Origin of the sequence: Streptomyces sp. NPDC047022, from assembly GCF_040644155.1 — a bacterium.
GTDB lineage: Bacteria > Actinomycetota > Actinomycetes > Streptomycetales > Streptomycetaceae > Streptomyces.
The window spans coordinates 55,103-169,175 of sequence record NZ_JBEYVV010000006.1; the positions used below are offsets into that span (position 1 = coordinate 55,103).

Below are 114,073 nucleotides of genomic sequence, written 5' to 3' on the forward strand. Positions count from 1 at the left end.
GGCGCTCTTCCCGAGCTGGACAAGCCCGCGGGCGGTCGCGGAATGCGCACCGCGAAAACCCTGACGCGAGAGAACCGCGGACTCGCCGAACGCTCCTTCCAGGCCTTGCCCGGACTCGCCCGCTGCCTGCTGTGGCACACGGAGGTGGAGGCCGAGCACATCTCGGTCCCGGCCGTTCTGCTGGGCATGGACTCCGAGAGCGCGGCGGCGGCACTGGAACAGGCGCGCGAACAGTTCCGGGCAGCCTGCGTACGGTCCCACCGGGAACTCGCGCCGACCGATGAATGCCGATTCCACAACCGGCTCCTCGACGTCCCCATCCGCCGGGGCGGCGCCCTGCTGCCGGACGTCGAACAGCATCTTCTGGAGTGTCGTTACTGCCGCTCCGCGGCAGAGCAGTTGAGCCATTTCGAAGGCGGACTCGGCGGGCTGCTGGCCGAAGCGGTCCTGGGCTGGGGAGCACGCCGCTATCTCGACTCCCGGCCGGGCCGCGCCGCGCGGACAGACCGCGGCGGGGGCGGTTCGGGCCTCGGGCGCAGGCGCCCCGGCGGCGGGCGCCACCGGCCGCTGTCCCCGGTTCCGGGGGTCGCCCGGCGCACCCTGCCGGGGGAGTCGAACACCCGGGCACTGCTGACCGGGGTGGGCATCGCGGCGGCAGGGGTGCTCGCGACATTCCTCGTCGTGGGCATGTGGTCGGACCACGACGGTGCCGACCCGGTCGCCTCCACCAGCGCGAGCGACGGCCGAACGTCGCTCACGCCCGGCCCCGGGGCGCCGCCCACCGGCCCGCCGCCGTCGAGCACGGCCGGGGTGCCCGTGGTCCCCCAGCAGACCAGGCTGCGCGATGTGGCCGACGGCCAGTGCCTCGACATCCGCGGCACGGTGAAGCCGGGCGCCTCCACACGGCTCGCGGCGTGCACGTCGGCGTGGACCCAGCAGTGGTCGTACGAGAGCGACGGGCTGCTGCGCAGCGTCGCCGACCTGGGGCTGTGCCTCGACTCCCGCTCCACGGCCGGGACCGCCACCCTCAGCCGGTGCGACGACGCCACCGGGGCGCACGTCGACGACGTCCGCTACGACCTCACCGTGCAGGGCGAGCTGCTGCCCCGGTGGAGCAAGGGCCTCGCGGTCACTCCCGCCGGTTCGGGAGCGGGCGCCGAGGTCGTCGTCAAGAACCGCGACGGCTCGGACCTGCAGCGATGGGCGACCGACGGGCAGACGACCAAGACCTGAGCGCTCCGCGCGAATTGCGGTTCATCGTCCGCGGGTCCGTCGTGGCCGGTCGCGCCCGCGCGGCGGAGCCGCATACCGACAGGGCCCCGCGCCCCCTCAGGGCGCCACAAAACCGGCGGGGGCTCCACACCGTCCGCCCAGGCGGCGCGGCGCCCCGGCGTTCACCGACGGGGCGCCGCGCCGCGTCGTTCACGAGACGACGTCCCGCGGCTCACCTCCGGCCACGAAGTCGGCCGCGTTCTGGACCGCCGCCAGCGCGATGCGTACGAGGGTCTCCCGGGTGACGCCGGCGACGTGCGGGGAGAGCACCACGTTCGGCGCCTTGAGCAGCCGGAGCGCCGCGGTGGGCGGTTCGGGGTCGAAGACATCGATCCCCGCTCCGGCCAGGGTGCCCTTCTCCAGGGCGTCCGCGAGCGCGTCCTGGTCGATCAGGGCGCCCCGCGCCGTGTTGATCACGAACGCGGTCGGTTTCATCAGCGCGAGCCGCCCCGCGTCCAGCAGATGCCGGGTCGCGTCGGTCAGCGGCGCGTGCAGGGTCACATAGTCGGACGTGCGCAGCAGTTCCTCGAGTCCGACATGCCGGGCGCCGCCGAGGCGTGCCTCGGTCTCCTCGTCCAGTCGGCTGGGACCGGCGTACAGGATGGTCATGTCGAAGGCGAGGGCGCGGCGCGCGACCTCCTCACCGATGTGGCCGAGTCCCACGATGCCGAGGGTCTTGCCGGACAGTTCGGTGATGGACTGCTGCAACCGCGGCAGCGCCCAGTCGGCGTCGACGAGCGCGGTGTGCGCCGGCACCAGCTGCTTGGCCAGCGCGAGCATCAGCGCGAAGGTCTGCTCGGCCACATTCTGCTTCTCGGCACCGCTGGAGCCGATGTTGCACACGGGCACGTTCCGGGCGCGGGCCGCCTCCAGATCCACGTAGTCGAACCCGTGGCTGGCGCACTGGATGAACTCCAGCCGGGGCGCGGCGGCGATGTGTCCGGCCGTGACCGGGCCGAGCCCGGTGACGATGACATGGGCCTCGCGCAGCGCCGCCGGATCCTCGTCGGTCCGCTCCACCACGGTGACACGCGCCTCGGCGGGAAAGATGGTGGCAAGCGCGGCGCCCGCCTGGCGCCCGCCCACATGCGGCGAGACTACGGCCAGGACGTTCTTGACTTCGGTCATGCGGATTCCTCGATCAGGTCGGCGGCCGTGACGGTGGCGGGAGTGGCGTGCCCGGACAGGGCGAGGGTGAGGTCGAACTCGGCGAGCAGGCAGCGGATGACGTGCTCGACGCCCGCCTGACCGTCGAGCCCGAGCCCGTAGGCGTACGGCCGCCCCACGAGCACCGCCCGCGCGCCGAGCGCCAGGGCCTTGAAGATGTCGTCGCCGGTGCGTACGCCGCTGTCGAACAGCACGGTGGTCCGGTCTCCGACCGCCTCCACCACCCGCGGCAGCGCGTCACCGGCCGCCACGGACCCGGCGACCTGCCGTCCGCCGTGGTTGGAGACCACCACACCGTCCATCCCGGCGTCGACGGCCCGGCGCGCGTCGTCCGGGTGCAGGATGCCCTTCAGCACGATCGGACCGTCCCAGTTCTCCCGCAGGAACGCCAGATCCGGCCAGGTCTTTCCAGGATCGGCGAACATGCCGACGAAATGCATCACGGCCGCGTCGGGGTCCTCGTGCACCGGCTTCGCCAGCCCCGCCTGGAACGCCGGGTCGGAGAAGTAGTTGGCCGTGCCCACGCCGTGCAGGAACGGCAGATACGCCTGATCGAGGTCGCGGGGCCGCCAGGCCAGCAGCGGTGTGTCGAGGGTGACCATCAGCGCGGTGAACCCGGCGTTCTTCGCCCGGGTCAGAAAACTGCGGGTGACCTCGCGGTCCTTGGCCCAGTACAGCTGGAACCAGCGCTCGCCGTCGCCCGAGGCCTCGGCCACCTGCTCCATCGGGGTGCTGGAGGCGGACGAGAGGATGTACGGCACGCCCTGGGTTGCCGCCGCCCGTGCGGCCGCCGGCTCCGCGTCCGGATGCATGATCGACAGGACGCCGACCGGAGCCAGGGCGAGCGGCGCGGGCAGTGAACGCCCAAGCACCTCGACGGACAGATCACGTTCGTGCACGTCCCGCAGCATGCGCGGCACGATCCGGCGGCGCCCCAGCGCCGCCCGGTTCGCCCTCGCGGTGCTGCCGTCGCCCGCGCTGCCCGCCACGTAGCCGACCGGCCCGGGCCCGAGCCGCTGCTCGGTGAGCTCCTCCAGCCTGGTCAGATCGGTGGGCAGCCGCGGTACGGCGCCCGTCATGCCGTTCAGGTAGATCTCGTACTGGAAGTCCGCCCAGTGCTTCGCCATCCGTACGTTCCGCCTCTCGTCCCCAGGACCGCGCTGTACGGCACGATCCTTGCGACTGTGACAAGGGGCGGTCCACCGTGGTGCGCACATTCTGACGCTGGGATCATCACTATGTGATAAATCAGCCGCCGCAAGCCAGGAGCCGGGTCCGGGACGAGATCGTGGCCGACCCTCGGGTGGTGGAGGCGGTCGTGGCCGCCGTCCACGAACAGGTGCCGGTGTACGCGGCTCTCGACGACCGCCGGCTCCCGGAGGTGCGCGCCATCGCGGCCTGGGGCGTGGACCGGCTGCTGCATCTGTGGGCCACCGACGCCTCGCTGGAACCCGCCGATCTGCGCCGGTTCCGCGGGATCGCGGCGGCGCGTGCCGCGGACGGCCGGCCCGTGCAGGCGGTGCTGCGCGCCTACCGGGTGGCGGGGACGGTCCTCACCGACGAGATCGCCGCCCGTGGGAGGGGTCTCACGGCGGCGGACGGGCTCGCGCTCGCCCGGGTGCTGCTGACCGCGCTGGACACCTTGTCGGAGGAGATGGCCACGGCGTACGCCGCGACGTCCGCGGACCTCGCCGGGGACCGCGACCGCGCGCTGCGCCTGCTCCTGGACGACCTGATCGCGGGACGGCACGCCTCAGGGGGCGCGCTGACGGACCGGTCGGCCCGGCTCGGCGTCCACCTCCCCGATCCGTACTGCCTGCTCGTGGCCGAACCGGCCGGCGCGGGCGGCTCGGACATGTCGTACGAGGCGGCTGCCGGACTGCTCGGCGCACTCGGCGGCGACGGTACGTCCCTGTCGACGGTCCGCGGCTCGCGCGCCGTCCTGCTGCTGCCCGCGAAGGCCACCGACCGGGCGCCCGCCGTCCTCGCCGAGCGCGGCTGGCGGGGGTGCGCGATCACGCGGGAGGGCCTGGACCGCGTCGCCATCGCCCACCGGCTGGCCGCCGACGCACTCGACACGGCGCCCGGCCACGCCCACCGGCCCGGCCGTGTCCTGGGCGACGCCGACGCGCATGTCCTCGCCCTGCTCGCCGGACATCCGGCCGCCACCCCGGACCACATCGCGCGCCTCGTCCTCGGCCCGCTGACCGAGCCCGGGCAGAGCCATCTGCTCCAGGCCCTGACCGCGTACATCGACGCGGGCTCGGCGACCGAAGCCGCGCGCACACTCCATCTGCACCCGCAGTCCCTGCGCTATCGCCTGCGCCGCGTCCACGCCCTGACGTCCCGCGACCCGCGCGACCCCTGGCAGCGCCTGACCCTGGACATCGCCCGGACGATCGGGGCGTGAGACGGCGCCACCGGCCTTGGGTCCCGCTGCGAGCCGGACCGCTGACCGCGGCAGGAATACCCGTCCCCCGGGGCGGGGAGCACGACAACATGAACCCGAGCCGGCCGCCGACCGCGGACCTGCGGCGTCTGCTGGACGAGCGCACCGCCGATCTGCAGCGGGTGAAGGCCGAGTACGACAACTACCGCAAGCAGGTCCGCCGCGACCGTCTCGCGGTACGCGAGGTCGCCACGGAGAACGTGCTGCGGTCGCTGCTGCCCGTGCTGGACGCCCTCGAAGCGGCCCGACGGCAGAAGGCCATGGACCCGGGGCTGCGGGCCGTCGCCGAGGTCCTCGAGGCTCAGCTGGGCTCCCTGGGGCTGCGAGCGTTCGGACAGCCGGGGGATCCGTTCGACCCCACGCGGCACGAGGCCGTGACCCACCTGGTCTCCCCGGCCGCCGTCCGCCTGACATGCACCGAGATCCTGAGCCCCGGATACCGGGTGGGCGGCCGGCTGCTGCGCGCCGCACGGGTCACCGTCACCGGGCCGCCCCCGGGCTGACCGCCTCGCGGCGGCCCTGCACTTTCTTCGCGAGCCGAGGAAAGCCCGTTCCAGGCCCGCAAAGCGGAATGTTTCAGGCCGATTGCCGAGGCATGCGAATCCGGCCATCTGGGTGTCGCTGACGGTCGGTACCCGTGCGATTACAGGGCAGGGGCGTTCAAATTCCGTAACTTCACGCCACTGTTTCAATACTCAAAGTTACCGAAATACAGGGGGTCGATGTGAGTTTCGTGTGCAGAGTCGGCAGACTCCGGCACGCCGAACCGGCACCAGACCGGACCGGCTCACGGCTTCAACGCCGCCGTGGGACCGGACCGGCACTCCGAATACGAGCGGAAGGATGCACACAATGCCGAACACCGCGCGCTGGGCAGCCACTCTCACCCTGACGGCCACCGCCGTCTGCGCCCCCCTCAGCGGATCCGCGCTTGCCGCCCCGAACGCCCCCGCCTCCCTCTACGCCCCCTCGGCTCTGGTCATGACCACGGGCCACGGCCAGAGCGCCGCAGTCGCCACGCCGCAACGCGCTGTCACGCTGAGCTGCGCCCCGAGCGCCTCCGGCAGCCACCCGGACGCCACCGACGCCTGTGCCGATCTGCGCGCCGTGGGCGGCGACCTGAGTCAGCTGTCGCCCAGGGCAGGCGTCTTTTGTACGAAGCTATATGACCCTGTGGTGGTCACCGTGCAGGGCGTCTGGCAGGGCAAGCGCGTCGACTACGAGCGTACGTTCACCAACGAGTGCGTGAAGAACTCCTACGGGACGGCTGTCTTCGCGTTCTGATAGACGCGGATCGCATGGCGACCGTGCACATGGAACCAGGGCTTGTGGCTGGGGAGCGTGAGCCCTGACGCGGAACGCCAAGTGATCTCGCAACGGGTCCGGCCGGACGGAGTGGGGCCGTCCGGCCGGACCCCGGTAACAACGGCAGACGAGGACCGGCGCCCAGGCGCACGGTCCTCGCTGTCGTATACGACCGAGCTGCCTCCGGGCTTTGCGGGAGCATCGGACTCACTCGTGCGGGTAGGGTCCTTCTGGCACATCGGCTGCCTGGGTTTCGGGTTCGTGGCCGCTTCCACGCTCGTGGGGGCGGCTTCCGTGTGTGACCAGGACGCCGCCCCCGTAGAAAGCAACGACATGACCTCCACGCCTCCGTCCCTCCTCACCGCCCCCGAGCGCCCCGCGGAGCCCGAGGACATCCGGCTCGTCGTCACCGACATGGACGGCACACTCCTGGACGGCACCGGAGGGATCCCCGAGGGCCTGTGGCCGCTCCTCGACCGGCTGCGCGAGCGCGGGGTGCTGTTCAGCCCGGCCAGCGGACGCCAGTACGCCACGCTGGCACGGCAGTTCGCCGAGGCGGGCGACGGGATGGTCTTCGTCGCCGAGAACGGCACCTACGTCGTACGCGACGGCGTGGAGCTCAGCTCCGACACCCTGGACGCGGCGGTGGCCGCCCAGGTCGTCGAGACCACGCGACGGCTCACGGCCCGGGGATCGGACGTCGGGGCCGTCCTGTGCGGCAAGAAGTCCGCCTACGTCGAGCGTTCGGACGAGGCCTTCCTGGCCGAGGCGCGGCGGTACTACGCCCTGCTGCGGCCCATCGAGGACCTGACCGCGGTCGAGGACGATTTCCTGAAGGTGGCCCTCTACGACTTCGGTCCCGTGGAGCGGTCCACCGCCCCCGCGCTCGAGCCGCTCATATCGACCCACCAGGTGGTCGTCTCCGGCGAGCACTGGGTGGACGTCATGAACGCCACGGCCAACAAGGGCGCCGCCGTCCGCAGGCTCCAGCAGGAGCTGGGCATCACCCCCGCCCAGACGATGGTGTTCGGCGACTACCTCAACGACCTCGAGATGCTCGACACGGCGGAGTGGTCCTTCGCCATGGCCAACGCCCACCCGGACGTGCTGCGGCGGGCCCGCCACACGGCGCCCGCCAACACGGACAACGGGGTACTGCGTACCATCGCGCGCCTGCTGCGCCTTCCGGAGCTTTCCTGACGCTGACGTCGGCGCGGCCTAGCCGCGGAGATCGTTCACCAGCACGGCCGCCCCGTCGAAGCGCCCCGCCTTCAGATCGCCCAGGGCCCGCCGGGCCTCGGACAGCGGATACCGGTGCGTCGTCGCCCGTACGCCGTAGCGGGCGGCGAGCTCGAGGAACTCCCGGCCGTCCCGGCGTGTGTTCGAGGTGACGCTGCGCAGCTCCTTCTCGTAGAACAGCTCGCTCTCGTAGCGCAGCACCGGTACGTCGCTGAGATGGATCCCCGCGACCGCGAGCACCCCGCCGCGGTCCAGTGCCCGCAGGGCCACGGGCACGAGATCCCCGGCCGGCGCGAACAGGATCGCCCCGTCGAGCGGCTCCGGTGGCGCGTCACGGGCACCCCCCGCGGACGCGCACCCGAGGTCCAGGGCCAGCCTCCGGGAGGCCTCGTCCCGGGTCAGGACGTGCACGGTGGCCCCCTGCGCCAGCGCGACCTGCGCGCACAGATGAGCGCTGCCGCCGAACCCGTACAGGCCAAGACGCCCGCCGCGGGGCAGTGAGGTACGCAGCAGCGCGCGGTAGCCGATGATGCCCGCGCACAGCAGCGGCGCGAGCGCCACGTCGTCCACATCCGCCGGCAGCCGGTAGGCGAAGGCGGCCGGCACGGTGGTGTACTCCGCGTACCCGCCATCGGCGTCCCAGCCCGTGTACTCGGAGGCCGGGCACAGGTTCTCCGCCCCGCGCGAGCAGTAGCGGCAGCTGCCGTCCGTGCGCCGGAGCCACGCGACGCCCACCCGGTCGCCGTCGGCCCACCCGCTCACGTCCGCCCCGGCCCCGGCCACTTCGCCCACGACCTCGTGCCCTGGCGTCACCCCCGGCCGGCGCACCGGCAGGTCACCCTCGGCCACGTGCAGATCCGTACGGCACACCCCGCACGCCCGCACACGGACCAGCAGTTCGCCGGGCCCCGGCACCGGGACGGGACGCTCCGTCCAGCGCAGCGGCTCCTCTTCGACGGGACCCGGTCGGTCCACCACCCATGCGCGCATCGCCCGTGCCTTGTCCCGTCCTCGGCTGCCCCTTTCCAGTGTCGGGCAGGACGGAGGTTCGGCGCGCGGCGCGGCCCGGGCCTGGCTAGCGTGAGGAACGGAATCCAGGAGGCCGCACGGGGAAGGTCGAACGCCATGGCGGTACAACCCGAGGGAACGCCCTGCTGGGCCGACGCGATGTTCAGCGATCTCGAAGGAGCCAAGAGCTTCTACGGGGACGTCCTCGGCTGGACCTTCGGCGAGTCGTCCTCCGAGTACGGCAACTACACACAGGCGTACGCCGACGGCAAGGCGGTCGCCGCCGTCGTGCCGCCCATGCCGGGACAGGAGGGCCAGTCCGCCTGGTGTCTGTACCTCGCCACGCCCGACGCCGCCGCGACCGCGGGCAGGATCAGAGAGCACGGGGGCGAGGTGCTGATGGAGCCGATGCAGGTGGGGGACTTCGGCACCATGGTGCTGGTCCGTGACCCCTCCGGCGTGTTCTTCGGTCTGTGGCAGGGCGGTGTCCACGAGGGTTTCGAGGCGAGAGGCGTGCCCGGCGCATACTGCTGGGCCGAGGTGTTCACCCGGGCACCGGAGAAGTCCGACGCGTTCTTCCCCGCCGTCTTCCCCTACCGGGCGAAGCAGATCGAGGACGACGCGATCGACTTCCGTATCTTCGAACTCGACGAGGGACCCGTGCTCGGCCGGATGAAGATGACGGACGATTTCTCGCCGGAAGTTCCGCCGTACGTGAACGTGTACTTCACCGTCGACGACTGCGACGCGGCAGTCGAGCGGGCGACCGGCCGGGGCGGCATTCTGCGGTTCGGCCCGATGGGGAGCCCGTTCGGCCGGATCGCCGCACTGAGCGATCCGCAGGGCGCGAACTTCTCGGTCATCGACGTCACCACCACCGAGGGCCGGATGCCGGAAACAACCGATGTGTCATGAATCCTGAGGGCCGCACCCGGACCCGGAGGGGCACCAGCGGCGTGGCATGATCGGGGCATGCCTGAACGTGTTGTGGCCGCCTGTGACGGGGCTTCGAAGGGAAACCCCGGACCCGCCGGATGGGCCTGGGTCGTCGCCGACGACGACGAGGTCCCGAGCCGCTGGGAGGCCGGCCCCCTGGGCACGGCGACCAACAACGTCGCGGAACTCACCGCGCTGGAGCGCCTGCTGACCGCGGTCGAGCCGGGCGTCGCGCTGGAGATCCGGATGGACTCCCAGTACGCGATGAAGGCGGTCACGACCTGGCTGCCCAACTGGAAGCGCAACGGCTGGCGGACCGCGGCCGGCAAGCCCGTCGCCAACCAGGACCTGGTGGTGCGCATCGACGAGCTGCTCGACGGGCGGGAGGTCCAGTTCCGCTACGTTCCCGCGCACCAGGTCGGCGGCGACCCCCTGAACGACTTCGCGGACCGCGCCGCCAGCCAGGCGGCCGGAGGGCAGGAGCCGGCGGGCAGCGCGTACGGGTCCCCGGAGCCGCCGCCGTCGTCCCCCGGACCCGCGGGGCCGGGTGCGGCCCGGCGGGCGGAGCCCGCGCGTAAGCGGGCGTCCGCGTCCGCGCGCACGCTCAAGGCGAAGTTCCCCGGACGGTGTGTGTGCGGGCGCTCCTATGCGGCGGGTGACTCCATCGCGAAGAACGCGCAGGGGTGGGGGCACCCGGAGTGCCGCTCCGAGGCCTGAGCACTGCGCCTGAGGCGCGTGACCGTCCGCGGGTCCGTCGTGGTTCTCGCGCCCGCTTCGCGCAGCCGCGTGGCGCCAGGGGCCCCGCGCCCTTGTAGGGCGTGCCTCGTGCCACCGCGCCTCGTGCCGCACAATCACCGCGCCCCCTTGCTCCCCTGGAGCACTTGCCCGGCCTGAGAGCGGTGGAGTCGCCGTATGCAGCCGGGCGGAGTACACCGGAAGAGGGGCGGTGAGCGGTGCGGGAGGTGACTTCCATGGCGGACGGCACGGGGGTCCCCGCCGCCTTCGACACCGGCATGGCGATCCTCGATGCCTTGTTCACCCGTTCCCCGATCGGCCTGATCGTCCTCGACACCGAGTTGCGGGTGCTGCGCGTCAACACCGCCACGCCGCCCATGCAGGGTCTGCGGGAGGCGGACCTGGTGGGCCGGCCCTTTCCCCGCTCGCACCATGTGGCGGAGCCGGAGAAGATCGAGGCGCTGCTGCGCGGGGTGCTGGACGACGGCGTACCGTTGCGGGACCGGATCGTGCGGGCGAGTCCCCCCGTCTACCACGGTCGCGAACGTCAGTACGAGGTTTCCGTGTTCCGCCTGGAGGCACCGGTCGGTACGGTCCTCGGCCTGGCGCTGACGGTGGTGGACGTGACCGACCGGGAGAAGGCCCGTGTCCGGCTGGCCGCCCTCGACGCCGTGCGTCAGCGTGTGGGACGCACCCTGGACGTGGCGTCGACCTGCCAGGAGCTGGTCGACGCGGTAGTACCCGCCTTCGCGGACGTCGCGGTCGTGGAGGTGGTGGACGCCGTGATCCGCGGCGACGACCCTCCGCTCGCCCCCCTGCCACGCGACGCCCGGCTGCGCCGTGCCGCCTTCCGCAGCAGCGCCGGAGAGGGCCGGTCCCAGGCGCACCCCGTGGGAGACGTGCGCGCTCTGCCCGGACCGACGCCGTACAGCCAGGCCCTCACCGACCTGCGGTCCCGTGCTGTGAGACTGCACTCCGGCCTGCCGTGGCTGGCAGCCGACCCCCCTCGCGCCCGTGCCATCCGCGAGTCCGGGGCGCACTCCCTCCTCGTCGTTCCGCTGGACCTGCGCGGCACGGTGCTGGGGCTGGTGAGCCTGTACCGCTCCCGGACGGCCGGCGCCTACGACGAGGCGGACATCGAACTCGCCCGCGACGTCGCCGGGCACACCGCGCTGTGCATCGACAACGCCCGCCGCTACACCCGGGACCACACGGTCGCGGCGACCGTCCTGCGGCACATGCTCCCGCTGCACCCCGCGTGCCACACCGCGCTCGAGGCCGACGGGATCGCCCGGACCGGCGGCGGAGGCAGCGGCTGGTTCGACACGATCGCCCTCTCCGGCGCCCGCACCGCCCTGGTCGCGGGAACGGTCTGGGGAGAGGGCCTCGCCGCCACGGCGACCGTCGGACAGCTGCGCACCGTGGTCCACTCCCTGGCCGCGCTCGACCTGGACCCGGAGGAACTCCTCGCACGTCTGAACGACACAGCGACACTGCTGGCCGCCGAGCGCGCCGACCTGCCGCCTACCAACCCCCTGTACCGTGAACCGGCCGGCGCACACTGCGTGTACGCCGTCTACGACCCGCTGACCCGGACCTGCACCGCCGCTCGCGCCGGATACCCGGCACCCGTGATCGTCCGTCCCGACGGAACCGTCGACCGCCTGGAAACCCCGGCCGGTCCCGCGCTGGGCAACACGGACCGCGCCCCGTTCGCCGCCGACTCCATCCCGCTCCCGCTCGGCAGCATGATCGCCTTCCCTGGCACCCCGGCCCTCGCCGCCTGTCTCGCCGCTACCGAGAGCCCCCTCCAGAAGGAGGACGGCCACCATTCGGTGCACGACCTGTGCGACGACGTCCTCTACAGCCTCCCGCCCGGCATCCAGAACGGTGATGTCGTCCTCCTGCTGGCCCGCACTCGGGGCTTCCCGCCCGATCGCGTGGCCACCCGGCAGCTCGACGACACGCCCGCAGCCGTCGCCATGGCACGCGAGTACACCCGTGACACGCTCGCCGAGTGGAGCGTGGCGGAGGAGACCGCGCTGAACGCCGAGCTCATCGTCAGCGAACTGGCCACCAACGCCCTCCGCTACGGAGGCCCGCCGCTGGAACTGCGCCTCATCCTGGACAGGGGACTCACCTGCGAGATGAGCGACGGGCGCGACACGGCGCCCCATCTGCGGCACGCCCGCACCACCGACGAAGGGGGGCGCGGGCTGTTCATCGTGGCGCAGCTGTCCCAGGCGTGGGGGACCCGCTACTCACCCGACGGCAAGACGGTCTGGACCGAGCTGGCGCTCAGCCCGGCGTGATGCGCGGTGTCCGAGGGAGCACCGCGCGGGCGGCGTCACCGGGATTGCGTCCTCCGGGGGATTCGCCCGCGCCCAGCCGCCCGTTCGCGCTTCCGGCCGCCCGGTGGCGCCGTTGAAGGGGTGTGACGAGCAAGCACACCTCTCTGCCGCCGGAATTGCGGGAACTGATCGAGTCGGGCCCCATGGCCCATCTGAGCACCATCAACCCCGACGGAAGCCCGCAGGTGACCGTCATCTGGATCGGGCTGGACGGCGACCAGATCGTCAGCGGCCATATGTCGCGGCATGTGAAGGTGCGGAACGTGACTCCTCCCCCGGCTGGAGCCGGGGGCTTCTCGCTATGCCGGGTTGGCGTCGCGACGGACCAGCCCGGCCCGTAGAACGTTGGTGGCTGCCACGGTGTCGGCGTGCGCGTGGTGGCCGCAGGCAACGCAGTGGAACTTTTCCTGTGTGGGCCGGTTCTCCTTGGGGGTGTGCCCGCATTCGGGGCAGGTGCGGGAGGTGTTGCGGGGGTCCACGGCGATCACTTCCCGTCCGGCGCTTTCAGCCTTGGCGTGCAGGATCGTCAGGAACACCCCCCATCCGGCATGGTTGATCGACTTGTTGAGCCCGGCTTTGGCAGTGGCCCCGTTGGGCAGGAAGCAGCCCGGCTGGTCGGTGTCGGGCTTGGGTCGTGGGGCCTTGCTCATGTTGCGGATCTTGAGGTCTTCGTGCGCGATGAAGTCGTGTGCGCGGACCAGGCCGAGCGCGGTCTTGTGTGCGTGGTCGAGCCGCTGGCGACGTACCCTGCCGTGGAGTTGGGCAACCTTGTCCACCGCGCGCTGATGGTTGGCGGTCCGGTCCTTCGCCTTGCATCGCGGGAACCGGGACAGAGCCTGCTGCGCTGCCTGGAGCTTCTGGGATGCACGTTGGCCATGGCGCGGGTTGGGCACGAACTCGCCGTTCGAGTCGGCGAGGAAGTTCGCGATGCCCAGGTCGATACCGGCAACGGAGCCGGTCGCCGGCAGCGGCTCCGGTGCAACCTGCTCGGTGGTCAGCACGACGTACCAGCGCTTGCCCTCACGCTGATGGTCTTGACCTTTCCCACCACCGGGCGGTGCTGGTTGACCTTGACGTGGCCAACGCCCTGGAAGCGGACGCGGGTGACGGGGTCGTGCGGGGTGGAGTCCCACCGGCAGCCGTCCCCGTCCTTGGGAAAGTCCACCGGGTCGAACCAGTTCACCCCGCGAAAACGCGGGTAACCAGGCGTGTCACCGGACTTGACCCGGCGGAAGAACGCGGCGAACGCCTTGTCGAGACGGCGTAAGGTGGCCTGCTGCGAACTGAACGACCAGCGGCCCTGACGCTCCGGATCGATCGCCCGGATCCCCGTCCTACTTTGCGGGGTCCTGCGGCGGCGCACCGCTGAGCATCGTCAAGGACTACATCGAGAACCAGAAACGCCCGGGATGACCATCACCCCCAGGCGCAGCGATCTCCGGCGCTTCGCGCCTCCCGGCCAAGGACCGCATTCCCGCCCGGCCTGAAGGGCAGGATTCCCTGCAAAGAACAAGGGATGGAGCGGGACCCGCGGGTCGTGCTGTCCTTCGACGCCCCGCGGGTCCCGGGCGCGTTCCTGAACGAATACGCCGTGCTCAGGGCGCGCGCCACCGTGCGGCCGAGCGAGGACGCATGGGATCTGCTCGACCGGCTGGCCAGGGTCTATGTCGCCCCCGACGCCGGCTGTCCGAGGCCCAAGGGCCCCGGGTACATCACGCGCTACTCCGTCGAACGCGTCGGCGGAGTCGGCCCCTGGGCGCCCCCCTCACATTGAACGGCGTCCCGCGCCCGTCGGCTCAGTCCGTGTCGAAGGTGTAGAACGCCTTGTGGTCCAGCAGGTCGGCCGGGCGCACGTCGTTCCACGGCTTCATGGTCTCGTCGAGGTCGACGACATCCGGTGTTCCGGCCGGCGGCACATAGCCGGAGTCCGGGTGGCGCTGCTGCCACTCGGCCCACAGTTTGTCGATGAAGGCGTGGTGCAGCCAGAAGACGGGGTCGTTGGGGGAGACCCCGGTCGCCATCTGGCCGCCCACCCACACATGGACGCGATTGTGCAGATTGACGCCGCGCCACCCCTCCAGATGATTGCGGAAGCCGTCCGAGGAGCTGTTCCAGGGCGCCATGTCGTACGTGGACATGGCGAGCACGGAGTCGACCTCCGCCCTGGTGGGCAGTTCGCGTACGCCGCTGCCGAGTGAGCGCCGCAGAAACGTACGGGCGTCCACGCGCACGGAGACGGTCCAGTTGCCGCCTGCCGCGGCGAACGGGCCGTCCATCACCCGTCCGTCCAGGGTGCGCCCCGTACCGCCGAGGAAGTCCGGCGCCCACAGCGAGGAGCGCGGTGAGCGGTCACGGGTCCAGTCCCAGTAGGGCAGTGCGACGGAGGAGTCGACCGACTGGAGTGCCCGCTCGAACTCGATCAGGAATCTTCGGTGCCAGGGCAGGAACGACGGGGACCGGTGTCCCGTCCGCTCGCCCGTGTCGGTGTCGCCCATGATGAAGGTGTTGTGCGTCGTGACGAAGGCGTCGTAGCGGCCACTGCGCTTGAGCTCGATGAGCGAGGCGACCAGCCGCCGCTTCTCGTCGGCGGTGAGGTCAGCCTGGTTCTTGCGTACGGTCATGTGCGGGATGCTCCGGAACTTCTCTGTGCGGGCGGTCAGTTGAACGGGACGAGCGCCGCGCCCCGCAGTTCCACGACGGCGGCGCGGGCGGCGTCGCGGGGGCTCGGAACGGGGTCGTAGTGGCTGACCACACTGATCCAGGTGCCGTCCGCGTTGCGCATCACATGCAGCTCGGCCCCGTCGATGAACACGCCGTACCCGTAGCCGTGGTGGTGATGACCGCCCATGGTGGCCCGGCCCTGTATCCGGCGGCCGAGGTACACCTCGTCGAAGGGCACGGGCTCACCGTGAGCGTGCCCGGAAGCGGGGGAGGAGGGCCGGCCGGCGGCCTGTGCCGGGGCGGCGAGTGCCTGTGCCGGCTCGGCGACTGCCTGGAAGCCGGCGGTGGCGGCGACGGCGGCCCCGGCCGCGAGAGCGTGACGGCGGGAGAGTTCGGGCATACGAAGTCCTTCCGGATGGAGGGGGGTTGGAGTCCTGTCCTGCCTATCCGTCACCGCGCCGGCCCGGGAAATCGAACGGAACCGGTTGGCCGAGATCCGGACAATTGCTGGCATGTCCTGCAAAGCTGAACAAAGATGATCTTGTTGCGGATGACCCTCCATGGGTGCCGGATGTGGAAATTCCGTTCCACGGGCGGACCTCGGGAAGGGATCCTTCGCGGCCCGCCGGTCGGGGGTGACGCCGCTCACCTCGCGCATATGACGCGAACCGGAGCCCATGGATCCGGGACGGGGGCCCGCCGGCACCGCCGATGTGCGGGGGTACCGGCCGTGTGCGCCCGGTTGGGTGAATGGCAATTCACCGGCTAGGGTGAATTTCCATTCACCCCGATTCCCGCCACCGCCGGAGCAGCCCATGCCCCCGATACCCGCCCCGTCCGACGGGCCGGACGCCCCCGCCGAGCCGGTGCCCCGGACCGGGGCGCGCGCCCGGCTGACGGTGCCGGTGCTGGCCTTCGGCGGCATTCTCATGGCGGTCATGCAGACGGTCGTCGTCCCCCTGCTGCCCGACCTCCCCCGGCTCACCGGCTCCTCCGCCGGCACCGTCTCGTGGATGGTCACGGCCACGCTGCTGGCCGGGGCGGTGCTCACACCGGTGCTGGGACGGGCCGGGGACATGTACGGCAAGCGGCGTGTGCTGGTCATCGCCCTCGGGCTGATGACGGTGGGCTCGGTACTGTGCGCACTGTCGTCCGACATCGGCGTGCTCATCGCGGCCCGCGCGCTGCAGGGGGCCGCGGCGGCGGTCGTCCCGCTCTCGATCAGCATCCTGCGCGACGAGCTGCCGTCCGAACGCACCGGATCCGCCGTCGCGTTCATGAGTTCCACCGTGGGCATCGGCGCGGCCCTGGGGCTCCCGCTCGCCGCGCTCGTCATCCAGTACGTGAACTGGCACGCCATGTTCTGGGTGACCACCGCACTGGGGGCCGCCGGTCTCGTCCTGGCCTGGTGGGCCGTTCCCGAGTCGTCGGTCCGTGCCCCCGGCCGCTTCGACGTCCTCGGCGCGCTCGGGCTCGCCGCCGGGCTGGCCAGTCTGCTGCTGGGAGTTTCCCAGGGCGGTCAGTGGGGCTGGGGAAGTCCCAGGATCCTGGGACTCTTCGCGGCCAGCGTGCTGATCCTGGCGCTGTGGTGCCTCCAGCAGCTGCGCGCCGAGCGGCCCCTGGTCGATCTGCGGCTCGCGACCCTGCCCCGGGTCGCCCTGCCCCACCTCACCGCCCTCCTGGTCGGCTTCGGCTTCTACGCCAACTCCCTGGTGACCGCACAGCTCGTCCAGGCCCCGAAGGCCACCGGCTACGGACTGGGCCTGTCGATCGTGGGCAGCGGCCTGTGCCTGCTGCCCGGCGGGGTGACGATGCTGCTGTTCTCGCCGGTCTCGGCGCGCATCTCGACGGCGCGCGGTCCGCGCATCACCCTCGCCCTCGGGGCGGCCGTCCTCGCTCTCGGCTACGCCGTACGCATCGCCGACAGCAGCCGGCTGTGGATGATCATCGCGGGTGCGACGATCGTGGCCACCGGTACGACGCTCGCGTACTCGGCGCTGCCCACGCTGATCCTGCGTGCCGTCCCCTCCGGCCAGACCGCGTCGGCCAACGGCGTGAACGTCCTCATGCGCACCGTCGGCCAGGCCACCTGCAGCGCCGCCGTCGCCGCGGTCCTGGTCCACCACACCCGTCCCGTCGCCGGGGCCCCCGTCCCCACCCTCCACGGTTATCTGCTGGCATTCGCGATGGCGGGTACGGTCGCCCTGGTGGCCTGTGCCGCCGCCCTCGCCATTCCCGGGGACCGGCCCTCCGGGCGCACCCGGCGGGCCCGGGGGCGGACGACGGCCACCCTCGACGATGCGATGGAAGGAGCATGAGCACCGTGACCAGCCCGCGCGCCACGGCTCCCACGAGCCGTACGGACGCGATGCGGGCGCACCGTGACGCCACGGACGCCCCCGCGTCGCGCCGTGACGCCGGGGCGACCAAGGCCGCGATCCTGCGAGCCGCCCGCCATCTCCTCGCCCGGCAGGCCCACGCGGACATCACACTCAAGGCGGTCGCCGACCGGGCAGGGGTCAGCCCGCCGCTGATCCTGAAGTACTTCGGGAACAAGGACACGCTCTTCTCGCAGGTCATGTCCTTCGAGACGGACGCGGTCACGCTGCTGGACGCGCCGCTCGCGGAACTCGGCCGGCATATGGTCCGCCATGTCCTGGTCAGCCAGACCGAGCAGGGCGCCGACCCGGTCCTGCGCATCGTGTTCGCGCCCCTGCACGGCGAGCAGGGCGACATCCTGCGCGCCAACTTCCGTACACAGGTCACCGAACGCCTCGCCGGGCGCCTGGACGGGCCCGACGCGGGCCTGCGCGCGGAACTCGCCGTGGGCGCGCTGCTGGGTCTCGGCGTGATGTTCGGCATCGCGCGCGGATCCCATCTGTGCGCCGCCGAGCTCGGCGACATCGTGGACCGCTGGGCACCGGCCGTCCAGGCGCAGCTGACCCCCAGACCCGAGCCTGCCCCCGGCCCTCCTGGCCCGAGCCTGCCGCCGGCCCTCCAGACCTGAGCCTGCCCCCGGCCTTCGTCGCGACCCGGCTCAGGCCACCCCTCGTGGCCGGAACTGGATGCTGATCCGGGGTCCGCTCGCCCGGGCGCTCTTCGGGATCGCGTGCTCCCAGGTCCGCTGGCAAGAGCCGCCCATCACGATCAGGTCGCCATGTCCGAGCGGACGCCTGATCGCCTCTCCGCCGCCGCGCGGTCTGAGCGCCAGATCGCGCGGCGCGCCCACGGAGAGGATGGCGACCATGGTGTCCTCGCGGGCGCCGCGGCCGATCCGGTCCCCGTGCCAGGCCACGCTGTCGCGGCCGTCACGGTAGTAGCACAGCCCGGCCGTGACGAAGGGTTCTCCCAGCTCGGCGGCGTAGTGCGCGGACAGGGTGAGGCGCGCCTCCTCCAGGACCGGGTGCGGCAGCGGATCACCGGCGCGGTAGTGCGACAGCAGCCGGGGCACGTCCACCGTCTGGTCGTACATCCGGCGCCTCTCGGCGTGCCACGGCACGTCGGCGCAGAGCCTCTCGAACAGGGCATCCGCTCCGCTCAGCCAGCCGGGCAGCAGATCGATCCAGGCCCCGGCACCGAGCACAGTACGCCGCACCCCGTCGAGGGGGCCGAGCCGGACGTCGTCCGTCTGGTCGAACAGGGAGCCCTGGAGGTGCATGGCCATGCGGTCAGCGTACCCCTGTATTCGAAAATCTGTTCTGATCTCCTCGAGGTGTGCGCCGGATCATGGACGGTATTGCGTCAACTCCTTTGCTGCGAATCAACCTTGCGCGCATGAGCGACGTCTTGATCGACAACGGCGGGCGGTACGCCTCTTCGCAACCCTTCGCGACCGTTCAGGAGTGAACTCCCGCGCGGGCGTCCCGGGTGGTATACGCATCGTGTAGAGAACGTGTGTATAGATGCCGGATCCCGTGCCTCCGCCGCTGTCCAGCTCACCCCGTCGTCGTGCCGGCCGCGCCGGCCGACGGCAGACGGAAAGGCATTCATGTACGGCAAGGCATGCGCCCCGGAATACCAAGGTGCTCTGACCTCTCTCTCGGTCAACTCCTCTCTCACGGACGTGCTGGCCGCGGGCACGGAGCAGTTGCGCGCCGCTGAACGCGCGGGCGCCCGGGGTGAAGCCGCGCGCTCCGGCCTGGCCGTGGCCGAGGCCCACCGCCGGCTCGGCCAGGTCGCCGACGCGGACCGGGCCTGGAAGGCGAGCTACCGCACCGCGCGGGACGCCGGTGACACCGGGGCCATGGCCTGGGCCCTGTGGAGCGGCGGCACCCTGGCCCGGCAGCGGGGCGCCCTTCCGCTGGCCTGGCGGCTGCTGCGGCTCGCGGCCGACCTCGGCGAGCGGGCCGGGGACGTGGTCGTGCGCGGATACTCGCTCGCGGGCATGGCCGAGACGGGCCGCATCCAGGGCGACTACGAGGCGGTGACCGCCCTGCACGAACAACTCCTGGCCGAGGCCCGCCGCAGGGGCGAGGCACGCCACACCGTGTGGGCGCTTGAGGGCATCGCCCAGATACACCGCAACACCGGCTCGTACGACACCGCCTACGCCATGTTCGAGGAGGCGGCCGAGATCGCCTCCCGCGCCGACGACCGCCGCGGCCATGCCTGGGCGCTGCGCGGGCTGGCCGACATCCTCTCGGCGCGCGACGGGGATGCCGACCGCGCCCTGGAGCTGCTCGCCCGGGCCGAGGCCGACTGCGTGGAGATGAACCTCGCCGGAGCGCTGGCCTACAACCACAAGATGCGCGGCAACGTCCTGTACCGCACGGGCCGTTACGAGGAGGCACGCGACGTCTACGCGCGGGCGCTCGCGGAGTTCGAGGAGATGAGCGAGCCGCGCGGCCGGGCCCTCGCCCGGCTGGGCCTGGTCAAGTCGTTCGCGCGGCTGGGCCGCGACCGCGACGAGACCCGCCGCGACCTCGATGAACTCGCGCGCGGCCTGGACGGGATCGGGCTCAGGCACGGCCGGGAGATGGTCCATCGGGCCTATGAGGAACTCGGGTTCTCGGCCGCGGAAGGGGCCCGGCGGTGACCGCGCGGTCCACGGCGGACGTCCTCGGCCGCGCGTCGGGGCCGGACGCCGGACGGGTCGTGCACCGGGCGCGCACCCTGGTGGCCCCCGCCCTCGCGGACGCGGTCGCCACCCTCCACCCCTGGGTCGCCGGTATGGCGGACTACGCGCTCGGCCGCGAGGACGGGCCGTCCGGCCCCCGCCAGGGCAAGGGGGTACGGCAGGCGCTGGCCGTCCTCGGCGCCGAACTGGCCGGGGCCCCCGCCTCCGAGGGCGTACCGGGCGCCGTAGCCGTCGAACTGGTGCACACCTTCTCCCTGGTGCACGACGACATCATGGACGGCGACTCCATGCGCCGGGGCCGCCCCGCCCTGTGGAAGGAGTACGGCACCGGAGCGGCCGTCCTCGCGGGCGACGCCCTGTTCGCCCTCGCGGTGCAGACGGTGGGCACCGCCCCGGCGGCCGTACGCCGGTTGAGCGCCGCCCTCGGGGACCTGGTCCACGGACAGGCCGACGACCTGCTCTTCGCGCACCGCCCCTGGACCGGACCCGAAGGGGTCACCGTGGAGGAGTACGAGCGGATGGCCGAGCGCAAGACGGGCGCCCTGCTCGGCTGCGCCCTCGCCCTGGGCGCCCACTTCGGCGGCGCGGACGAGGAGACGGCGTCCGTGCTCGACCGGACCGGCCGCCATCTGGGAGTGGCGTTCCAGATCGCCGACGACCTGCTCGGCATCTGGGGTGACCCCAGGACCACCGGCAAGCCCGTGCTCGGGGATCTGCGGCAGGGCAAGAAGACCTTTCCGGTCCTGGCCGCCCTCGGCACGCCCTACGGCACGGAACTCTCCGGACTGCTGGCGTCCGGTGACGAGTCGGGTGCACAGCGGGCGGCGGACCTCGTCGCGGAGGCCGGGGGCCGGGAGGCTGCTCTGGCGGATGCGCGTCGCCATCTCGCCGCCGCGGACACCCTCTTGGACTCCATTCCCTCGGCTCCGCGGCCCGACGCCGAACTGCGGGCCCTGCTCGTCGCCCTGTCACGGCGCTCGGTGTGACGGGGCGCCAGGCCTGAGGGTCCCTTGCCTCCCGCCGCCGACCCACGCCGCCGCCGTGACCGGGCCCGAGATGTTGAGACCTTGGTCACATGCCTTCTCTGAGGCGGCTGTTCGGGCAACCGCCGCACAGCCCCTCACATCTCTCCACTCGACGCACGGTTGGTCGTCGCGCCATCACCTGCACGTGAACATATGTAAAGAGATCACCTTGAAAGCCCTGGAAAGGGATCTTTCTTCTTTACATGGACATGGCTAGTGGGTGAGGGTTGCGCACCGGGGCCCGACCAGCCCCCACGGCACTCGACAACGCCGTGCCCGCAGGCGGTCGGCGCGTCCGGCCGCCTCTTGTCCGAAGGAACTCCGTGCGTATACCCCACATACGCAGCCTGGCCGTCGCCGTCACGGTGACGACGGCGGCCACGCTCCCCGCCGCGCCGGCGCTCGCGGACGCACCCGCCCACGCCAGTGCGGCGGCCTCCTCACCGGTCGACGCGGCCCGCGCCGCCGCGTTCGCCCACGCCTCCGCCACAGGTGTCTCTCGGGGGGACACCTTGCAGGTGAAGGACGTCATGACCGACCCCGAGGGCAAGCAGCACGTCCGCTTCCTCCGCAGCCACCAGGGCAAGCTCGTGCTCGGCGGCGACCTGGTCATCCACCTGGACCGCAACGCCCGCTACCTGGGCGTGACCCGCGCCGCGCGCCACACCGTCACTCCGGTCACCGCCGACGCGAAGCTGACGGCGGCGCAGGCCCGGCAAAAGGCCGCATCCGCCGCCCAGGGCGAGGCGGCATCCGCCCAACTCGTCGTCGACGCCCGTGACGGGCACGCCGCACTCGCGTACCAGGTGCGCGTCACCCGCAGCCGTGCCGAGGAGGCCGGCGGCTCACGCACGGTCGTCGTGGACGCGCTGACCGGCCGGATCCGCAGCAACAGCTCGGACAGCGACGAGTTCGTCTCGCCCTCTCTGGCGAACGCCCTGCGCGAGCGGGGCGAGTCGGCGACTCCGGGGACCGACGGCGCGGCGGGCCTCTCCGGCCTCACGTCGGCGACCGCCTCCCCGGCCGGGCACTACCCGGTGGCCGCGAACGGCACCGGCGCCTCCCTCTTCGTGGGCAAGGTGCCGCTCATCACCACGCAGACAGGCCGCACCAGCTACCTCCTGAGCGACCCCACCCGCTGGGGCACCGAGACCCGCGACGCCAAGGGCGAGGAACTCGAGGCGTTCTCGGGCGGCTCGAAGTTCACCAGCTCCACGGACAAGTGGGGCAACGGTGCCACCTCGAACCGTGCCACCGTCGCCGTCGACGCCCAGTACGGCATCACCCAGACGCTGGACTTCTACAAGAAGACCTTCGGCCGCAAGGGCATCAAGAACAACAGCACGGGCGCCCACGCGATGGTCCACTTCGGGAGCAAGGTCGGCAACGCCTTCTGGGACTCCGATTGCGGCTGCATGCTGTACGGCGACGGTGACAACAAGGTGTTCAAGAAGCCGCTCGTCGTGCTCGATGTCACCGGCCACGAGCTGACCCACGGTGTTGTCGACGCCACGGCCGGCCTGGAACCCACCCGCGTGGACGAGGACCAGAACCAGTACGGCGAGCCGGGCGCCCTCAACGAGTCGCTCGCGGATGTCTTCGGCTCGGGTGTCGAGTTCGCGGCCAACAACCCGAAGAACCCGCCCAACTACATGATCGGGGAGAAGCTGGGCCTGAGCCAGACGTTCCTGCGCCGCCTCGACCACCCTTCCCTCGACAAGCTGGAGGGCACGGTCGACTACTGGTCGCCCGCGGCGTACGACACCGAGGTGCACGCCGGCTCCGGGATCTCCTCGCACGCCTTCTACCTGCTGGCCGAGGGCAGCGGAAAGAAGACGGTGGGCGGCGTCGCGTACGACTCGCCTACCTACGACCACTCCCAGGTCGCCGGCATCGGGCGCGCCAAGGCCCTGGCGGTCTTCTACCGGGCGCTGACCCGGTACATGGTCTCGACCACCGACTTCCATGACGCGCGCACCGCGACGCTTCAGGCGGCCGCCGACATGTACGGCGCGAAGAGCACCGAGTACCGGGCGGTCGACAAGGCGTGGGCCGCCGTCGATGTGACCGCGGCCAACACCCCTGCCTCCGGCCGCTGACAGCGGGATCAGGACTGGGAAGGGGCCCTGCCGCACGACCGGCGGGGCCCCGGCACGTCAGTGTTCCTTCTGCGGGCTCAACTCGCTGGGCCGCACGACCACATACCCGTCCCCGTCCAGCCTGAGCTGCACGGCCTCGCCCGAACCGCCGCGCAGCATCGAGCCGATGGACTGCGACCGGTGCAGCGAGGTCCCCAGCCGAGCCGTCCAGCCCACCACCGCGTCCGTGTCCACGAAGACCGGCTGCTGCGGCGAGACGGGTATCACGAGCGGGTTGCCCTCACAGATCAGACCCAGCGCGCCCTGCCCGGTGAACACGCTGTTGAACAGGCCGCCACCGGTGATCCCGGCGCCCTTCACGGTCTGGATCCTGTACGAAAGGGTCGCGTCGAAGCACAGCACGTTGCGCCCGTTCACGGTGAACTCGTCGCCCGGCTCGACACCGACGACGAAGCAGTTCTGCGCCTCGTGGGCGAACCACGCCTCACCCTGTCCGCGCACCGCCATCAGCGGCAGACCCTCACCGGTGACCGCCCGCTTGAGCATTCCGCCCACGCCCTGGCCCTTGCGCTCGAAGCGCAGGTCGCCCCGGTAGGCGACCATCGCCCCCTGGCGGGCGAGCATCTCGCCGTCCACGACGTACCGGATGGACTTCGCGTTCTGCACGGACATTCCGGGTCCGGCGGCCGGCTGCACCATATGGTCATTGGTAAAGAGATCGCCCTTCATGCGCGCATCTTGTCCCGGAAGCTCTCCTTCCGACAAGATCACGGACGTTCGGAACGAGCGGCGGCACACCACCCGACGGCTCCCGGAGAGGGGCCGGCATCCGCAACCGGCCGGACGACTTCTCGCGTCCGGCCGGTGACAGCGCCCGGGGAGGGGGACGATGTCCCGGGAGTCACCAAGCGGGTCCGGCGACGCCGGATGCGGTTCAGCACCCCGTAGGGGCGCGGGGGCGCTGTCGGTATGCGGCTCCACCGCGAGGCCGCGACCAGGCCACGACGGACCCGCGGGTGATGAACCGGAATTCGCGCGGAGCGCTTAGGTGGAGGACGGCGACGCATGACGGTGCTCGGGGTCGACATCGGTACGTCCAGCAGCAAAGGCGTGCTGGTGGACGCGGACGGAACGGTCCTCGCCACCGCGGTGCGCCCGCACGCGGTCAGCCGGCCCTGGCCCGGCCATGTCGAGATGGACGCGAGCACCTGGTGGGGCGAATTCGTCTCGATCACCCGTGAACTGACCGCCTCCGGGACCGTCTCAGGGACCGCCCCCAGGGTCGTCGACGCGGTCGGCGTCAGCGGCATGGGCCCGTGCGTCGCCCTGACGGACGAGTCGGACACACCGCTGCATCCGGCGATCCTCTACGGCGTCGACACCCGCGCCACCGACCAGATCGCCAGGCTCGACGACGAACTCGGGCGGGACGCGGTCCTCGGCCGTTGCGGATCGCTGCTGTCCACCCAGGCGGTGGGCCCCAAGATCCTGTGGCTGGCCGAGCACCGCCCCGAGGTCACCGCCCGCGCCCGGCGGCTCTATATGCCCAGTTCCTACCTGGTGTGCAGACTCACCGGCGCGTACGTCCTCGACCACCACTCGGCGAGCCAGTCGGTGCCGCTGTACGACTCGCTCGCCCAGGAGTGGTACCGGCCGTGGGCGCGCCGCATCGCACCGGACATCGAACTGCCGCCGCTGCGCTGGCCAGGCGACATCGCCGGCCATGTCACGGACGGCGCGGCAGCCGCCACCGGGCTGCGCGCCGGTACGCCGGTGATCACCGGCACCGTCGACGCCTGGTCGGAGGCGCTGAGCGTGGGCGCCCAGCGGACCGGTGATCTGATGCTGATGTACGGCAGCACCATGTTCCTGATCCACACCCTCGCCGAGCGGCTGCTGGTTCCCCAACTGTGGAGCACCGTAGGGGCTTTGCCCAAGACGCGCAGTCTCGCCGGCGGCATGGCCACCTCCGGGGTGATCACCGACTGGCTGCGGGGCGTGTTCGGTGGCTCCGGCCACGATGCGCTCCTCGCCGAGGCCGAGGCGTCCGGGCCCGGCGCGGGGGGCCTGCTGATGCTGCCCTACTTCGCCGGGGAGCGGACCCCCGTCGCCGACCCGGACGCGCGTGGAGTGATCGCCGGACTGACCGTGGAGCACACCCGCGGCGACCTGTACCGCGCCGCCCTGGAGGCCACCGCGTACGGCGTACGGCACAACGCCGAGGCCATGCGGGCGGCCGGCGCCGACATCCGCCGGGTCGTCGCCGCCGGCGGAGGCACCCGGGGCGGACTGTGGACCCGCATCGTCTCCGACGTCACCGGTCTGGAGCAGGAGATCAGGACCGTCACGCTCGGCGCGAGCTACGGCGCCGCGTACCTGGCCGCGAAGGCGATCGGCGACGCGGACATCGACACCTGGAACCCCGTGCGCGAGCGCCTCGTGCCCGATCCCGGCCGACGGGCCGCGTACGACGGCCTCTACGACCTCTATCTGCGGTTGTATCCGGCGACCCGCGACATCGCCCACGCCCTCGCACGCCACCAGCACGCCACCGCCGGTGAACCGCCTTCGTGAGCCTTCCGGCGGTCACGGGTGAGCCGGATCAGCCCTTGATCTCCGTCCATGCCTGCACCCACTTGGCGTACGGCACGCATGTGACGTTCGTGCGGCCGTCCAGGCACTGCTCGACCGGAGTCGTCCAGATCGCGATGTCCCTCCAGTAGTTCTCATCGGTGGCGCGATAGGTGTCGCAGAATGCCCGGTCGCTGGTCTCCTGGCACGCCTTGATGTTGGACGGGGCCTCACCGTAGTACTCGGCGACCTGTGCGTTGACCTTCGGCGAGATGATCCAGTTCATCCATTCGTAGGCGCAGTTGGGGTGCCTGGCCTTGGACGAGAGCATCCAGGTGTCGGACCAGCCGGTGGCGCCCTCCACCGGCATCACCGCTTTCACCTTGGCTCCCTCGCCCTTGGCGAGATTCGCGATGACCTGCCAGGTGGTGCCGATCACGGAGTCGCCGCTCTTGAAGGCCGAGACCTCCTTGAGATAGTCGCTCCAGTACTCCCCGATGTCGGCGTGCTGCTTCTTCAGCAGGTCCACGGCGGCGTCGAACTGCTTCTGGTCGAGGGCGTACGGGTTCTTGATGTGCAGTTCCGGCCTGGCGTCCCGCAGATACAGGGCCGCGTCCGCGATGTAGATCGGTGAGTCGTACGCGGTGACATGACCCTTGTACGGCGACGCCTTGTCGAAGACCGCGGACCACGACGCGGGCGCGGGGGACACCTTCTGCGTGTTGTACATCAGTAGATTCGCGCCACGGCCGTGCGGGATGCCGTAGGCGGTGCCGTCGACGGAGTTCCAGCCCTGGTTCTTCAGCCCGAAGAACACGTCCTTGTAGTTGGGCACCAGGTCGGTGTTCACCGGTGCCGCCTCTCCCGATGCTATGAGTCTCAAGGAGGCGTCGCCGGAGGCGGAGACCGCGTCGTAGCCGCCGGTCTTCATCAGCCGGACCATCTCGTCCGAACTGGCCGCCACCTTGTTGTGGACCTGACATCCAGTTTGCTTCTCGAAGGGGCTGACCCAGTCGGCCTTCGGGTCCGTGGATCCGTCCTCCACGTAGCCCGCCCAGGAGATCAGGTCGACCTGTCCTTCCGTGGCGCCGAGCTCCGACTGGGCCTCGAGGTGCGGCGGATGTAAGGACGACGAGGACGACGGGCTCGAGTCGCTGAGCATCCCGCAGGCACTCACGAGCAGGAGGGAACAGGCGGCTGCCGCCGCCTTGAGCGAACTGTACCGGCGCAAAGGACTCTCCTCATGATGAGTATGTGAGGGGGAGCGGAGATGAAGTTGTGACGGCGCCGGCGGCTGAGTGTCCAACACCATACGCAGAGTTGCTGAGTTGATCAACTGGGGCCTGCGGCAAGGGAGATGGGGGCGCCCCCAGGGTGCGCTGAAGCGAACCGGGCGTATACGGTCGCGGTCATGTCCGACTCCCCGCAGCAGCCAGGAACCTGGCCCGGTACCGCACCGCACCCCACTCCCCGGGACCCGATCGCGACCGCGCGGGGCGGCGGCCGACGCCCCGCGGCGACGGCGACACTCGACCCCGCCGCGGAGCAGGGCGTGGCGGCCCAGGTGCGGTCGACCCTGGAGAGCGTCTTCGAGACCGTGGCCCATACCCGGGACGACACCACGGCACTGCTGACCCGGATCGCCGCCGGGGGCCGCCGCCCGGCGAGCGCCGACCTCGCGGCACTGCGGCCCGGACTCCATCTCCATCTGGCACGGCAGGAGCTGGTCTCCGGAGTCGGCTTCATCGCCGCTCCGGGGCTGCTGTGCGACGTACCCGGCTGGCTGGAGTGGTGGCAGAGCGGCTCCGACGGTTCCGTGCGGCCGCTGCTGATCGACCTGGACCCCCAGCAGTCCGCCTACTCCGACTACACGCACTGGGACTGGTTCACCCTGCCCCGCGACACGGGCCGCCGCGCGGTCGCCGGGCCGTACGTCGACTACCTCTGCTCCGACGAGTACAGCCTGACCCTGTCCGCGCCGGTACATGTCGAGGGCCGGTTCGCCGGGGTCGCCGCCGCGGACGTGTATCTGCGGCACTTCGAGTCGGCCGTGATGCCGCTGCTGCGGCAGCTGTCCGGACCCGCGTACCTCGTCAACGCCAGGGGCAGGGTGGCCGCCTCGGCCGATCCGGCCCATCTGGTCGGCTCGCTGACCAAGGGCCCCGACTTCGGCGGGGTGCTCGATGGGGCCCGCGCCGGGCGCCACGACGGATGGCGGCTGGTCCCGTGCGACGGTATTCCCCTTGTCCTCGTGGTGTCGGCCGCGTCGACCGTGGCCTGACGCCGGGACCGTGAACCGGCACCGGTCCGGCCGGCCGGACACCTTTCACACCGTCCCGGGACTGTCACACCGTCCCGCGACGCCGTCATACCGGTCACATCGGCGACGGTCGGGGAATGCGGACCCCGCTTGTTTCCGCTCACATCGGCGGACCACGAAATCAGTGGCGTGAGGTGGCCGTGGAGTGCTGGACTGCCCCGGGTGCCGGGATCACGGACACGTCAGTGATAGTGAACCCTGAATCGAAAGGTGTACGAGGCAATCAAGGATGTCCGTGGACGCGAGTGACAGCACGACCGAAAACCGATCGACACCGGACGGCGAAGCGCCGGACCGGACGGCCGCGAAAGGCAGCGGCTGGCGCCGCTGGGCCATGGACACCCGCCCGCTGAGGCGCCCCGCCTACCGCCGCCTGTGGTCGTCGACGATCGTCACCTCGGTGGGCAGCCAGCTCACGGCGGTGGCCGTGCCCAAGCAGATATACGACATCACCGGCTCCTCCGCGTGGGTGGGCTACGCGAGCCTCGCCGGACTGCTGCCGCTCACCCTGTTCGCCCTCTGGGGCGGCGCCATCGCCGACAGCATGGACCGCCGCAAGCTGCTGCTGATCACCAACGCAGGACTGGCCGTCACATCCGTGCTGTTCTGGGTCCAGGCCTTCACCGGCCTCGACTCGGTCCCCGTCCTGATGGTGCTGCTCGCCCTCCAGCAGGCATTCTTCGGCCTGAACGCACCGGCCCGAAGCGCCTCCATCGCCCGTCTCGTCCCGGCGGAGGAACTCCCGGCGGCGAACGCGCTCGGCTCCACCGTGATGCAGACCGGCTCGATCGCGGGCCCTCTGCTCGCGGGGGTGCTCATACCCGTCATCGGTCTGTCCGAGCTGTATCTGGTCGACGCCGTGGCGCTGTGTGTCACGGTATGGGCGGTCGTACGGCTGCCCGCGCTGCCGCCCGAGACGACGACGTCGGCGGCGCGGAAGCGGGCGGGCTGGCGTGCCGTGGCCGACGGCTTCCGCTACATGTCGCTCCACAAGGTCCTGCTGCTCTCCTTCGTCGCCGACATCATCGCCATGGTGTTCGGCATGCCCCGCGCACTGTTCCCGCAGCTCGCCGCCCACACCTTCGCCTCCTACGGTCAGGGCCTGGCGCTCGGCCTGCTGTTCGCGGCGATCCCGATCGGTGCCGTGCTCGGCGGCCTGATGTCCGGGACGTTCTCACGAGCCCGCCGCCACGGACTGATGGTCATCGCATCGGTCATCGCCTGGGGCGCGGCGGTCGCCGGTCTCGGCTTGACCACGAACCTCTGGGTGGCCGTTGCGTTCCTGGCCGCGGCCGGAGTCGCGGACATGGTCTCGATGGTCTTCCGCGGCGCGATCCTGCTGTCCGCCGCGACCGACGAGATGCGCGGCCGGATGCAAGGCGTCTTCACGGTGGTCGTCGCGGGCGGCCCGCGTCTCGCGGACGTCCTGCACGGCACCCTGGGCTCGGCCTTCGGTGTCCGCGCCGCCGTCACGGGCGGCGGGCTCCTGGTCATCGCCGCCACCCTCGGACTGGCCCTGGCGACCCCTGCCCTGCGCGAGTACCGGATCTGAGGGAAATCCGGAGGCATTTTGCCGGGAATGTGTTTCCCGAAACGTTTCCGGGAAACACCCGCATCGCGTTTTTCGGATGAATTCCCCCAGGGGTCATTCCCGTACAACAGGGGTATGGTCAAGGCATGAATACGGCGAGCTATGCAGTACTGGCTGTATCACAGGAACAACTCAACGTGTTCTTCGCCTTCATCGGCGGCATGATCGTCTCCGGTCTGCTCATCTGGGCCGTGCAGCTCGGCATGACCGTCCGGGACAAGGAACCGGCACCGCCCCGCCCCGAGGAACAGCCCCATCTGCCCGAGGGTGGAGCGGTCCACGAGGAACGGGAAGTGCGGGAGCCGGAGGAGATGCCGGTCGCGTCCCAGGAGAGCGAACGGCTCATGCCCTACCAGCTCCACCACGCGGCGAGCAGACGGGGCGACGACCAGCAGCGCAAGCGCTGGCACCCGGGTTCCAGCGGCGCGTTCGGCAGCGGTGGCCCGGGCCACGTGTGAACCGCGCGCGACCGTGGCCCGTGTCCGGGCTGCCCGCGCCCCTCAAGGCAGGTCGGCCGCCGAATCCTCCGGCGCGAGGTCCGGTCGCAGCCGCAGCCACGAGGGCTGTCTGAGCAGACCGGCCCGGGTGCGGGTGCTGTAGCGGACCTCGCCCACGAGCCTCGGCAGGACCCAGCGGGCACCCGGCACCCTCGGGTCGCGGTCGAAGGGGCAGACGCGCGTCTCCACCGCGCGCAGCAGTTCGGCGAGGGCGGCACGCCCGGCCTCGGTCCACCCCGTCCCGACCCGGCCGACATAGCACAGCCGCCCCGCATCACGCTGCCCCACCAGCAGCGCTCCGGGCAGGCCCGACAGCCGCCCCTGACCGGGCAGCCAGCCGCCCACGATCACATCCACGGCCCGCACGTTACGGATCTTGATCCAGTACCGGGAGCGCACCCCCGGCTCGTACACCGAGTCCAGCCTCTTGCACACGAGCCCCTCCAGACCGTTCTCCCGGGTCACCTCGAGGGCCTGCGCGCCATGGCCGACGACCGCGCCCGGCGTGGACCAGTAAGGACCGGCCAGGGCGAGCGCCTCCAGCTGTGACCTGCGGCGGGAGTAGGGCAGTGCGGTGAGGTCGCTCCGCAGGAACATCACGTCGAACAGCACCAGATGCACGGGTGTGTGCTCCGCTCTGCGTGCCGCGAGCGCGGGGGAGTGGGCGAGGCCCATACGGGACTGCAGCCGCTGGAAGTCACCCCGTCCCCGCTCGTCGGGTGCCACCACCTCGCCGTCCAGCACGGCGGGCGTACGGCCCAGGGCCCCGCCCAGTGCGAGGAGCTCCGGGTAGGCGCCGGTGACGACCTCGCCCGAGCGGGCGCGCAGTTCCAGGCCGCCGTCTCCGGGCAGATAGACGACCACGCGCTGGCCGTCCTGTTTCGTCTCGTACGCCCACCGCGCGTCCTGCCCGGCGGGCGGCAGGTTTCCGGGGGTGGCGAGCATGGGGGCGATCAGCGGCAGTCTCACGGGTCAGTTGTGGACGGCACAGGCCGCCCCCACGCGTCTTTGCCGGGCGATTTCCCCTGAACGGCGCCCCAGCCGCCGCGCGACGCCGCCGCACGGGACCGCCGCAAGGACCGACGTAAGACGACGCGCACCAACCGCCGTTCTTGACCGAACAAAGGTGCTCCGGCGCCGGGTTGCCGCCTTAAGCTGGCACGCCAGTGATCGCCTTCCCGCATAGGAGTCACCGTGACGCCAGCTCGTCGGCAGACCGCCGGACGTACCACCGTGCTCCCCCGGGGGGCCGTCGCCGGTGCGGTGCCCGTGGCTCTCGCCGTCCTGTTCGCGGCCGCGAGCCCGGCGTCGGCCGGAACCGTCGGCGCGTCGGGCGCGGGTGACCCGTACTTCCCGCTCCAGGGCAACGGCGGTTACGACGTCCGGCACTACGACCTGACGCTCGGCTATGACACCGGCACCGGCCACCTCGACGGGAAGGCCGTTCTCAGCGCCCGCGCCACCCAGTGCCTGACGCGCTTCGACCTCGACCTGAACGGGCTGAAGGTCACGGGCGTGACCGTCGACCACGCCAAGGCATCCTTCCGCCGTCAGGGCCAGGAACTCGTGATCACCCCCCGTCACGCGCTCCGCGAGGGCCAGGAGTTCCGTGTCGCTGTCGACTACCAGGGCGAGCCCAAGCCGGTCACCGACCCGGACGGCTCGCTCGACGGCTGGATCCCCACGGACGACGGTGCGTTCGTGGCGAACGAGCCGCAGGGCGCCATGACCTGGTTCCCCGCCAACAGCCACCCCGTGGACAAGGCGTCGTACGACATCACCATCACCGTCCCGAAGGGCCGCACCGCGGTCTCGGGCGGTGTCCTGGTCGCCCAGCGGACCACCGGCGGGCACACCACGTTCCACTGGCGCCAGACCGAGCCGATGGCGGCCTATCTGGCCACGGCGACCGTCGGCCGATTCCAGGTGGAGCAGTACACCACCCGGGACGGCATCCAGGTGTACAACGCCGTCGACCCGCGTGAGGCTGCCGCCGCGACTCCCGTGCTGCGGAAGCTGCCGTCCGTGCTGGACTGGGAGAGCAAGGAGTTCGGCCCATACCCCTTCCGGTCGGCCGGAGCCATCGTCGACAAGGCGACGAACGTCGGCTACGCGCTGGAGACCCAGACCCGGCCCGTCTACGACCGCGCGCCGGATCTGAGCACGCTCGTTCACGAGAGCGCCCACCAGTGGTTCGGAGACTCCGTCACCCTGACCCGCTGGCAGGACATCTGGCTCAACGAGGGCTTCGCCACCTACGCCGAGTGGCTCTACAGCGAGCAGCACGGCGGCAAGACGGCACAGCAGACCTTCGACGCCCTCTACGGGCGCCCCGCCGGCGACGACCTCTGGGCCTACCCGCCCGCCAACCCGGGCAGCGGGGCCCATCTCTTCGACACCCCGGTGTACGCCCGTGGCGCCATGGCCCTGCACAAGCTCCGCCAGGCCGTGGGCGACGCCACGTTCCTGAACATCCTGCGCACCTGGGCCGCCGAGCACCGATACGGCCACGGCACCACGGCCCAGTTCATCCGTCTCTCGGACCGGCTGTCCGGCAAGAAGCTCGAGGGGCTCTTCCACACCTGGATCGGCACGGCGGGCAAGCCGGCCAAGTCCTGAGTCCCAGGCCCTGAGCCCCAGGCCCTGGGTCAGGGCCTGCGGAAGATCGTGATGGAGTGACCGACGTCGTCGATCGCCCTGCTCCCGCGGATCAGCTCCTCGAGTCCGCCCTGGGCCTTGGCGATCGACGTGTCGGACACGGCGAGCAGTCCATGCACCTCGCCCGGGGGCACCTTGAGCGGGTCGCGCCCGTGGATGCCGTACCACGAGGGCACGCCGCTGCCCTTGTAGACGAGCCAGACGTCGTGGTCGTCCGGGTAGCGCTCGCGCAGCCGGTCGGCCAGCCGTCCCAGGTCCTGCCCCCAGTCGACGTTGGAGTCGTGCAGCCACAGATGCGTCTTCGAGGGTCCGCCGAAGGCTTCGTTGGAGTACGGCAGGTAGAAGGGGTACGCCCGCGCCGAGCTGACCGCGACGAACGCGACCAGCCCCGCGGTCAGGGCGTACGCCCACCGTCTCCGCAGCGCGATCACGCAGGCGGCGGCGACGGCCAGGAACACCGGAACGAAGATCGCGTAGCGCACCCCGAGGTCGCGTGAGCCTTGCGTCGCCGCGGCCAGCAGCACGGCCGGAGGCAGCAGCACATACGGGACGGCCGCGCGCAGCCGGGTCATGGCCGTGAGAGCCAGGGCGCCGCCGAGCCACAGGGCCAGCATGCCCAGAGGTGTCTTCACCAGCAGCGCGGCCGGAAGGTAGTACCACAGCGAGCCGCTGTAGAGCCGGCCGAACAGATAGCCGCGCCAGGTCATGCTCTCGAAACCGAACTGGACCCGCATCCCGTCGCGGTACGGCTCCGGGAACGGCATCCCGTCGATCAGCAGGGCGCGCAGCCCGTGGACCTTCGGTAGTTCCGCGGGCGCGGTCCAGCGCAGCCGTGGATCGACCGCGAGATAGACGGCCCACACGACGGCGACCAGGACCACCGCGACGCCGACGGCCGCGGCGAGCGCGTGCGCGGCCCGCCGCAGCGCCGGCCCCTCGCTTCCCTTCGACCGCCAGTACGACCACCCGGCCAGCGCCAGCAGCACGGGCACCGCCGGCAAGGTGCTCATCTTCGTGGCCACGGCCGCCCCCGTCGCCACCGCGGCGAGCGGCAGATACACCAGCGGGCGCCGCCGGGCGCGCCACACCGTCCACGCCGCCGTCACCACGAATCCCGCCGCGGGCACGTCGAGGGTGGCCAGGGAGCCGTTCGTGATCAGGTCGGGAGAGAACGTGTACAGGGCGAGCGCCGTGAGCCCGCCCGCGCGGCCGACGAGATCACGCGCGAATCCGAAGACGACCAGCCCGAACAGCAGGGTCACCACCATGACCGGCAGCCGTGCCCAGAACATCACACGCCATGGATCGTTCCCCGACTCGTACAGCAGCCGTCGGCCCAACTGGCCCTGGTCGCCGTGGAAGCCGGGCTTCAGGCGGGGATGGGCGAACACCGTGCCGGTCGCGATGATCAGCTTGCCGAGCGGCGGGTGCTCGGGGTTGAACCGCAGGCTGTGCTCCCGTACGTACACGACCGCCGTGCCCACGTACACAGGCTCGTCGATCGTGGGGCTCTGCTGGACGGCGGTGGTGACCATAGCGAACGCCATCTGCGTCAGCAGCGCTATCACCGCCACCACCAGCAGGGGCCGTCTCAGGCGCCGCAGCCGTGCGCGGCGTCCTGGACCGTCCGGCGCCGAGACGCCGGGGACACCGGCCGCGGGCGGACCGTCCGGCGCCAGGAGCGACCGCTGCCCGTACGTCATCGTCCATGCTCCCCGGTGTACGTCCCGCCCCGGCCGTCCGCGCACCTCGCGCCCCTGCATGCTGCCATGCCCTTTGCTACGTGGGCGCGATGAGAAACTGTTCAATCCGTCGAACAGGTCTGTTCGGTCCGCTGAATTGTTCGGCATGCCGAACCCTGGGACATGCCGCCCCGAGGCGCTTGCGAAGGAAAGCAAGGGAGTTGTGATTACCTTCAGGGGCGGGCGTACTCCTGGCGGACGGCCGCTGCGAGTTGGGCCAGGGCCTCCTCCGTGCCGGTGCGGTCGGCCGCGTCGAGCATGGCGAGCGTGTCCGCCGCGGCCTCGCGGACCAGACGGGGCACTTCGTCCAATGCGGCCATCCGATAGGCGAGGGTGCGCCGCGCGGCACGCTCCTCGGGACTGACCCCCGCGGGTCCGCTGCGCGGGAAGACCGCGGCTTCGTAGGCGGCGACGTGGAGGAGTACCCCGTGCGCGATCCCTTCGGCGTAGCCTCGCGTCCCGGCTTCCCGCTGGGCCGTGGCGAAGTGCCGCAGTGCGCGTCGGCGGAAGAAGAGGGCGGCGAGCGCGCCCGCCGTGCCCGAGCACACGGCGGCGGCAAGGGCGACCGCCGCGCCGCCGAAGAGCGCACCGATCAACGCGCCGCTCGCCGTCGTCAGACAGATCAGGCCGCCCACGAGCAGAAGCAGGGCGCGGGCGGGAGTGATCTGAGCCATGGCGTGAAGTCTGCCAGCCGCCTCTGTGAGAGGTGGCCCGATCCCCGGCACGGGGCCGTCGGCGGACGTGATGTGCGACACGTGTGCCGACGTCTGTTCGGCGGCCGTCGGCCGATCCGTGCTGGGCAGGGCTTGATCGGTGATCAAGTACGGCAAATCCGCTGGCCACAGGGGGTCCCCGGCATTTGACACTTTGTTGCGTGCGCAGATAGGAAACATGGCGCGGAAGTGGAGAGGTGGACTGTGCGCGAGCCCAATGTGATCGGCGACTGGCAGGAATGCGCAGACGAGCATGCCGGTCTGCGTGTCCGAGTCCACGGCCTGGAAAAGGCCGACCCTCCCCGTGGGCGGGACGAGGCCGCCGACGGTCTCACCTATTTCCGCTTCCGGGTGACCGTCGAGAACCGTATGACGGAACCAATCGGAATTCACCTCGAAGACGGCCAACTCGACATTCGAATCGGGCCGGATGGTGAGAGTGCATTCCTCGACTGGCGCAACTCGCAATTCATCGAGGGATTCGACCTCTATCCACTGCGCCGTGCGACCGCCGTCCTGTATGCGGCCGCTTTGGAATCCTCCCTGAATGTCGTCGACATCCAGGTGCAGTTGAAGGCGGACGACGACTGGGCCGACCGGTACATGTGGTCCGGTGACATGACCGCGCCGGACGGTGCGCCCGGCTCGGGCGTCCGCGCCGAGGGCGCGCTCGAAAGCCTGGATCTCCAGATCGCCACGTTCCTGCGTGAGCAGGCCGAGCGGGGACAGGGCTGAACGGTCGTCCCTTCCCCGCGCGGCGCCGCGGCGGTCCTCGTGTGCCTCATCGACGTGCCGCCGGTGTCTCATTCGCGGTAGACGGTGAGCGCGGCACCGTTGATCTCGATGCGCTGTGGTGTGGGGCCTTCTCCCCTGCGGAGCAGGGCCAGGCACTGGTCGAAGAGCGCCAGTTCCTCCTCGGTGAGCACGGCGGCAGCGAGGTCGAGCAGTTCACCGATGGCGGCATCGGTGAGGTCGGCGGGCAGTTCGCCGGAGAGCAGGACCACGTATTCGCCCGACGGTCCTTTGACGATGGCGGTGGTGGGGCCGCCGTGTACGAAGAGCAAGGTTCCCCCTAGAGGGCCTGGGCGTGCGACTTACTGGGCCCGGGCAGGAGGAGAGACTAGCGGCGGATCTTGCCCCTTTGGGTGAAAGCGGCGTCTTTTGGTCCAAGTAGCGCGTGAAGCGTGGGTGTGCGCCCTGTGTCCCGGCCCGCCGTCAGGAGGTACCGGGGGCGCGGCCCAGCAGGGATTCGACCAGTGCCGCGACATGCCGGCGGTCATCGGCCGAAAGGCGCTGGACACTTGCGATGAGTACGTCCACTTCCGGGTCGCCGGAGGGCGCGGCGGCCGGTGCGGGTGCGTCGGCCGGTGCGTAGAGGTGGATGCCGCAGGCCTCGGCGGCGGCCTGGCGGATGGTGCTCAGCGGGAGCCCCAGTCCCTGGGACAGCCCTTCGAGCGTGGCCGGCTGAGGCATGCGGGCCATGTGGTCGGTCGTTGCCAGGTGGTGGACCGTCGAGCGCGGGATGCCTCCGCGGCGGGCGACGTCGCCGTACGACCAGTGCTCGCTGTCCAACCGGTCGCGGATGATCTGCTGCAGTGCGTTGGCCACCGGTGGTCACTTCCTGCTCGCCGACGTGCGGAACTCTTCCGCGTCGGATCATTCTAGAGGCGACTTGGGTGAGTTACGGAAGGTGTTCCCCTGAACCGCTTGCGTAACCCGCATCCCGGCCCGTAGTGTCCAATCTCGTTGGACAGCCCGTCCGACGGAGTTGGACGCGATCCGGGGGGACCTGACCGCGTCCGACAGGAACAACCTTCGAACCCTGAGGGGGAATCGATCATGATGGATCCTCGTGAGCTGGACGCCGAGTCCGCGGACCTGCTGCCGGGCCGTGAGGCCCTCGGTCGCCTGAAGTTCAGCTTCAGCAAGTCCGTGAACGTCACCAAGCACGTCGCCAACGTCTCCGCGCACAACGAGTCGGCCGCGCTCAACGACCACTCGCTGTTCTCGGCGGCCGACTCCGGCGCCGCCCAGGCCATCAACATCCACCAGTGATCCGGTGCCGTACGGTCCGACGCCCCGGCGCCGTACGGCACCCAGTACCGCCGCGGCGACGCACCACCACACCTCCGCCCGCCGCGGCGGTACCACCACTGGGCACCGACATCTGACGGCGTTTCACCCGCCGTCCGCCGGGCGGTCATCCGCGTCCGCCCGGCACCATTCACGTCTTTCAACGAAGGTCTTGAGGAAAGGACACGCAATGAGCATGAACGCGCACGAGCTGGAAGCCGAGTCCGCCGAGCTGCTGCCGGGCCGTGAGGCTCTCGGTCGCCTGAAGTTCAGCTTCAGCAAGTCCGTGAACGTCACCAAGCACGTCGCCAACGTCTCCGCGCACAACGAGTCGGCCGCGGTCAACGACCACTCCGCGTTCTCGGTCGCCCAGTCGCAGGCTTCGCAGTCGATCAACATCCATCAGTAACCCCCTTACGAAGAGGGATAGTTCGGCGGACCGCGCAGGACGTCCTGCGCGGTCCGCACCTTGGGGGGAGGAAGGCGCCCATGACGCTGCTCGGGGACAACACCGCGGCGCTGTACGACACAGGCCCGGTACCGGGTCCCGGGGGGATGCCGGTGACATACGACCAGGTCGCCACCGGTGGCCTCGATGTCATCGGTCTGGAGAAGCCGGTCGTCCCGCGGCTGAGCGCCGGGCTCAAGCTGCACGGCGAATATCAGGGGTCGGGGTTCACCGAGCCCAAGTACATCGCCCGTCGGGGGGACGGGCAGGTCGTGCAGCTGTCGCGGCTGCTGTATCTGGTCGCGTCGTCGATCGACGGCGACCGCGACCTCGAGACCATCGCGCACCGGGTCAGCGGGCGGTTCGGGCGCGAGGTCAGCACGGAGAACATCCGCTATCTGGTCGAGAACAAACTGGACCCGCTGGGCGTGACCGTCCCCGAGGGGCAGGAGGACGACCAGGTCAACGCGCCCCGGTCGGACCTGCTCCTGGCGCTCAAGGGGCATCGCGTCCTGTTCAACGAGCGCCGGGTGGCGAAGATCGCCCGCTCGCTCTCCTGGCTGCACCGTCCCGTGGTCGTGGCGGCCGTGCTCGTCACCATGGCCGTGCTGGACGTCTGGCTGTTCGTGTTCTTCGGCGCGATCACACCCGTGCTCGAAGTGCTCGACCAGCCGGTCCTGCTCCTCGTGGTGTTCGTGCTGACCGTGGCGTCCCTCGTCTTCCACGAGTTCGGCCACGCCTCCGCCTGCCGCTACGGCGGGGCCCGGCCCGGCTGTATCGGCTGCGGTCTGTTCCTGATCTGGCCCTCGATGTACACGGACGTCACCGACGTCTACCGCATCGGCAGAGGCGGCCGGCTGCGCACCGACCTCGGCGGCGTCTACTTCAACGTCGTCTTCATGCTCGCCCTGGCCGCCGCCTACTTCGTCAGCGGTCAGGCGTTCTTCCTGGCCGCCGTCTACCTGGGGCACTTCGAGATCCTCGAGCAGCTGATGCCCGCCGTACGCCTGGACGGCTACTACATCCTGGGCGACCTCGCCGGCGTCCCCGACCTCTACGGCAAGATCAAGCCGATTCTGCTGAGCCTCGTCCCGGGCGCCAAGGGCCGCAAGGCCCGTGCCGAGGTCGCCGGGCTGAAGAAGTCGGCCAGGACCATCGTCGCCACCTGGGTGCTGACGATGGTGCCGCTGCTGGTGGGCGAGCTCGGCTACGCGCTGTGGAACCTGCCCCGGCTCACCACCACGATGATCCGTTCGCTCACCGAGCAGGTGCTGGGCACCGGCGAGGCGTTCGCGCACGGAGAGATCGCGGCCGGTCTGATGGGCGTGGTCGGCTGTGTGATGCTGCTGTGCCCGATGGCGGGCGTGGTGTACCTGTCGGTGAAACTCGGCGGACGCCTGTGGCGGGGGGCAGCGAAGTCGACGGCCGGACGGCCGGGGCTGCGCGTGGTGTTCAGCGCTCTGCTGCTGCTCGGCCTCGGAGGGCTCAGCTACGCCTGGGTGTCCGGCCTGACGCCGGAGCCGCTCCCCAAGAGGCCGCCCATCGCCCCGATCCTGCAGCCCGGTGTGACGCCGTCGCCGCCACCGCCCCGGCAGGCCACGACCCCGGGCCCGTCCGACGCCGTACCGTCGGCCTCGGTCACGGCCACCCCGTCCGGCACCGTGTCGCCGCACGCCTCGACGGGACCCTCGGCCTCGGCGAGCCCCTCGGGCTCCGCGAGTGCGGGCCCCAGCGCGCCGGCGTCGTCCGCGGGCATCGCCGGAAAGCCGTCCAGCAGTGCCACGAACAGCGGCCCGCCGCCCGCCTCGCAGTCACCGGGTTCGGGTCCCCAGACACCTCCCGCGTCGCCGCCGGACACGAGCCCGTCCGTGCCCGCGAGTCCCAGCGAGCCCCCGGCCAGCTCGCCCGCGCCGAGCACTTCCTGATCACCCCGGGCCAGGGCCCAGGGGTTGAGTGGACCGGCCCCGGTCCTGGGCCCGGGGCCGGTCGCTTACGTTCCGCCACCGCGAGGGCACCGGGGCGCCCCGCGCGGCGGAGCTCCGTCCATCGAACTCACTCCACCAGGAGACCCATGTGAATCAGCATCGCAAACCCCGAGCGCAATCCGCCTTCACTCAACGTGCCGTCCGTGTAGGGCTGTTCGCCGCCGGTGCGGCCGGGATCGCCGGCGCCGTTCCCGCGCAGGCGGCGACGGGCCTGCCGCAGCACTCTGCGATCGCCGTCGACCAGACGTTCAGCCGTGCCGACTTCGTCCATCACACGCAGGCCAGGGACTCGTTCACCGTGCGCCAGTTCGGCACGGTCAACGCCGCGACCGCGCGCAACCAGGCGAACGCCGTCGGGGTGGGCTGCTCGGTCGACGACCACTGCCGCTCGGTGGCGCTCTCCTTCCAGATCGTCACGATGGCCGGTGAGCACACGCACTTGAACGCCATCAACCGCGGCGACGCCGTCAACGAGCACTGCGACGGATGCCAGACCCTTGCCGGCGCCTACCAGTTCGTCGTCTCGACACCGCGCCCCTTCACGCTGGACAAGGGGAGCCAGCAGAAGCTCGCCGACATCCACCGGCGGCTGGACGCGCTGACCCGCTCGACCCTTCCGGCCACCGACCTCAAGACCCGGGCCGACGCCCTGGCCGCCGAGGTGAACAAGGTGCTCGCCGACGCGGTCGCGAAGGCCCCCAAGGGTGCTGAGCGGCCGACCGTCACCCTTCACCGCCACCTGGACGGCTGGCCCGCCCACTGACCGGGCCGGCCACGGCCCGCCGCCCCGAAGGGTGTGGGGCGGCGGGCCTCTTGGCGTGGGCGGTACCCCTGACGTGCGCACGATGTCTTTGAGCAGGTGCGTCCAAGGGCTCGGCGATTGGCCGGAGATGGACGTTCCGGTCCCGCGCCTTCAGTACGTACGATGCGATCGCCCCCGTCCTTCACAGTGTCAACACAGCGCCTTCACAGGCAGGGGCTGTGCGTGCCGCTGTCTGGCATGCGCATGACGTTCTGCACCTGATCCAACGCACTGGTCCGCGACGGCCCGGCACCGCAGGCGTGCCGGGCCGCACCCCCCAGCCATCGGCGGTGAACACCGCCGGGACACCGATGCAACGGATAGGAGAACCATGGCCGGTGGACTGCTCCTGAGTGCCGCGACAGCGGCACTCCTCGCCACCGTACTGCCCGCGGGCGACCCGTCCTCCGGGATCACCGACCCGCCCCCGGACAAGATCGTCATCAAGGTCGCCACCGTGAACGGATCCGGCTGCCCCCAGGGCACCACCGCGCTCGCCGTCTCACCGGACAACACCGCCTTCACGGTGACCTACAGCAGCTACCAGGCCCAGGTCGGCGGCGGTTCCGACCCCACGGCGTTCCGCAGGAACTGCCAGGTCAACCTGATCGTCCATGTGCCGCAGGGCTTCACCTACGCCATCGCCAGCGCGGACTACCGCGGCTTCGCCTCCCTGCAGAAGGGCGCCACCAGCACGGAGAAGGCGTCGTACTACTTCCAGGGCTCCCCTGACACCGCGGCGATCACCCACCCGTTCCGCGGCCCCTACGCCGACGACTGGCAGGCGACGGACACCACGGACTGGTCGCAACTGGTCTGGGCACCCTGTGGCGTGCAGCGGAACTTCAACATCAACACCGAGCTCCGGGTCAGCGCCGGTACGTCTGCGCCCGGCAGCACCAGCTTCATGACGATGGACTCGACGGACGGTGACATCAGCACCATCTACCACCTCGCCTGGAAGGAGTGCCCCAAGTCCTGACCCCTTCCGCCTCCCGCGCGCCCTCACCGGCCCCTTCGCACCGGGGCCGGTGACGGCGCGCGGCGCGTGACCGGACGTCAGGCCGGCCGACCCGGCGACGGCTCAGCCCTGGTGTGCGCGCAGCGTGGTCAGTGCCCGGTCCGCGTGCGCGCTCATCCGCAGTTCGCTGCGGACGATTTCCAGCACCCTGCGATCCTGGTCGATGACGAACGTGACCCGCTTGGTCGGGGCGAGCGAGAACCCGCGCCTGACGCCGAACTGCTCCCGCACCGTCCCTTCCGCGTCCGACAGGAGGGGGAAGCCCAAGGAGTGCCGGTCGGTGAACTCCCGCTGACGGGCCACGGCATCGCCGCTGACGCCGACCGGCTGAGCGCCGACGGCCGCGAACTCGGCTGTCAGGTCACGGAAGTGGCACGCCTCGGCCGTGCAGCCCGCGGTGAGGGCGGCGGGGTAGAAGAAGAGGACGACCGGCCCGCCGGCGAGGAATCCGGACAGTCTCCGCTCGGTGCCGGTCTCGTCCGGCAGCACGAAGTCCGGCACCACGGTGCCCACTCCGATGTGCGATGTCATGCGCAACCTCCGTGTATCGGCCAAGCCCTTCCCTCGGAGCCGTATCCTCCGTTCGGGGACTGGCATCTGCAAACGCGGTTTCCCTAGGATGAGTTGCTCGCCGAGCCGGTCCGACGGCACGGCCCGGACCTGGGGGCACGATGCAGTCTGGCAGGCAGTTGTCCACATCGATCGACGCCACGGTACCCACGGCCGCCCGGATGTACGACTACTACCTCGGCGGCAAGGACAACTATGCGGCCGACCGGGCGGCTGTCGAGGAGCTGGACAAGGTCGTACCCAGCACGCGGGCGCTCGCGCAGAACAACCGGCGGTTCCTGCAGCGGGTCGTGCGCACGCTCGTGGAGGACCACGGCATCCGGCAGTTCCTCGACCACGGATCCGGGCTGCCCACGCAGAACAACGTCCACCAGGTCGCGCAGCGCGTCGACCCCACCACCCATGTGGTGTACGTGGACAACGACCCGATGGTGCTGGTCCACGGCCGCGCCCTGTTGGAGCAGGACGAGCGTACCGCGGTCATCCAGGCCGACATGCGGGACACGGAGGAGATCTTCTCCCACCCCGAGGCCCGGCGCCTGATCGACTTCTCGCAGCCGGTGGCCGTGCTGTTCAACTCCGTGATGCACTGCATCCCGGACAGCGAGACCGATGGACCGCCCGTCCTGTCCGCCCGCGTGGCCGAGCGACTGGTTCCGGGCAGCTTCATGGTGATGTGCCAGCTCGTCAGCGAGGACCCGGAAGTCCGCGATTTCGTCACCGGCTTCATGGACCAGGCCACACAGGGGCACTGGGGACGGGTCCGTCAGGAGAAGGACGTCGCCTCATGGTTCGAGGGCATGGACGTACTCGACCCGGGAGTGGTGGAGGTCTCCACCTGGCGGCCCGACAGCGAGGTGGCGCCTCGTCAGCTCACGCAGGAATGGATCGAGTTCGGCGGAGTCGGCCGCATCAGGTGACCCGTCACGACCCCGCCCCGTTCGTCAGGCATGGACTCAGTAGCGCTCGTCCAGCATCCCCTGGAGCAGAGCCACTGAGGCACGCGGGTTGAGGGCTTCGTCGGCGAGCCGGTCGAGCACCACCCGGTACTCCTCCGTCTCGTCGCGGTCCTCGAGGAAGTTGGCGCTCTTGATGTGTTCCAGGTAGACGATGTCCGGCAGATCGAGACCGCCGAACCGCAGATAGGTCACCGGGAACGCGGGAGCGGACGCGTTCGTCACGTCCAGCGGCACGATCTGCAGGACGACATGAGGCCGCTGAGCCATCTCCAGGAGATGCTCGAGCTGTTCGCGCATCACCTCACGGCTGCCCAGCACGCGCATCAGGACGGACTCATCGACGACGGCCCACAGTTGAGGAGCGTCCTGACGCCGCAGCAGTTCGCGACGTCGCAGCCGCAGCTCCACCCGGCGCTCCACCTCGGCCGCCGACGCCGTGGGCAGACCGCGCTTCACCACGGCCCGGGCATAGGCAGGGGTCTGCAACAGCCCGGGAACGTACTGGATCTCGAAGGTACGGATGGCGGCGGCCGCCTCCTGAAGCCCGACCAGACGGTCGAACCACTCGGGCATCAGCCGCTTGTCATAGCGCTGCCACCAGCCGGGCTCACCCGCGCGCTGCAACAGCCTCAGCAGGACCGAGGCTTCGTGCTCATCGGTACCGTAGAGCTCGAGCAGCGCACGGACATCGGTCTCCGTCGGCGGCTTGCGGCCCTTGCCGGACTCTATCCGCGACAGCTTCGCGGGGCTGAAGCCGAGGGCACGCGCCGCCTGCTCCTGGGCGAGGCCCGTGGCCTCGCGGATACCGCTCAACTGAACGCCGACCAGCATCTTCAGCAGAGTCGGGGCGGGCTCGGTCCTGTTGAGATACGGTTCGAGACGGGAGGCACGGTGTGACTCGGTGGACATCCTCACTCCCGGTTGGCCGACGGACGACAGGTCCGCATTATCGCACTCCGCCGGGTCTCACCGCATGCTCCGTACCGGCCGGAGTCCCATCACACGAAGTGATCGAACTCCCCGTCCCTGGCGCCGGCCAGGAAAGCGGCCATCTCGGCGTGGGTGTACACGAGCGCAGGTCCCTCCGGATCCCGGGAGTTGCGCAGCGCTACCGCTCCGTCGGCCAGTGCCGCCACCTCGACGCAGTTGCCCTCCGCGTTGCTGTGCCTGCTCTTGATCCAGCGGACGTCCAACGCGCTGGCCCTTACTCCGTTCGGCACTGAAGTCACCACAGTCTCCTTGCTGGTTGATCCGCCACCGGCCCTGGCGCGCCACGGGATGAGCGCGCCCGGACCCCATGGCTCACGGGGCTACCTTCCCATCGTGCAATTTCCCGTGCAATTGCACAACGGCGTTGACTGCGTGGATAATAGCGAGGGCGTCAACGCCAAGCCGACGCCACGGATTGACGTCGTATCAGGGAGATGCCATGCCATCACCTGTACTCGCGCACCGTGCTCCAGGCCGTATGCCGGGCAGGGCTGCGCCTCGGGCGGGAAGGACCGCCCTTCGTGTCAGTGCGGCGAGCGTTGCCGCGACGGAAGGGACGAACGGGGCCTTGCCCCACACTGCTTGCGGGGAGCGGACATGGTCACACCATTGAAGGACCTGGGACATGTGCCGTGGGACACCATCAAGGATTCCAGCGGATCCGCGAAGGCCATCCCTGTCCTGCTGCACAACGTCGCTTGGGGAGACGAAGCCACTGCCGCGGAGGCGCTCGGTGATCTGAGGACCCGGATCTGCCAGTACGGCTTCGTGGTCGACCAGGCGACCGCCGCCACCGTGCCCTTCCTGTGGGAGCTGGCCCAGCTTCCCCAGGTGACCTGCCGTGTGCAGATCCTCAGGCTGCTGGGGAACATCGCGGCGGCCCGGCAGTGGGAGAGCACCGCCTCCGTGTATCCCAAGCTGCTCAACTACAGCCATGACTACGTGGGGTGGGAGCGCGCCGCACGCCGGGCCGTCCACGCCGACACGGGTGCGCTGCACCATCTCCTCGAGGAGCCCGACTCCGAACTCGCCGAGGCCGCCGCCGAACTGGCGTCCGCGCTCGCGGCCTGAGAGCGGGGGCGTGCACCGCGCGGGGGACGGTGCACGCCAGGAGACCGCAGCCCTGAGCATCGCGGTGCGGAGCGCGGCGGTTCTCATGGCTGCGCGATGTCTCACCCCTGGCCTGCGCCCGGCCGGGCTGATCCTTCTCGGCGCCCTCAGCCCTCCTGACGATCCGCCGGCGGGCTGACACCGGACCGGGCGAAGTCAGGCGCCTCGCCGATTGGCGCCCGGGCGTCCCGGGTATCCGGTGCTCCACACCCACCGAGGAAGGGAGCCCCGTGACCATCGAGAGACCGTGGACATACGAAGTGGGCAGCGGCCACGTCGAAGGGCAGGATCTGATCGGCTACACCGTCGAGGCCACGGACGGCATCGTCGGACAGGTCGACCGGCAGGCCGACGGACCCGGCATGCGGCATCTGATCGTGGACACCGGGGTATGGGTCTTCGGCAAGAGCGTCCTCATCCCCGCGGGCGTCGTCACCGGCATCGACGCCCAGGAACGACAGATCACGCTGGCCTGCTCCAAGGACGAGGTGAAGGCCGCACCCCTCTTCCGCACCGACAGCGAGACACTCGACCCGGACTACCTCTCCAGCGTCGACGACTACTACCGGGGCCTGCCGCCGCGGGCCGCCGAGTGACACTGCCAAGGGCGCCCCTGACCTCGTGCCGCCGGGAGTGTGCCTCGCCCGTCCGGGCGATGGACACTCCCGGGCACCCATGCCTCTCGCGCCACCGGGTAGGCGGGGGAGGACGACAGCAAAGGACCATGCCGCACCGGACCTCGCCCGCCGGGCCACCGGGGTCCTCGGCACGGCAGGGGAGCACACGGGGGAGGACATGGAGAGCACTCCGGTATCCGGGGGTCCACTTGAGATCACCGCGCCCCGTGATCCGCTCGCGGGGTTCTTCGTCGGCGCCGTGCTGGACCGGCCGCCGGGTCAGGGCGCGCGATGATACCGGCGAGCATGCCCTCGCGCGGGGCGCATCCGGCCGACACGGGCGAGGCACAAGAGGAGGGGGGCCCGGGCGCTCCCGGCTGTAGCTGTACGGTCCACGCGCCGGCGGCTGACGGAATGCCGTCCCCGCAGGCTCCCTCGGTCACGAGCGCGGCGTCGGCCCGCGCCCATGTGCTGGCCCTTGTACGCGCGCGTGAGGACGGTACGGGCGTTGCGCCGGCCGAGCAGGCGGTCACCGATCTGCTGCTCGTCACATCGGAGCTGGTCTCCAATGCGTTCCGGCACGGGGGCGGTCTGGTGTCCTTCCGGGCGACCGTCACCCCGGAAGGGATCCGGATCGGTGTCCACGACCGCAGCGCGGACATCCCGCCGGTGGCCTTCGGCTCCGGTGCCCTGCCCGACATACACCGGGGCGGGGGGTACGGATGGCCGTTGATCATCAAGCTGGCGCGCGACATCTCCATCGAGCGGTGCGCCGGTGGCGGAAAGGTGGTGAGCGTTCTGGTGCCCCTGGCGCCTTCGGCCTGAAGGCGGGTCACCAAGGCCGCTGCAAGTGCCCCTACCAGGGGAGGAAGACGTGGACATCCTTGCCGTCCGGCTGGACGACGACGCTCACCTGGTCACACAAGGTGTGCACGAGGTGCCATCCGATGCCTCCTGCCCGGCCCGGCCGGAAGGGGCGCGGCGAGGGTGGCGTAGGGCTGGTGTCGTGGACGGTCACATGAACCCCGTCGAAGGTCGGCCGCAGCCGAAGCGTGAAAGGGCCCGGGGCGTACTGCACCGCATTGGCGGCGAGCTCGTCGACCACCAGGAGGACATCGTTCCAGTGGTCCGGACTCGTGGGAGGAGCGGCCCGCGCGAGACGGCGCAGAAACGTCTCGGCGGTCAGTCGTGCGTCCGTCACATCGTGCAGTTCGCCGTCGAACTCGCTGAAGAGGCACTCGACCGCCTCGAACGGCCAGGGCTTGTCGTCCCAACACGGCTCCGTTGCCATGCCGTCCTTCCCCCGGCCGGCACACCGGCCGGATGTCGTCGTTCGTCACGCTGTCGCCCGGCTCCCTTTAAGACGGTTGCCGAAAAGACGGCGCCTACGCCTGTGAGATCACGTGTACTCGGGGGCGGCCTGGGTAGCAGCGCGCCGAACGGTCCGGCACGGCCGGTCCGAAGCGGAGGGCACGGCAGGCGTGGGAAGCGCGGTGGGAGTTGACCGTGAGGTGACGGAGGCAGAGGAGGCGGGCGGCACTCCCAAGGCGCTGGCCCGCCAGCTCGGGGACGCGGTGGAGAGCCTGGTCACGCTGTGGATCTCGGCAGCGGAGTCCGTCACACCGCGACTGTCGAGGCATCAGTTGAAGGCGCTGACGGCGGTGCTGCATGGTTCGGAGCTGAACCTCACCGCGCTGGCGGAGACGCTGGGTATCGCGCTGCCCGCGGCGAGCAGGCTCTGCGACCGGCTGGAGGCGGCGGGCCTGCTGGAGCGGGTGGCCCATCCTCTCAACCGGCGGGAACTGCAGCTGAGGGTTACCGCGCAGGGGCGCAAGGTGCTGGCCGAGGTTGCCGAGCGCAGGGCGGGGAGCCTTGCGGCGGTGCTTGCGGCCATGGCGCCGGCGCAGCGGGAATCTCTGGAGCGGGGGCTTCGGGGGGTGCGGGAGGTGGGGGGACCGGGCGGGGAGTCGTGACGCTGCGCTGTCCCTGCGGGTGCGGTGCGGTTTTTTGCGCAGTTCCCCGCGCCCCTTGTCGGGCGTGCGTTTCGGCGGTGTTCCGCGTTGCTAACGGGGGGCAGCCTCCTCGACGTGGCAGAGCAGGAGGCATACGTCGTCGTCTCGTTCCGAGTCTCGGAGCAAGGGGTCCAGGATCTGGTCGGCGGCGGATTCCAGACCGTGGGTCAGGTCTCGTGCGGCCAGTGCGGACATCGCCTCGGTGAGGCGCTCGATACCTGGATCGATGCCCTGCGCACGGCGCTCCACCAGGCCGTCCGTGTACAGGGCAAGGGTGGCCCCGGGCGGCAGCTCGACGGTGTGGTCCTCGATGTCCTGGCGCAGCGGAATGCCCAGCATGGCGCCCGGCTTGTCGTCAAGGGTGCGTACCCGGCCGTCGGGCGTGCGCAGCACCGGTGGCGGATGTCCCGCCGCCGCCCAGGTCAGCACGCGCTCGCCGGGACGGAAGCGGGCGATGACAGCCGTGGCGTACAGGTCCGGCTGCAGATGATGCAGGAACACGTGCAGCCGGGTGAGAAGCCGGCCCGGGCTGCCTCCGTCGACGGCGTACGCCCGCAGCGCCGTGCGCAGTTGGCTCATCATCACCGCCGCGTGCAGCCCATGGCCGGTGACATCGCCTATCACGGCGATCAGGCTCCCGTCGGGCTGGCGGAAGGCGTCGTACCAGTCTCCGCCGATGTTGAGACCGTGGGTCGCCGGCAGATAGCGGGCGGCGAGGTGGAGCCCGGGGGTGCTGGGGAGGTCGGTGAGAAGCGCCCGTTGCAGCGTTTCCGCGATGTCGCGGTTGTGTTCGAAGCGCTGCGCGTTGTCGATCGCGGTCCCGGCCCTGCGGGCCAGCTCGATGAGCATCACGGCGTCGTCCGGGTCCCACCGCTCGCCGGGCGGGGTGAGGATCAGCACGCCGAGGGTGGTACGCCGGGCCGACAGAGGCAGGCACAGATGGGGCCGGGTGGGCTGGAGGGCGGAGGGCGGCCGGTCGTCCACCCCGGGCAGTCCGCCCGGGTGCGCGGCGGCGTACTGCGGCCGGCCGCTGCGCGCGGCGAGCACCGCCGCGGCCGGACGGGGACCGTGCCCCCGCTCCGCGTCCTCGTCGCTGAGCAGCCATACGTCGACGCTGCGCGCGTACGCCGGCATCAGCAGCTGCGGGAGCAGACGCACGATCTCCCCGTGGTTGAGGGACGCCGTCAGCGCATCGCTGGAGTCGGCGAGGAACGTGAGCCTGCTGCGGGCCTCCTCCGCCTCGGTACGGGCGGCGCGCTCGGCGGCGAACAACTCGCGCTGAGCCTCGCCCGCGGCGTCCAGTTCGGCGTGCAGGGCCAGTACGCCCTGGTTCGTCTGGTGCAGTTCCTCACGGTGGAAGTCGACCAGCGTCTCCTGCTCCGTGAGGGCGTCCAGCACACGGGCGGTGTCGTCGTCGGCGCCGAGGAGCGCTTCGGCGAGGGCTTCGGGGCCTCCGGTCGGTGAGGCCGGGGCGGCGCGGTCGTCGGGTTCTGCCGCGAGTACGGACGCACGCCACGTGGGCTGTTCGGGTGGGCCGTCGTCCGGGGCCGGGCGGAGGGTGAGCCGCAGCTGGGAACGCTCATGCCGCCGGGACGGCCGCGTGGCGTGCAGGGTCAGCCGCCAGGTGCCGCCCTTGTCGAGGGACTGGCGCAACTGCGCCGTGAGCGCGGTCACCAGGCGCGCACGGTCGAGGACGGGCACATCGTGCTCGGCCACGAGCCGGGCGGCGTCGACACGGGCCCGGGCGGCGTCCACGACCGTGCTGATGCGCCAGGTGTGGGTCATGGTTCACGACCCGCCTGTGTGGGGGACAGCACGGCCACCGTGGTGTCGTCGCGGACGGGCCGGGCGGAACTGCTGGCGTCACGCACGATCAGGGCCGCCGTCACGCCGGGGTCGAGGGCCGGGGGCACGTCGGAGCGCAGCGACCACCGGCTGGGCAGCCCGTCGCTGTGCAGGACGAGCAGGCAGTGCGGGGACCAGGGCAGCCGGTGCCGGGGGATGTGCGCGGGCCGGTGGGCGCCGACTATCCCCGGATGCGACAGCAGATGCTGCCAGTCGTCCCCGGTGCGCAGCCTGGCCCCCACGTTGCCGATGCCGGAGAACTCCAGTTGCCCGGAGGCCAGGTCGAGTTGGGCGACGGCGACGGCGGCGCCCCGGGTGTCGCGCAGCGCGCCATGGAGTCCCGCGAGGAGTTCCTCGGGCCTGAGCGCGGCGTTCAGCCGCAGGTGCCGGACGGCCGCGTCGGAGGCCTCGGCCGCCGCCGGCCCGTGTCCCAGCCCGTCGGCGAGGAGCAGGGTGACGCGCTCGCCGGAGCGTACACAGGCCCAGGCATCGCCTGAATGACAGGCCACGAACGGGATGTTGACCCCTCCGGCCCGGACCCGCGCGGGGGCGCTGCCGTCCTGTGTCCTGGACCGGTTCCCCACCGAAGCATGGATGCGGGCGAGGGCGACGGTGCCGCGCCCGGGGGAGCTGTGGAGGTCGAAGACGTCCGCGAGACGGCGGCAGGTTCCGAGGCCCGCGCCCAGTGTTGCCGTGGTCGAGAAGCCGTCGCCCAGCGCGGTCGGGAGGTCCTCGATGCCCGGGCCGTGATCGATCGCGGTGATCTGCAGCGCGGGCCTCGGCTCGGACGCCCCGTGCCCGGGGCCGGCGTCCACCGTCTCGATGAGGATCTGTCCACCGCCCGCGTGTTTGAGCAGGTTGGTCGCGAGTTCGGTGGCGACGAGTTCGGCCGCGGCGGCGCGGTCCGGTGGGAACCCGGCGCGTCCGCAGGCGTCCTTCGCCGCGACACGGACGTCCCGGACCCGGGTCGGGTCGTGGACGGGAATGTCCCGGACGTGGGTCATCGTGCCTCCTCACGGGGGCGTGGCGGTCCGGCGGTCCAGCAGACCACCGTGATCGAGGTGCCGACACCGGGAGCGGTGTCGATGGAGAAATCGTGGACCAGCCGCCGGGCCCCGCCCAGCCCCAGTCCCAGCCCGCCGCCCGAGGTGTAGCCGTCGGTCAGTGCCCGCTCGACGTCGGCGATGCCGGGGCCGTCGTCGGTGAAGGTCAGTCTCAGACCCCGGGCGCGGCCGTTGTCCAGGACGGTGGACTCGACCTGTCCGCCCCCGCCGTGGACGAGCGTGTTGCGCGCGAGCTCGCTGGCCGCGGTGATCAGTTTGGTCTGTTCCACCAGACCGAAACCGACCTCGGCCGCCGCACGCCGCACATGCTGCCGTACCCACGCCAGATCCATGTCCGAGCGGATGGGCAGGCATGCGGCGAGGCGGCCCGATGTCTCCGTCACGCGTTCTCCTGGCGTCCGGGACCGGGGGACAGGGGAGGAGTGGATGCGGACGCTCGCGTGAGCATCCGCAGAGCCTCGTCGGTGTCGAGCGCGGTGCGCAGGCCCGGCAGGGTGAGGCCCAGTTCGACCAGGGTGATGGCGACCGCGGGACGCATGCCGGCCACGACGGTCTGAGCCGCGAGCAGCCTCGCGTTCGCGGCGATCTCCGCGAAGACGCGGCCGAGGAAGGAGTCGACGATCTCGACGCCGGAGACGTCGATGACGACGCCCGCCGCCGAACTGCGGGCAATCGCCTCGCCGATGTCCTGCTGCAACTGCTCGGCCGCCTTGTCGTGCAGTTCGCCGTGGAGCGTGACGAGCAGCACGTCGCCGACCTTGAGGACGGGGACGTGGGCGCCCGCCGGCCCCCTGTAGCCGTCGATCATCGCGGGACGCCTCCGCTCGACGACCGGTCCACGATCACGGCACCCTGCTGGTGCAGGGCGTAGGCGAGGGCGTCGGCGAGGCTCGCACGGGTGACGACCGAGCCCAGGTCGATCCCCAGATGCACGATGGTCTGGGCGATCGCGGGCCGGATGCCGGAGACGATGCATTCGGCCCCCATGAGCCGTGCCGCAGCGACGGTCTTCATCAGATGCTGAGCCACCAGCGAGTCGACGGTCGGCACCCCCGTGATGTCGAGGATGGCGAAGCGGGCCTGCTGTGTGACGACCGCCTCCAGCAGGCTCTCCATCACGACCTGGCTACGGGCGCTGTCCAGGGTGCCGATGAGCGGCACGGCGACGATGCCGCTCCACAGGCTGATGACGGGCGTGGCCACCTCCTGCAGTTGCAGGCGCTGCCGGTCGATGATCTCCTCGCCCGCGCTGAGGGCCGTCTCCATCACGAGCAGCCGCAGCGTGCCCAGCAGGACGGTGAGCGTGACCACTTGCGGCCCCGACGCCTCGCCGTCCGTCACGGCCAGGTCGGCCCTCAGCAGATCGGTGACCGACGGGCGCAGCGCCGCCACCTCGTCGGCGATTTGCGAGGGGCCCGCACCCGCACGCGCGCGCGAGGCCGCCATACGCGTGAGCTGTTCCCGCACCCCCGCGAAGCCCGGGGCCCGGAGGTCCTCGGTCCGCCCGGAGGCGGCGACCACGGCAAGCGCCTCCACCAGGGCGCCGGCGGCTTCCACGGCCTCGTCACGGGAGACCGTGAACACCGTACGGAACAGCATCTCGTCGGACCAGCGCTGCGCGATCTGCTCGCGGCGGCGTCGCAGGAAGTCACCGACGATCCGCGCCGAAGTCCCCTGGTCCGCTGCCGACTCCTGGTCCGTCACGTCACTGTCTCCTTCGTACGTACGCCCGACCGGCTGCCAGGGAGCCTTCTCCAAGAGCGCGGTTCATTGTCGCGTGACAACTGTAATCATGCGAGATCGCACAGGACACCCGTGGCTGTCCCGAAGACCGTCCCACGAACGGGGGCCTCCTCGAACGCCGTTCATTCGCTCATGCGTGCGGGCACGAGGCCGTCCGGCCGGAGCGCCGGTGCCCGCGAAAACCCTACGGGGCGTCCTGCTGCCCGAACCAGTCCAGACACACCACCAGTGCGTCGTCCTGCGGGTCGGGTACGCCGCGGTGACCGGTGAGTTCCCTCAGCACGGCGCGGGGCACCTCGGCGGCGGGCAGCAGTATCGTGGACGCGATGGCCTTCGCCAGCGCCCGCTCGCCGTAGGTCTCGCCTCCCGGCGCGGCCACCCCGTACACGCCGTCGCTGACGAAGACGAGCCGGTCTCCCGGTTCGACCTGGAACTCCTGGACGACGTAGTCCGTCTCCTCGAACATGCCGAGCGGCAGCTGGGCCTCGAAGTCGATCGCTTCGACGCTCCTGCCGCGCAGGCGCAGCATCCGCGGGGAACCGGCGTCGACGACCTTTATCCGGCCGGTCGACAGTTCCATGTCGAGCAGCAGCACGGACAGGTAGGAGGAGCCCCGGTACTGGGCGTAGACCGCCTGGTCGGCCAGGGCCGCCTGGTCCTCGATGGAGATCCCGGCGCGTCGCGCGTTGCGCAGGGCGTTGATCCCGAGGTTGGTGAGCAGCGACGCCTCGATGCCCTCGCCCATGCCGTTGGTGATGTACACCATCAGCCGGTCGGCGCCCGCGGACCAGTCGAAGTTGTCCCCGAAGATCGCGTAGGCGGGCTCCAGTTGCGCGCCGAGCGCGTACTCGGGCCGTGCGCACGAGCGGCCGGGGAGCAGCTGCCACTGCATCTCCGCCGCGAGCGTCAGCCGATCCCGGCGCCTGGCCCGCACATAGACGTCGGTGTCCCGCTCGGCCACGATCAGTTCATGGCCCAGGACCTCGGCGATGTCGGCGAGTTCGGGCAGTGTCCCGGCCGCCCGGCGGGACGGCAGTGTGACCGTCAGGACACCGAGCCGGTCCCCGCGTACGGTCACCGGCAGATGGACCCGGACCAGGTCACCGAGCTCCTCCACGACGGGGTCCTGCGCGCCGAATGCCCGTCCGGACGTGCTTCCGTGCACGGGTACGGGGTCGGCGGCGTGGGGCTGCGGCGAGACGGGCTGAAGGACGGTGAGTCCGTAGTCGGCCATCAGAAGATCGACCGACTCCGCCGCGTGCTCGGTGCGCAGCACCTCCCGGAGCGCGTCCACCAGACAGTGCGGAGCCGCGTTCCGGAGCGCCCTTTCTGCTGCGACAAAACTGTTCACGATGTCGGATACGCCATTCTTCTACTAGTACGATTCCGGACCCATGTCGTGGCGGGGTCGTGCGGTCGTGCGCCGGTGTCCGTATCTATCGTTGTGTGCGTGCTGCGTCCCCGGCGGGCCGACAGCATCCGAGAAGTCTGGGAGAGTGAGATGGTGACTTCCTCCAGCCCGCGTCCGGAACCCGCGGAGGTGGCGCGTGTGACCTCAGAGGCGGCCGAACTGCTGGAGATCCTGTGGGGACGCGCCCCGACCACCCCCGTCTCCGCCTCCCAGATGCGTGTGCTCTTCATCCTGGAGCACAACGAGGGGATCAACCTGCGGACGCTCGCCGACGCGCTCGGCTCGACCCCGCCCTCGACCAGTCGGCTGTGCGACCGGCTCCAGGCCGTCGGGTACGTGGAGCGCGCGGCCAGCTCCATCAGCCGCCGTGAGCTGCGGCTGTACCTGAGCCGCCGGGGCAGGACCTTCCTGGCCGAGGTGCGGTCGCGGCGCGAGCAGGCACTGGAGTCCGTCCTGGCCCAGATGCCGGCGGCCAAGAGGACGGCGCTGCTCCAGGGACTCGAGGCGTTCGTGGCCGCCGCATCGGCCGAGCTCCACGAGGCCGAGGGAACCGGCGCCCGTACGGCGTGAAGCGGGGCAGTCGGTTCCGCCCACCGCAACATTGCAGTTCCCTCCGTGCGTTCGATGCCCCCACACTTTGTTGCCTGGCGGCTACAGTTGTCAAACGGCAAGTATTGCCGCCGTTTGGCCCCCGCGTGCGCGAATGCCCAAGCGGGGGTGGTGCGGGCGGGGCAGGCCGGTGCGGTGCCCCTGTCAGGGGGTGTCGGCACCCTTGAGGAGGGGGGTATGCGCTGTGGGCGACCCGGACGAGGCCTCCATCGCGGCCAGGGCGTCGTCGACGCTCCCGAAGGACGGGACGGTCAGGCTCACTCCCGTCAGGTCCAGGATCCGCCGCACGGCCGGTGCGGGATCGATGAGGCCCACGGAGCCGTCGGCCTGCCGGGTTTCCTTGTAGGCCCTGAGCACGATGTTGATGCCGGAAGAATCCATGAAGGGCACGGACGACAGGTCGAGCAGCAGATGCCGCCGCCCGTGGTGCATCTGGTTGGCCAGGTGGTGATGCAACTCCGTTGCGGTGTCGACGTCCAGGTAGCCCTTCACGATGACCAGCGCGACACCTTCTCGTGGCGTTGTCACATCGATGCACAGAGGGGTCTTCTCGGCCGACACAATGCCTCCCATACGTATACATACGGCTTGAGGGGTTCCGCCTACCCCGGGCCGGGTTCCCGATGCACGGACGGCCACGCCCCAAGAGTGATCAACCTCTCCCCACCGCAACACCATCCGACAGCGATTGCGCCCCCGAGTACCCGCAACACGTCTCACCACACCCAAGCAACGACGCAAGGGGCCGCAGGTGGCCAGGGACGCGAAGAATGGCGCGAAATCCCACGCCACACCGGGCGCAACCGACCAGGGTCGCGGGGAACCGCGCAGCAAACCACGACGCACCGGCAGTCGACGACGTACCGGGCGGCAACCGATCAGGGGCGCGGGGAACTGCGCAAAAAAGCCACGACGCACCGGCAGTCGACGACGTACCGGGCGGCAACCGATCAGGGGCGCGGGGAACTGCGCAAAAAAGCCACGACGCACACGCAGCCGACGACACCCCCGGCGTTCATCCGAACCGCTTCTCCCCGCCCTCCCCCAACCGCCTCGCCAACCCCCGCAAGGAAAAACCTTCCCTCTTCCGCGACGGCTCCTGTCCGGGCGAAGGCAGCGCGCCGAAGGACTCCCGGTACCCCGCCAGCGCCTCGTGAGCCAGCTCCGCCGCCTCCCGGTACAGATCGCGCGACTTCGTCATTGCCTCGAGGGCCTCGGCGTAGGCGGCGACCTGGCGGCGGGCGACGACGAGTTCCTCCTCGAGCGTCGTCAGATGCCACTGCTCGCGCAGTGCGCCCAGCGCTTCCTCGCCCCCCTGAGGCAGCGGCCCGGGATCCTCGGCGCGGCGTCGTACGACATCGATGAGGTCCGTGGGCACCGAACCGTCGAGAAACACCGAGCGCACGCTGAGGCTGTTGTCGTCGACACCCGGACCGCCCGGCACCGCGGGGAGCACCACGGCGCCGCCACGGGGCACCCGCACCCCCAGGTCGTACAGCGCCCAGTTGACCACCTGGAACTGTTCGGGAGTGGCACGGTGCTCCACGATGCGGTGCCGCAGGCTGGGCGGCAGCAGCGGCGCCAGCGGCCGCAGCCCGCGCTCACCGGTGGTCATCGCCTCGTGGATCACCACATGGATGCCCCAGGTGTGCCGGGCGCACTCCTTGAGCAGACGCTTGAGGGCCCGGTCGTCCGACGGCAACGGGTTGATCCGCCGGAACCGCAGTCCCCCCACGACGTCGTGGTCCCAGGGGCTGTCCGCGTCCTCGGGCCAGAAGACGGTGGCGGGCGACGGCCAGTCGAGCTCCCAGCCGCGGTCCGCCTCGGCCACCAGCACCCAGTCCTGCGCGCCGTCCTGGCCGGGGGTCGCCCCGAGGTCCAGACGGGCCCGTACGACAACGTCGTCGGCGACCGTCCAGCGCGCTTCGAACGAGCGGCTGCCCTCGGTGCTCGCCTCACCGGAGTGACCGGAATCCCCGAGCGCTCCGGAGCCGTCGGGGTCATCTGATGTTGCGGGGCCACCGGAGCCACGGGAGCCGTCGGGCTCGAACAGGTCCTGGATGACCGCTTCGCTCTTCAGTTCACGCAGCCGCCGCCGGACGGTGTCCTCGGCGTCCGGGCCGAGGTATCGCCCGCGTGCCAGCCACACGGTGTCGGGAGCCGCGTCACGGACAGGGGAGGACTTTGCCATGGATCACTCTGCGGTACGGGGTCGATGGGCGCCTCCAGTATGGTCCGTGCATGTCACGGGCCTGGAGGCGAGGTCAGGGATGATTCCTTCCTCTACCGTATTGCCATTTCGCGTGCGGATATGCGCAGCAACGAGGAAAAAGTCCGGAAGCCGAACGGGCGGGGCGAGTGTCGCGATCGCGCCAACGTGCGGTCTGATAAGCAGAGTTGTGCATGGCATGTCGGTGGCGGGGCACCCGACTCGCACATCGAGAGAGAGGGCCTGGCCGTGCTCGTTCCGGATCCGAAGGTCGTCAGAGGGCTGCTGACCCGGTACGCGTCCCTGCAGATCGCGCTCGCCGAGAGGCACACGCCCGAAAGGGCGCGAGAGCTCGAGGACGTCAGTTACACGCTGTGCGTCATGATGGGAACCCGTGGTGTTCACGACGCGGTGGCGGCCGGAGACGCGCTGCTCGTCGACGGAACCGGGCGCCCCGGGTCCCGGGAGGCGGGCGGAGGGAAGAGCTTGCCGGTGACCGTCTGAGGTCCGCGGGAAGTCTGCCGGAGGCCCCGCGTCGTTCTCACGGGATCACCGCGCCGGACAGGGGCTCCGACGCGGTGATCTTGCCGATTCCGGTTCCGCGGGTGATCGCTACGGCAGCAGCTTGTCGAGCGCCGCCCGCCCCTCGGACGCGAGCTTGCGTTCCGCCCATGCGAGGGACTTGGGGGTGATGTCCCTGCCCGAGGCGAGGACCAGATCAACGGCCGAGGGCTTGGACTCCTTGGGAGCCACATGCAGCAGGTCGTCCGGCGTCGCGCGGTCGGCGGACGGGCGATGTGACGGATCGGGCTGTGACGTCGGCATCTTGTCTCCCATGCGAGTCGATCCGCAGTGGTGGCACCCGCGGATCGTCACGCGGGCGGGACACCACCCTTCACCTCACCTTTCATCGAGATGACGCCGCCCGCATCCCGGGAGAGGTGATTCTTTCCCGCCACCTCCCGGTCTCCGACCGTGCGTGACGAATATTCCACTCACGGTGTTCGCGGCTGCCTGCCTGCGCACTGGCGCGGCGGCCGAGGGATAACCCTCGAATCCGGTGCCAGTGACTGACATGGACGGGTCAATGCTGTCACCCTGCCTCCAGCCGCGGTGCGCGCTGTGTACAGCCCCACCACGGTTACGGTTCCCCGCACCGCTCAGCTCGTTCCGGACAGCACATCCCGTCTGTCCGGTCTGTCACCGGCCGTAGGACTCGCGGCCGCAGCAGTAGGAGTACGAGTGAGACGAATACCCCGTCAGGCGACGGCGACCGGCGCCCTCGTGGCGACCGCCGCCTTCCTCGCCGTCGGCATGCAGGCGGCTCCGGCGACCGCCACCCCCGCTCCCCACGCCGGCACCCTGCGCACCGGGGCTCTGGAGGCGCACCTCTCCCCTGCCCAGCACAGCGCGCTGCTCAAGAGCGCGGCCGAGAAGACGACGCAGACCGCGCGCTCCCTCGGCCTCGGCTCGAAGGAGAAGCTCGTCGTCAAGGACGTCGTCAAGGACAACGACGGCACGCTCCACACCCGTTACGAGCGCACCTACGACGGACTGCCCGTCCTCGGCGGCGACCTCGTCGTGCACACTCCGCCGGCCTCCCTGGCCACCGGCACCGTGAGCACGACGTTCAACAACAAGCGCACCATCACGGTGCCCACGACCACCGCGGCGTTCACCAAGTCGGCCGCCCAGAGCAAGGCGCTCAAGACGGCCAAGGCCCTCGACGCCAAGAACCCCGCGGCGCAGAGCGTCCGCAAGGTGATCTGGGCCGGCAACGGCACGCCGAAGCTCGCCTGGGAGACCGTGATCAGCGGATTCCAGGACGACGGCACGCCCAGCAAGCTGCACGTCATCACGGACGCGACCACGGGCCAGGAGCTCTACCGCTACCAGGGCATCGAGAATGGCGTCGGCAACACCCACTACAGCGGCACGGTCTCGCTGACCACCACGCAGTCGGGTTCGACGTACACGCTGAACGACGCCTCGCGCGGCGGTCACAAGACGTACAACCTGAACCACGGCTCGTCCGGCACCGGCACGCTGTTCTCGCAGTCGAGCGACACCTGGGGTGACGGCACCAACTCCAACGCGGCCACCGCCGGCGCCGACGCCGCCTATGGCGCGCAGGAGACCTGGGACTTCTACAAGAACACGTTCGGCCGCTCGGGCATCAAGAACGACGGCACGGCCGCGTACTCCCGCGTGCACTACGGCAACTCGTACGTGAACGCGTTCTGGGACGACAGCTGCTTCTGCATGACGTACGGCGACGGCTCGGGCAACAACGACCCGCTGACCTCGCTGGACGTGGCGGGCCACGAGATGAGCCACGGTGTCACCTCCAACACCGCGGGCCTCGACTACACCGGGGAGTCCGGCGGCCTCAACGAGGCGACCTCCGACATCATGGGCACCGGCGTCGAGTTCTACGCCAACAACAGCTCCGACCCGGGCGACTACCTCATCGGCGAGAAGATCAACATCAACGGTGACGGCACCCCGCTGCGCTACATGGACAAGCCCAGCAAGGACGGCGGCTCCGCCGACAGCTGGTACTCCGGCGTCGGCAACCTCGACGTGCACTACTCCTCGGGGCCGGCGAACCACATGTTCTACCTGCTCTCCGAGGGCAGCGGCACCAAGGTCATCAACGGTGTGACCTACAACAGCCCGACCTCGGACGGCGTCGCCGTCACCGGCATCGGCCGCGACAAGGCGCTGCAGATCTGGTACAAGGCGCTGACGACGTACATGACGTCCAGCACGAACTACGCCGCGGCGCGCACGGCCGCGCTGAACGCGGCGTCGGCCCTGTACGGCGCCAACTCCGCCGAGTACGCCGGGGTCGGCAACGCCTTCGCCGGTATCAACGTCGGCAGCCACATCACGCCCCCGAGCTCGGGGGTGACGGTCACCAACCCGGGCAGCCAGTCCTCGACCGTGGGCACCGCGGTGAGCCTGCAGATCTCGGCGTCCAGCACCAACAGCGGCGCCCTGTCCTACAGCGCCACCGGTCTGCCGCCCGGCCTGTCGATCAACAGCTCGACGGGAGCCATCACCGGCACCCCGACGACCGCGGGAACCTACAGCACCACGGTGACCGTGACCGACAGCACGGGTGCCACCGGCACCGCGAGCTTCACCTGGACGGTCAGCCCCTCGGGCGGCGGCGGCTGCACCTCGTCGCAGCTGCTGGGCAACCCGGGCTTCGAGTCCGGCAACACCACCTGGACCGCCACGAGCGGGGTCATCACCAACGACAGCGGTGAAGCGGCGCACGGCGGCTCCTACAAGGCCTGGATCGACGGCTACGGCTCCACGCACACCGACACGCTGTCCCAGTCCGTGGCGATCCCGTCCGGCTGCAAGGCGACGCTCACCTTCTACCTGCACATCGACACCTCGGAGACCACCAAGAGCACCCAGTACGACAAGCTCACGGTGACCGCCGGATCGAAGACGCTGGCGACGTACTCGAACCTCAACGCCGCCTCCGGTTACTCCCAGAAGTCCTTCGACCTGTCCTCGCTCGCGGGGACCATGGTCACCCTGAAGTTCAACGGCGTGGAGGACTCCTCGCTGCAGACCAGCTTCGTCGTCGACGACACCGCGCTGACGACCAGCTGACATCACCTCCCTGCCCCATCCGTGGGGGCCGCCCGCCGGGCGGCCCCCACGGCCTTTCCCGGTCATGCCGCCAGGGCGGCCCGGGCCGCCGCGAGCGTCTGCTCCGCGTAGCCCCGGCCGAACAGCAGGGTGTGCACCAGGAGAGGGAAGAGCTGGTGGAGCCCGGTGCGCACTTCCCAGCCCGCGGCGAGCGGTGTCGTCTCCTGGTAACTCTCCAGCACCCGGTCCAGATGCGGGCAGCCGAAGAGGCGGAGCATGGCCAGGTCCGTCTCACGGTGACCTCCGTGGGCGGCCGGATCGATGAGCCAGGCATGCCCCTCGGTGTCCCACAGGACGTTGCCGTTCCACAGATCGCCGTGAAGCCGGGCGGGCGGCTCGGCGGGGCCCGACAGTCCGGGCAGCCGCTCGCAGACGCGTTCGACCACGGTGGCCTCGGTGCGGCGCAGCGTCCCGTTGTCCACCGCACCGCGCAGATAAGGCAGGACCCGGTGCTCGGCGTACCAGCCGGGCCACTCGGCGCCGGGCACATTGCGCATGGGGGCGAGCCCGATGTACGCGTCCTCGGGGCCGCCCGGCGGTGGCGCGCCAAACGCGGGAGCGCCGCAGGAGTGGAGGGCGGCCAGGGCGTGCCCGAGCCGGGACGCGGCCGGGGCACTCGGCGGCCCCGTCTCGATGCGGTCGGTCACCAGCCAGCGCCCATCATGGCCGTGCACGAGCGGAACACGGACCGTACCGGCGTCCGCGAGCCAGCGCAGCCCCGCCGCCTCGGCAAGTATCGCCCGGGGGCCGTCGCCGCGCTTGACCATCACCGTCAGCCCACCGGCGAGGGTGACTTCGGTGACTGCCCCGGACACCGCGCGCTCCGCCGTAGCCGGACGTCCGGCGAGCCGCGCCGCCGCGGCCCCTGCTCCTTCGACGTCCATGGTCACCGCACCACCCCGCACCACCCCGTTCCCTTCAGGGCCGGTCCGGCCCTCAAGGGCCGCCCGGGACCGCCGTCTTCGCACGCCGTAGGGAGAAACCGGACGATACCGTACGGGTCCTCGTCCCACGGCGGTGCCGCCGTCTCAGTCGGCGGCCGTCCCGTCCCCGGAACGGGCGGAAGCGGGCTGTTGTCGTTGCCGCTGCTGGAAGAGGGAGTACAGGTACAGCAGTGACGGCACGAGCAGCACCGCACCGACGGCCAGGGCCACGAGGCTGCTGCCCAGCACGGAAGCCTGGGAGGCGCTGCCCCGGACCGTGACCGACGGCGGCAGCATCGCCGGGTACTGCGCCACGCCCCAGCTCCACAGGATCGCGGCCACCGCCGTAGCCGCCGTGACCCGTACGAACGTCAGCTCGGTGCGGACGAGCAGGGCCAGACTGACCAGTCCCAGGAGGGCCGAGACGATCACCAGGGGAAGCGCCCGGTGGGTGAGGCCGTGGAAGAGCTGCGGAGCGTCCGTCTGGAGGACGGCGATGCCGACGACGGCCACGACTCCCGTCACCACGCCCGTGGCCAGCGCCCGCGCGCGGAAGTAGGCGACCAGGTCCGGTCGGCCGGAGCGGTCGGCGTCACCGCTCAGGTACACCGCCGCGAGATAGGCGCAGGCGAGCACGGCCAGTACGCCGCCGAGGGCGGAGGTCGGGTTGAGCCAGCTGGTGACGAGGTTCCCTTTGGCCAGGCCCGGGGGGACCCGGCCCGAGGCGACGGCACCCGCGACCGAGCCGAGGAAGTAGGGGGTGACGACCGAGGAGAGGGCGAAGAACCCGCCGAACAGGCGCTGCTGCGGCACCTCGGAGCTGGCCTTGCGGAAGGCGAACGCGGCTCCGCGGGCGATGATGCCGAGGGCGGCCAGGGTCAGCGGGATGTAGAGGGTCGACATCACGGCCGCGAACACCGGCGAGAATCCGGTCCACAGCAGGACGACGACGAAGATCAGCCAAACGTGGTTGGCCTCCCAGACCGGTCCGATGCTGTGCTCGATGAGCCGGCGCGGCTCCCGGCCACGCCCGCTGCCCCCGGCGAGCAGATCCCACAGACCTGCCCCGAAGTCGGCGCCGCCGAACAGGGCGTAGCAGGTCAGCCCGATCCACATGACGGCCAGAGCGGTGTCGGCGAGCATCAGCGCCTCCCCGCCGAGGAGGTGCGGAGGGCCGGGCAGCGCCACAGCGCGTCGGCCGGAGAGCAGGACTCAGACAACGGGATACTCCTCCACGTCACGCTCCTGAGGCGCGAGCGGCACGGGCCGGTCGCGTGTCAGCCTGCGCAGCACATAGACGGCGCCCGCCGTCATCAGCGCGTAGACGACCAGCACCAGCCACAGCCCGGTCATCAGCCCCGGGGCGACGTTCACGGCGTCGCTGACCCGCAGCAGATCCCGTACGACCCATGGCTGCCGCCCCTCCTCGGTCACGGTCCAGCCGCATTCGAGAGCGACGACCGCCGCGGGTCCTGACAGCGCCCCCAGCAGGAAGAACAGGCGCAGCGGGCGGCTCGTCCCCTCCAGCCACGGCCCCGGCCGTCGCCTGCGGCGCAGGGCGAGCACGAGCAGCCACGCGCTGACGAGGAGCAGGAACAGTCCGCAGCCCACCATGAGATCGAAGGCCAGATGCACCCCGGTGACCGGGGGCCACTCGTCGGACGGCACCTGGTCGAGCCCCTGGACCACGGTGTCCGGGCTGAATCCGACCAGCAGGGACAGCCCGTCGGGGATCTCCACGCCGTACCGCAGGCCGTTGTGTCCGGCGATGCCGCCGATGGTCAGCGGGACATGGCTTCCGGTGTGGAACACCCCTTCCATCGCGCCCAGTTTGACCGGCTGGTAGTGGGCCACGAACCGGGCCGCCCAGTCCCCGACGACCAGCTGGAAGGGGGTGACGACCGCGCCGAGGATCAGGGGGACGGTGAAGCCGAGACGGTGGTAGTGGTCCCTGCGGCCGCGCAGCATGGCGACCCCGTAGACACTGGCGGTCAGGAAGGACGCCACCATGAGCGCCGCAAGGATCATGTGCGTGGTCTGTGGCGGTGTCGCCGGGTTGAACATCGCCGCCCACGGGTCGACGTGCACGACCTTGCCGTCGCGGACGGTGAAGCCCCGCGGCTGGTTCATCCAGGCGTTCGCGCACACGACGAAGAAGGCCGACGCGATCCCGGCGACGACGATGGGGACGCCTGTGAGGAGATGGAGGCGTGACGGCAGCCGGTCCCACGCGTAGAGATAGATGCCCAGGAAGATCGCCTCGATGAAGAAGGCGATGCCCTCCATGGCGAACGGCAGCCCGATCACCTGTCCGTAGGTCCCCATCAGACCGGGCCACAGCAGACCCAGTTCGAAGCTGAGGATGGTGCCGGACACCGCTCCGATCGCGAACAGCACCCCCATGGCGCGCGCCCATCTGCGGGCGAGCAGACGGCACGAGTGGTCGCCGGTTCGCCCGCCCCACCACTCCACGGTCAGAGTCAGCAGGGGCAGCCCGACACCGAGACACGCCAGGACGATGTGCCAGCCGAGGGAGAAGCCCATCTGGGCGCGCGCCGCGTCGAGATTCCCCTGGGTCGCGCCCGCGGCGGTCAGTGCCCCCGGCAGCGCGTCGACCGTCGCCATCGGACACCGCCTTTCTCCTCGGCCGAAGCGACAGGGCACCGGCATCGCGTCACAGGAGCACCCCGGGCACGGAAATGACGCCGTATCAGGGACTCTCCCGAGGAAGGTGCCGCGATCCCTACCCGCTACGGACGGCGCTGCCACGGCCGGTGGCCGGAGATCACCCCGTCGTCGTGGTGAGCTTGCGCCTCCAGGGTCGTGCAGTACGCCGCCTCCGTGACCGCCGCGACCCGCCCCCAGCCGAACCTGCGCAGGACACGACGCCGGCCCGCCGCCCCGCAGGCCGCCCTCCTGCCGGGGTCGGCGAGAAGGCCGGCGAGGGCACGGGCCAGCGCCTCGGGGTCGCCCGGGGGCACCAGCCGTCCGGTGGCCGGGTCGGCGACGGTGTCCAGATGGCTGCCGGCTGCGCTGGCGACGACCGGCCTGCCGCAGGCCATGGCTTCGAGCGGCGCGGTGCCGAAGGGTTCGTGGTCCGCGGGGCAGACCACCACGTCCGCGGCGCGCAGCAGAGCCGCGGCCTCATGTCCGGGCACCGCGCCCGTGAACCGGAGGCGGTCCGCGACCCCGGCCTCCCGGGCCAGACACCGCAGCCGGCGTATCCCCGGGTCGTCCCCGAGCCGGTCCGGCGGGGGACCGCCGACGACGACGAGGAAGGTGCCGGGCAGCAGGGCCAGCGCGGCGAGGGAGACAGCCGCGCCCTTTCCGGCGTCCACAGGGCCCAGTTGGACCAGTTGATGCCGGTGAGCGCCGCGCTCGGCCACGGGTCCGTGAGGGGTGAACAGGCCGGTGTCGACCCCGCGCGGCACGATGCTGACCTTGTGGGCGGGCACGCCCAGCCTGGCGAGTTCGACCGCCTCGCCCCGGCAGGTGGCGATGATCCGGTTGCAGTCGATCCCCGCCCGGGCCTCGTGGACGAGCCGCCGTGGCGGCACGGCGTCGTCCTTCGGCCGCCGGTCCGTTCCGGCCGTGTGGTACGTGTGCAGGAGAGGCAGCCGCAGTTCGCCCAGGGCCCTCAGTGAGGCGAGCCCGGGCAGCCAGAAGTGCGAGTGCACCAGGTCGGGGGGCCGTACCCGCCAGACCCGGGCCAGATGGTGTCCGAAGTCCCCGCTGAGCGGGAGACCGTCGTCCTCGGGCATCGGTCGCCGGAGTCCGGCGGGCCCATGGCGTATCTCGACCCCTTCGCGCGGTGACACCCGGTCCGGAAGGTCCGGGGAGTCACGGCGGGTGTAGACGGTGACCCGGTGCCCCCGGTCGGCGAGCGCGTCCGCGAGGCGGGCGACGTGGACGTTCCGCGCGGCGGTGTCCTTCCCGTCGAAGGCGGCGAGCGGGCTGGCGTGCTCCGAGACGATCGCGACCGCCAGGGAGCCCGGGACCTCCGGATCGCTGCGGCCGGAGCAGAAGGTGTGTGCGTACGACGTCATCGGCGCACCCCCGCCAGGGTGCGGGGATCGCGCGGTGCGGCACGGGACAGGGCTGCCAAGGGAGGTCTCCTTCCTGGGCGGCGACGGTGTCGGGCCGCTGTTCCCGACACCGGGCCGCGGCCGGCGCCGAGCGGCGCCGAGCACCCCGTCCAGGGTCCGTCGCCAGTGGGGCGGAGGCTCGGTGGTGTGCGGCATCCGGGTGACGGACGGACGCTCGAGGGCGAGTTGTCCTCAGCCGGAACGGGGCACGCGAAGGTGCCGCCGGGCGGCCAGCTCGTCCTCGTCCACGAGTGTGAGCATGGGGCGGCCCGGCACCATCAGCATCACCACGACGAAGCGGCTCCAGATGTCCTGGCGGTTGTTGCCGTCCTGGTAGTGGATCACATCGCCCCCGGGCTCCCAGAACGCGTCTCCCGCGCGCAGCACACGCTCCGGCTCGCCTTCCAGTTCGAACAGCATCTCCCCTTCCAGCATGTAGCCGAACACCGGGCCCGAATGCCGGTGCGGAGGGGCACCGGGATCACCGGGCGGGTACTGCACGAGGGCCGTCATCACCTCGGGCCGCTCCGGCACGTACTCCGGCCGGGCGTCCAGCAGCGAGGTCACCGCCGTCTGCCAGGCCGGCGCCCCGGGCGGGGACTCACCGCCGGGCGGACGGGATTCTGCGTCGGTCATGCGCTGCCTCCATCGTTGCGGTTGCCGCCGGGTACGGGTCAGGGGGTGAGGATGCCGATGCCGTCGCCGAGCAGCTTGAGCCCGAGGACGAAGAAGAGGACGGCCATCACCGCGGTGTTGTGCCGTGCGGCCCAGTCCCGCCAGGTGCCGAGGACGGACTTGGCACGCCCTCCCATGAACAGATAGACACACAGCGGCGCCAGGACCCCGACCGAGGAGACGACGACGAACACGGCCATCGCGCCGATCTGCTGCGGCACCGGGATCGCCGTCGAGCTGATGGAGGCTCCCGCCGCGATGGTCAGCGGAGCGTTCTTGGCGTTGGCCGCCGACAACAGGAACCCCAGGCCCAGCACCTTGAGCGGGGTGAAGCCGTCGATGGCGGCCATCCACTTCGGCAGTTGGGCCTGGGAGGGGTCTGTGGGGCGGTGGCGCCACATCCGCACCGCGAAGAAGACGAGCAGGAGGCCCAGGGCGAGCTTCAGGGCGCCCACCCATGTGGCCGGATGCTTGTGCGCGGACGCTCCTCCGGTGCCGCCGACCGCCAGCATGATCGCGCCCAGCAGCGCCAGCCCCAGGACCCAGCCGACGGCGAACAGGACGCCGTTGAGCCGCCCCCGGGGGGTGGCCAGCAGCAGGATGACGGCCACGATGGGGAGCGGGCTGACCGCCACGGCGGCTGCCAGGCCCAGCACCTCGCCCACGGCGTGTCCCACGGGGGCCTCCTCGCGAGCGTCTCAGTCCCTGAGGGAGTCGTGGGGCTGGGGGTCGTACATCACTGACTCGTCGCCGTGCATGGTGAACACGGCCGGGGCGAGGAAGGCGCACTGGGCGTATCCCTGGCACCGGGTGAGGCCGATGACGACCCTCATGAGCGTTCAGCTCCCTCGCACGACGGGGCACATGGCGCCGCCGTGACTCCAGGCGAGGCGCGCAGCCCGGATCCGGGTCGTCCGCCTTCCAGCTTGGAAGGGGCGCTTGGGACGTGCACCTCCACCGGTCCGACAGGGTGAGCCGTCCAGGCCCCGGGTTTACGGGCCGCTGGGATTGCCGGGTCGTCAGGAGGCGGCTTTGCGCAGGATGGAGGCACCGAGGTACTGGCAGGCCAGCAGCGAGACCTCCAGGTCGGTACGCCGTTCCTGGACCGGCCGCCCGATCGCCTCCTCGGCCTTGCGGATGCGGTACTGCACGGTGTTCTTGTGCAGGATCTGGCGGCTCGCGGTGGCGGTGTAACTGCAGCCGGTGGCCAGGAAGATCTGCAGGGTCTCGCGCAGCCGCGCGCTGTGCTCGTCGTCGACGGCCAGACCGCCGAGCACGCTCCACACCCACGCGCGCGTGTCGTCGAGGTCCGCGCACATCAGCGCGACCGGGGCGACTTGGCGGTACGCGGTGACCCGGGCACCGGGATTCGCCGTCAGGACCAGTTCCTGCGCACGCCGTGCCTGACGGTGCGTCCGGCGGAAGCCCGCCATGCCTGCTTCCGGCTCACCCGCGGCGACCCGAGCGGTGGCATCGCCGTCCTCGACGGCGCTCGACAGCAGGCCCCAGGAGATCTCCCGGTGGGCCCCGAACGGGAGCCAGGCCCAGGACGAGGTCTCGTCCCGGGCGACGACGAGGGGTTCCTCCCGGCACCCGAGCTTCTCGGCGATCTGACGGCTGAGCCGGTCGAGCCGGACCAGAGCCTCGCTGCCGCGCGTGGGTTCGGGCATCCACAGCGCGATCCCCACATGGTGCTGGCCCATCCGGTAGCCGAGGGCGGATTCCGCCCACCCAGGGTCCACCCGCTCACCGTCGAGGATCTCCCTCACACGACTGGTGCGTGCGCCCGTCTGCCGCCGTGGCCAGCGTTCCCGTTCATGTTCGTACGTCTCGATGACGCGCTCGGTCACCTGGTCGACGTAGCCGAAACTCACCTCCAGCATGCGCCAGGTGGTCGAGGCGGAGAGCGCCTCGTCGTCGCATTGGCGGTGCAGTTCGCCCAGACACCACTGCAGGAAACGGCGGTGGCCCATCCTTTGAGCCCGGACGAGTGCGCTCAAGGGGATCTTGCGCTGAGCGAGTCTTCTCGCGCATTCCAGCGCCGCGGTGGGCGCCTCGATATTGCTCAGGGAAATATCGTGCTCAAAAATATGCAGCAATGCGGCCACGTTTTCCTCGATATTCGCCCTGAGGATATCGACGACGGCTTGACCCTCACTGAGCTGCGGAATTTCGGCCAGCAGGTGTTCCCAAATATCTCGGCTGACTTCCAGGACGTGTATGTCCACCCGCGACGCCACGGCCGACAGGAGCTTCGCGGATTCGAAGCCGTCCACTGCCATGTGATCACTCTACCGTGGTGCGCGGCCGGGTGCGCGGAGTGACCGCAGGCTCCGGCGGAACCAAATCTCCCGGCACATTTCGTGTTCCGCGCCCGATGGATCGCCCGCCATTCGCCCGTAGCGTTGCAGAGGACGGTGACGGCCGAACGGAGCGGGAACACCTGACCCCAGTCAGACCTGACCCAGTCAGGAGGTAACACCCGTGAGCATGTCCTTTCCGCCGCACGCACCACAGGACTACGCGCTGCTCGCCGACGGGGAGCGAGGCGCGCTTATCGGACCGCAGGGCGACATCGTCTGGCTGTGCTCACCCGGCTGGCACGACAACCCCGTCTTCGCCGCCCTCATCGGGGGCCGGGGCGGCTACGCGGTCACCCCGCACTCGCGCCATGTCCCCGGCGGCCACTACGAGGACGGCACGCTGATCTGGCGCAGCCACTGGGACACCGCCGAAGGCGTGACCGAGTGCCGCGAGGCCCTGGCCCTTCCCGCCGAGCCCGGCCGCCTCGTTCTGCTGCGGCAGCTTCGGGCCGAGGAGGGACCGACGCATGTACGGGTCGTGCTCGACCCGTACGCGGACCACGGCCGGGGCATCGCGACCACCGCGCACCGCGCCGACGACGGTGTTTGGTACCTCAACGCGGGCAAACACAGACTGCGCTGGCAGGGTGTGCCGGCGGCAGGGTTCCACGGGCAGAGCCTGATCGCCGACCTCGTGCTCAAGCCCGGCGAACGGCATGACCTCGTCCTGGAGTGCTCCTCCTCGCCGCTGCCGCGGACGGGCCCGAAGGCCGAGCAGGTGTGGTCCGCGACAGAGGAGGCGTGGCGCAGGGCCGTACCCGGGCTGGACCGTACGATCGCCGGGAAGGACGCCCGGCACGCCTACGCCGTCCTGCGCGGGCTGACCCACCATGGCGGCGGCATGGTCGCGGCAGCCACCACCGGCCTGCCGGAACCGGTGCGGGCAAGGCCCCCTCGCGACCAGCGGTATGTGTGGATCCGCGATCTCGGCTACGCGGGTCAGGCCGCTGCCGCCGCCGAGACCCCGGAACTCCTGGACGCGGCCGTGCGCTTCGTGACGGAGCGGCTGCTGACCGACGGCCCGCACCTGGCTCCCGCCTACACCGTGCACGGCACGCCCGTGCCGGACCGGCGGGACCTCGAACTGTCCGGCTACCCGGGCGGCTCGGGCCCGGCCGCCGACCGGGTGCGCAAGCAGTTCCAGCTCGACTCCTTCGGTGAGGCGCTCCTGCTGCTGGCCGCGGCGGAGCGATGGCAGCGGCTGGACACCGCGGGCTGGCCCGCCGTCGAACTGGCGGTGGGTGCCATCGCCGAGCGCCGGTCCGAGCCCGACACGGGACTGGACGCGGGAGGCAGGGAGCAGGCCCCACGGCTGTGGACCCACAGCCGGCTGACCTGTGTGGCCGGACTGCGTGCCGTGGCCGCCGTGGCGACGGGCCTTCCGCTCGCCGACACCTGCGAACGCCTGGCCGACGCCCTCCTCGCCGATGTCTCGGCGACGTGCGTCCATCCGTACGGCCACTGGCAGCGCACGCCCGACGACCCCGGCGCGGACGCGGCCTTGCTGCTTGCCGCGGTGCGTGGCGCGCTGCCCGCCGACGACCCCCGTACCCGGGCCACCCTCGCCTGCTGCCGCGTCCGGCTGGCGGACGACTACTTCATGCGCCGCTTCCGCGACGACGACCGGCCCCTCGAGGACGCCGAGGGCGCCTCCTTGCTGTGCGGTTTCGCCATGGCGCTCGCCGAGCACCAGCAGGGCCGCCGCGCCGACGCGTACCGCTGGTTCGAGCGAAACCGTGCCGCCTGCGGGGCGCCAGGCCTGTACGCCGAGGTGTTCGACACCGCCCGGCGCCAGCCGCGAGGCAACCTGCCACGGGCACTCGTCCACGCCCTCCTGCTGGAGTCGGCCGCCCGCCTCGCCTAGGGTCTTTCGTTCGGATCAGGCCGGATCAGGGAGCGGTGCCAGGGCCCGCGAGCCCCGTCTGATCCAAACGAGAGGCCCTGGTTGTGCTGTGGCCGGAAGGGTTCACCGGCGGGCCGGGCTCGCGGGTGGTGTTCTCCGGCCCGTCATCGCCCCGTGCTGCGGGCCGCCTGGGCGATGTGCGGCACCACCCGGCTCAGTGTCACCACCCCCCACACGATCAGCCCGACCCCGATCACCTCCGGCAGCAGCCACCAACCGGTCCGGATCCGCTCTCCGAACAGCGTGATGCCGAGCAGCAGGCTCACCGATGCGTCACCGATGGTCAGCGCGGGCTGTGACGCGGCCAGCCAGCCCGCCTGCAGCGCGTTCTCCAGCAGCAGGACGGCCGCCACGCCGGTCAGCGCGAAGCCGTACGTCTGCCAGGACGTCAGGAAGGCGCGCAGACCGCTGTCGGCGAACGTGCCCGTGGCGGACTTCAGCAGTGCGGCGGTGAGCGCGTTGCCGATAGCCGACGCCGTGGCGAGCACCGCGGCCCTGAACAGTGGAGGACGTCCCGGGCGGGCCAGGGCGACCGCCGCGGCCATGGCCGTGAGGCACAGCACCAGAACCGGGATCCAGCGCTCCATGGACGCCTGGTTCCGCACCCCCGAGGGCGCGGCCGAGGCCAGGACGATGGCCAGCCCCGCGACCACCCCCGTGGTGGCCCGCCAGACCGCCGGCGGCAGCCGACGGTGCATGAGGGAGGCGACGATGAACAGGGCGATGGGCAGTTCGAGCACGAACAGGGGCTGTACCAGGGCCATCGGCCCGTTCACCAGGGCGAGCGCCTGGAACAGCGCGGCGCCCGCGACCCCGGCGATCCCGATCACCCAGGCGGGGCGGTGCGCCAGCGCGATCAGCAGCCGCAGACCGCCGCCCCGCGAGACGGTGGACGCTGCCTTGCGCTGGAAGGCGGTGCCCACCGCGTTGCTGGTGGCGCCCATGACGGCGAACAACGCGGCGAGCACGATCATGCCTCCAGCATGCCCCGGGGCGGTCCCGGGTGGCGCGGAAGGAAACGCGTGGCACCGTCAGGCGGCCGATGAGGTCCCGGCCCCTGCCTGGCCGCTCCTGCTGCCACCTCGCGCCGCCGCCGCCAGGCTGGGCTGGAGGCGGCGGGCCACGTCGATGTGGTCGCTGGTCCAGATGAGACGGACGGGGGTGGCAGGGGCGGTGGCTTTCCCCCGGTCGTCGACGAGGTCACGGCAGAGGGATTCGGCCAGACCCGCCTCGGCCACCGGGTTGCGCGGCAGCGGGGGCGGCACGGGAGTGCGCCGGGTCAGCGCCGAGGCCAGGTCCCGGTACCAGTCGGACACCCGGCCCGCGGCACACAGCAGCGCGAGCCGGGCATCGGCCCGGTCCGCCTCCGGGGGCGGAAGGCCGCCGCCCCGCCAGATCCCCAGCATGGCGTCCGCTGCCAGACGCAGCCCGACGACTCCGGTGACCAGGGTGGTCATGTCGGCCAGCGGCAGCCGTTTGTGGCCGTGTTCCGCCAGATAGGTGCGGAAGGTGTCGTCGAGTCTTCGGGCGGAGGCGGCCGCCTGGCGGCCCTTGTCCCGCGGGGTGTCCCCGGGCGCGGGACCGGGGTCGCGGTGCCCCACCGCGTATTCCACCGCTCCGGCCAGATAGCGGGCGCTGTCCTGGTACGCCTCCGCCAGAGCCGTATCGATGGCGGCCGCCGCTCCGCGCGGCCAGAACAGCAGTCCCACCATGACGCTCACGGCGCAGCCGATCGCGATGTCCTGGACCCGCACCACCGCGATATGCCAGTTGGGGTCGTGGCCGACGTTGAAGAGGATGACCAGGGTGACGGTGAACGCCGCCTGGCCCGCGGCGAACGAGATGACGGCGGGCGCGATGCCCGCGGCCAGCGCGGCGACCGGCAGCAGGAACCAGAGGAACGCCCCATGGTGTCCGAAGGGCTGCATCAGACCGGCCCCGATGAGCGAGCCCGCGATCGTCCCGCCCACCGCGCGCAGCGCCCTCTGCCCGGTGCTGAGCGCGTTCGAACGCAGAACGGACATGGTACCCAGGAGCACCCAGAACGAGTGCGGAAGCACGGTCAGATCCGCGACGGCCACGGCCGCGCCGAGACCGAGCGCGCCTCTGAGGCTGTTGTGCAGCCACACCGAGTGGGGCCGCAGATGAGCGGCGCCCCGGTCCCGCGCGGCTGCGAACGGGCCGCCCAGGGCGCCGGGTTCGCGCCCGAGCAGGCGGTCGGGCCAGCCGCGCCGCTCGGCGGCCGCCGCCAGGTCCACGTTGCCCGCGATCTGGAGCGTCGCGAAACCCAGTTCCTGGGCGCGGAAGGACAGGTCCAGCGAGCCCAGGAAGGCGTGGACCGACGACGGTGAGGGCGGACTCAGCTGGTGCACGGGCAGCCGGGTGCCGGCGCTGCACTCCATGTCCACCATGGCGGAACGCAGCTCGGCGAGCGAGGTGCGCAGCGCCTCGGGGCCCGCGCACGGGGAGTCGAGCAGCAGGGCCGACTGTTCCAAAGCCGCGGCGGCGGCGCGGCGGACGGCATGGGCCGCGTGGTCGCAGGGCGGGGTGCCCCCGGGCGGGGCCGCGCTGTCGGCCACGATGGTGCACAGCCAGGTCAGTTCGTCGACCAGGCGGACCAAGGCGCGGGACCCGGTCGAGAGCCCGGTGGGCCGGTAGAGGGTGGTGTCGAACGCGCGGCGCAGGCCGTCGGACGCGGTGGCGGCCTCGTCGGCAGCGACGCGGCAAAGCGAAGCGCTCGACGCGCCCGGCCCGCCGGCCAGCCGGGAGGCGTCGGTGCGCAGCTGCGCCGCCACCGCACGGCAGACACGGGACGCGGGGGCGCACAGCGGGTCCGCCGTCGCGCGGGGCCACAGCAGGGACACCGCGAGCAGGGCGGCGACGGCAGCGAGGCCCGCCCCGGCGAGCCGTTCGGGCAGCTGGGACAGGGGCGCGGGCGAGCTGACGGGAAGGACGAAGGCCAGCAGCAGAGCGTTGGTGGCCCCGGCGAGGACCGAGCTGACCACACCGCAGAAGAGGATCACGAAGCCGACGACGACCATGGCGAGAATCGCGAGCCACACCACGCGGGCCACGAGCGTACCCAGGCAGATCAGCAGTGCCCAGGCCACCGCCAGGCCCAGATGCGCGCGCAGCCGCTGGACCATCGGGCCCGTGAACTCCACGAGCAGCAGCATCGAGAACGAACCGAACGCCGCGTAGGTCGCCATGACGGCCGAGCCCAGCACCTGGCCGCACAGCGCGAACAGGGTCGGGAGCACCAGCGCGGTCCGTACGGCCCGTCGGGTCGCCGCGAGTTCGGGATCGCGCGTGCGCAGCCACTCCATGGCCCGCACGCGCCGGATGCGGCCGGGTGCCTGCATGCGCCCACACCCTCCTCGGCGGTGCGTACCGTGTCACCCCACTGTGCCGAGTATCCGCCGGGACGCCGTGGAGATCCCCCTGGACGGCCGGGCGGGTGAACGGTCCCGGCGGGCGCCGACCGCTCCGTCAGCCGGTATGGTCCTCGGGCTCCGGCGTGCGGTCCTCCGCGGGTTCGGCGGGTTCGGCGAGACGGGGCAGCAGGATACGGAAGGTGGCGCCCAGGCCGCGCTCCGATTCGACTTCGACCCGGCCCTCGTGGGCCGTGACGAGGGACCGCACGATGGCGAGGCCGAGCCCGGCGCCGCCCGTGCCACGGGTGCGGGAGCTGTCGGCGCGGTAGAAGCGCTCGAAGATACGGTCCCTCATCTCCGGGGCGATGCCCGGGCCCTCGTCGGCGATCTCGAGGACGGTCTCGTCGCCCAGGCTGCCGACGCCGACGCGGACGGGCGTGCCGGCCGGGGTGTGGGTGACGGCGTTGCCGACGAGGTTGGTGACCACCTGGCGCAGCCGGGTCTCATCGGCGAGCGCGGGTGCCGACGCGGGCGGTCCCTCGCCGCTGGGGCCGGTGAGCGTGACGGAGCGCGTCGGGTCCAGCGCGCGTATGTCGTGGAGCGCGTCGGCCGCGAGGGTCCGCAGGTCCGTCGGGGTCCGCTCCAGGCCGAGCAGGAACGCCGGGTCGGGGCCGGTTTGCCGGGGGTCGTCCCCGGCCGCCTTGAGGGAGCGCTCGTCGAGCCGGGCGAGCAGCAGCATGTCCTCGACCAGGTGGGTGAGGCGCTCCGACTCGCGGGCGATACGGGACATCGTGCGGTCGATGTCCTGCCGCTCGGGCAGTCCGCCCATGTGGTGCAGGTCGGTGAGGCCCTTGATCCCCGCGAGCGGGGTGCGCAGCTCATGGCTCGCGTCGGCCACGAAGCGGCTCATTCTCGCCTCGGACTCAGCCCGTGCGGCGAAGGCGGTCTCCAGCTGGGCGAGCATGGCGTTGAGGGAGGCGGCCAGGCTTCCGATCTCGGTCCCCGGGCCGGACAGTTCCGGCACCCGACGCGACAGATCGCCGTGGGCGATCTCGGCGGCGGTCTGCTCGATGCGGGTGAGCGGCCTGAGGCCCGACCGCACCGCGAACCAGCCACCGAGCGCCAGTACGCCCAGCAGGCCCAGTCCGGTGGTCTCGTAGATGTGCCACATCCGGTCGACGGTGCCGTCCACGTCCGAGAGCGAGGTGGCCACGATCACACTGCCGTCGTCGTCCGACGCCGTCCCCAGGACGCTCCGCAGTACCGGCCCGGTGGTCCGCGGCACGGCGATCACCCGCCAGCGCGTGTCCGACCGCGTGCTGCCGACCGTGAACGGCCGCCCGCCCCGGGCGAGAACGGCCGCCTCGTCCAGACGGGGAAGCGCGGGCCCGTCGGCCTGCTCGCTCCCGCTCCCGCCCGCGAGGGAGCCGACGCTGCGCTCGACGGTCCCGTCCGCGGCGGCGTAGGTGATCACCGGATGGCCGAGGATGTTCGTATTGAGATCGGACAGGCCCACGGGGAGGGCCGGAGCGGCTCCTGTGCGCGGTGCGAGCGGAGGCAGCAGGGTGAAGACCCGGGCGGAGGTGCGCAGCTGGGCGTCGACACGGTTCATCATGTCGGCCCGCAGAGCGTTCCCGCTGACCAGGCTGAACGCCGCGAACCCGCAGATCATCAGCACCAGCGCCGGCAGCAGCACCCTGGTCCGCAGCGAGGCCCGCACCCAAGGCGCCACCAGCCGCCGCCACCGCCGGACCGGCGGCGGCGCGGCCGTCGCGGCGTCGCCCGTCATGCCTTGGGCCCGCGCAGGATGAATCCGACCCCGTGCACGGTGTGGATCAGCTTGGGCCCGCCATTGTCGATCTTTCGGCGCAGATAGCTGATGTAGGTGTCGACGATGCCGGTGTCACCGCTGAAGTCGTAGTTCCACACCCGCTCCAGGATCTGGGCCTTGGTGACCGTGCGGCCCGCGTTCGCCATCAGGTAGTGCAGCAGCCGGAACTCGGTGGGGGACAGGCGCACCGGCTCGCCCGCCCGCGTCACCTGGACGCCCTCGGGGTCGAGTTCCAGGTCGGCCACGCGCAGCAGTGCCGACGGGTCACCGCTGGTGCGGCGCAGCACGGCGTGGATCCTGGCGACCAGCTCACGCAGGTCGAACGGCTTGGTGACGTAGTCGTCGCCGCCCAGGACCAGCCCTTCGATCTTGTCCTGGGTGGCGTCGCGGGCGGTCAGGAACAGGACGGGGATGTGTCCCGGCCGGGTCGTGGATCCGGGCCCGCTCTGCTCGCGCAGGCGCCGGATCACCTCGAAACCGTCCATGTCCGGGAGCATGACGTCCAGCAGCACCAGGTCCGGGGAGGCGCTGCGGGCTCCGGTCAGCGCCTCCTGGCCGGTGCTCGCCGCCGCGACGGTGAACCCCGCGTGCCTGAGGGCCGCGCACAGCAGTTCCCGTACGGTCGGGTCGTCGTCGACCACGAGCAGGTGCGCGCCCGCCGTCCCGGCAGGATCGGGGTGAGGCCCGCTGCCGGGAAGACGGGATCGGTCAACGGTTGCCAACGGGTTCCTCCACGGAGCCGGACTTCGCTTTCCGCCCGGAGTCCGGAGCGAGGGGACCTCCGGCGCCGGCCGCCGCCCGGGTCCCTGCGCCGAGGATAAGGAAGCGTCCTGTCACCGCGCAGTAAAGGGAGCTCCCGGCCAGCCCCGCCACGGCCCCGGCGAGCAGCCCGGTGACTGGGCACAGCCATATGCCGCCGCCGAGTTCCGCCCGCGTGCCGCCCACCGTGGTGTCGAACACACTCACGTCCAGGTGTCCGGACGCCTGAGCGAACAGCGCGGCGGCGCCCATGACCACGGCCGTGACGACGCCGAGCCGTTCGGCCGCGGCGAGATGCCGGCCGTGCCGTCCGCCGTAGGGGTGCAACGGCCGTGTCCGGGCCGGATCCGTGGCCCGCGCCGCGACGTATCCGCAGACCACCAGGACGAGCACGGCCACCGCGAGGGCCACCAGCCACAGCGGCACCCCGCCGACGGACAGCTCCCCGAGGTGCTCGGTGCGGTCGGCCGCAACGCCGGACTGCTGCCCCCGCAGCCGGCTGATCAGCGCGGCCAGACCACCGCCGCCCTCGCCGGACACATGGTGTTTCGACGCGGTCCAGGGGACACCGAGCCCCAGCGTCAGGAACACCGCCACGGCGTTAGGCGCCAGCAGCAGGGCGGCACCCGCCGCCATGGATGCCCGGCCTCCCACCATCACGCCCACGACCGCCATCCCGGCCAGTGCGACGGCGGTGGTCACCAGGAGCACACGCACCGCCGCCGACACGCTCGGCGCCCACGCGTTCCGCAGCCGTCCCGTCGCCGAACCCCCGGGCCATGGCACCCGGCGGCTGATCAGACACCCCAGGGCGACGACGACGGCCACCCACAGCACCGCGCCGCCGACAGCGGCCCCGGCGCTCACCTGATAGGCCGCCTCCAGCTTCCGGACGGCCTGGCCGCCGCCGTTCGCGCCGCCGAACAGGCCCCCCAGACCCCCCGCCCCGCTGCCGAGGCCACCTCCGGACGCTGTGCCCGTGCCGTGCCCGGCCCCGCTCAGCACCGCCCCCGGGATGCGCACGGTGCCGTGCGCGCCGTGCGCCAGGAACGCGAAGGCGATCAGCGCGGTCACCGCCGCCGACAGACCCCGCGCCGCGAGGTCACCCCCGGTGACGCGGCGGAGTGACAGCCCACGGGAGAACACGAACCACAGCGTCACGGAGCCGGCCAGCGTCACGCCGAGCGGCACAAGGTCGGCGGCACCGCTCACCGAAAGGTTCAGCCCGCCTCCGCCCCCGGCGCCGAACAGGCCGCCGAGAGAGAAGCCGTCCTGCGCGCTCGGCGCGTCGGAACCCGCCCGCGCCGAGCCGCCGACGGACAGGGATGTCACCGCCGACGTCAGCGACCACAGGGAGCCGTACGATCCGGCGCCCAGCAGATACAGCCCGAGCCCGGAGACGACCGTCATCACGGCCACCGCGCACAGTGCGGCTCCCGCTCCCTCCGCCATGTTCCGCAGCGGACCGACCGTCTTCCGCGGCGGAGCGGCCGTATGCGAGGGCCTGGACCTGGATGTGGGGACAGACATGTCAGGACTCCGCTTCCCGTGGGGCACATGGCCGGGACTCCGGCCGTGCGGTGTGTGTCCGCACAGCCTGTCCCTCGTGCATGCCACGGTCCGCAGAAGTCCTTAGAGGTTTCTGAGAACCCGGAAGAGCCCGCCGCAGGTCATGGCGGGGCCGGGGCGGAGACGGAGCCCAAGCTCCCGGAAAACTCCCAGAAGCCGTCGGCGCCCTCAGCCCGCCGGGTCGTGCCAGGTGTCCCCGGCCGGCAGCAGGGCCTCGGCCTCCTTGGGGCCCCATGTGCCCCTGGGATAGGGGTGCGCGGGCACGAGGTCGCCGAGGATCGGGTCGACCACACGCCAGGCGGCCTCCACCGTGTCCTGCCGGGCGAACAGCCAGCGGTCGCCGTCCAGCGCGGCTCCGATGAGCCGGTCGTAGGGCCGCATGTCCGAGCCCGGCAGCTGGCTGAAGGCCAGCTCCTCCTGCTGGGCACCCCAGCCCTCGCCGGGCTTCTTGCCCGCGAGGGTCAGGGTCAGCTCGGTCTCGGGCCAGACGCGGAACCGGAGCATGTTGGTGGCGGGCGCCGGACGCAGCCCGAACACGTCGTGCGGAGGACGGTGGAAACGGACGCAGACCTCGGTGGCGGTGACCGGCAGGCACTTCCCCGCGCGGATGAGGACCGGGACGTCGGCCCAGCGCCAGGAGTCGACGGCGAGGCGGATCGCGGCGAACGTCTCGACCGCCGACTTGGGGTCGACGCCGTCCACGTCGAGATAGCCGTCGTACTGCCCGCGCACGATGGTGTCCGGCGTGAGCGGTCGAAGAGACGAGACGAGCTGGGCCTTGGAGTCCTGCCAGGACGCGAGTCCTTGCCCGGACGGAGGGTCGGCCATCACGGTGGCCAGCACCTGCAGCATGTGGTTCTGGACGACGTCCCGTACGGCGCCGGTGTGGTCGTAGAACCGGCCGCGGTCCGACACGTCGAACGCCTCGGCCATCGTGATCTGGACGCTCTCCACGTGCGTACGGTTGAGCAGCGGTTCGATCATCGAGTTGGCGAAGCGCGCGAACAGCACGTTCTCCACGGGGTCGAGCCCCAGCCAGTGGTCGACGCGGTAGATGGCCTCCTCGGGGAAGTACTCCTGCAGCGTGGCGTTGAGCCGGCGCGCGCTCGACAGATCATGGCCGAAGGGCTTCTCGACCATGATGCGGGCGTCCTTCGCGCGTCCCGCGCCGGCGATCCCGTGCGCGATCCGCCCGAAGATCGCGGGCGGCACCTCCAGATAGAACAGGGCGCGCCTGCCGCTGCCCATGGCCTCGGACATCGCCGTGTAGGTCGTGTCGTCGTCCAGGTCGCCGTCGACGTAGCGGAGCAGCCCGAGCAGCTTCACCGCCGCGGGCGAGCGGGGGTCCATATGGTTGAGGGTGAGCGAGGCCTCGGCGTAGGAGCGGAACTGCTCCAGGCTCCAGCCGGACTTCGCCACGCCCACCACCGGGACATCGAGGACGCCGCGCGCCACCAGCCCCACCAGGGCGGGGAACGTCTCGAGCTTGGCCAGGTCACCGGTCGCCCCGAAGATCACCAGCGCGTCCATCTGCCGTGTCGTCATCTCGGACCCTTCTGTCGAACGCCTCCTGGGGCGGTCCGTCCGTGCGAATTCCGTCGTCAGCGCAGCCGTTCGGCGAGGTGGTCGCCCACCCGCAGCGCGTTGGCGATGGCCGTCAGGGACGGGTTCACCGCCCCGATGCTCGGGAAGAAGCTGGTGTCGACGACGTAGAGGTTGTCGAGGTCGTGCGCCTTGCAGTCGACGTCCAGGGCGGACGCGCCGGGGTCGGTGCCGAAGCGGACGGTGCCGGCCTGGTGCGCGGTGGCGCCGATGGGCATGCCCTTGTGCAGATAGATGCTGTGCGGCAGCAGACAGTGCTCCCGCATCCCCAGCTTTCCCAGCATGCTCTCGAGCTTGTGGCGCAGCCGCTTCAGCCCGGCGATGTTGTTCTTCTCGTCCAGTGTGAGACGTACGTTCCCGTCGGCGTCCAGCGTCACGCGGTTGTCCGGGTGCGGCAGATCCTCACCGCACAGCCAGAAGTCCACCGCGTGGTGCGCGAGCACCTCGAACGGCATGTCGGGGGCGAGGACGCCGGCCCAGCGCGGCGCCTCGCCATGGATCTGCTCCGCGTCGGACTTGCCGAGCATCTGGACGCCGCCGAGCGGGAACTCCCAGTCGTCCGCGCCCAGATACCAGTCGTGCAGCGCGAGGGTCTTCTGGAACACGGTGGGGTTGGGCTCGTGCGACACCGCCATCAGGGCCATGTTGTTGTGCCGCATGTAGTGGCGGCCGACCACGCCGGAGCTGTTGGCCAGCCCGGACGGGTGCCGGTCGCTCGCCGAACGCAGCAGCAGGAGGGCCGAGTTGACGGCTCCGCAGGCGACGACGACGATGTCCGCCGCGAAAGTGACCTTGCTGCCGTCGCCCAGCTCGGTCACCACGCCGGTGACGGTGCGGCCGGTGGGGTCGGTCTCCAGTCTGCTCACCTGCGCGCGGGTGATCAGACTGACGTTGTCGTGTGCGAGCGCCGGGTCCACGCAGATCACCTGGGCGTCGGACTTGGCGCCCAGCAGGCAGGGGAAACCGTCCACCCGGTCGCAGCGGATGCAGACGCTGTCGTGGGTGGGGCGGCCGTGCCCGTTCTGGGTGAGGTTCACGCCGATCGGCAGATGGAAGGGGTGCAGGCCCTGCTTCTCCAGGTCGTCGCTGAGCTGCTGGATGCGCGGCTCGTGCCCGACCGGCGGGAACGGGTACTGTGCGCTCGCCGGCCCCTCGGTCGGGTCCTCCCCATGGCGGCCGTGGACGAGGTAGAGCTGCTCCGCCCGGGTGTAGTAAGGCTCCAGGTCCTGGTGGTCGATGGGCCAGGCGGGTGAGATCCCGTCGTGGTGGCGCAGCTCGCCGAAGTCCTCGGGGCGCAGCCGGAACAGCGCGGCGCCGAAGAACTTGGTGTTGCCGCCGACGTAGTAGTTCACCTCGGGCGGGAAGGCGTTGCCGTCCTTGTCGTACCAGTACTCCGGGGCCCGGTAGCGCCCCTTGACGAAGACCGCGGTGGAGTCCCAGTTGTCCCGTTCACGCGGCAGGTAGTCGCCGCGTTCGAGGATCAGCACCCGCTTCCCGGTGGACGCCAGCCGGTGAGCCAGCGTGCCGCCGCCCGCACCGCTGCCGATGACGACGACGTCGTAGTGCTGATCGCCAGCCACGGGGCATTCCATTCTGGAGTCGTTGCAGACAGGTCCTGTCCCGCAAGCTATCCGCCGACCCGCCGTGCGGCATGTCGGCGAACCGCCCCCCGGAGGTCCCGTCGGCCACCGGTGATGGAGCAGGTCGTCCTCCGGCGGGCGGTTCGCGCCGTCCACGTCGGCGCCGGAGTGAACGGTGTCCCCGTGCGGGGCGTCACAGGACCGCGATCGGATTGACCGGCGAGCCGGTCGCGTGCGGCAGCCGCAGCGGGGCGATCACGCACAGGAACGACCAGCGGCCCAGCTCCTCGCAGACCGGCATCAGATCCTCGAACTGGAGATAGTCGAGCAGGTGTACCCCCATCGCGTGGATCGCGAGCACATGGACGGGGAATGCCACGCCCTCGACGGCGCTGGGCGCGGCGTCGTTGTTGCCGTCGCTGCCGAGCACGGAGACCTGCCGCTCGGCCAGGAACTCCACGGCATCGGGGTGCAGCCCGGCCCGGGCCACCGCGGTCTCCCAGGGTCCCAGCTCGATACGGCGGCGGCGGTGCCCGACCCGGACGAACAACAGGTCCCCGGCCCCGACGCGGACGCCCTGCGCGGCCTCGGCCCCGGCCAGTTCCTCGGCGGTCACCCGGTCGCCCGGCTCCAGCCACCGCACCCCCCGCAGCCGGGGAATGTCCAGCAGCACCCCGCGGCCGACGATCCCGTCCCGCGCCAGCGCGACGGTGAGCACCTCGCCACCCCGGGGCTGAGCACAGGCGGCCTCGACGCCCCCGAACAGGGTGCCGTGGTAGACGACATGGCACAGCGCGTCCAGGTGACTGTTCACGTCGCTGTGGACGTTCATGCCGAAGTGGTCCATGGCGAACTGCAGCGCGCCGCGGTCGATGGTGCCCGGCACGGCCCCCGTCATGCGATGGCAGGCGGGTTCGGGATCGTCCGGCGAGACACCGGTCTCCACCGGAGCGGCGAGACTGACCCGCAGCCCGGCGCTGACCTCCTGGGCCGCCCGGACCACGCGGTCCGGCGTGATCAGGTCCAGTGCCCCACGGGAGGCCGCACCCTCCGGGGCCGGACGGCGGACCCTTCCGTACAGCGCCTCGAACTCGGCCGCGCCGAGGGCCGGTAGACCCTGCGCGCCGGCCATTCAGGGCTTCCGCTGTGCGTCGAGGGCCTCGTCCAGGGTGCAGGCCGCCATGATCAGGGACAGATGGGTGAAGGCCTGCGGGAAGTTGCCGAGCTGCTCGCCGGCCGGGCCGATCTCCTCGGCGAACAGGCCGACGTGGTTGGCGTAGGTGAGCATCTTCTCGAAGGCGTAGCGGGCCTGGCGCAGACGCCCCGCGCGGGCGAGGGCGTCCACGTAGAGGAAGGTGCACAGGCTGAAGGTGCCCTCGCAGCCGCGCAGTCCGTCGGGGGAGGCGGCCGGGTCGTAGCGGTAGACGAGGCTGTCGGACACCAGCTTGCGGTCCATCGCGTCCAGGGTCGTCAGCCAGGACGGGTCCTTGGCGGCGAGCAGGCCGACCCGGGGGATGAGCAGCAGGGAGGCGTCGAGAACATCGCTGTCGTAGTGCTGGACCAGGGCACCCTCCGCCTCGTTCCAGCCCCGGTCCATGATCTGCTGCAGCACGGTGTCGCGGGTGTGCCGCCACAGTTCGATGTCGCCGGGCCTGCTGAAGTGCTCGGCCAGCTTGATTCCGCGGTCGAAGGCGACCCATGTCATCACCCGGCTGTAGGTGAAGTCCTTCCGTCCGCCGCGGGTCTCCCAGATGCCCTCGTCCGGCCGGTCCCAGTTGTGCACGAGCCAGTCGAGCACACTCGCCGTCCCCTGCCAGCTGTGGTACCCGGCCTGGACGAGCCCGAGTTCGCGGGCCTCGCACATGGCGTAGAGCGCCTCGCCGTAGATGTCGAGCTGGAGCTGGTCCATCGCGGCGTTCCCTGCCCGTACCGGATACGAACCGCGGTAGCCCTCCAGATGGTCCAGGACCTCCTCGTCCAACCGGGGGTCGCCGTCGACCCGGTACATGACCTGGAGCCGCTCGCCCGGCAGTCCGGCGCGCTCGCGCATCCGGGCGGTGATCCATGTGGTGAACGCGGACGCCTCCTCGGCGAAGCCGAGGTCGAGCAGGGCGCGCACGGAAAGGGAGGCGTCACGGACCCAGGTGAAGCGGTAGTCCCAGTTGCGCTCTCCGCCCACCTGTTCGGGCAGGCCCATGGTCGCCGCGGCGACCGGTGCCCCCGTGGGCGCGTAGGTGAGCAGCTTGAGCACGATGGCCGAGCGTCGCACGCTGTTCTGCCACCGCCCGTTGTAGTTCGCGGCGCTCACCCAGCTCTGCCAGAAGCCGACCGCGGACCACAGCTCCTCGGTGACCCCTTCCTCGGTGGGGGCGGGGGGCGCGGGATCGCCCGGAGGGCAGACCGTCATGACCATCCCGGCGACCTGCCCGGCGTCGAGCGTCAGCGTGGCGTGTACGTCGTCGCCCGCGCGTTCGAGCGGGAATGTGCCCTGGAGATGCAGTGAGAGGTCCGGGCCGTGGAAGACCGCGCTGTGCCCGTCGGCATGGAGTTCGTGCGGGGCGCGTCCGTAGTCGAAGCGCGGCCGGCAGTCGAGCGAGAAGCTGACCGTGCCGCGCACCGCGCGGACCCCCCGGATCAGCGTGTGGCGGTCGCTGGGCCGGCGGGATGTGTTCGGGGGCATCCAGTCCATCAGCTCGCCGACGCCGTCCGGTGACATGAAACGGGTCACCAGCACGGCGGTGTCCGGGTAGTACAGCTGGCGGTACGTGACGTTGTCCCCGTCCGCCGCCAGCCGGAAGTACCCGCCGCGGTCGTGGTCGAGCAGCGCGGCGAAGATGCTGGGGGAGTCGAAGCGGGGAGCGGCGAACCAGTCCAGTACGCCCTTGGAAGAGATCAGAGCGGCGGTCTGCAGGTCGCCCACCAGTCCGTGTTCGGCGATCGGCGGATAGCGGTCCATCGGCACACTCCGAGCTCTCCGGTCGGCTCCCGGGAAAGCTATCCGAGCCCCGGTCGGGCGTACCGGCAAGCTCCGGGTGTTGCCGGGCGGATCTCCCTCGTACGGCCGAGGGCGGCGCGGCGCGGAGCGTACGCGGTCATCGGGGATTTCCTTCGTGGATACCCCCGGCTTCAGCCGGGGGAGGAAACGAAGCTCCTGCGGAGCAGGGCAGGAAACGGGGTTTCGCCCTTAGTACTGCAACCGCCTGTGGCGTGACGGTAAGCGTTGTCGCTCGTTGGTCTGACAGTGTGATCAGTCCCTGACGGTTGAGCAGATCGAGTCGTGGTCCGAGGGGATAGCCGGGTTGCATGCCCGGTTCGGGCATCGTTTTGGCAGGTCGGAACCTCGAGATCGGGCTCTGGACTACCTCAGGGGCCTGCTGGCGCCATTGGAGAGAAAAAACGGATGGACGCTGGCGGAGCAGGTCGGCCAGCTCCGTCCGGACGGTGTGCAACGCCTGCTGAACCTTTCCGATTGGGACGAGGACGCGGTCCGCGACGATGTCCGGGACTTCGTCGTGGAGAGCATCGGCGCCAAGGACGGCGTCCTCATCGGCGACGACACCGGTTTCCTGAAGAAGGGCACCAGGTCAGCCGGTGTCCAGCGGCAATATTCCGGCACTGCGGGCCGCACCGAGAACTGCCAGATCGGCACGTTCCTGGCCTACGCCTCCGCCAGGGGACGGGCGCTGATCGACCGGGAGCTCTACGTCCCGAAGTCCTGGACGGACGAACGCGACCGCTGCCGCGCGGCCGGCATCGACGACACGGTGCCGTTCGCCACGAAGATCGAGCACCTGAAGTGGATGCTGCAACGCGCCATCGACGCGGCGGTGCCGTTCGCCTGGGTCACCGCGGACGAAGCATACGGACAGGTCAAGCACTTCCGTGTGTGGCTGGAGGAACGCCGGGTGGCATATGTGCTGGCCACCGAGGTCAACGACTGTCACCACCGTCGATGGACACGACGGCCGCGTGGATGAGCTGATCGCCGCGCTGCCCAAGCAGGCGTGGAAGCGGATCTCGGCCGGAGCGGGCGCCCACGGCCAACGGATCTACCACTGGGCCCGCGTCGCCATCGGGCCCGTCTGGGACGGCGGCTTCGGGCACTGGGTTCTGGCCCGCCGCAGCCTGACCGATCCCACCGACATCTCCCACTACGTCTGCTACGGACCCGTCACTTCCCGGCTGAAAGACCTGGTCAAGACCGCTGGTGCCCGCTGGCAGGTGGAGGAATGCTTCCAGACCGCGAAAGGCGAGTGCGGCCTCGACCACTACCAGGTCCGTCTCTACCGAGCCTGGTACCGGCACATCACCCTGGCCATGGCCGCCCTCGCCTACCTCACCGCCATCCGCGCCCAAGAAGCCGCAAAAGGGGCCAAGGAGGCCACATCGTCACGACGCCCCGCTGCCACGCCAACGAGCACCGTCTGCACTGGTCACACTTCCGACGCCGCAGCCAAGCCCGCGCCCGCCGCTGCCATTACCAACGCCGAGGCCACGACCCCCACATGCGGTTGCAGTATTAGGGCGAAAGACCGGGTACGTGACGGGTAGCCTGTGCGCTGTACGTTGCGAGAACCAAGCGCGTACAACGTGTTGCGCGAGAACCAAGCCAGCACAATCACCAACTGACTTTGCTGTACAAACCGGGCAGGTTCCGTCCCGGGTGGCGTTGAGGGAGTAAGACCTTTCAGGTCGTTGACCTGCAGGGATTCCTGAGCCAGGAATCCCCCTGCTTCAGCTGGGGGAGGGTTCAAGCACCCGTGCCGTGCTCGGCGAGCGGCCCCACGGACAGTCCGGCCCGTCGGCAGCCCTCCACGACGGCGGGCAGCGCCTCGAGCGTGGCGCGCCAGCAGCCGGCGGCCGATGTCCGGTCCGAGTCGTGCAGCAGGAGGGTTCCGCCGCCGTGGAGCCCGGCCCCGGCCACGGCACTTACGGAGGCGGGCGTGGCACCGGCGGTCCAGTCCCTGCCCCAGGCGGTCCACAGCACGGGACGCAGCCCAGCCCTCCGGGCGGCCACCCAGCGGCTCGAGGTGAGGATCCCGTACGGCGGCCGGTACCAGCGCGGCCGGGCGCCCGTGGTGTCGCGCAGAGCGCGCACCGCACGCGCCAGGTCGGCCGTGTCGCGCAGGGGTGAGGGCAGCCACGGGCGGTCGTGCGACCAGCCATGGACGGCCAGTTCGTGTCCCCGCCCCAGGATCTCGCGCGTCAGTTCCGGGTGCCGTACGACGCTTTCGCCCAGCACGAAGAATGTCGCCCGTACGCCGAGGCCGTCCAGGGCGTCGAGGAAGTACGGAGTGGAGCCCGGATCCGGACCGTCGTCGAACGTGAGAGCGACATGATCGGGGCGGCCCGTTCCGGCGAGTCCCGGGAACACGCGGCGCCGCAGTCCGGGCAGCCAGGTGACGGCGGGGGCGATGTGCCAGGCCGCGACCGCGGCGAACGGCGCCGCCACAAGGGCCGCGCGCCGGACGGCGGGAGTGCTGTGACGAGGGATCATCCGGGCATCCGCCTCCCTGCCTGCTGTCGTGGGTCATAGGGGTACCCACGGGTTCACGACCTCTGCGGCTGTGGCCTCGGGGTGCCGGGATCCGTGCCGTTGCGCCCTCCCGGTGGTGCGTCCCAGGCACCGCTCACCGTCGGGGCGCTCGCGAGCCCGATGCTGCCCGCCCCGATCAGCGCGACGCCGATCACCTCCGGCAGAACGCGCACGCCCAGAGCGATCTCCTCGCCGAACAGCACCCACCCCAGCGCCACACTGGTCAGCGCGTCACCGAGGGTGAGGGCGGGCTGCGACGCGGTCAGCGTCCCGGCCCGCAGCGCGCTCTGCAACAGCACGAACGAGAGCGCTCCGACAGCGGCGGTGGCGTACAGCGGCCAGTGGGTGAACACCGCACCCCAGCCGTGGGCGAGGATGCCCGTGACCTCTTTCAGGAGCGCGGCGGTGGCGGCGAAGGAAACCGCGGACGCGAGCCCGAGGAGCGCGGCGCGCGGTGCGCCCTGCAGCGGGCGGGCCACGGCCACGAGCAGCACGACCAGGCACAGCACCGTCGCCCCCGTCGCCGGCCAGCGCCCCGTTGTGGCGGTGGACCGGCCGGGGGAGGGCTCGGCCGCGCCCAGGAAGAGCGCCAGGCCGGCCGCGAGAGCCAGGAACGCCAGCCAGGTGCGACGGCTCGGGCGACGGCGGAAGACGACGCTTCCGACGACCAGGGTGAACAGCAGTTCGCTCGCCATCAGGGGCTGGACGACGGACAGGCCGCCCACGGCCAGGGCCGACGCCTGGAGCACGGCCGACAGGGCGAGCAGACCGGCACCCGCCAGCCACTGCCGTCGGCGCAGCGCCCGCGCGAGCCACCGCACCGACTGACGTATTCCGCCGCCGCCCCCGGGCTCGTCCGTCGCCGCCCGGCGCTGGAGGACGGATGCCGCGGCGTTGGACAGGGCCGCGAGAAGGGCCAGCGCGACGGTCAGATGGTTCACCGCCGCCCCTCATCCGAACCTGGCGGCAAGACGCCGGTAGAGGGAGGGCGCCGCGCCCCGCACTCCCGCGGGCAGGCGCAGCCAGCCGGGTACGAAGATCTCGTCCCGGCCCCGCGACACGGCGTCCAGGACCGCCTGAGCCACGCGCTCGGGCGGCACCGGCCGGGGCCTCGACCGCCGGTAGGGCACGCCGCGGCGTTCGAAGAACGGGGTGTCCACCACACCGGGGACCACATGGCTGATGCCCACGCCCGTGCCGCGCAGTTCGTAGCGCAGGGCGTCGGCGAAGGTGCCGAGCGCCGCCTTGGCCGCGGAGTACACGGCCTCACCGCGTACGCCGACCGTCCCGGCGAACGAGCCGATGATCACCACACGTCCGGAGCCCGCTTCGACCATCCGGGGGAGCAGATGCCGTACGAGATGCATCGTGGCGAGTACGTCCACGCCGATGACGTCGTCGATGGTGTCCGTGGGCATGCGGCAGAAGTCCCCCGCCCAGCCGATCCCGGCACAGGCCACCAGAAGGTCCACCCGGCCCAGGTGGCCGAGCGTGAACTCGGCCAGCTGACGGTGGGAGCCGGGCAGGGTGTGGTCCGTGGGAAAGGGCGTGGCCGACGCCTCGACCGCGACACGGGCGAGCCTGGCCGCGTCGTGTCCGTTCACGACAAGTCGCCAGCCGCCCTCGTCGGCCAGCCGGCGGGCGATGGCGGCGCCGATTCCGGACGACGCGCCGGTCACCAGCGCGGCACCCCGGCGGACTGCCTGGTCGCCGCCCGTCGTCCGGTCGGGGGACGGCGCGACCCCGGACGCGGCCTTTCCGGACGGGCTGGTAGCGGATCGGGCACGGGAGGGAGCATGGGACATGGCTGCTGACCTCGGCTGCGACGGCGAACACCGGAGTGACGGCGAAAGGCGACTGCTCCCGGGTTCAGATGGAAGTAGCGGACGACAGAACGGTGCACAATTGCCACCAATGTGTGCATTTTCCCCTGCGTCGCGACGGCAGGCGACGCGAACGGTCGTGACGGGTCGCCGCTCGGCGGACCCCACACGCGGTCGCTGCGCGTCGTCCGCCCGTTCTCCCGTCCCGGCCGTCGATGGCTGAGGCGCCCGACCGCGCCGGGTGGTCCCAGGCCGGATCCCGGCGGATCCTGATCGTCAGCGCGAGCATGGGCTCCGGCCACGACACCGTCGCCGGAGAGCTGGCGCGCCGGGCCAGGGAACGCGGTCACGAGGCCCGGACCGTGGACGTCCTCAGTCTGCTGCCCCACGGTGTCGGCAGCGGGCTGCGCCGTGGCTACGGGGCATCCGTGCGGCGCTTCCCCTGGGTGTACGCCCTGGTGTACCGCGCGCTGCTGCGCCGGGGACCGGGCCGTCGCCCCAGCGGTGTCCCGCTGGCCCGCCTCGCGGGCGACCGCCTGACGGACCTCGTGGACCGGACCCGCACGGATGTCGTGGTGTCCGTCTTCCACCTCGGAGCGCTGCTGACCGGCGACCTCCGCTCCCGGGGACTGCTGCGGGTGCCGAGCGTCGTGCTCCTGGTCGACTTCGCCGTGCACCGGCAGTGGCTCCATCCCGGGAACGACCGGTACCTCTGCCTCACGGACGAGTGCGCGGGAGTGGTCCGCCAGGAGATCGCCACGGCCGCCGAAGCCACCGGACCGGTCGTGGCGCCGGAGTTCTTCGCGCCGGCCCCCACGGCGGCGGCCTGGTGGACACGGCGCTTCGAACATCTCGCCCCCGGCCGCCCGCCGGTCCTGCTCTCCGCCGGAGCCTGGGGTGCCGCCTCCCGTCTTCCCTCGACCGTCCGGCTGCTGGCGTCGCACGGGTTCCTGCCGGTGGCGCTGTGCGGGCGCAACGAACGCCTCCGCCGGGGCCTGCGCGGGATCCCGGGCACGGTCGCCCTGGGCTGGGTCGACGACATGCCCGGTCTGATGCACGCGGCCGACGCCCTGGTCGACAACGCCGCCGGGCAGACCGCGGTCCAGGCTCTCGCCGTGGGCCTCCCGGTGGTGGGATACCGGCCCTTGCCGGGCCATGGCGCAGAGGGCGTACGCCGTATGGCCGCGCTCGGTCTCTCGGACCTCGCCGCCGACACGCCGGGCCTGCTCGGCGCGCTCGGCCGACTCACGGCGGAGGGTCCCGACCGGTCGCGCCGCGTGGCGCACGGCCGGGCGCTCTTTCGCGCCGACGCGCTCGCACGGCTGGTGGAACTCCTGGATACACCGGACACGTAATCCCCCGAAGAGGTGAACCCTGCGGGCGCGTTGAGGCTTTTCGCGCAGTTCCCCGCGCCCCCTTCGGGGCGGTTCGTCGTCTGCGGGCGGACTGTGGCTTGTCGCGCAGTTCCCCGCGCCCCTATAAGACGTGCTTCCGGTACGACTTGAACCACGGTTCCCCTCCCGCTGAAAGACCCGCGCACCACAAACCGTTCCCACCCCCGAGCCACCCGACAGGGGCGCGGGGAACTGCGCAAAACCCACAGCGCACCCGCACACGACCACGTACCCGGAGGTACACCACCCCGCCCCCCAGCGGCCAGCGTCACGGCAACCGATAGGCCGAAAGCGCCGCCGTATCATCATCAAGATGCGCGTCGCTGTACGACAGCAGATCCTTGTGGAGCCGGTTGAGCAGGCCCCGAGGCCCCAGTACGGCCCATGACCGCACCCGATCGATGAGCGGATAGAAGTTTCCGCAGTTGTCGCGCGTCTCCGTCACCCCGTCCGTGTACAGCAGCAGCTGATCGCCGGGCCCGAACGGCTTCACCTCGACGTGGTAGTTGTCCCCGACGAGCACACCCAGGTTTATGGGCGGCGACGTCTCCTCCGGTTCCAGTTCCATGACCTCGTCATGGCTGATGAGCAGCGGCGGCGGATGACCGCAGTTGACCAGGCGTACCACTGGTTGGTTCTCGGGGATCTCCGCGAACACGGCGGTCACGAAGCGTTCCTCCACCTCACTTCCAGGAAGCTCCGCCGCTCTGCGGGCCATGCTGATCTCCACGCGGTGCGCCACCGCGGCCAGGTCCGGCTCGTCATGCGCGGCCTCGCGGAAGGCGCCCAGCATGGTCGCGGCGGTCTCCACCGCGACCAGCCCCTTGCCCCGGACGTCGCCGATGAGCAGCCGCACCCCGTGCGCCGTGGGCACCGCCTCGTAGAGGTCGCCGCCGATGCGCGCCTCCGCGGCGGCGGACAGGTACAGGGTCTCCACGCAGATCTGGCCGACGCGGTGCGGCACCGGGCGCAGCAGCACGCGCTGCGCGGTCTCGGCCACGAACCGCACGGTGGCGAGGGTGCGTTCCCGGCGCGTCCGGTGGGCGGCGAGGAGTGTGCCGAGTATCCCTATCAGGGCGGTCGAGACGTAGGAGGCCACATAGTGCCGCTCCCACAGGTAGCCCACGGAACGGCCCGCACAGCACGGAGTGCCCGCCAGAACCGCTTCGAAGGTGATGGTCAGGATCGTGACGACGGCCACCGTGGCGGGGCCATGGGCGAAGGCGGTGATGATGGGGATGGCGATGAGCACGAAACTGACCGGCCAGTCCACCGGTGTGATCGGTTCGACTGCCAGGACCACGGCCACGTAGAGCAGTGGCAGCCACCGCATCCACGCGGGCGGAGCGGGTGTGTCCCGGCCCGTATGACCCTGGTGTGCCGCGCGCCGTTTCCCGGCGTCACCGGCCTCACCCCGAAAGGGCCATCTCACGATTCGCTCCGCGGCGGAAGGCACGCCGACCACGGCAGGAACCCATGCGGGCCCTGGGAGATCCAGTCACTCGGCGTGTGCACACCAACTCCTGGCGGGGCTTTGATCGCGGGGATCGGCCCGATGTGGTCCGCAGGTCAACCCGATCATTTACTCCGGAAGAGGCATATCGGCATCTTTCTGCTGATCCTACGACATAACGATCACGCGATATAGCGCTCACGTCACGAGGCACTGGATCAGCACGGCACATGAGGGGTACTTGAGGCGGTAGTCCGCTTCCACACCCGGGCCGACGCCCGAACCCGCTCCGGGCTCGGCGCCTGCGCCCTGCGCTGGGCAGCACACACTGCCGGGGGCAGCATGGAAGTACCCGAACCAGGGAGATCTGGGATGACAGCCGAATCGTTCCAGGCAGAGGACCAGGACACAGGCCCGGGGCAAGAGCGGACCAGCGGTCTGCTGGACATGCTCAGCGTCGCCGCGGTGGTCCTCGACCCGAACGGGCGCATCGTCTTCTGGAGCCCCCAGGCCGAGGATCTCTTCGGGTACACCCCTGAGGAAGCCCTCGGCGAGTACGCGGCACGCCTGTTCATCCAGCCGGAGCACATGAAGGCGGTGGTGAGCCTGTTCGCCGAGGTGCTGGAGACCGGACGGAGCTGGTCCGGGGCCTTCCCCATCAAGCACAAGGACGGCGACACCCGCCTCATGGAGTTCCGCAACATGCGGCTCCTCAGCGATACCGGGAACGCCTACGCCCTCGGGATCGCGGCCGACCACTCCGCACTCCAGCAGGTGGAGACCAATCTCGCCCTGTGCGAACGGCTGGTCAACCAGTCACCGATCGGCCTGGCCCTCATGGACCCCGAACTGCGCTGCCTTCTGGTCAACCCCGCGCTGGAGCGCATCGACGGCATACCCGCGCAGGAGCACATCGGCCGCCATCTGCGGGAGACCTTCACCTTCCCCGACATCGACACCATCGAGTCCGCCCTTCAGCAGGTGCTGGCCACCGGCACCCCGCTGCTCGACCACTACGCCGTCGGCCGCACCCCCGCCGACCCCGACAACGATCACGCGTGGTCCCTCTCCTTCTACCGCCTGGAAGACCCCGGCGGCCGCGTCCTCGGCGCTGCGACCTCGGTCGTCGATGTCACCGAGCGTCATCGCGTGGCCATCGAGGCCGACCGGGCCCGGCGCCGGCTGGCCCTGATCGCCGACGCCTCCGCCCGCGTCGGCACGACTCTGGAGGTGGACACCACCGCCCGCGAACTGGCCGAGATCGCAACCCCGGTGCTCGCGGACGTGGTCGCCGTGGACGTCCTCGACTCGGCCCTCGCCTGCCGCCGCACCAGCAAGCCGGACACCGGCCCGGAACTCTTCCGGGCCCTCGCCCTCAAGGCATCGCATCCCACGGTCGCCCTCCGCGCCGCCGACCCGCCCGGTGATCTCGCCTCCTACGAAGGAGACCGGCTGGTCACGCTGTGCGTCCACTCCGGGCGACCCGTCCTGGTGCGCCACGTCGCCGACCAGGACCTGCGGCGCATCGCCCGCGATCCCGAGGCGACCACGCTGCTGGCCCGCGCCGGGGTCCACTCCTACCTGGCGGTGCCGCTGATCGCCCATGGCGAGGTGCTCGGAGCGCTCGACCTCAAACGCACCCGCAACCCCGTGGCGTTCGATGAGGACGATGTCGTCCTGGCCAGTGAGCTGGCCGGCCGCGCCGCCGTGGCCATCGACAACGCGCGCTGGTACCAGAGCGTGCGCAACACCGCCCTCACGCTGCAGCGCAGCCTGCTGCCTTCCCACCCGCTGCAGCACACCGGCCTGGAGCTCGCCACCCGTTACCAGCCGGCGCAGACCACGAGCGAGGTCGGCGGCGACTGGTACGACGTCATCCCGCTCGCGGGCGACAAGACCGCACTGGTCGTCGGCGATGTCATGGGCAACGGCATCGACGCCGCCGCCACCATGGGCCGGCTGCGCACCGCGACCTGCGCCTACGCGGACCTCGACCTCGAACCCGACGCGGTACTCCAGCATCTGGACAAGATCACCTGCGATCTGGAGCACTACATCGTCACCTGCGTCTACGCGGTGTACGACCCGCATCAACGCACCTGCCGTATAGCGAACGCGGGCCACATGCCGCCCGCGCTGGCCGGACCCGGTCACGGGCCCACTTTGCTCGATCTGCCTTCCGGCGCCCCGCTCGGCGTGGGCGGTGTCCCGTTCGAGACCACCACCGCCCGCCTGGACCCGGGGGATCTGCTGATCCTCTACACCGACGGCCTCGTGGAGACCCGGCACCACCCCATCGACGACCGCCTCGACCTCCTCCTCAGCCTGCTGGACGAGCCCCGCCGCCCCTTGGAGGAGACCTGCGACCTGCTGCTGTACGGACTGCGCCATCCGGACGACCATGACGACGTGGCCCTGCTCGTAGCCCGCGCCGAGTGAGCAGCCACGGCCGCCCGAACCGCGAGTCCGCCGCCGAGAAGGCGGAGCGCAACCGGTGCGGACTCCGCTATGTCTTGCGCCGCCGGCCCGTCGCCCGCGGGGTGCGCTCGGCTCCCCGGGGAGCGGGGGTCATGTCGTCGGTGCCGAGTACGTCGTCGCCGTACAGGTCGTGCAGCCAGTTGGTCTGGTAGATCGTGTCCAGGTAGCGCTCGCCGAGGTCCGGCGCGATGGCCACAGCGGTGAGGCCGCGTGTCTCGTGCCGGGCAAGCCAGTCCATCGCGCCGCTGACCACCGTTCCGGTCGAGCCGCCGAACAGGAACCCGCGTCTGGCCAGGCGGTGGCAGGCACGGATGGTGTCCGCCTCCTCGACCCTGATCACCTCGTCGACGTAGGACTCGTCGAGCAACGGCGGCCGCATGCTCATGCCCAGCCCCGGAATCATCCGCCGGCCGGGTTCGCCCCCGAAGCTCACCGAGCCCACGCTGTCCACCGCCACGATCTGTACCGGCCGGTGCCACTCTCGGAAGTACCGGGCGCAGCCCATCAGGGTCCCGGTGGTCCCCGCCCCGACGAACAGCACGTCAAGCCGGGGAAACTGACGGGCGATCTCCGGAGCCGTCTTGCGGTAGTGAGCCCGCCAGTTGCCCGGATTGGTGTACTGGCTCAGCCACACATAACGGTCGTCGGAGGCGCACAGCGCGCGGACATAGTCGATCCTGGCGCCGAGGAAGCCGCCGTTGGCGTCCAGGTCCGCGATGATGTGGACCTCGCTGCCCAGCGCCTCCATGAGCAGCCTGGTCGACAGGTTGCACCGGGAGTCCGTCACGCAGATGAACTTGTAGCCCTTGCTCGCTGCGATCATGCTGAGCGCCACGCCAAGATTCCCGGACGAGGACTCGATCAGGATCGAATCCGGCCCGAGGAGCCCGTCCCGCTCAGCGGTCTCCACCATCTCGATCGCGGCCTTCAGCTTGACCGAGCCGGCGAAGTTGAAGCCCTCGCACTTCAGGTAGAGGGAGCGCCCGAAAATCGACTGGAGGTCGACGTAGAGCTGACTTTCGTTGAAGGCTTGAGGGGTGGAGATGACGGGCACGGTGGCCTCCTGTTGCCAGAGCCGACGGTAAGGGCGTCAGCCGTACCGGCGCAGCTCGTGGAAGAAGTGGTCGATGAGGTGGAGGTGTCCGGCCAGGGCGACCTCGTCGTAGACGAATTTGCCGACGGCGAGGTCGAGGACGCCCAGCCCGAACGGAGAGAACACCACTGGCCGGTCGGCCGGCGGGCTCACCCGTCCGGACATGACGTCATCGAGGGTGCCGTTCAGGAAGTCGCGGTTTCCGGTGAGCTGTTCGGCCAGATGCGGGGAGGTGTCGGCCTTGAGGCAGTGCTCGACGTCGTCCACGAAGTTGGCCGAGCGCAGCAGGATCTGCGGTGAGAGGTCGCGCAAGGAGACATGGAGGACCAAGGGGTTGTGGGTGAACCAGTCGGGGTCGGTGACATGGGGCTTTCCGGCGACGGTGGCGAAGACCACCAGGTCGCTGGAGCGGATCAGCGCCTCGGGGCCGTCGTACACGGTGACCCGCCCCGTGCTGCCGGACTGCTCCAGGTAGCTGCAGAATCCGGCGGCGCTGTCCGCGGACACGTCGTGTACGCCGATACGGTCGAACGTCCAGCCGGTGCCGGCCAGGAACGTATGGATGTAGCGGGCGATCAGACCCGTACCGAAGAATCCGACACGGGTGGGGCGCGTTCTGCCGCGGCTCAGCCATTCGGCCGCGAGCGCCGCGGATGCCGCGGTCCTGGTGGCGCTGACGATGGAGCTCTCCAGGCACGCGAACGGGTACCCGGTGTCATGGTCGTTGAGGATGAGGACGGCGGAGGCCCGGGGCAGACCGGCTCCCACGTTGGCGGGGAAGCTGGAGATCCACTTCAGTCCGTCCACCTGGACCGGCCCGCCGATGGACGCAGGCAGCGCGATGATCCGGTCCGCGGGACGGTCGGGGAAGCGCAGGAAGAACGACGGCGGGTTGACCGAGTCGCCCGAGCCGTGCAGCCGGTACGTGGCCTCGACCAGTTCCACGATCTGTTTCTCGCGCCCCTGGAGCGCATGCTGCACCTGGGCGCCGGAGATCACCGCGAAGGTGGGTACCGGAGCCCGGTGCGCGGAGCTGGGCTGGGGCGTGGGGGAGGACGTCGTGGTCATCGCCTGCTCGCCTCCAGGGTCGGGCACGCGTCGGTCAGGGAACGGGGCTCGGCCATGCCGACCACCACCTCCCGCTCTCCGCTGAACGCCTCCCGGCTGTGTGCGGTGCGTACGTTGTCGACCAGCAGCAGATCGCCGGACTGCCAGGGCTCGCGCCGGGTGTGCTCCTCGTAGGTGGCGTTGAGCGTGGCGACGATGTCCTCACCGATCGGGGTGCCGTCTCCGAAACGGGTGTTGAAGGGCAGCCCGTCCGCGCCGTAGATGTCCACCAGGTACTCGCGCACCTCCGGGGCCAGCGTCCACTCGTTGAGGAAGGCGATCTGGTTGAACCAGCAGCGCCGGCCGGTGAGCGGATGCCCCACCACGGCACTGCGGAGCTGGCGGGTGCGCAGCGAGCCGTCGGACTGCCAGTCGAACTCGATGGCGTTGGCGCGGCAGTACTGCTCGATCGCCACGGGGTTCTCCGTGCCGAACGACTCCAGCAGGGACGCCCCGATCTCGTCGTTGTAGCTGCGGGTCAGGAGCCATCCATCACGCTCGAACCGCTCCGTGACCGCCGCCGGCAGTGCCGCCAGCACACGCTGCGAGTCGGCCACCGCGGTCGCCCCGCCCTCGGCGGGCGCGGTCAGGCACGCGAAGAGCATCAGGCCGGGCACCTCCAGCCGGTAGCTCAGCTCGTGGTGCATGCACATCGGCTGGTTGGACGGCCATGTGGCGGAGGAGTACAGCCCCGGGCCCCGGCTCTCGCGGGGCGCGAAAGCCTCTTTCTCGGCCATGAGTTCACCGGCGAGCGCGGTGAAGAGGGATCCGGCCTGAGCGGTGTCCCGCAGTCCCAGACCGCGGACCAGCAGCACGCCGTGCTCGTTGACCTGCGCCCTCAGCGCCTCGCGGTACTCGGCGGCCCAGGCCGACGGGTCGGGCGTATCGACCCGCAGGATCGGGGGCTTGTCCGGCCGCAGCTCCACCTCGAGCAGTGAGGCCAGCGATTGCGAGGACGACATCTGGTTTCCTTTCGATTGCCGTTCAGAGGCCCGAGGAGGTTCAGAGGTTCAGAGGTTCAGGGCGATGCGAGCAGTTCGGCCGCTCCTAGGACCGCTCCCGCCGCTTCGGCGGGCCGGGTGCGCGGGAAGTAGTGGCCGCCGTCGGCGAGTTCACACAGATCCACGTGGTCGGCCAGGAGCAGCCAGTCCCGGTACCGATCGCGGAATCCGGAGGTGAGCGGGTCATCGGCGGCGATGACGACGGTGACCGGCACCGGCAGTCTCACCGGCGGCGGATCGTCCAGCAGGTCGGCGAAGCAGCGATGGGCGGACACGCAGTCATGCCGGTAGGCGGCGCCGATGTGCTCGGCGTGCGGCGCGTTCAGCTCCCCCAGCTCGGTGTAGCCGCTGTCCGCGGTCAGCTCGGCGGCGATCTCCCCGTTGCTCCGCACCGTCAGCGCGGTGACGGCGGCACGCCGGTCGTCGGCGGAGCCCAGCAGCTGCGCGCCCAGGAACACCCTGGGGACCTCCACCCCGCGCTCCAGAAGCCGTCTCGCGGTCTCCATGGCGGGGGCGGCGCCCGAGGAGTGTCCCCACAGCATGACTCTCGTCAGTCCGCGCCCGGTGATCTCGTCGACGACCCGCTCCACCACCTCCGCCATCGGCGCGAACGGTTCGCCCTGGGCGGCGAGGTCGTGACCGGGCAGGTCGACCGCGAACACCGCGGGACCGCGGCCCGCGAGGGCGGTGGCCATCGGCCGGTAGTTGACCGCGTTGCCGCCCGCGTAGGGGAAGCACACCAGGGCGTACTCCGGCACGCCGCCGTCCGTCCGGGACAGCGGCTGCAGCAGCTCCGTGTGCTGCCCGGCCGTGCCGTCGAGGAGGGCCGCGAGATCGGCGAGCACCGGGTGCCGGGTGATGTCCTTGAGGGACACCGCCCGATTCAGTGCGATGGTGAGCTTGACCGCCGTGAGCGAGGTGCCCCCGGAGTCGAAGAAGTGGTCGCTCCGGCCGATGTGGTGCTCGGGAACGCCGAGCAGCTCGGCCCAGACGGCCGCGAGCCTTCGCTCGCCCGGGCTGCGCGGCGCCCGGTCTTCCTGCCCGGCGTCTCCGTTCCCAGGCGTGAGCGCGCCCTGCTCGGCCAGCGCCGTCAGGGCCTTTCTGTCGATCTTGCCGTTCGCGGTCAGCGGCAGGCCCTCCAGCCAGTGGAAGGCCGAGGGGACCATATAGGCGGGCAGTGCGGTGCCCAGGGCCTGCCGCAGCACCTCCACCTCCTGGGGCCTGCCGGAACAGAAGGCGACCAGATGCTTGGTGTGGCCCGCCCGCTCGGCGACGACCACGGCACCGTCGCGCACGCCGGGAACCCGCAACAGGGTGTTCTCGATCTCCCCGATCTCGATACGGAACCCGCGGATCTTGACCTGGTTGTCCCGGCGGCCGAGGAACTCCAGCCCCCCGCCCGGATGCCAGCGGCCCCAGTCGCCCCCCAGGTAGAGCCGCTCACCCGGCCGGTACGGATCCTCCAGGTAGGCCGCGCGGGTCCGCTCGGGGTCGTTCACATAGCCGCGCCCCACGCACACCCCGGCGAACGCGATCACCCCCGGGGCGCCCAGCGGCACCAGCGAGAGCCGCTCGTCCACGACGTAGACGCGTACGTTGTTGACGGCCCGGCCGAGCAGCACCCGGTCGCCCTCCGGCAGCCGGTCCATGACCTCGTGATTGGTGTCGTCGGACGTCTCGGTCAGCCCGTACGCGTTGACCAGCCTGATCCCCGGCCGGATCGCGAACCAGCGCTGGATCAGCTCCCGCTTCAGCGCCTCTCCGGTCACCGACACACACCTCAGATCGGGCAGGTCGCGGGGGTGGCGTTCCAGATACGAGACCACGACCTCCAGATAGGAGGGCACGACCTGCACCACGGTGGCCCGGCCCCGGACCACCGTGTCGAGGAAGCGGTCCACGTCCATCACGGCTTCCTGATCGACCAGCAGGGTCCGGCCGCCGACCAGCAGCGCGGCCAGCAACTGCCACAGCGAGATGTCGAAGCACTGCGGGGCCGTCTGCGCGACCACCTGTCCCTCACCGACCCCCAGATCGTCGATCTTGGCGAAGAGATGGTTGAGCATGCCCGCGTGTTCGCACATCGCGCCCTTGGGCTCGCCTGTGGAGCCCGAGGTGAAGTAGATGTACGCGAGCCGGTCCGGAGTGATCTCCACGCCGACGTCGGTGTCCGCGTGCCCCTCCGCGTACGCCGTCCCGACCGGCAGCTTCTCGACGCCCTCGAGCGTCCCCAGGGCCTCGTCGAGGGTGTGGGTGCTGCCGGGCTCGGTCAGCACCAGCCGGCACCCGGCGCGCGTGAGCGTCGCGGCGATACGGCCGGCCGGGAAGTGCGGCTCGATCGGGAGGTAGACGCCGCCGGCCTTGAACACCGCCAGCACCGAGGCCAGCCAGTCCAGATCGCGTTCGGTGACGACCGCCACCACGTCCTCGCGGCCCAGCCCACGAGCCAGGAGCGCGCGTGCCAGCCGGTTGGCCCGCTTGTTGAGTTCCTCGTACGTCAAGGAGCGGTCGCCGTGCACGGCCGCCACGGCCCCCGGATGCTCGCGCACCCGCTGTTCGAACAGCTCGTGTGCGCGCGCCTCGGGCAGCTCCCGGTGCGGTCCCGCGAGCCCTTCGAGCTGGTACCGCACCTCTTCGGCGGAGAGCAGGCTCGCGTGGGTGTGCTCGGCGTCCGAGTCCGCCGCGATCGCCGCGAGGGCGGCGAGATGGTAGCCGCCGATCCGTGCCGTGGCCTCGGAGTCCAGCACCTGCGTACGGCACCGCAGCCGCACCGTCAGCCGGCCGTCACGGTCGCACCAGTCGACACACAGCGCCGCGTCGTCGACCAGCCCGGACTCGCTCCCGGCCGGGTCGAACACGACCTCGTACGACGGCCCGGCCACTCCCAGCTCCCGCCGCAGGTCGTCCACCGGGAACTCCCGGTGCCGGAGCAGGTCCGCCTCGACACCGTGAGCGCTCCTGACCAGTGCGCGCCACGATCCGGGGGCGACGGTGAAACGGCAGGGCAGCGGCCCGCGCCGCGTCCCGGTGGCGTAGCCCGTCACCACGTCCCGCTCACCCGAAAGCGCCGCGAGCACCTTGGCGTGAGCTGCCAGCAGCACCGCGCTCAGCGGCACCCCCAGCTCCCGCGCCAGCCCACGGACCGTCCCGGCGACGTCCTGAGGCACCGTCGCCTCGTACTCGGCGACGCCCGACACCGGCTCCCGGACCCACCGGGGAACCGCGGTCAGTCCTCCGGCTTCGAGTACGGCGGTCCAGAACTCCCGGTCCGTCTCAGCGTGCGCTTCCATCGATGACCTTCCTCAGTGCGCCCGCGGCGCGGCATCGTCGGCGGAGGACGGGGGAGCGGGGGCCGCCGGGCCCAGAACGAGGGCGGGCGCGGTGGCTTCGGGCATCGGCGCGGCGGGGTTGCCTCCCCAGTGCTCGTGCGAGGGGACTTCCTCGCCCTTCATCAGGAAGGAGTCCGGTGCCAGCACGGCGCCGTCGCCCATCGTCACGCCGTAGTGCACAACCGCTCCCACGCCGAGGGTGCAGCCCGCACCGAGTGTGATGTGGTCGGACTTGAACGTGCCGTCCTCCTGCGAGTGGCACTGGATCTTGGTCCCGGCGTTGATCGTGCAGTCGTCCCCGATGGCGGTGAGGGTCCGCTCCGTCACCCGGAGGCCGTCGTCGAACACCCTGTGGCCGATGCGCACACCGAGCAGCCGCCAGACCACGTTCTTGAACGGGGTGCCGTTGAACATGCTCAGGAAGTTGACCGGCACCTTCCACAGTCGCTCGTGCCACCAGAAGTACGGGTCGTAGATCGAGCACAGCCGGGGCTGCAGCGGACGGAACCGTGCGATGCACCGTTCGGTCAGGATGAAGTAGACCGTGGTGAAGCTCAGGGCGATCGCCAGGTATCCGGCGATCACCAGATGTCCGACGGTGCCGTACAGGTCGATCGAGGCGAGCGAGATCGTCGCGAGGCCGAAGGCGTGCAGCCACCGCAGAATCAGCCAGAAGACGATGCTGCGCAGGTTGTAGCGGTTCTTGGCACGCAGATGGAGGCGCAGTTCGTCACCGGTCCTGAGATGGTCGAACCGCTTGTCGCGCTCCACGGTCCGCGGAATCTCGAAAGGGGGTGATCCGAGCAGCCCGACCCCGCTGCGGATCTCGCCGTCGAGGGGAATCATCACCTTGGTCGCCAGAAGGCAGTTGTCACCCGTCCTGCCACCGGCGGGATAGGCGATGTTGTTGCCGACGAAATTGTGCGGGCCGATCGTGGCCCGGGACACCTTGAAGGACGTGCTCGAATAGTCGGCGTTCATCATGGAGAGCCCGTCGGCGACCATCGTCCCCCTGCCGATCGTGGTCAGGAACGGCGACTCGTGCTTCATTTCCGTGCCGAAGTTCGACCCGGTCTGCTCCACCCGTGTCAGGTCGTATCCCAGGCCGCCCAGATAGTGGACGACAAAGGAACTGTCGCCGAAGAGCCAGGCGTAGAACTTGATGTTCGTCATGATGACGATCGCCCGGTGCGCGGCGTAGCGGAATCCATAGAGCGGATAGACCCTGTCGGGCCTGACCGCCAGACTCAGCAGGCGTGGCAGCGTGTACAGGGCGACAAGGCCCAGGACACCGACGCCGAAGAACACCACGAGCGACATCTCCACCGCGTCGAGCAGGAGCGCAGGCGGCGTCATCGTGCCCGCGTCCGGGTCGAGCCGGTCGTCCAGCGACGGAATGGCGTTGATCACCATGTAGACACCGCCGACGGTCAGCGGCAGGAACAGCAGGAACAGCTGGACCAGGGAGGAGACGCTGAAGCACGCCCGACGCAGTGTGCCGCACCGGGCCGGGGCGACCCGCAGGTAGTCGATCTGTGTGGGCTCCGCCGGGCAGCCGTGGTGGTGCTCCGCGTCGGGGATCGACTGCCCCCGGTACAGTGCGGACGCGTGCCCGAGCTGGCCCTTGTCACCCACCGATGTGTCGATGTCGAGCACGGTCATCTCGCCGATGAGCGCATCGCGGCCGATGGTGACCCGGCCGGTCTGGATACGGCCGGCGTGCGCCCGGTAGCAGAGGAAGAACGATTCTTTTCGGATCACCGTGCCCGGGCCGATCGTGAGCAGATCGGTGCAGACCGGTACATGGTGGGAGAGGATCGTGACGCCCTTGCCGATCCGGGCGCCGAGTGCCCGCAGGTAGAGCACATACAGCGGAGTTCCGACGAACAGAATCATCGGATTGGCGTGCAGAAGCACCTTGACGATCCAGAAACGCAGGTAGGCCGGACTCCAGACCTGGAACTCGCGTGGCTTCCAGCGCCCGATGAGGAGCCATTTGGCAACGACGGGCAGCGCGCACACAGCGATGAATCCGGCGCCGCCGAAGGACACGGAGCGCAGATAGATCTCCACGAACCCGTCGCCGTCGGACACCCAGTCGTAGCCCTGGGCGGCGACCACTCCGACAAGGAACGAGTACCCCAGGAAGACCATGAGCTGCATCGTTCCGCACATGACGTAGTCCACGGTGTTCGCCGTGTGTTCCCGCGTCGGCGCCGGCTCCTGGACCTGCTGAACCAGGGCCTGGGACCGTGTCGTCACCCGCATGGCACCCGCCATCTCGGCGGTCGGGGGCGCCGGCGCTGTCGCATTGTCGACGGGTGCGGGTGCGGGTGCGGGTGCGGGTGCGGGTGCGGGTGCGGCGTCCGCGAGGGCCGTGGCCAGGCTCTGGACCGTCGGATTCCGGTAGATGTCCTTCATCGAGGGGGACGGCAGATCCGGCCGCTTCCTCAGCCGTGCGCAGAACTGAGCCATGACCAGCGAATTCGCGCCGAGGTCGTTGAAGAAGTGGCTGTCGGCCCCGACCTGTTCGGCGGAGACCAGGTCGGCCAGTACTTCGGCGAGTTTTCGCTCGGTGTCTGTCGTCGTCATGCCGGTACTGCTGGGCTTGACGGTCGCGGGTTCTTGGGGCCCGGACGCCAGGACCTCGGCAGACTTCTCCACCATTCGAGCTCCTCGAAGACATTTCGACAACCCTCGGCCAGTGGCCTGTCCAGGGCCCTCGCGCCCGGACGCGACCGGGCGCGAGGAATCCAGAACCAACGAGGTCGTTCGCTCTGATGTGATCACGAAACCACGCGTTTCAGTTTTATTCGACCACCGTCAGGTTGCCACTCGGGCCGGTTGGCGACGCCGGGTCAGTGGCGCTCACCGGCCGGTATTCCACCGTTCCTGCTTCGTTAGAGTGAGCAACAATTCACCCTTGTGGAGGTTCACTCTGGAGGCTTAGGTGAGATTGCCCGGCCCTGGGCCACCGGTGAGGGCCCTCGGCGTTTCCGAAGGGCGAATCCGGGTCCACCTCGCTTCGATACCGGAGTTCCAGGGCGTATCGGAAGGTGGTTATTACATCTTATTCTACAGGCGGTTGGGCTCTTGTGTGAGGCCGCCGATCACTCGTGCGTGGCGGCTCCCCTGCGCGGGTTGCGGCACCTGCTGTACCGGCGTTCCCTGGAGGTATCCGGCGGTGGAGACCGTGCGACCGGGCGCGCCGAGCAGGCCGTCGGGACCCCTTCGTCGTGCCGCCCCGGGTCGCGTGCCGCCGGTCGCCGCCGTCATCGAGCCTTCCGCGCGGAGGTGGCGCAGGTGAAAGCCGTCGTTTACGAGAAACCCTTCAGCGTGACCGTCAGGGACGTCGACGACCCCCGTATCCAGCATCCGAACGACGTCCTCGTCCGCGTCACATCGACCGCGATCTGCGGCTCGGACCTTCATATGTACGAGGGCCGGACGGCGGCCGAGCCGGGCATCGTCTTCGGGCACGAGAACCTGGGAATCGTCGAGGAGGCCGGCTCCGGCGTCGCATCCCTGGCCGAGGGCGACCGCGTCGTGATGCCCTTCAATGTCGCCTGCGGCTTCTGCAAGAACTGCCTTGCCGGGGAGACGGGGTTCTGCCTGACGGTCAATCCCGGCTTCGCGGGAGGAGCGTACGGCTATGTGGCCATGGGGCCGTACAAGGGCGGCCAGGCTGAGCTGCTCAGGGTGCCGTTCGCCGATTTCAACTGCCTGAAGCTGCCTCCGGGCGAGCAGCACGAGGCCGACTTCGTCCTCCTCGCCGACATCTTCCCGACCGGATACCACGGATGTGAACTCGCCCAGGTGTCGCCCGGTGAGAGCGTCGCCGTCTACGGCGCGGGGCCGGTGGGACTGATGGCCGCCTACTCCGCGCTGCTGCGTGGCGCCTCGATGGTGTTCTGCGTCGACCGGGTGCCCGAGCGGCTCGCCAAGGCCGGGCAGATCGGGGCGATTCCCGTCGACTTCACCGAGGACGATCCGGCCGTGCAGATCAAGCGGCAGACGAAGGGAGAGGGAACGGACAAGGGCGTGGACGCCGTCGGATACCAGGCTCAGGCACACGACGCCCGGCACGAGGAGCCCGGTGTGGTCCTCAACGCGCTCGTGGAAACCGTGCGGCCGACCGGCAGGCTGGGTGTCCCCGGCCTGTATGTGCCCTCCGACCCGGGTGCGCCCGATGAGCACGCCAAACGCGGCCGGCTGCTCGTCTCCATCGGCAAGATGTTCGAGAAGGGCCAGAAGATGGGCACGGGGCAGTGCAACGTCAAGCGGTACAACCGCCAGCTTCGCGACCTCATCATCGCCGGGCGCGCCGAGCCCAGCTTCGTCGTCTCCCATGAGCTGCCGCTGGACCAGGCGCCTGAGGCGTACGAGATGTTCGACAAACGGATCGAGGGCTGCACCAAGGTGGTGCTGCACCCCGGGCACGCACTGGCGGCGTAGGAGCGCAACGGGTAAGGGCGAGGGTCGGTCCGGGCGCGCGGGCGCCCGGACCGGTGCGTGGACATACCGGGGAGGAGCCGGTCACGCGCCGTCCGCCGGGAGCGGAGGTTCGAGTTCGAACCAGCTCGTCTTGCCGGTCGGCGTATGGAAGCTGCCCCAGGCCGCGCTGAGCAGTTCCAGGAGCTCCACACCGCGTCCGCTCTCGGCGTCCTCGGCGCAGACGACGCGGCGGACGGGGTGGGAGTCGTTGGTGTCCTCGACCTCGCAGCGCAGCCGGGAGCCGGAGGCCCGGAGGTTCAGGCGGACGGGGCCGGGCGCGTGGCGCAGCGCGTTGGTGACGAGTTCGCTGACCAGGAGCTCGGCGGTGTCCGCAAGGTCGCCGTCCAGCTCCCACGCGGCGAGCTGGGCGGTCACCAGCCGCCGGGCATGCCCGACCGAGACCGGTTCGCTCACCAGGGGCCACGAGGCTTCCTGTCCGGTGGCACGCGCGGCCGGAGCACTGAGCGGGCGCACCGGCTCCATGGTGCGCGCCCACATCATGGCGCACCGCCGCCACCAGGAGGGCGAGCCGCTCGCGGACGGCCCACCGGCGGAGGGTGTCGCCTTGCCGTCGTGGGACACGGACGGCCACCGGTCGTCGGGTATCGCGTTGAGGGCGTGGGCGGACATTCGGATCAGCTCATTTCGCGCTGTCAATGGTGCGGCCGTTCGGCCGTTCTTGTAGCGGGCGCTACATGAACACATATACATGTAGCACGTGCTACGGTAAAAAGACAATAAAACCGAATGAACTGCGACAAAACGGGCGAAGGATCCGGTCCTGACCGGTCTCGCCCCTCGTCTCCACGAACACCCTCCGGAGTGCCCATGCCGCGTCCACCCGACCCCGCCAAGCGGCTCGAACTGCTGGACCGCGTCCGCGAGTATGTGGTCCGCAACGGGCTGGCCGGCCTCTCCCTGCGTCCGATGGCCCGGGCGCTGGGGACCAGTGACCGCATGCTGCTGTACTACTTCGGCACCAAGGAGCGTCTGGTCGCCGAGGCTCTCGCCCTGGACGAGCAGCGCCCGCTGTTCCGCTTCGAATCCCTCCTCGCCCGGCTCGCTCCCGTCCATGACGCGGCTGCTCTGCGGCGCTTCGTGGAAGAGGTGTGGCGGCAGCTCGGCCAGCCGGACCGCCGTGCCATGCTGCCCCTCTACTTCGAACTGATGGCCGTCAGCCTGATGGACCCCGACCGGTACGGTCCCCTCTTCCGCAATCTGCTCGCCGAGTGGAGCGGTCTGTTCACGCCCCTCTTCCTGGGGCTGGGCATGTCCGAGGAGGAGGCCCGGGACGAGGCCACCCTCCTGGTCGGCTCCGCCTTCGGACTGCTGTTCGCTCCCCTGGCCGATGGGGAGTGGCGGCGGGCCGACACGGCGTTCCGCCTGCTCCTCGACCGGTTCGAACCCCGCTGGCGTGCGTGCGGCGGCGCGGGTACGTAGACCGGCGCACGGGCACGGAGGGCCGGAGAGCCTCGCCTTGCGGCGGCTGCCGCGGGGAAGGAGGCTGCTTGACGAGGAAGGTGACGAAGGGAGTCCTTCGATGACCCAGCAACCGCACACCGCACCACTCGACCGCCCGGTGGTCGGCTCATATCCGACCTACGAGGGAGCCCAGCGTGCCGTCGACTTCCTCTCCGACAGCAAGTTCCCGGTGGAGCACACCGCGATCATCGGCACGGACCTGCGCATGGTGGAGACGGTGCTGGGCCGCCTCACCCGCGGCCGGGCCGCCCTTGCCGGTGCCGGCTCGGGCGCCTGGTTCGGGCTGCTCATCGGCCTGCTGCTGTCGCTGTTCGCGGCGGGCAACCATCATGTGATCGTGCTGATGCTCAGCGGTCTGTTCTACGGCGCGATCTTCGGTGCCCTCTTCGGATTCGCCGGCCACGCCTTCACCCGGGGCCGCCACGACTTCGCCTCCCGCAGCCAGATCGTCGCCGCGCGCTACGACGTCGTCGCCGAGTCCGAGGTCGCGGAAGAGGCGAAGAACATGCTCATCAAACTCGGCTGGCGCGAGGGCTGAACCGCGAAGGCTGAACCGCGAAGGCTGAACCGCGAAGGCTGAACCGCTCGCGCTGAAACCACGTCTACCAGTGCGGAGCCCGGTGCGTCACCGACGGGCGGCAGGGCCGCAGGCCCGCATTCGTCTTCACCGGTTGCTGGTCGGGTGCGCCGATCTCGCCGGTGAACACCCCGCGGCGCACCACGACCAGCGCGGCGTCGTCGTCGAAGGTGCTCCGGCAGAACATGCCGAGGTCGTCGCGGACCCGGTCGATGAGTCCCCCCGGGGTGTCCGTGTCCTTCCAGCCGGGGAGGCGGTCGGCGAGGGGATAGAACCGGTCGTCGGCGTCACGCGCCTCGGTGACACCGTCCGTATAGAGCACCAGCATGTCGCCGGGTTCGAACGCGTACGTGTCCACGGACCCGCGCGGAGCCTGCGGCAGGCACATGCCGAGCGGAGTCGCGTACTGCCCCGGTGCCAGCACCGTGACCTGCCCTCCGCGCAGCCGGAACGGCGGCGGATGGCCGCAGTTGAGGATCCGTACCACGGGTTCGTCGTCCGGGACGTCGATCAGGACCGCGGTGACGAAGGACTCGTCCGCTTCGGGTCCGTTCCTGGCCGGCTGCGCCAGGCTCCAGCACACCGTCGCGTCGAGCTCCGCCCGTAGCGCGGGGAGCGTCGGCTCCCGGTGCGCCGCGCTGCGGAACCCGCCGAGCACGAGCGCCGCGTCCTCGATGGCGGGCAGGCCCTTGCCGCGGACGTCGCCCATGAGCAGGCGGGTCCCGCGTTCGGTGCGCACGGCGGCGTACAGGTCACCGCCGATCCGCGCATGGTCCGTGGCGGCCCGGTAGGCGCTGGCGATACGCAGCGTCCCCATCCGCTCGGGCAGTGGCTGCAGCACGACCTGCTGCGCGGCCTCGGCCACGGACCGCACCTGTCGCAGCTCGGCGCTGTGCCGTTCCCGCAGCCGACAGAAGATCACAGTGAAGGCGCAGATCAGGATCAGGGCGATGAGCTGGCTCTCGTGGTTGGAGGTGAAGATGCTGTTTCGGATCACCGAGATCGCTACGAGCGCCCCGACGGCGAGGGCCCCGATGAGCGCGGTGAGCCGGGAGCCGCCGAACGATGCGGTGAGCGCGGGCGCGACCACGAGCAGGGGCCCCAGGTGCGTGCTCTGGGGCGACAGGATGTCCGCGATCGTGATCGCGACGATCAGGGCGATCGGGATCACCACGAGGGTTCGGCTCGACTGCCAGGACCAAGCGCCACCGTCGTGGGGCTGAAGGAGCATACTTCAATGTATACCCCGACTTATCCGCCGACGGGGGCTCCTGGCCGGTGAAAATGCTGGTCAGGGCCTTTTGCGGCGTGACTGGGGGACACCTGCCGGTGGCACGCCGCGCGAGCTCTCCTCACCTCGACGAGGCGGGCGGGTCGAGCAGTCCGCTCCGCCGCAGGACGGCGTACCCGATGCCGATGCCCACCGCCAGGGGCCACTCCAGCGCGCCGAACACCGCCAGCGCGCCGAGCCCGGCGTACAGGGGCAGACCGTCCTTGGCGGGCAGTGCACGACGCGCGGCGGTCACGGGGACCGCGGCGGCGCTCAGCGCCCTGGAGGCCATCTCGGCCAGCGGCGGGACGGCGACGGCGATCGCGCGCCCACCGGAGCCTGCGGCCGGAGACTTGTCGGTCCTTTTCGCTGTTCTCGTCGCGACGGGAGACCTGTCGGTCCTCTTCGACGTCCTCGTTGCGACGGGAGACCTGTCGGTCCTCTTCGACGTCCTCGTCGCCACAGGAGACTTCTCGGTCTTCTTCGGCGTTCTCGCGGCGGCCGGAGCGGAGGCGGGCCGCCGCCGTTGCGTCGTCCCTTGCGTCGTCTTCGCACCGGAGGCGTGACGCGGCGCCCTCTTGGTCCTGGTCCGCGGGGCGGGGCGTTTTTCGGCGGTCTTCGGCGTTGTCACGGTTCACATCCGTTCGTGGGTCCGGGACTTGGCCCCCCGACTCGGTGCCATGGCACGCACCACACGCCGTGCCCCGGCATCAGCCACAAGCTACCCGCGGGTCCGGAGGCCTGCGAGCCAGGAAGCCGTTCGGCTCAGCACGCCGGGCAGGTGCCTTCGGGCCGGGTCATGATGATCGCGACAAACCGGGGTACAGGCCCGCGTGGAAAGGTGGCATGCGGATGTCGCTGCTGTCCGGGGTGCGGCTGCCGCTGGCCGACCAAGTGGCCGCCGGGGTCCGCGGGGCCGTGGACATCGCTGCCACGGTGCTCGGGATGGAGCGCCGGGATGTGTGGTCGCGCCCAGGGCGCTCCCATATCGAGGTCCGGGGCGTACGCGGCCCGCACGGACTCTCGCTCAGCGGCCTCGTGGAGCAGGCGCTCGAGGAGCATCCCGGAGTGCTGTGGGCGCGGGTCAACGGCCCGGCCGAGCGGGTCGTCGTGGAACTCACCTCCCCGCCGCCGCCCCAGCAGGAGCTGATCCGGATCATCGCCCATGCGGAGGCTCACGGCGCCCACTCCGGCCGGACGTCCGGCGCTCCCGACCGCTGGTGCCCGGAGCCGCACCATCCGTCCGAGGGACTGGGCAAGCGGCCCACCCTCCCGGTGCTGGCCGCGGACATCGCCGGGCTGCTGCTCACCGTGGGTACCCGGCTGTCGCCGTGGACACCGCTGCCGTCCGAGGTGGGCGCCCTGGCAGCGGCCGTCCAGCACCATCCCTGGCTGCGCAAGGCGGTGCTGTCGGCCCTGGCCGTCGAGGAGGACCAAGGCCCGCTGGTCCCCGTACTCAACGCGATCCTCCAGGGCATCGCCACGCGCGGCGGCGGCCTGGTGCTCGACGTCGCGCAGCGCGTCGCGCAGTGGCGGGAGGCCAACGCGGCCCTCGACGCATGGGTGCGGGCGGAACCCCGGCTGGTGCTGGGTCCCCAGGACGCGCACGCCGAGCCGATCGTGGTGGAACGGCCGAAGGCTCACGAAGACGTCATCAGCCGCTACGCCGGACGGGCGATGGGCGCAGGTGCCGCCGTCGGAGCCCTGGCCGCGCCCTACGCGGGGCCACGGCGGGCGCTCGCGGTGGCACTGGCGAGCATGCCCAAGGCACCCGAGGCGGGTCGCGAAGGCTTCGCCACCAGCCTCGGGCGGTTCCTCGCCCTGCGCGGCGTCGTGGCCATGGACCGCAGCGCACTGCGCCGACTGGGCCAGGTGAACACCGTGCTCCTGGATGTGGACGTACTGCGCAGCGGACGCCACGAACTGACCGAGCTGACCCTGCTCGGCGGCGCCGGGTCCGAGCAGGTCTCCGACCGGCTCTTCACCCTGTTCGACCCGGCCGCGCCGTCCCGCGTCCACCGTGACGACGACGGTTGGGCGCTCGGCCCGCTGGCGGAACTGCGGGTGACGGGCCGTACCGGACGGCGGGAAGCGGACCGGCTGCGGTTCCGGGGCAGCGAGATGGTCCTGGGCCTGGCCTTCCGGCGCCGGCTGGTGGCCGTGGCGGGGGTGGCGACGCAGACGCTGCCGGGCGCACAGGCGCTGGCCGCAGCCGCCCGCCGCTCCGGGATCCGCGTGATCCTCGCCAGCGACCAGCCGTATCCCGAACTCGGCTTCGTGGACGCGATGGTGCCCACGGGAGGCCACCTGGTGGCGTCGGTGCGCGCGCTCCAGGCGGAGGGCTCGGTGGTGCTCCTGGTGTCGGGCAACCGCCGGGCGCTCGGGGCCTCCGACTGCGGCATCGGCGTCCACCGCGAGGGCGAGCCGCCGGCCTGGGGAGCCCATCTGCTGGTCGGCACCGACCTGGACGCGGTCGGGCTGATCCTCACCGGCGTCGGAGTGGCCCGCCAGGTCGACCGCGACAGCGCGGTGCTCGCCGCGAGCGGCAGCGGCATCGGCGCGGTCGCGGCCATGCGGGCACCCTCCGGGGAGGCCTGCTCGCGCGGGCAGACGGCCTGCAACACGGCCGGCGGTATCGCCTTCTGCTTGGGAATGTGGCGCGCCCACCAGCTGTGCTCCCGTCCTCTCACCCCCTCCGTGGAGACCGTCCCCTGGCATCTGATGCCGCCCGCGCGCGTACTCGAACGACTTCGCACGAGCGGCGACGGGCTCCTGGCGCAGGAGGCCGTGGCCCGGGCCAAGACAGCCCCGGAGACGGGCACGTCACCGCGCACGACCCTGCCCTCGGCGTTCGTGGAGGAGCTGGCCAACCCGCTGACACCGGTTCTCGCCGGAGGCGCGGCCCTGGCCGCCGCCGTGGGATCCAAGGCGGACGCCGCGCTCGTCGCCTGCATCACCGCGACCTCCGCCCTGGTCGGAGGCGTCCAGCGCGTACGGACCGAGCGCGCCCTCGCCGCACTGACCGCCCGCTCCGCTGTCGGGGCCCGGGTACGGCGAGGGGGCGCCGACCAGCTGGTCACCGCGGAAGAACTGGTGCCGGGCGACATCATCCTGCTCCGCCCCGAGGACGTCGTACCCGCCGACTGCCGACTGCTGGAAGCCGAAGGCCTGGAGGTGGACGAGTCGTCACTGACCGGCGAGTCGCTGCCCGTGGCGAAGGACCCCGCACCGGTGGTCGCCTCGCAGCTCACCGAGCGCCGCTCCATGCTCTACGAAGGGACCACGGTCTCCGCCGGACAAGCCCTCGCCGTCGTCGTGGCGACCGGGACGGCCACCGAGGTCGGGCGCACCATGGCCACCGCGCGGGAGGCGGCACCCGTCACCGGAGTCGAGGAACGCCTGTCGGCGCTGACCAAGGCCAGTCTCCCGGTGGCGACGGCCTCCGCGGCGGCCGTGGCCGGGGCGGGGCTGCTGCACGGCCGTCCGCTCGCCCAGAGCCTGGCCTCGGCGGTCAACCTGGCCGTCGCCTCGGTCCCCGAGGGACTGCCGTTCCTCGTCAACGCGGCCCAACTGGCCTCCGCACGGCGGCTGGCCGAGCACGGGGCGCTGGTACGCAACCCGCGCACCATCGAGGCGCTGGGCCGGGCAGATGTGCTGTGCTTCGACAAGACCGGCACCCTCACGGAGGGCAATCTCCAGCTCGCCTCCGTCAGCGACGGCGCCGGCACGCTCCCGATGGGCAGGCTCGGCGCAGGGCACAAGGAGGTTCTGGCCGGGGCCCTGCGCGCCACACCCGCCGCCCGCCAGTCCGAGCCGATGGCCCACCAGACCGACCGCGCGGTGGACGCGGGCGCGCGCAGGGCACGCGTCTCGGTCGGCCGGGGCGCTCCCCGCTGGCGGCGCATCGACATGCTGCCCTTCGACCCCTCCCGTGCCTACCACGCCACCACGGGCCGCACCGGGAACACCACCCTGCTCAGCGTCAAGGGCGCCCCGGAGACCGTACTCGCCCGCTGCCGGCGCAGGCGCCTGAACGGCACCGAGAGCGCACTCGACGCCGCGGGCCGCAACGCGCTCACCAAGGTCACCGAGAAGCTGGCCGGCGCGGGGCGGCGTGTCCTCGCGGTGGCCGAGCGGGTCATGGGGCCGGGCGAGGAACTGACCGACGACACGGTTCGGGACCTGGTCTTCGTCGGCTTCGTCGTACTCGCCGACCCCGTACGTCCCGGGGCGGCACCCGCCACCGCGCGGCTGCGCGCCGCCGGAGTGCACACCGTCCTGCTGACCGGGGACCACGCCGCCACCGCCGAGGCCATCGCGGCCTCCGTCACCGGCGAGCGGGACCACACGGTGGTCACCGGGCCCGATCTGGACGAGCTCGACGACGTCTCACTCGACGGGCTGCTGCCGAAGGTGGATGTGATCGCCCGGTGCACCCCGCGCCACAAGGTCCGTATCGTCCAGGCATTCCAGCGTCTGGGCCGGGTGGTGGCGATGACCGGGGACGGCGCCAACGACGCTCCCGCCATCCGCCTCGCCGACGTCGGTATCGCCCTCGGGCGACGGGGCACCCCCGCCGCCACCGCCGCGGCCGATGTCGTCATCGGTGACGACCGTCTGGAGACGATCGTCACCGCCCTGACCGAGGGCCGGGCGATGTGGACCTCCGTCAGGACGGCGCTCGCCATCCTGATCGGCGGCAATCTCGGCGAGGTCACCTTCAGCGTGCTGGCCTCGGCGCTGGCGGGCAGTTCTCCGCTGAGCGCCCGTCAGATCATGCTGGTCAACCTGCTCACCGACCTGGCCCCGGCCCTGTCGATCGCCGTACGCACCCCGGCCGAGAGCACCGGGGAACAGCTCCTCGAAGAGGGCCCTCAGCACTCGCTGGGCACCGCCCTGACGCAGGAGATGCTGCAACGCGGGCTGACCACCGCCCTCGGCGCGGGGCTGGCCTGGACGGCCGCCCGCTTCACGGGCACCCAGCGCAGGGCCGCCACGGTGGCGCTGGTCGCGGTGGTCGGCACCCAGCTCGCGCAGACGCTGATCAGCGGTGGCGCGGACCGGCAGGTGCTGGCCGCCACCATCGGTTCGGCCGCTTTGCTCACGGGAATCATCCAGACTCCCGGAGTCAGTCAGTTCTTCGGGTCCACTCCGCTGGGGCCCCTAGCCTGGGGCACCGCACTGGCGGCCATCGCCACCGCCATGCTGCTGCACCCGGCGCTCAGGCCGCTCGCGAGCCGCCTGGCCGGCGCGGACTGGCTGCCCACCGCCGACGAGGACGACGGTGAGCCCGGCGAGGACGGGGAGCACGCGCCGCTGTCATCGGCCGCCGCAGCACTCGCCGCGATCCCGGTCGGCTGGCTGAACGGGGCGCTCACGCGTCTCGGTCTGTTCGTGCCCGGGCTCGGGCTGCCGAATCACCCGTGAGGGGAACGCGTGGCGGGAAGCCGCAATGGGAACCGTGGCGGGAAGCCGCAACGGGAACCCTGCCGGAAACCCGCTGAGGGAACACGCGGCGGGCGGACCGGCCGTCGGCCCCGCGTCACAGCCAGCCATTGCGCTTGAAACCCCGGTAGATGACGAAGCAGGCGGCGGCGATGACGGCGAGGGCGAGCGGATAGCCGTAGCGCCAGTGCAGCTCCGGCATGTGGTCGAAGTTCATGCCGTACACACCGCACACCATCGTGGGTACGGCCACGATCGCCGCCCACGCGGTGATCTTGCGGGCATCCTCGTTCTGCGCCACGGCCACCTGCGCGAGGTGGGCCTGCAGAATGGAGTCCAGCAGCGAGTCGAACGCGGTGACCTGTTCGGTG

At 71.0% G+C, this 114,073-nt stretch carries 97 protein-coding genes and 4 pseudogenes (2 of these 101 cut by a window edge); 44 read left to right on the forward strand and 57 right to left on the reverse strand.

Annotation, left to right across the window (positions count from 1 at the left end; all coding sequences use genetic code 11):
- On the forward strand, positions 1-1,233 hold the 3' portion of the coding sequence (locus ABZ845_RS09520; protein WP_360975338.1) for an RICIN domain-containing protein. 294 nt of this gene lie to the left of the window's left edge; 1,233 of the gene's 1,527 nt are visible here — the last part of the coding sequence; the start codon falls outside the window, past its left edge; it ends in the stop codon at positions 1,231-1,233.
- Between the two features lie 189 nt (positions 1,234-1,422).
- Here the strand turns inward: ABZ845_RS09520 and ABZ845_RS09525 are convergent, their stop codons facing one another.
- A complete protein-coding gene (locus ABZ845_RS09525; RefSeq protein WP_360975341.1) occupies positions 1,423-2,400 on the reverse strand; it encodes an NAD(P)-dependent oxidoreductase in 978 nt (325 codons plus the stop codon).
- Positions 2,397-3,566, reverse strand: coding sequence for a lactate 2-monooxygenase (locus ABZ845_RS09530; RefSeq protein WP_360975344.1), 1,170 nt, complete (start codon positions 3,564-3,566; stop codon positions 2,397-2,399). The genes ABZ845_RS09525 and ABZ845_RS09530 overlap by 4 nt, the downstream gene beginning before the upstream one ends.
- Before the next feature lie 161 nt (positions 3,567-3,727).
- On the opposite strand from ABZ845_RS09530, the gene ABZ845_RS09535 reads away from it, so the two are divergent.
- From ABZ845_RS09535 to ABZ845_RS09550, 4 genes are all read left to right on the forward strand, one after another.
- Entirely contained in the window at positions 3,728-4,849 is a 1,122-nt protein-coding gene (locus ABZ845_RS09535) for a helix-turn-helix domain-containing protein (RefSeq protein ID WP_360975347.1), read from the forward strand.
- A gap of 89 nt (positions 4,850-4,938) precedes the next feature.
- Positions 4,939-5,391, forward strand: coding sequence for a nucleotide exchange factor GrpE (gene grpE / locus ABZ845_RS09540; protein ID WP_360975350.1), 453 nt, complete (start codon positions 4,939-4,941; stop codon positions 5,389-5,391).
- A gap of 349 nt (positions 5,392-5,740) precedes the next feature.
- On the forward strand, positions 5,741-6,172 hold the full coding sequence (locus tag ABZ845_RS09545) for a subtilase-type protease inhibitor (RefSeq protein WP_360975353.1): 432 nt from the start codon (positions 5,741-5,743) through the stop codon (positions 6,170-6,172).
- A gap of 354 nt (positions 6,173-6,526) precedes the next feature.
- Positions 6,527-7,393: a Cof-type HAD-IIB family hydrolase gene (locus ABZ845_RS09550; RefSeq protein WP_360975356.1), complete on the forward strand. Its 867-nt coding sequence runs from the start codon at positions 6,527-6,529 to the stop codon at positions 7,391-7,393.
- A gap of 18 nt (positions 7,394-7,411) precedes the next feature.
- On the opposite strand, the gene ABZ845_RS09555 is transcribed toward ABZ845_RS09550, so the two are convergent.
- Complete coding sequence (locus tag ABZ845_RS09555) at positions 7,412-8,422, reverse strand: zinc-binding alcohol dehydrogenase family protein (RefSeq protein ID WP_360975359.1); 1,011 nt, start codon at positions 8,420-8,422, stop codon at positions 7,412-7,414.
- 135 nt (positions 8,423-8,557) lie between these two features.
- On the opposite strand from ABZ845_RS09555, the gene ABZ845_RS09560 reads away from it, so the two are divergent.
- From ABZ845_RS09560 to ABZ845_RS09575, 4 genes are all read left to right on the forward strand, one after another.
- On the forward strand, positions 8,558-9,355 hold the full coding sequence (locus tag ABZ845_RS09560) for a VOC family protein (RefSeq protein WP_360975362.1): 798 nt from the start codon (positions 8,558-8,560) through the stop codon (positions 9,353-9,355).
- A gap of 57 nt (positions 9,356-9,412) precedes the next feature.
- Positions 9,413-10,093: a ribonuclease H gene (locus tag ABZ845_RS09565; protein WP_360975365.1), complete on the forward strand. Its 681-nt coding sequence runs from the start codon at positions 9,413-9,415 to the stop codon at positions 10,091-10,093.
- 254 nt (positions 10,094-10,347) lie between these two features.
- Complete coding sequence (locus ABZ845_RS09570; protein ID WP_360975368.1) at positions 10,348-12,423, forward strand: SpoIIE family protein phosphatase; 2,076 nt, start codon at positions 10,348-10,350, stop codon at positions 12,421-12,423.
- Positions 12,424-12,545: 122 nt separating this feature from the next.
- Positions 12,546-12,803, forward strand: coding sequence for a pyridoxamine 5'-phosphate oxidase family protein (locus tag ABZ845_RS09575; protein WP_360975371.1), 258 nt, complete (start codon positions 12,546-12,548; stop codon positions 12,801-12,803).
- Here ABZ845_RS09575 and ABZ845_RS09580 read toward each other — a convergent pair.
- A pseudogene (locus tag ABZ845_RS09580) lies at positions 12,762-13,789 on the reverse strand (transposase); the annotation flags it as partial. The gene ABZ845_RS09575 and the pseudogene ABZ845_RS09580 sit on opposite strands and share 42 nt — an antisense overlap.
- On the opposite strand from ABZ845_RS09580, the pseudogene ABZ845_RS09585 reads away from it, so the two are divergent.
- Together ABZ845_RS09585 and ABZ845_RS09590 are read left to right on the forward strand one after the other, a co-directional pair.
- Positions 13,789-13,875, forward strand: a pseudogene (locus tag ABZ845_RS09585) (IS200/IS605 family transposase); the annotation flags it as partial. The pseudogenes ABZ845_RS09580 and ABZ845_RS09585 overlap by 1 nt on opposite strands.
- Positions 13,876-13,978: 103 nt before the next feature.
- Complete coding sequence (locus tag ABZ845_RS09590) at positions 13,979-14,236, forward strand: hypothetical protein (RefSeq protein WP_360975374.1); 258 nt, start codon at positions 13,979-13,981, stop codon at positions 14,234-14,236.
- A gap of 22 nt (positions 14,237-14,258) precedes the next feature.
- On the opposite strand, the gene ABZ845_RS09595 is transcribed toward ABZ845_RS09590, so the two are convergent.
- Both ABZ845_RS09595 and ABZ845_RS09600 read right to left on the reverse strand, forming a co-directional pair.
- A complete protein-coding gene (locus tag ABZ845_RS09595) occupies positions 14,259-15,083 on the reverse strand; it encodes a tyrosinase family protein (RefSeq protein WP_360975377.1) in 825 nt (274 codons plus the stop codon).
- 35 nt (positions 15,084-15,118) lie between these two features.
- Positions 15,119-15,523 (reverse strand): tyrosinase cofactor, encoded by a 405-nt coding sequence (locus ABZ845_RS09600; protein ID WP_360975380.1) that lies wholly within the window; start codon positions 15,521-15,523, stop codon positions 15,119-15,121.
- Positions 15,524-15,938: 415 nt separating this feature from the next.
- Here ABZ845_RS09600 and ABZ845_RS09605 point away from each other — a divergent pair, with 415 nt between their 5' ends.
- Together ABZ845_RS09605 and ABZ845_RS09610 are read left to right on the forward strand one after the other, a co-directional pair.
- Entirely contained in the window at positions 15,939-17,441 is a 1,503-nt protein-coding gene (locus ABZ845_RS09605) for an MFS transporter (RefSeq protein WP_360975383.1), read from the forward strand.
- Positions 17,438-18,130: a TetR family transcriptional regulator gene (locus ABZ845_RS09610; RefSeq protein ID WP_360975387.1), complete on the forward strand. Its 693-nt coding sequence runs from the start codon at positions 17,438-17,440 to the stop codon at positions 18,128-18,130. Before ABZ845_RS09605 ends, ABZ845_RS09610 begins: the two co-directional genes overlap by 4 nt.
- Before the next feature lie 30 nt (positions 18,131-18,160).
- Here the strand turns inward: ABZ845_RS09610 and ABZ845_RS09615 are convergent, their stop codons facing one another.
- Entirely contained in the window at positions 18,161-18,787 is a 627-nt protein-coding gene (locus ABZ845_RS09615) for an alpha-ketoglutarate-dependent dioxygenase AlkB (protein WP_360975390.1), read from the reverse strand.
- Between the two features lie 324 nt (positions 18,788-19,111).
- Here ABZ845_RS09615 and ABZ845_RS09620 point away from each other — a divergent pair, with 324 nt between their 5' ends.
- The 3 genes from ABZ845_RS09620 to ABZ845_RS09630 all read left to right on the forward strand — a co-directional run bounded on the left by ABZ845_RS09620 (position 19,112) and on the right by ABZ845_RS09630 (position 23,324).
- Complete coding sequence (locus ABZ845_RS09620; RefSeq protein ID WP_360975393.1) at positions 19,112-20,158, forward strand: tetratricopeptide repeat protein; 1,047 nt, start codon at positions 19,112-19,114, stop codon at positions 20,156-20,158.
- A complete protein-coding gene (locus ABZ845_RS09625) occupies positions 20,155-21,186 on the forward strand; it encodes a polyprenyl synthetase family protein (RefSeq protein ID WP_360975396.1) in 1,032 nt (343 codons plus the stop codon). The genes ABZ845_RS09620 and ABZ845_RS09625 overlap by 4 nt, the downstream gene beginning before the upstream one ends.
- A 362-nt stretch (positions 21,187-21,548) precedes the next feature.
- Positions 21,549-23,324, forward strand: coding sequence for a M4 family metallopeptidase (locus ABZ845_RS09630; RefSeq protein ID WP_360975399.1), 1,776 nt, complete (start codon positions 21,549-21,551; stop codon positions 23,322-23,324).
- 57 nt (positions 23,325-23,381) lie between these two features.
- On the opposite strand, the gene ABZ845_RS09635 is transcribed toward ABZ845_RS09630, so the two are convergent.
- On the reverse strand, positions 23,382-24,053 hold the full coding sequence (locus ABZ845_RS09635) for an AIM24 family protein (RefSeq protein WP_360975402.1): 672 nt from the start codon (positions 24,051-24,053) through the stop codon (positions 23,382-23,384).
- A 336-nt stretch (positions 24,054-24,389) separates the two neighbouring features.
- Here ABZ845_RS09635 and ABZ845_RS09640 point away from each other — a divergent pair, with 336 nt between their 5' ends.
- The gene (locus ABZ845_RS09640; protein WP_360975405.1) at positions 24,390-25,898 is read left to right on the forward strand and encodes an FGGY-family carbohydrate kinase; all 1,509 of its coding nucleotides are present in this window, start codon (positions 24,390-24,392) and stop codon (positions 25,896-25,898) included.
- 28 nt (positions 25,899-25,926) lie between these two features.
- Here the strand turns inward: ABZ845_RS09640 and ABZ845_RS09645 are convergent, their stop codons facing one another.
- Positions 25,927-27,126: an ABC transporter substrate-binding protein gene (locus ABZ845_RS09645; protein WP_360975408.1), complete on the reverse strand. Its 1,200-nt coding sequence runs from the start codon at positions 27,124-27,126 to the stop codon at positions 25,927-25,929.
- Between the two features lie 180 nt (positions 27,127-27,306).
- Here ABZ845_RS09645 and ABZ845_RS09650 point away from each other — a divergent pair, with 180 nt between their 5' ends.
- The 3 genes from ABZ845_RS09650 (at position 27,307) to ABZ845_RS09660 (ending at position 30,264) form a co-directional block, all read left to right on the forward strand.
- Entirely contained in the window at positions 27,307-28,176 is an 870-nt protein-coding gene (locus ABZ845_RS09650; RefSeq protein WP_360975411.1) for a cache domain-containing protein, read from the forward strand.
- 268 nt (positions 28,177-28,444) lie between these two features.
- Positions 28,445-29,767, forward strand: coding sequence for an MFS transporter (locus ABZ845_RS09655; RefSeq protein WP_360975414.1), 1,323 nt, complete (start codon positions 28,445-28,447; stop codon positions 29,765-29,767).
- 125 nt (positions 29,768-29,892) lie between these two features.
- The gene (locus tag ABZ845_RS09660; protein ID WP_360975417.1) at positions 29,893-30,264 is read left to right on the forward strand and encodes a DUF6479 family protein; all 372 of its coding nucleotides are present in this window, start codon (positions 29,893-29,895) and stop codon (positions 30,262-30,264) included.
- 42 nt (positions 30,265-30,306) lie between these two features.
- On the opposite strand, the gene ABZ845_RS09665 is transcribed toward ABZ845_RS09660, so the two are convergent.
- Positions 30,307-31,272, reverse strand: coding sequence for an ATP-dependent DNA ligase (locus tag ABZ845_RS09665; protein WP_360975420.1), 966 nt, complete (start codon positions 31,270-31,272; stop codon positions 30,307-30,309).
- Positions 31,273-31,497: 225 nt separating this feature from the next.
- Between ABZ845_RS09665 and ABZ845_RS09670 the strand changes: the two genes are divergently transcribed.
- On the forward strand, positions 31,498-32,922 hold the full coding sequence (locus ABZ845_RS09670; protein WP_360975423.1) for a M1 family metallopeptidase: 1,425 nt from the start codon (positions 31,498-31,500) through the stop codon (positions 32,920-32,922).
- Positions 32,923-32,951: 29 nt separating this feature from the next.
- Here ABZ845_RS09670 and ABZ845_RS09675 read toward each other — a convergent pair whose 3' ends face one another.
- The gene (locus tag ABZ845_RS09675; RefSeq protein ID WP_360975426.1) at positions 32,952-34,664 is read right to left on the reverse strand and encodes a phospholipid carrier-dependent glycosyltransferase; all 1,713 of its coding nucleotides are present in this window, start codon (positions 34,662-34,664) and stop codon (positions 32,952-32,954) included.
- Between the two features lie 212 nt (positions 34,665-34,876).
- Positions 34,877-35,377 (reverse strand): hypothetical protein, encoded by a 501-nt coding sequence (locus ABZ845_RS09680; RefSeq protein ID WP_360975429.1) that lies wholly within the window; start codon positions 35,375-35,377, stop codon positions 34,877-34,879.
- A 243-nt stretch (positions 35,378-35,620) separates the two neighbouring features.
- Here ABZ845_RS09680 and ABZ845_RS09685 point away from each other — a divergent pair, with 243 nt between their 5' ends.
- The gene (locus ABZ845_RS09685; RefSeq protein WP_360975431.1) at positions 35,621-36,151 is read left to right on the forward strand and encodes a hypothetical protein; all 531 of its coding nucleotides are present in this window, start codon (positions 35,621-35,623) and stop codon (positions 36,149-36,151) included.
- Positions 36,152-36,219: 68 nt separating this feature from the next.
- Here the strand turns inward: ABZ845_RS09685 and ABZ845_RS09690 are convergent, their stop codons facing one another.
- Both ABZ845_RS09690 and ABZ845_RS09695 read right to left on the reverse strand, forming a co-directional pair.
- On the reverse strand, positions 36,220-36,480 hold the full coding sequence (locus ABZ845_RS09690) for a hypothetical protein (RefSeq protein ID WP_360975434.1): 261 nt from the start codon (positions 36,478-36,480) through the stop codon (positions 36,220-36,222).
- Positions 36,481-36,631: 151 nt separating this feature from the next.
- On the reverse strand, positions 36,632-37,024 hold the full coding sequence (locus ABZ845_RS09695) for a helix-turn-helix transcriptional regulator (RefSeq protein WP_360975437.1): 393 nt from the start codon (positions 37,022-37,024) through the stop codon (positions 36,632-36,634).
- Between the two features lie 231 nt (positions 37,025-37,255).
- Between ABZ845_RS09695 and ABZ845_RS09700 the strand changes: the two genes are divergently transcribed.
- The 5 genes from ABZ845_RS09700 (at position 37,256) to ABZ845_RS09720 (ending at position 41,706) form a co-directional block, all read left to right on the forward strand.
- Positions 37,256-37,471: a hypothetical protein gene (locus ABZ845_RS09700; protein ID WP_360975440.1), complete on the forward strand. Its 216-nt coding sequence runs from the start codon at positions 37,256-37,258 to the stop codon at positions 37,469-37,471.
- 208 nt (positions 37,472-37,679) lie between these two features.
- Complete coding sequence (locus ABZ845_RS09705; RefSeq protein ID WP_360975443.1) at positions 37,680-37,898, forward strand: hypothetical protein; 219 nt, start codon at positions 37,680-37,682, stop codon at positions 37,896-37,898.
- Positions 37,899-37,978: 80 nt separating this feature from the next.
- Positions 37,979-39,862 (forward strand): hypothetical protein, encoded by a 1,884-nt coding sequence (locus tag ABZ845_RS09710; protein WP_360975445.1) that lies wholly within the window; start codon positions 37,979-37,981, stop codon positions 39,860-39,862.
- A gap of 148 nt (positions 39,863-40,010) precedes the next feature.
- Positions 40,011-40,685: a hypothetical protein gene (locus ABZ845_RS09715; RefSeq protein ID WP_360975448.1), complete on the forward strand. Its 675-nt coding sequence runs from the start codon at positions 40,011-40,013 to the stop codon at positions 40,683-40,685.
- A 370-nt stretch (positions 40,686-41,055) separates the two neighbouring features.
- Positions 41,056-41,706, forward strand: coding sequence for a DUF4360 domain-containing protein (locus tag ABZ845_RS09720; protein WP_360975451.1), 651 nt, complete (start codon positions 41,056-41,058; stop codon positions 41,704-41,706).
- A 102-nt stretch (positions 41,707-41,808) separates the two neighbouring features.
- On the opposite strand, the gene ABZ845_RS09725 is transcribed toward ABZ845_RS09720, so the two are convergent.
- Entirely contained in the window at positions 41,809-42,276 is a 468-nt protein-coding gene (locus tag ABZ845_RS09725) for a peroxiredoxin (RefSeq protein ID WP_360975454.1), read from the reverse strand.
- A 140-nt stretch (positions 42,277-42,416) separates the two neighbouring features.
- On the opposite strand from ABZ845_RS09725, the gene ABZ845_RS09730 reads away from it, so the two are divergent.
- Entirely contained in the window at positions 42,417-43,235 is an 819-nt protein-coding gene (locus ABZ845_RS09730) for an SAM-dependent methyltransferase (RefSeq protein ID WP_360975457.1), read from the forward strand.
- A 36-nt stretch (positions 43,236-43,271) separates the two neighbouring features.
- On the opposite strand, the gene ABZ845_RS09735 is transcribed toward ABZ845_RS09730, so the two are convergent.
- The gene (locus ABZ845_RS09735; RefSeq protein ID WP_360975460.1) at positions 43,272-44,183 is read right to left on the reverse strand and encodes a helix-turn-helix transcriptional regulator; all 912 of its coding nucleotides are present in this window, start codon (positions 44,181-44,183) and stop codon (positions 43,272-43,274) included.
- An 89-nt stretch (positions 44,184-44,272) separates the two neighbouring features.
- Complete coding sequence (locus tag ABZ845_RS09740; protein ID WP_360975463.1) at positions 44,273-44,503, reverse strand: DUF397 domain-containing protein; 231 nt, start codon at positions 44,501-44,503, stop codon at positions 44,273-44,275.
- Positions 44,504-44,861: 358 nt separating this feature from the next.
- Here ABZ845_RS09740 and ABZ845_RS09745 point away from each other — a divergent pair, with 358 nt between their 5' ends.
- The 3 genes from ABZ845_RS09745 (at position 44,862) to ABZ845_RS09755 (ending at position 46,816) form a co-directional block, all read left to right on the forward strand.
- Positions 44,862-45,335 carry a hypothetical protein gene (locus ABZ845_RS09745; protein WP_360975466.1) on the forward strand — a complete coding sequence of 158 codons (474 nt, stop codon included), beginning with the start codon at positions 44,862-44,864 and terminating at the stop codon, positions 45,333-45,335.
- A 269-nt stretch (positions 45,336-45,604) separates the two neighbouring features.
- Positions 45,605-45,970 (forward strand): PRC-barrel domain containing protein, encoded by a 366-nt coding sequence (locus ABZ845_RS09750; RefSeq protein WP_360975469.1) that lies wholly within the window; start codon positions 45,605-45,607, stop codon positions 45,968-45,970.
- Positions 45,971-46,405: 435 nt separating this feature from the next.
- Positions 46,406-46,816 (forward strand): ATP-binding protein, encoded by a 411-nt coding sequence (locus ABZ845_RS09755; protein ID WP_360975472.1) that lies wholly within the window; start codon positions 46,406-46,408, stop codon positions 46,814-46,816.
- 31 nt (positions 46,817-46,847) lie between these two features.
- Here ABZ845_RS09755 and ABZ845_RS09760 read toward each other — a convergent pair whose 3' ends face one another.
- On the reverse strand, positions 46,848-47,282 hold the full coding sequence (locus ABZ845_RS09760) for an ATP-binding protein (protein ID WP_360975475.1): 435 nt from the start codon (positions 47,280-47,282) through the stop codon (positions 46,848-46,850).
- Positions 47,283-47,502: 220 nt separating this feature from the next.
- On the opposite strand from ABZ845_RS09760, the gene ABZ845_RS09765 reads away from it, so the two are divergent.
- Positions 47,503-47,964 carry a MarR family transcriptional regulator gene (locus ABZ845_RS09765; protein WP_360975478.1) on the forward strand — a complete coding sequence of 154 codons (462 nt, stop codon included), beginning with the start codon at positions 47,503-47,505 and terminating at the stop codon, positions 47,962-47,964.
- Between the two features lie 90 nt (positions 47,965-48,054).
- Here the strand turns inward: ABZ845_RS09765 and ABZ845_RS09770 are convergent, their stop codons facing one another.
- The 6 genes from ABZ845_RS09770 to ABZ845_RS09795 all read right to left on the reverse strand — a co-directional run bounded on the left by ABZ845_RS09770 (position 48,055) and on the right by ABZ845_RS09795 (position 54,006).
- Positions 48,055-49,788, reverse strand: a complete 1,734-nt coding sequence (locus ABZ845_RS09770) for a SpoIIE family protein phosphatase (protein WP_360975481.1) — start codon at positions 49,786-49,788, stop codon at positions 48,055-48,057.
- On the reverse strand, positions 49,785-50,852 hold the full coding sequence (locus ABZ845_RS09775; protein ID WP_360975484.1) for an ATP-binding SpoIIE family protein phosphatase: 1,068 nt from the start codon (positions 50,850-50,852) through the stop codon (positions 49,785-49,787). The genes ABZ845_RS09770 and ABZ845_RS09775 overlap by 4 nt, the downstream gene beginning before the upstream one ends.
- Positions 50,849-51,244: an anti-sigma regulatory factor gene (locus ABZ845_RS09780; RefSeq protein WP_360975780.1), complete on the reverse strand. Its 396-nt coding sequence runs from the start codon at positions 51,242-51,244 to the stop codon at positions 50,849-50,851. Before ABZ845_RS09780 ends, ABZ845_RS09775 begins: the two co-directional genes overlap by 4 nt.
- A gap of 47 nt (positions 51,245-51,291) precedes the next feature.
- Positions 51,292-51,720 (reverse strand): STAS domain-containing protein, encoded by a 429-nt coding sequence (locus ABZ845_RS09785; RefSeq protein WP_360975487.1) that lies wholly within the window; start codon positions 51,718-51,720, stop codon positions 51,292-51,294.
- Positions 51,717-52,616, reverse strand: a complete 900-nt coding sequence (locus tag ABZ845_RS09790; protein WP_360975490.1) for an STAS domain-containing protein — start codon at positions 52,614-52,616, stop codon at positions 51,717-51,719. Before ABZ845_RS09790 ends, ABZ845_RS09785 begins: the two co-directional genes overlap by 4 nt.
- Before the next feature lie 223 nt (positions 52,617-52,839).
- On the reverse strand, positions 52,840-54,006 hold the full coding sequence (locus ABZ845_RS09795) for a PP2C family protein-serine/threonine phosphatase (protein WP_360975493.1): 1,167 nt from the start codon (positions 54,004-54,006) through the stop codon (positions 52,840-52,842).
- A gap of 150 nt (positions 54,007-54,156) precedes the next feature.
- Between ABZ845_RS09795 and ABZ845_RS09800 the strand changes: the two genes are divergently transcribed.
- Positions 54,157-54,636 carry a MarR family transcriptional regulator gene (locus ABZ845_RS09800; RefSeq protein ID WP_360975496.1) on the forward strand — a complete coding sequence of 160 codons (480 nt, stop codon included), beginning with the start codon at positions 54,157-54,159 and terminating at the stop codon, positions 54,634-54,636.
- Positions 54,637-54,819: 183 nt separating this feature from the next.
- On the opposite strand, the gene ABZ845_RS09805 is transcribed toward ABZ845_RS09800, so the two are convergent.
- Both ABZ845_RS09805 and ABZ845_RS09810 read right to left on the reverse strand, forming a co-directional pair.
- Positions 54,820-55,236: an STAS domain-containing protein gene (locus tag ABZ845_RS09805; RefSeq protein WP_360975499.1), complete on the reverse strand. Its 417-nt coding sequence runs from the start codon at positions 55,234-55,236 to the stop codon at positions 54,820-54,822.
- 454 nt (positions 55,237-55,690) lie between these two features.
- A complete protein-coding gene (locus ABZ845_RS09810) occupies positions 55,691-56,866 on the reverse strand; it encodes a hypothetical protein (protein WP_360975502.1) in 1,176 nt (391 codons plus the stop codon).
- Between the two features lie 267 nt (positions 56,867-57,133).
- Between ABZ845_RS09810 and ABZ845_RS09815 the strand changes: the two genes are divergently transcribed.
- Positions 57,134-57,388 (forward strand): DUF5133 domain-containing protein, encoded by a 255-nt coding sequence (locus ABZ845_RS09815; RefSeq protein WP_360975783.1) that lies wholly within the window; start codon positions 57,134-57,136, stop codon positions 57,386-57,388.
- Between the two features lie 108 nt (positions 57,389-57,496).
- On the opposite strand, the gene ABZ845_RS09820 is transcribed toward ABZ845_RS09815, so the two are convergent.
- The gene (locus ABZ845_RS09820; protein WP_360975505.1) at positions 57,497-57,709 is read right to left on the reverse strand and encodes a hypothetical protein; all 213 of its coding nucleotides are present in this window, start codon (positions 57,707-57,709) and stop codon (positions 57,497-57,499) included.
- Positions 57,710-58,126: 417 nt separating this feature from the next.
- Between ABZ845_RS09820 and ABZ845_RS09825 the strand changes: the two genes are divergently transcribed.
- Complete coding sequence (locus ABZ845_RS09825) at positions 58,127-60,517, forward strand: M4 family metallopeptidase (protein WP_360975508.1); 2,391 nt, start codon at positions 58,127-58,129, stop codon at positions 60,515-60,517.
- A gap of 62 nt (positions 60,518-60,579) precedes the next feature.
- On the opposite strand, the gene ABZ845_RS09830 is transcribed toward ABZ845_RS09825, so the two are convergent.
- From ABZ845_RS09830 to ABZ845_RS09865, 8 genes and pseudogenes are all read right to left on the reverse strand, one after another.
- Positions 60,580-61,440 carry a fructosamine kinase family protein gene (locus tag ABZ845_RS09830; RefSeq protein ID WP_360975511.1) on the reverse strand — a complete coding sequence of 287 codons (861 nt, stop codon included), beginning with the start codon at positions 61,438-61,440 and terminating at the stop codon, positions 60,580-60,582.
- Between the two features lie 144 nt (positions 61,441-61,584).
- Positions 61,585-62,622, reverse strand: a complete 1,038-nt coding sequence (locus tag ABZ845_RS09835) for a cytochrome d ubiquinol oxidase subunit II (RefSeq protein ID WP_360975513.1) — start codon at positions 62,620-62,622, stop codon at positions 61,585-61,587.
- 69 nt (positions 62,623-62,691) lie between these two features.
- On the reverse strand, positions 62,692-64,104 hold the full coding sequence (locus ABZ845_RS09840) for a cytochrome ubiquinol oxidase subunit I (RefSeq protein WP_360975516.1): 1,413 nt from the start codon (positions 64,102-64,104) through the stop codon (positions 62,692-62,694).
- A 125-nt stretch (positions 64,105-64,229) separates the two neighbouring features.
- On the reverse strand, positions 64,230-65,525 hold the full coding sequence (locus ABZ845_RS09845; protein WP_360975519.1) for a glycosyltransferase: 1,296 nt from the start codon (positions 65,523-65,525) through the stop codon (positions 64,230-64,232).
- A gap of 231 nt (positions 65,526-65,756) precedes the next feature.
- Positions 65,757-66,200, reverse strand: a complete 444-nt coding sequence (locus ABZ845_RS09850) for a cupin domain-containing protein (protein ID WP_360975522.1) — start codon at positions 66,198-66,200, stop codon at positions 65,757-65,759.
- 38 nt (positions 66,201-66,238) lie between these two features.
- Positions 66,239-66,916, reverse strand: coding sequence for a GAP family protein (locus tag ABZ845_RS09855; protein WP_360975525.1), 678 nt, complete (start codon positions 66,914-66,916; stop codon positions 66,239-66,241).
- 45 nt (positions 66,917-66,961) lie between these two features.
- Positions 66,962-67,072: pseudogene (locus ABZ845_RS09860) on the reverse strand (ferredoxin); the annotation flags it as partial.
- Positions 67,073-67,258: 186 nt separating this feature from the next.
- Positions 67,259-68,521, reverse strand: a complete 1,263-nt coding sequence (locus ABZ845_RS09865) for a helix-turn-helix domain-containing protein (protein WP_360975528.1) — start codon at positions 68,519-68,521, stop codon at positions 67,259-67,261.
- Between the two features lie 208 nt (positions 68,522-68,729).
- On the opposite strand from ABZ845_RS09865, the gene ABZ845_RS09870 reads away from it, so the two are divergent.
- Positions 68,730-70,466 (forward strand): glycoside hydrolase family 15 protein, encoded by a 1,737-nt coding sequence (locus ABZ845_RS09870; protein ID WP_360975786.1) that lies wholly within the window; start codon positions 68,730-68,732, stop codon positions 70,464-70,466.
- A gap of 143 nt (positions 70,467-70,609) precedes the next feature.
- Here the strand turns inward: ABZ845_RS09870 and ABZ845_RS09875 are convergent, their stop codons facing one another.
- From ABZ845_RS09875 to ABZ845_RS09915, 9 genes are all read right to left on the reverse strand, one after another.
- Positions 70,610-71,479, reverse strand: coding sequence for a DMT family transporter (locus ABZ845_RS09875; RefSeq protein WP_360975531.1), 870 nt, complete (start codon positions 71,477-71,479; stop codon positions 70,610-70,612).
- 57 nt (positions 71,480-71,536) lie between these two features.
- The gene (locus ABZ845_RS09880; protein WP_360975534.1) at positions 71,537-73,867 is read right to left on the reverse strand and encodes an FUSC family protein; all 2,331 of its coding nucleotides are present in this window, start codon (positions 73,865-73,867) and stop codon (positions 71,537-71,539) included.
- A gap of 127 nt (positions 73,868-73,994) precedes the next feature.
- A complete protein-coding gene (locus ABZ845_RS09885) occupies positions 73,995-75,668 on the reverse strand; it encodes a HAMP domain-containing sensor histidine kinase (protein ID WP_360975537.1) in 1,674 nt (557 codons plus the stop codon).
- The gene (locus ABZ845_RS09890) at positions 75,665-76,357 is read right to left on the reverse strand and encodes a response regulator transcription factor (RefSeq protein WP_360975789.1); all 693 of its coding nucleotides are present in this window, start codon (positions 76,355-76,357) and stop codon (positions 75,665-75,667) included. Before ABZ845_RS09890 ends, ABZ845_RS09885 begins: the two co-directional genes overlap by 4 nt.
- A gap of 61 nt (positions 76,358-76,418) precedes the next feature.
- Positions 76,419-77,921, reverse strand: a complete 1,503-nt coding sequence (locus tag ABZ845_RS09895; RefSeq protein ID WP_360975540.1) for a streptophobe family protein — start codon at positions 77,919-77,921, stop codon at positions 76,419-76,421.
- Between the two features lie 285 nt (positions 77,922-78,206).
- Positions 78,207-79,583: a glucose-6-phosphate dehydrogenase gene (gene zwf / locus ABZ845_RS09900; RefSeq protein WP_360975543.1), complete on the reverse strand. Its 1,377-nt coding sequence runs from the start codon at positions 79,581-79,583 to the stop codon at positions 78,207-78,209.
- A gap of 56 nt (positions 79,584-79,639) precedes the next feature.
- Positions 79,640-81,220, reverse strand: coding sequence for a GMC family oxidoreductase (locus tag ABZ845_RS09905; protein WP_360975546.1), 1,581 nt, complete (start codon positions 81,218-81,220; stop codon positions 79,640-79,642).
- 193 nt (positions 81,221-81,413) lie between these two features.
- A complete protein-coding gene (locus ABZ845_RS09910) occupies positions 81,414-82,352 on the reverse strand; it encodes a cyclase family protein (RefSeq protein ID WP_360975549.1) in 939 nt (312 codons plus the stop codon).
- On the reverse strand, positions 82,353-84,176 hold the full coding sequence (locus tag ABZ845_RS09915; protein WP_360975552.1) for a glycoside hydrolase family 15 protein: 1,824 nt from the start codon (positions 84,174-84,176) through the stop codon (positions 82,353-82,355).
- Between the two features lie 313 nt (positions 84,177-84,489).
- Between ABZ845_RS09915 and ABZ845_RS09920 the strand changes: the two are divergent.
- Positions 84,490-85,558: pseudogene (locus ABZ845_RS09920) on the forward strand (IS701 family transposase); the annotation flags it as partial.
- Positions 85,559-85,970: 412 nt separating this feature from the next.
- Here ABZ845_RS09920 and ABZ845_RS09925 read toward each other — a convergent pair.
- Genes ABZ845_RS09925 through ABZ845_RS09935 form a run of 3 tightly spaced genes read right to left on the reverse strand, consistent with a single transcriptional unit; the run spans position 85,971 to position 88,561 of the window.
- Positions 85,971-86,717, reverse strand: a complete 747-nt coding sequence (locus ABZ845_RS09925; protein WP_360975555.1) for a polysaccharide deacetylase family protein — start codon at positions 86,715-86,717, stop codon at positions 85,971-85,973.
- Between the two features lie 53 nt (positions 86,718-86,770).
- A complete protein-coding gene (locus tag ABZ845_RS09930; RefSeq protein WP_360975558.1) occupies positions 86,771-87,697 on the reverse strand; it encodes a DMT family transporter in 927 nt (308 codons plus the stop codon).
- Positions 87,698-87,706: 9 nt separating this feature from the next.
- Positions 87,707-88,561 (reverse strand): SDR family oxidoreductase, encoded by an 855-nt coding sequence (locus ABZ845_RS09935; RefSeq protein WP_360975561.1) that lies wholly within the window; start codon positions 88,559-88,561, stop codon positions 87,707-87,709.
- A 233-nt stretch (positions 88,562-88,794) separates the two neighbouring features.
- Between ABZ845_RS09935 and ABZ845_RS09940 the strand changes: the two genes are divergently transcribed.
- Positions 88,795-89,934: a galactosyldiacylglycerol synthase gene (locus tag ABZ845_RS09940; protein ID WP_360975564.1), complete on the forward strand. Its 1,140-nt coding sequence runs from the start codon at positions 88,795-88,797 to the stop codon at positions 89,932-89,934.
- A gap of 307 nt (positions 89,935-90,241) precedes the next feature.
- Here the strand turns inward: ABZ845_RS09940 and ABZ845_RS09945 are convergent, their stop codons facing one another.
- Positions 90,242-91,306 (reverse strand): PP2C family protein-serine/threonine phosphatase, encoded by a 1,065-nt coding sequence (locus ABZ845_RS09945; protein WP_360975567.1) that lies wholly within the window; start codon positions 91,304-91,306, stop codon positions 90,242-90,244.
- A 492-nt stretch (positions 91,307-91,798) separates the two neighbouring features.
- Between ABZ845_RS09945 and ABZ845_RS09950 the strand changes: the two genes are divergently transcribed.
- Positions 91,799-93,865, forward strand: a complete 2,067-nt coding sequence (locus ABZ845_RS09950; RefSeq protein WP_360975570.1) for a SpoIIE family protein phosphatase — start codon at positions 91,799-91,801, stop codon at positions 93,863-93,865.
- 67 nt (positions 93,866-93,932) lie between these two features.
- Here the strand turns inward: ABZ845_RS09950 and sbnA are convergent, their stop codons facing one another.
- From sbnA to ABZ845_RS09975, 5 genes are read right to left on the reverse strand one after another with little or no spacing between them, the layout of a single operon-like run.
- On the reverse strand, positions 93,933-94,958 hold the full coding sequence (sbnA, locus tag ABZ845_RS09955) for a 2,3-diaminopropionate biosynthesis protein SbnA (protein ID WP_360975573.1): 1,026 nt from the start codon (positions 94,956-94,958) through the stop codon (positions 93,933-93,935).
- A 36-nt stretch (positions 94,959-94,994) separates the two neighbouring features.
- Complete coding sequence (gene sbnB, locus ABZ845_RS09960; protein WP_360975576.1) at positions 94,995-96,065, reverse strand: 2,3-diaminopropionate biosynthesis protein SbnB; 1,071 nt, start codon at positions 96,063-96,065, stop codon at positions 94,995-94,997.
- Complete coding sequence (locus tag ABZ845_RS09965; protein WP_360975579.1) at positions 96,062-97,066, reverse strand: TauD/TfdA family dioxygenase; 1,005 nt, start codon at positions 97,064-97,066, stop codon at positions 96,062-96,064. Before ABZ845_RS09965 ends, sbnB begins: the two co-directional genes overlap by 4 nt.
- A 56-nt stretch (positions 97,067-97,122) precedes the next feature.
- Positions 97,123-100,395 carry an amino acid adenylation domain-containing protein gene (locus ABZ845_RS09970; RefSeq protein WP_360975582.1) on the reverse strand — a complete coding sequence of 1,091 codons (3,273 nt, stop codon included), beginning with the start codon at positions 100,393-100,395 and terminating at the stop codon, positions 97,123-97,125.
- A 12-nt stretch (positions 100,396-100,407) separates the two neighbouring features.
- Entirely contained in the window at positions 100,408-103,101 is a 2,694-nt protein-coding gene (locus ABZ845_RS09975; protein WP_360975585.1) for a Pls/PosA family non-ribosomal peptide synthetase, read from the reverse strand.
- Positions 103,102-103,737: 636 nt separating this feature from the next.
- Here ABZ845_RS09975 and ABZ845_RS09980 point away from each other — a divergent pair.
- Positions 103,738-104,889 carry a glutathione-independent formaldehyde dehydrogenase gene (locus ABZ845_RS09980; protein ID WP_360975588.1) on the forward strand — a complete coding sequence of 384 codons (1,152 nt, stop codon included), beginning with the start codon at positions 103,738-103,740 and terminating at the stop codon, positions 104,887-104,889.
- Between the two features lie 81 nt (positions 104,890-104,970).
- Here the strand turns inward: ABZ845_RS09980 and ABZ845_RS09985 are convergent, their stop codons facing one another.
- Positions 104,971-105,558 carry an ATP-binding protein gene (locus ABZ845_RS09985; protein WP_360975591.1) on the reverse strand — a complete coding sequence of 196 codons (588 nt, stop codon included), beginning with the start codon at positions 105,556-105,558 and terminating at the stop codon, positions 104,971-104,973.
- Positions 105,559-105,756: 198 nt separating this feature from the next.
- Here ABZ845_RS09985 and ABZ845_RS09990 point away from each other — a divergent pair, with 198 nt between their 5' ends.
- Both ABZ845_RS09990 and ABZ845_RS09995 read left to right on the forward strand, forming a co-directional pair.
- Positions 105,757-106,368: a TetR/AcrR family transcriptional regulator gene (locus ABZ845_RS09990; RefSeq protein ID WP_360975594.1), complete on the forward strand. Its 612-nt coding sequence runs from the start codon at positions 105,757-105,759 to the stop codon at positions 106,366-106,368.
- Positions 106,369-106,468: 100 nt separating this feature from the next.
- On the forward strand, positions 106,469-106,948 hold the full coding sequence (locus ABZ845_RS09995) for a general stress protein (protein ID WP_360975597.1): 480 nt from the start codon (positions 106,469-106,471) through the stop codon (positions 106,946-106,948).
- A 64-nt stretch (positions 106,949-107,012) separates the two neighbouring features.
- Here the strand turns inward: ABZ845_RS09995 and ABZ845_RS10000 are convergent, their stop codons facing one another.
- Together ABZ845_RS10000 and ABZ845_RS10005 are read right to left on the reverse strand one after the other, a co-directional pair.
- Positions 107,013-108,218 carry a PP2C family protein-serine/threonine phosphatase gene (locus tag ABZ845_RS10000; protein ID WP_360975600.1) on the reverse strand — a complete coding sequence of 402 codons (1,206 nt, stop codon included), beginning with the start codon at positions 108,216-108,218 and terminating at the stop codon, positions 107,013-107,015.
- Positions 108,219-108,339: 121 nt separating this feature from the next.
- Positions 108,340-108,549 (reverse strand): hypothetical protein, encoded by a 210-nt coding sequence (locus ABZ845_RS10005; protein WP_360975603.1) that lies wholly within the window; start codon positions 108,547-108,549, stop codon positions 108,340-108,342.
- Between the two features lie 61 nt (positions 108,550-108,610).
- Here ABZ845_RS10005 and ABZ845_RS10010 point away from each other — a divergent pair, with 61 nt between their 5' ends.
- Together ABZ845_RS10010 and ABZ845_RS10015 are read left to right on the forward strand one after the other, a co-directional pair.
- Positions 108,611-108,823: a hypothetical protein gene (locus ABZ845_RS10010; RefSeq protein WP_360975606.1), complete on the forward strand. Its 213-nt coding sequence runs from the start codon at positions 108,611-108,613 to the stop codon at positions 108,821-108,823.
- Between the two features lie 286 nt (positions 108,824-109,109).
- Positions 109,110-113,684 (forward strand): cation-translocating P-type ATPase, encoded by a 4,575-nt coding sequence (locus ABZ845_RS10015; RefSeq protein ID WP_360975609.1) that lies wholly within the window; start codon positions 109,110-109,112, stop codon positions 113,682-113,684.
- Between the two features lie 115 nt (positions 113,685-113,799).
- Here the strand turns inward: ABZ845_RS10015 and ABZ845_RS10020 are convergent, their stop codons facing one another.
- Positions 113,800-114,073 carry the 3' end of a magnesium and cobalt transport protein CorA gene (locus ABZ845_RS10020; RefSeq protein ID WP_360975612.1) on the reverse strand. It continues 818 nt past the right edge of the window, so only the last 274 of its 1,092 coding nucleotides appear in the window; its start codon lies beyond the right edge, outside the window; its stop codon occupies positions 113,800-113,802.

What these genes read in the sequence shown, in the direction of transcription:
- ABZ845_RS09525 (WP_360975341.1), bottom strand. Translation starts at nt 2,400, where the DNA reads ATGACCGAAGTCAAGAACGTCCTGGCCGTAGTCTCGCCGCATGTGGGC.
- ABZ845_RS09530 (WP_360975344.1), bottom strand. Translation starts at nt 3,566, where the DNA reads ATGGCGAAGCACTGGGCGGACTTCCAGTACGAGATCTACCTGAACGGC.
- grpE (WP_360975350.1), top strand. Translation starts at nt 4,939, where the DNA reads ATGAACCCGAGCCGGCCGCCGACCGCGGACCTGCGGCGTCTGCTGGAC.
- ABZ845_RS09545 (WP_360975353.1), top strand. Translation starts at nt 5,741, where the DNA reads ATGCCGAACACCGCGCGCTGGGCAGCCACTCTCACCCTGACGGCCACC.
- ABZ845_RS09550 (WP_360975356.1), top strand. Translation starts at nt 6,527, where the DNA reads ATGACCTCCACGCCTCCGTCCCTCCTCACCGCCCCCGAGCGCCCCGCG.
- ABZ845_RS09555 (WP_360975359.1), bottom strand. Translation starts at nt 8,422, where the DNA reads ATGCGCGCATGGGTGGTGGACCGACCGGGTCCCGTCGAAGAGGAGCCG.
- ABZ845_RS09560 (WP_360975362.1), top strand. Translation starts at nt 8,558, where the DNA reads ATGGCGGTACAACCCGAGGGAACGCCCTGCTGGGCCGACGCGATGTTC.
- ABZ845_RS09565 (WP_360975365.1), top strand. Translation starts at nt 9,413, where the DNA reads ATGCCTGAACGTGTTGTGGCCGCCTGTGACGGGGCTTCGAAGGGAAAC.
- ABZ845_RS09570 (WP_360975368.1), top strand. Translation starts at nt 10,348, where the DNA reads ATGGCGGACGGCACGGGGGTCCCCGCCGCCTTCGACACCGGCATGGCG.
- ABZ845_RS09590 (WP_360975374.1), top strand. Translation starts at nt 13,979, where the DNA reads ATGGAGCGGGACCCGCGGGTCGTGCTGTCCTTCGACGCCCCGCGGGTC.
- ABZ845_RS09595 (WP_360975377.1), bottom strand. Translation starts at nt 15,083, where the DNA reads ATGACCGTACGCAAGAACCAGGCTGACCTCACCGCCGACGAGAAGCGG.
- ABZ845_RS09600 (WP_360975380.1), bottom strand. Translation starts at nt 15,523, where the DNA reads ATGCCCGAACTCTCCCGCCGTCACGCTCTCGCGGCCGGGGCCGCCGTC.
- ABZ845_RS09605 (WP_360975383.1), top strand. Translation starts at nt 15,939, where the DNA reads ATGCCCCCGATACCCGCCCCGTCCGACGGGCCGGACGCCCCCGCCGAG.
- ABZ845_RS09610 (WP_360975387.1), top strand. Translation starts at nt 17,438, where the DNA reads ATGAGCACCGTGACCAGCCCGCGCGCCACGGCTCCCACGAGCCGTACG.
- ABZ845_RS09615 (WP_360975390.1), bottom strand. Translation starts at nt 18,787, where the DNA reads ATGGCCATGCACCTCCAGGGCTCCCTGTTCGACCAGACGGACGACGTC.
- ABZ845_RS09620 (WP_360975393.1), top strand. Translation starts at nt 19,112, where the DNA reads ATGTACGGCAAGGCATGCGCCCCGGAATACCAAGGTGCTCTGACCTCT.
- ABZ845_RS09635 (WP_360975402.1), bottom strand. Translation starts at nt 24,053, where the DNA reads ATGAAGGGCGATCTCTTTACCAATGACCATATGGTGCAGCCGGCCGCC.
- ABZ845_RS09640 (WP_360975405.1), top strand. Translation starts at nt 24,390, where the DNA reads ATGACGGTGCTCGGGGTCGACATCGGTACGTCCAGCAGCAAAGGCGTG.
- ABZ845_RS09650 (WP_360975411.1), top strand. Translation starts at nt 27,307, where the DNA reads ATGTCCGACTCCCCGCAGCAGCCAGGAACCTGGCCCGGTACCGCACCG.
- ABZ845_RS09655 (WP_360975414.1), top strand. Translation starts at nt 28,445, where the DNA reads ATGTCCGTGGACGCGAGTGACAGCACGACCGAAAACCGATCGACACCG.
- ABZ845_RS09660 (WP_360975417.1), top strand. Translation starts at nt 29,893, where the DNA reads ATGAATACGGCGAGCTATGCAGTACTGGCTGTATCACAGGAACAACTC.
- ABZ845_RS09675 (WP_360975426.1), bottom strand. Translation starts at nt 34,664, where the DNA reads ATGACGTACGGGCAGCGGTCGCTCCTGGCGCCGGACGGTCCGCCCGCG.
- ABZ845_RS09680 (WP_360975429.1), bottom strand. Translation starts at nt 35,377, where the DNA reads ATGGCTCAGATCACTCCCGCCCGCGCCCTGCTTCTGCTCGTGGGCGGC.
- ABZ845_RS09700 (WP_360975440.1), top strand. Translation starts at nt 37,256, where the DNA reads ATGATGGATCCTCGTGAGCTGGACGCCGAGTCCGCGGACCTGCTGCCG.
- ABZ845_RS09705 (WP_360975443.1), top strand. Translation starts at nt 37,680, where the DNA reads ATGAGCATGAACGCGCACGAGCTGGAAGCCGAGTCCGCCGAGCTGCTG.
- ABZ845_RS09710 (WP_360975445.1), top strand. Translation starts at nt 37,979, where the DNA reads ATGACGCTGCTCGGGGACAACACCGCGGCGCTGTACGACACAGGCCCG.
- ABZ845_RS09720 (WP_360975451.1), top strand. Translation starts at nt 41,056, where the DNA reads ATGGCCGGTGGACTGCTCCTGAGTGCCGCGACAGCGGCACTCCTCGCC.
- ABZ845_RS09725 (WP_360975454.1), bottom strand. Translation starts at nt 42,276, where the DNA reads ATGACATCGCACATCGGAGTGGGCACCGTGGTGCCGGACTTCGTGCTG.
- ABZ845_RS09730 (WP_360975457.1), top strand. Translation starts at nt 42,417, where the DNA reads ATGCAGTCTGGCAGGCAGTTGTCCACATCGATCGACGCCACGGTACCC.
- ABZ845_RS09735 (WP_360975460.1), bottom strand. Translation starts at nt 44,183, where the DNA reads ATGTCCACCGAGTCACACCGTGCCTCCCGTCTCGAACCGTATCTCAAC.
- ABZ845_RS09745 (WP_360975466.1), top strand. Translation starts at nt 44,862, where the DNA reads ATGGTCACACCATTGAAGGACCTGGGACATGTGCCGTGGGACACCATC.
- ABZ845_RS09755 (WP_360975472.1), top strand. Translation starts at nt 46,406, where the DNA reads ATGCCGTCCCCGCAGGCTCCCTCGGTCACGAGCGCGGCGTCGGCCCGC.
- ABZ845_RS09760 (WP_360975475.1), bottom strand. Translation starts at nt 47,282, where the DNA reads ATGGCAACGGAGCCGTGTTGGGACGACAAGCCCTGGCCGTTCGAGGCG.
- ABZ845_RS09770 (WP_360975481.1), bottom strand. Translation starts at nt 49,788, where the DNA reads ATGACCCACACCTGGCGCATCAGCACGGTCGTGGACGCCGCCCGGGCC.
- ABZ845_RS09775 (WP_360975484.1), bottom strand. Translation starts at nt 50,852, where the DNA reads ATGACCCACGTCCGGGACATTCCCGTCCACGACCCGACCCGGGTCCGG.
- ABZ845_RS09780 (WP_360975780.1), bottom strand. Translation starts at nt 51,244, where the DNA reads ATGGATCTGGCGTGGGTACGGCAGCATGTGCGGCGTGCGGCGGCCGAG.
- ABZ845_RS09785 (WP_360975487.1), bottom strand. Translation starts at nt 51,720, where the DNA reads ATGATCGACGGCTACAGGGGGCCGGCGGGCGCCCACGTCCCCGTCCTC.
- ABZ845_RS09800 (WP_360975496.1), top strand. Translation starts at nt 54,157, where the DNA reads ATGGTGACTTCCTCCAGCCCGCGTCCGGAACCCGCGGAGGTGGCGCGT.
- ABZ845_RS09810 (WP_360975502.1), bottom strand. Translation starts at nt 56,866, where the DNA reads ATGGCAAAGTCCTCCCCTGTCCGTGACGCGGCTCCCGACACCGTGTGG.
- ABZ845_RS09820 (WP_360975505.1), bottom strand. Translation starts at nt 57,709, where the DNA reads ATGCCGACGTCACAGCCCGATCCGTCACATCGCCCGTCCGCCGACCGC.
- ABZ845_RS09830 (WP_360975511.1), bottom strand. Translation starts at nt 61,440, where the DNA reads ATGGACGTCGAAGGAGCAGGGGCCGCGGCGGCGCGGCTCGCCGGACGT.
- ABZ845_RS09835 (WP_360975513.1), bottom strand. Translation starts at nt 62,622, where the DNA reads ATGCTCGCCGACACCGCTCTGGCCGTCATGTGGATCGGGCTGACCTGC.
- ABZ845_RS09840 (WP_360975516.1), bottom strand. Translation starts at nt 64,104, where the DNA reads ATGGCGACGGTCGACGCGCTGCCGGGGGCACTGACCGCCGCGGGCGCG.
- ABZ845_RS09845 (WP_360975519.1), bottom strand. Translation starts at nt 65,525, where the DNA reads ATGACGTCGTACGCACACACCTTCTGCTCCGGCCGCAGCGATCCGGAG.
- ABZ845_RS09850 (WP_360975522.1), bottom strand. Translation starts at nt 66,200, where the DNA reads ATGACCGACGCAGAATCCCGTCCGCCCGGCGGTGAGTCCCCGCCCGGG.
- ABZ845_RS09865 (WP_360975528.1), bottom strand. Translation starts at nt 68,521, where the DNA reads ATGGCAGTGGACGGCTTCGAATCCGCGAAGCTCCTGTCGGCCGTGGCG.
- ABZ845_RS09870 (WP_360975786.1), top strand. Translation starts at nt 68,730, where the DNA reads ATGTCCTTTCCGCCGCACGCACCACAGGACTACGCGCTGCTCGCCGAC.
- ABZ845_RS09875 (WP_360975531.1), bottom strand. Translation starts at nt 71,479, where the DNA reads ATGATCGTGCTCGCCGCGTTGTTCGCCGTCATGGGCGCCACCAGCAAC.
- ABZ845_RS09880 (WP_360975534.1), bottom strand. Translation starts at nt 73,867, where the DNA reads ATGCAGGCACCCGGCCGCATCCGGCGCGTGCGGGCCATGGAGTGGCTG.
- ABZ845_RS09885 (WP_360975537.1), bottom strand. Translation starts at nt 75,668, where the DNA reads ATGACGGGCGACGCCGCGACGGCCGCGCCGCCGCCGGTCCGGCGGTGG.
- ABZ845_RS09895 (WP_360975540.1), bottom strand. Translation starts at nt 77,921, where the DNA reads ATGGCGGAGGGAGCGGGAGCCGCACTGTGCGCGGTGGCCGTGATGACG.
- zwf (WP_360975543.1), bottom strand. Translation starts at nt 79,583, where the DNA reads ATGACGACACGGCAGATGGACGCGCTGGTGATCTTCGGGGCGACCGGT.
- ABZ845_RS09910 (WP_360975549.1), bottom strand. Translation starts at nt 82,352, where the DNA reads ATGGCCGGCGCGCAGGGTCTACCGGCCCTCGGCGCGGCCGAGTTCGAG.
- ABZ845_RS09915 (WP_360975552.1), bottom strand. Translation starts at nt 84,176, where the DNA reads ATGGACCGCTATCCGCCGATCGCCGAACACGGACTGGTGGGCGACCTG.
- ABZ845_RS09925 (WP_360975555.1), bottom strand. Translation starts at nt 86,717, where the DNA reads ATGATCCCTCGTCACAGCACTCCCGCCGTCCGGCGCGCGGCCCTTGTG.
- ABZ845_RS09935 (WP_360975561.1), bottom strand. Translation starts at nt 88,561, where the DNA reads ATGTCCCATGCTCCCTCCCGTGCCCGATCCGCTACCAGCCCGTCCGGA.
- ABZ845_RS09940 (WP_360975564.1), top strand. Translation starts at nt 88,795, where the DNA reads ATGGCTGAGGCGCCCGACCGCGCCGGGTGGTCCCAGGCCGGATCCCGG.
- ABZ845_RS09945 (WP_360975567.1), bottom strand. Translation starts at nt 91,306, where the DNA reads ATGCGGTGGCTGCCACTGCTCTACGTGGCCGTGGTCCTGGCAGTCGAA.
- ABZ845_RS09950 (WP_360975570.1), top strand. Translation starts at nt 91,799, where the DNA reads ATGACAGCCGAATCGTTCCAGGCAGAGGACCAGGACACAGGCCCGGGG.
- sbnB (WP_360975576.1), bottom strand. Translation starts at nt 96,065, where the DNA reads ATGACCACGACGTCCTCCCCCACGCCCCAGCCCAGCTCCGCGCACCGG.
- ABZ845_RS09965 (WP_360975579.1), bottom strand. Translation starts at nt 97,066, where the DNA reads ATGTCGTCCTCGCAATCGCTGGCCTCACTGCTCGAGGTGGAGCTGCGG.
- ABZ845_RS09970 (WP_360975582.1), bottom strand. Translation starts at nt 100,395, where the DNA reads ATGGAAGCGCACGCTGAGACGGACCGGGAGTTCTGGACCGCCGTACTC.
- ABZ845_RS09975 (WP_360975585.1), bottom strand. Translation starts at nt 103,101, where the DNA reads ATGGTGGAGAAGTCTGCCGAGGTCCTGGCGTCCGGGCCCCAAGAACCC.
- ABZ845_RS09985 (WP_360975591.1), bottom strand. Translation starts at nt 105,558, where the DNA reads ATGTCCGCCCACGCCCTCAACGCGATACCCGACGACCGGTGGCCGTCC.
- ABZ845_RS09990 (WP_360975594.1), top strand. Translation starts at nt 105,757, where the DNA reads ATGCCGCGTCCACCCGACCCCGCCAAGCGGCTCGAACTGCTGGACCGC.
- ABZ845_RS09995 (WP_360975597.1), top strand. Translation starts at nt 106,469, where the DNA reads ATGACCCAGCAACCGCACACCGCACCACTCGACCGCCCGGTGGTCGGC.
- ABZ845_RS10000 (WP_360975600.1), bottom strand. Translation starts at nt 108,218, where the DNA reads ATGCTCCTTCAGCCCCACGACGGTGGCGCTTGGTCCTGGCAGTCGAGC.
- ABZ845_RS10005 (WP_360975603.1), bottom strand. Translation starts at nt 108,549, where the DNA reads ATGGCCTCCAGGGCGCTGAGCGCCGCCGCGGTCCCCGTGACCGCCGCG.
- ABZ845_RS10015 (WP_360975609.1), top strand. Translation starts at nt 109,110, where the DNA reads ATGTCGCTGCTGTCCGGGGTGCGGCTGCCGCTGGCCGACCAAGTGGCC.